Here is a 107,161-nt window from a genome sequence, read left to right on the forward strand (position 1 = left end):
GGATGCCGATCGTCGCCAGCGTCAGCGCCACCATCGCCAGCGTGGTGTCGCCATGCCATTGCACCGACAGTAGCAGCCCCAGCGCGCCGGCCAGCGCCGGCAGCGCGATATGCCAGCGGCGCTCGCCACTGCGGTCGGCGCTGTAGGCCACCAGCACCATGCCGACCACCGCGCAGCCATAGGGGATGGCGGTCAGCAGGCCGATATCGAGCGCGCCCTTGACGCCGGTCTGCTTGATGATGGTCGGCAGCCAGAAGCTGACGCCGTACAGGCCCATCACGAAGCAGAAGTAGATCGCGCTCATCAGCCATACGCGCGGGCTGGCAAACACGGTGCGGATCGGCGGGTCTTCCTTGTGCGCGTTCTCGCTGGCGATATTGCGCTCGAGCAGCGCCTTCTCTTCGGCCGACAGCCATCTGGCGTGGGCGATGCGGTCATCCAGGTAGGCCAGCACCCACAGCCCCACCAGGATCGACGGAATGCCTTCCAGCAGGAACATCCACTGCCAGCCGGCCCAGCCGTTGTGGCCATCGAAGGACTGCATGATCCAGCCTGACAGCGGCCCGCCGATCACGCCGGACAGAGCGATCGCGGTCATGAAGAAGGTGGTGGTGCGGCCGCGCCGGTTGGCCGGGTACCAGTAGGTCAGGTACAGGATGATGCCGGGGAAGAAACCGGCCTCGGCAATGCCGAGCAGGAAGCGCAGCACGTAGAACATGGTCGGCGTGGTGACGAACATCATCGCCGCCGAGATCGCGCCCCAGGTGATCATGATGCGCGCGATCCAGATGCGCGCGCCCACCTTGTGCAGGATCACGTTGCTCGGCACCTCGAACAGGAAGTAGCCGATGAAGAAGATGCCGGCGCCCAGGCCGTAGACGGTCTCGCTGAACTTCAGGTCGTTCAGCATCTGCAGCTTGGCGAAGCCCACGTTGACGCGGTCCAGGTAGGCCACCACGTAGCACAGCAGCAGGAAGGGCACCAGGCGCCAGCTGACCTTGCGGTAGGTGGCGTCTTCAAAGGCGGCGTCGCTGACGCCCGGGTTCACTGCGGTCGTTGTCATGCTGTCTCCTGAGGAAATGCGTTTCTGTATGACGCGTTCTTACAGCTACCGTACGACTGAGCAAGCAGAAAGAAGAAAGCGGCCCGGCTTCAGACGCAGCGGCCGCCGTCGACTTCGATGCAGGTGCCGGTGATGAAGGCGGCCTCGTCCGAGGCCAGGTACAGGCAGGCGTTGGCCACGTCCTGCGGCGTCGACATGCGCCCCATCGGGATGGTGGCGAGGAACCTGGCGCGGTTCTCGGGCGTGTCGGGCATGCCCATGAATTCCTCGAGCAGCGCAGTGGCGCCGATCACCGGGTTGACGCAGTTGACGCGGATATTGTCCGGGCCCAGCTCCGCGGCCATGGCCTTGCTGGCGGTGATCACCGCGCCCTTGCTGCCGTTGTACCAGACCAGCCCCGGACGCGGCCGGATGCCGGCGGTGGAGGCGATGTTGACGAACACGCCGCCGCCGCGCCGGCGGAAATGCGGGATAAAGGTGCGCGCCGACCAGTAGATGCTCTTGACGTTGACGGCATAGACGCGGTCGAACTCGTCTTCGGTGACTTCCAGGACGGGCTTGTTGCGATGGGTGGTGCCGGCGTTGTTGACCACGATATGCACGTCGCCGAAGGTGGCCAGCGCGGCCTCGCGCATGGCCTCGGTGTCGGCTTCGCGCGAGACATCGGCGCGCACTGCGCGGGCGCGCCCGCCGGCGTCGCGGATCGCCGCGGCGACACGCTCGGCCGCATCCTCGCGCAGGTCGGCCACCACCACGTTGGCACCCTCGCGCGCAAAGGTGTGGGCAATGCCTTCGCCGAAGCCGGAACCGCCGCCGGTGACGATCGCTACCTTGTTGGCCAGTCTCATGCTTGTCTCCTTGGGTAGTTTGTCTTGGTGATCGCTGAAAGAGTTTTGATGCTCGCTTGCTTGCTCCCCTCTCCCGCTTGCGGGAGAGGGGCCGGGGGTGAGGGCAGGCGCTGGCATACCGACGCGCTTTACTTCGTGGATGCTCCGGCCCTCACCCCCACCCCTCTCCCACGGCGCGGGAGAGGGGAGCGTCCACGACGGGTGGCAGATCTATTCAGGCCTCGTCAGCCAGCCTGCGCGGGAGGACTTCGTCAATGCGAAAACGGCCCGCGCCCCCTCAAGGCATTCGCCACCATCATCAGCGCGAGCAAAAACGGCAGCGCCACGTACAGGCACCAGTGCACGCGGTCGCCGACCACGTCGCCCCACTTGCGCTTGAACACCTGCAGCCGCGGCATGCCGGAAGGATTGGTGGCGCGCTTGTTGCGGACATGCCAGGCCATCCAGAAAAAGAAGATGGCGAAGGCGACGGACAGGAAATTGATGTTACCCATGTTGAATGGCGATGGTTTTCAGGGTGGTGAATCCGTACAGGGCCTCGAAGCCCTTTTCGCGGCCGTAGCCGGACTGGCCGCTGCCGCCGAAGGGCAGCTCCACGCCGCCCCCGGCGCCGTAGTTGTTGATAAAGACCTGGCCCGCGCGCAGCTTGTGCGCGAGCCGCAGCTGGCGCCCGCCGTCGCGCGTCCAGACCCCGGCGACCAGCCCGTAGGGCGTGCCGTTGGCGAGTGCGATGGCTTCGGCCTCGGTGTCGAACGGCATCGCGGCCAGCAGCGGGCCGAACACCTCTTCCTGTGCCAGCCGGTGCGCGGGCGGCACGTCGCGGAACAGCATCGGCACCTGGTAGTAGCCGGCCTCGGGCGCCTCGGCCACGATCTGGCCCTGCGCCATCACCGCCACGCCGGCGTGCTGCGCGTCCGAGACAAAGTCCCACACGCGCTGCTGCTGCTTGCGGCTGATCAGCGGGCCGCATTCCAGGTCCAGCTCGGACGGGCCCACGCGCAGCGATTCGAACACCGACGCCAGCCGGTCCAGCAGCAGGTCATAGACCGGGCGCTCCACCAGCAGGCGGCTGCCGGCCGAGCAGGTCTGGCCGGCGTTCTGCACGATGCCGTTGACCACCACCGGCACCAGCGCGTCGAGGTCGGCATCGGCAAACACGATCTGCGGCGACTTGCCGCCGAGCTCAAGCGTGACCGGCACGTGGTTCTCGGCGGCAAGCTGCGACACCAGCTTGCCGGTCTGCGGCGAGCCGGTGAACGAAATATGGTTGATGCCGGGATGGCGTGCCAGCGCGGCGCCGGCCTCGTGGCCGTAGCCGGTGATGAGATTGAGCGCGCCTTCGGGCAGGCCGGCCTCGGCGGCGATCTCGGCCACGCGCAGCAGCGACAGGCAGGCGTCCTCGGCCGGCTTGACCACGCAGGCGTTGCCGGCGGCCAGCGCCGCGCCCACGCTGCGCCCGAAGATCTGCAGCGGGTAGTTCCACGGAATGATGTGGCCGGTCACGCCGTGGGGCTCGCGCACCGTCAGCACGGTGTAGCCGGGGTTGTAGGGGATGGTCTGGCCGTGCAGCTTGTCGACCGCGCCGGCGTAGAACTCGAAATAGCGCGCCACCGCGCGGGCGTCGGCGCGCGCCTGGCGCAGCGGCTTGCCGGTGTCGCGGGCCTCGAGCGCGGCCAGTTCCTCTTCATGGGCGATCAGCGCCACGGCGACGCGGTTGAGCAGGCGCACCCGCTCGGCCGGCGCCATCTGGCCCCAGGCGCCGTCGGCGGCCTGGCGTGCCGCATGGACGGCGACGTTGATATCGGTGCCGTTGCCGCGTGCAATCTCGGCGAAGGGCTCGCCGTTGGAGGGATCGAAGACCTTGATGCGCAGGCCGTTGTCGGGCGCGATCAGGCGGTTGGCGACGAAGTGCTGGGCGTGCATGGGTGGCTCCGGGGCAGCATAAGGGCTGCGGCTATTCAGTGTCGGCTGAAGAATGCGCCATTATCGCCGACGCCGGCATCGCTGCAACGCGTTGCAGCGGGCCGGGCAAGTCGGACCGGGCGACCGCCTGTCAGCAACCGGTCAGGCGCGAGCCGCTATAATGCCCGCCATCCGACAACACAGCGCAGGCATCTGGAGAACCGCATGAGCTTCAACCTCGTATCCCCGGGCAAGGACATTCCCAACGATTTCAACGTCATCATCGAGATCTCGGCCCAGAGCGATCCGGTGAAGTACGAGGCCGACAAGGAAACCGGCCTGCTGTTCGTCGACCGCTTCATCGGCACCGGCATGCGCTATCCGGCCAACTACGGCTACATCCCGCAGACCCTGTCGGGCGACGGCGACCCGGTGGACGTGCTGGTGCTGTCGCCGTTCCCGATCCTGGCCGGCGCGGTGGTGCGCTGCCGCGCACTCGGCATGCTGAAGATGACCGACGAGTCCGGCGTCGACGCCAAGCTGGTAGCCGTGCCGGTCGACAAGCTGTCGCCTGCCACCGCCTACATGAAGGGCCTGTCCGACGTGCCGCAAAACCTGCTGGACCAGATCAAGCACTTCTTTGAGCACTACAAGGCACTGGAAGCCGGCAAGTGGGTCAAGGTCGAAGGCTGGGCCGGCATCGAGGAAGCCCACAAGGAAATCACCGACGGCGTTGCCAACTACAAGAAGTAAGCTGAACCGTCGCTGAACCAGCCCGCTGCAGCCCCGCTTAGGCGGGGTTTTTTATTGCCGCGCGCTTGATGCGCGTTAGCACCCGGCCAGGTGGCGTGCGCTACGCTGGGCGGGTACTGACCACAGGAGTCCCCATGCATCCCGTCACCGAAATCCGACCACTGCCGCAGACCCTGCCTTCGTCGCGCCGCTATGACCGGCTGGCCGTGTCCTTCCACTGGATCGTGTTCGTGCTGGTGGCGCTGACCTATGCCGCGATCGAGCTGAAGGGCAGCTTCGCCAGAGGCACGCCGCCGCGCGCGCTGGCCATGGCGGTGCACGAATGGGCCGGCGCGCTGGTGCTGGTGCTGGCCGTGCCGCGCCTGCTGTGGCGCCTGCTGCGCGGCGCCCCGGCGCCGGAGCCGGGCGCGCGCTGGATGCAGCTGGCCGGCGCGGCCATGCACTGGGTACTGTATCTGTTTATCCTGGCGCAGCCGCTGCTGGGCCTGCTGGCGATGAATGCCGGTGGCCATCTGCTGTCGCTGCCGGCACTGGGCATCGAAGTGCCGGCGCTGGTCGCGCCCGCCCCGGCGCTCAAGGACAGCGTCAAGGACATCCACGAGACCCTCGGCACCGCGTTCTACCTGGTCATCGGCCTGCACGCGATGGCCTCGCTGTTCCATCACTACATGCTGGGCGACGACACGCTGCGGCGCATGTGGCGCTGAGCGCCGCGCCGCGGCATCAGGCACGCGCGAACGGGTTGCGCTCGCCCAGCTCGTCCAGGTAGGCGTCGATGCCCTGGCGCTCGCGCGCCAGGAAGCGCTCGACGGCATCGGCAAAGGCCGGGTGCGCCAGCCAGTGGGCCGAGCGCGTGGCCACCGGCAGGAAGCCGCGCGCCATCTTGTGCTCGCCCTGCGCGCCGCCCTCGAAGGTGCCGATGCCGTGTTCGATGCAGAACTCGAGCGGCTGGTAGTAAGCGGTCTCGAAATGCAGGCAGGGGTGGTATTCCAGCGCGCCCCAGTAGCGCCCGTAGAGCGTGCTGACCGCAGGCGCCGCGTCATAGACCAGCAGCGAGCTGGCAATGGGCTGGCCGGCGCGCTCGGCGATCACCAGCAGCAGGTGCTGCGGCATGGCGGCACCGATGCGGCGGAAGAAGTCCAGGTTCAGGTAGGGCGTGGAATGGTGCTCGTGGTAGGTCTGGCGATAGCAGCGGTTGAAGAACTTCCAGGCCTCGTCGTCGATCTCCGCGCCGCGCAGGCGGCGGAAGGTGATGCCGGCCTCGGCCACGTGCCGGCGCTCGGCGCGGATGTTCTTGCGCTTCTTCTGCGACAGCGTGGCGAGAAAGTCGTCGAAGCTGCCGTAGCCGTCGTTGGTCCAGTGGAACTGCACGCCGTGCCGCATCAGCATGCCGGCCTGCGCCATCAGCGCGGCCTCGGCCTCGTCCGGAAACAGGATGTGCAGCGACGACATCTGGCTGTCGGCGGCCAGCGCCAGTGCCATCTGCAGCAGCAGCCGGCGCGCCTCGGCATCTTCGGCCAGCAGCCGCGCGCCGCGCACCGGCGTGAACGGGATCGCCGCCAGCCACTTGGGGTAGTACTCGAGGCCGTTGCGGGCATAGGCATCGGCCCAGGCCCAGTCGAAGACATACTCGCCATAGGAGTGCGCCTTGGCGTAGAGCGGCATGGCGGCGGCCAGCCGTTGCGGGCGGCCTGCCGCGGGCGGCGCCCACAAGGTCAGGTAGCGCGGATGCCATCCGGTCTCCGGGCAGGCGCTGCCGCTGGCGTGCAGCGCGTGCAGGAAGGCATGCTTGAGGAAGGGCGTGGCATCGGCGTGGCGGGCCACCAGCGCGTCCCAGGTGGCCGCGTCGACCTGGCCCAGGTCAGACACGATCTCGGTACGGTATTGCGCGGCGGCGGCGCCGGCCTGGTCGCGCGATGCTGGTGCCGGCTGGCCCTGGCCGGGCACGCATGGTTCAGACTGCATTGCACGGTTCCCTCTATGGACCGGTCGAGTCTACCGGAAACCCTGCGCCCCGGCTGAGCGTCGCGGCAGCGGCGGGGCCGGCATCGTAAAATGGAGCATCCTGTTCAATAGTGCTTTCCCAGGCATCCGCGGATGCTGCGGGCGACCCGCACGCTTGCGGCTGGTCCAACGGGCCGCCGCGCCACTCCCAACACCAGGGCCCGATATGAAAAACCTGTTTTTCAACCTGTATTCGCACGGCTTTGCGCGCGTCGCGGTGGGCGTGCCGGTCTGCCGGGTGGCCGACCCGGCCTTCAACGCCAACGAGACGATCGTGCTGGCGACGCAGGCGGCGCAGCGCGGCGCCGTGCTGGTCGCGTTCCCGGAACTGGGGCTGTCGGCTTACACCTGCGACGATCTGTTCCACCAGCGCGCGCTGCTGGATGCCTGCCAGGCGGCGCTGGCGACCATCGTCGAGGCCTCGCGCAAGCTGCCCGCGGCGTTGATCGTGGGCATGCCGCTGCGGGTCGAGCACCAGTTGTTCAACTGCGCCGTAGTGGTGGCGCGCGGGCGCATCCAGGGGGTCGTACCAAAGACCTACCTGCCCAACTACTGGGAGTTCTACGAGGCACGCCAGTTCAGCGCCGCCGACAACGCCGCGGTCGATTCGATCGAATTGCTGGGCCAGCAGGTGCCGTTCGGCGCCGGCCTGCTGTTCGAGCTCGAGGACATCCCCAATTTCCGCTTCCATGCCGAAATCTGCGAGGACGTGTGGGTGCCGATCCCACCGTCGTCGTTCGCGGCGCTGGCCGGGGCCACGGTGCTGGTCAACCTGTCGGCATCGAATATCGTGGTGGGCAAGTCGGGCTACCGGCACCAGCTGGTGTCGCAGCAATCGGCGCGCTGCCTGGCGGCCTACCTGTACACCTCGGCCGGCAAGGGCGAGTCTTCCACCGACCTGGCCTGGGACGGCCAGGCGCTGATCTGCGAGAACGGCGAACTGCTGGCGGAGTCCGAGCGCTTCGCCGACACCTCGCACCTGCTGTTTGCCGATATCGACGTCGAGCGGCTGTCGCGCGAGCGCATGCACCAGGTCACCTTCGGCCACTCGGTGCGGCGGCACAAGGACGAGGTCGACCGGTTCCGCGTGGTGCGCTTCCCGCTCGACCTGACGCTGGAGAAGTCGCTGCCGCTGGAGCGCAACGTGGCGCGTTTCCCCTACGTGCCGGCCGATCCGCGCCAGCGCGACGAACGCTGCATGGAGGTCTACAACATCCAGGTGCAGGCGCTGGTGCAGCGGCTGTCGGCGAGCAGGATCAGCAAGGTGGTGATCGGCGTCTCGGGCGGGCTCGATTCCACCCACGCGCTGCTGGTCTGCGCCAAGGCGATGGACCGTCTGGGCCTGCCGCGCGCCAATATCCTCGCGTACACCATGCCCGGCTTTGCTACCAGCGGGCGGACGCTGCAGCAGGCGCGCCAGCTGATGCAGGTAGTGGGCTGCACCGCGACCGAGATCGATATCCGGCCGTCGTGCCTGGCGATGCTGAAGGACCTCGGCCATCCCTATGCCGCCGGCGAGAAGGTCTACGACGTGACCTTCGAGAACGTGCAGGCGGGCGAGCGCACCAACCACCTGTTCCGCCTGGCCAACTTCCACCACGCCATCGTGATCGGCACCGGCGACCTGAGCGAACTGGCGCTGGGCTGGTGCACCTACGGCGTGGGCGACCACATGTCGCACTACAACGTCAACGCCAGCGTGCCCAAGACGCTGATCTCGCACCTGGTGCGCTGGGTCGCCGAGACCGGGCAGGTGGGCGAGGGCGGCTCTGACGTGCTGCTGGCGGTGCTCGATACCGACATCAGTCCCGAGCTGATCCCCGGCGACAGCAACCACGGCCCGGAACAGAAGACCGAAAGCACCATCGGCCCGTACGAGCTGCAGGACTTCAACCTCTACTACACGCTGCGCTTCGGTTTTGCTCCATCCAAGATCGCCTTCCTGGCGCAGCATGCCTGGTGCGACCGCGAGCGCGGCATCTGGCCCAACGGCCCGCACGTGGTGCGCAACCAGTACGGCCTGCCCGACATCAAGCGCAACCTGGCAATTTTCCTGGACCGCTTCTTCCGCACCAGCCAGTTCAAGCGCTCGTGCGTGCCGAATGCGCCCAAGGTGGGATCGGGCGGCTCGCTGTCGCCGCGCGGCGACTGGCGCGCGCCCAGCGACTCGGAGTCGGTGGTGTGGCTGGCGGATCTGGAGAAGGTGCCGGATTGAGCGCCGGGCCCGCTGGACGTGGCCCTGTAGTGGCGCTTTGTACACAGGTTTTCCAGGGACTGCCCACAGAGTTATCCACAGGCGCGGACGGCGCCGGATGCGCGTCAGCCCACGCAGTCGCCGCCCCGGCCTGGGCGCGGGCGGAAATGCAAGCGTCCAAGGGCTGTTAAAATGCCCTCCGGAGAGCGCCGCGTCCGCGGCGATGCGCCGCCGGGCGCGTGAACAAACGATAAACAGGGGCCAGTCATGAAGCAGATTACCGCCATCATCAAACCGTTCAAGCTCGACGAGGTGCGTGAAGCCCTGGCTGACGTCGGCGTGACCGGGCTGACGGTGACCGAAGTAAAGGGATTTGGCCGCCAGAAAGGGCATACCGAGCTGTACCGCGGTGCCGAGTACGTGGTCGACTTCCTGCCCAAGATCAAGATCGAGGTGGTGGTGGCCGAGAACCAGCTGGACACCGTGCTCGATGCCATCGTCAAGGCCGCCCATACCGGCAAGATCGGCGACGGCAAGATCTTCGTCACCGAGATCGAGCGCGTGATCCGCATCCGCACCGGCGAGCAGGACGAAGCCGCGGTCTGAGCCACCGGCCGGAGCGGCCAGTGCAGCAACACGCCGCCTTGCAGGGCGGCGTTTTCATTGGTGCGGCCGCTGCAGGCGCCGCTCAGCTGGGCAGCTTCCAGCCGTAGCGCACCGACGCCAGGCGCATGGCGATGATCGCCAGCGCGCCGGTCAGCAGCGCCGCCTCCTGCTGCACCTCGACCCAGGTCAGGCCGATATAGATCCAGCAGCCGACGAAGGAGCAGGTGGCATAAGGCGAGCGGTCGCGCAGGATCATCGGCACTTCATTGCACAGCACGTCGCGCACCACGCCGCCGAACACGGCCGAGATGATCCCCATCATCACCGCCACGGTCGGCGTCATCTGCGCCACCAGCGCCAGCGAGGCGCCGGTCACCGAGAACAGCCCCAGCCCGATCGCGTCGGCGACGATCATGGCCCGGTCCGATGCCACGCGGCTGACCACGCGCAGCACGAACGACGCGCCGAACGACATCACGAAGATCAGCAGCACATAGCCTTCGTGGTCGACCCAGTAAAACGGGCGCCGGTCCAGCAGCACGTCGCGCACGGTGCCGCCGCCGAAGGCGGTGGCAAAGGCCACCACGAAGGTGCCGACCACGTCCAGGCGCTGCTTGCGCGCATCGACCACCCCCGAGACCGCGAAGGCGAGCACGCCGATCACCTCCATGATGTGGAGGATCAGGGGCAGGCGCCCCATCAGCAACTCGAGCGGAACGTGCATCCGGGCGCGGCGTCAGGCGCGCGGCTGGCGCAGCAGCACCATCAGCGCGCCGGCGCCGCCTTCGGCCTCGCGCGCCTGCACGAAGGCCAGCACTTCCTCCTTCTGCACCAGCCAGCTGCGCACCTTGCCCTTGAGCACCGGCAGCTTGTCGGGCGAGCCCAGGCCCTTGCCGTGGATCACGCGCACGCAGCGCACGCCGTTGCGCACCGAGCGGCGCAGGAACTCGGCCAGCGCCTCGCGCGCCTCGTCGCTGCGCAGGCCGTGCAGGTCGACCTTGTCCTGCGGCACCCATTCCCCGCGGCGCAGCTTGCGCACCACGTCCATGCCGATGCCGGGCCGGCGGAATGACAGCGTCTCGTCGGTTTCGAGCAGGCTTTCGACATCGAACTCGTCGGACAGCGACGCCTGCAGCACCGCCTGGTCGTTGCGCTGCGACTGCACCGGCACAGGCGCGGGCTTGCTGGGAGGATGGTGGGCGCGGTTGCGGTCGCGCAGCTGGCTGACCTGGCCCACGCTGGCGCGGAACACATCCGCTTCGGCGCGGGCACGCTCGGCCGCCTGCTCGGCGGCGAGGCGCTCGGCTTCGCGACGCTCGGTATCGGCCTTGAGAGTGTCGCGCAGCCTGGCAAGGTCGTTCAGGCCGAGGCGTTGGGGCGGTCGGTCGGGTTTGCGGGCGCCGTGCGTCATTGAAAAAATCTCCGGAGGCTCGGCGCCGATTATATCGACTGGCGCGGCCGCGGGCGGGGCCCGCGCCCGTGCGCGCGCCGGCGGCGGTGATGGCTGCCGGCGCAGAGAGGTGCTTGCGAGGAGGGCTTACTTCAAGGCTTCGACGAAGCGTTGCGCGTCCAGCGCGGCCATGCAGCCGGTGCCGGCGCTGGTGATGGCCTGGCGGTAGACATGGTCCTGCACGTCGCCCGCGGCGAACACGCCGGGCACGCTGGTGGCGGTGGCATCGCCCTGCAGGCCCGACTTGGTCACCAGGTAGCCGTTCTCCATGGCCAGCTGGCCGGTGAACAGGTCGGTGTTGGGCTTGTGGCCGATGGCGATGAACACGCCGGCCAGCTTCAGGTCTTCGGTCTGGCCGGTCTTGGTGCCGCGCACGCGGATGCCGGTCACGCCGGAGTCGTCACCCAGCACTTCGTCCAGCACGCTGTCGTAGCGGATCACCACGCGGCCTTCCTTTTCACGTTGCAGCAGGCGGTCGACCAGGATCGGCTCGGCGCGGAAGCTGTCGCGGCGGTGGATCACGGTGACCTTGCTGGCGATATGCGACAGGTACAGCGCTTCTTCGACGGCGGTATTGCCGCCGCCGACCACGGCCACTTCCTGGTTCTTGTAGAAGAAGCCGTCGCAGGTGGCGCACGCCGACACGCCGCGGCCCATGAACGATTCTTCCGACGGCAGGCCCAGATACTGGGCCGAGGCGCCGGTGGCGATGATCAGCGCGTCACAGGTGTACTCGCCGGCGTCGCCGATCAGCGTGAACGGGCGGGCCGGCTGGCCGTGTTCGTCGACCAGCTTCGCGGTATGGATGTGATCGAAGATGATTTCGGTCTTGAATTCCTCGGCATGCGCCAGCAGGCGCTGCATCAGCTCGGGGCCCTGCACGCCCTTGGCATCGCCCGGCCAGTTCTCGACGTCGGTGGTGGTCATCAGCTGGCCGCCCTGGGCCAGGCCGGTGATCAGCACCGGTTCCAGGTTGGCGCGGGCCGCGTAGACCGCGGCGGTGTAGCCGGCGGGACCGGAACCGAGAATCAGCACTTTTGCGTGTTTTGCCATGATGCGTTCCTGTGGCCGGTGCGGCATCGTGCCCACCGGCATTGCTCGAAAGCGACATTATAAGAGGAGCCGCATTTGCTCACTGTTGCAAATTCCAATGGGTGCGATAGTCTCGGGCCACGTTAAAATGGCCGCCACGATGCCTGCCCGTCACCCGGCGAGCGCACGCCGGCCGCCGGCGGCATCGGTCCGAAACCGATCCGGAATCCCTAACACGCGAGTTTCAACCAGGCATGGCCCGAGCTACCACGACCACCCGCACCGATCCCTCAGCCTTGCCATCCCGCATCGGCAAACTGCTGGGCGAAGTCCGCTGGTTCCTGCTGCTTGCCGTCACGCTCGGTTTCCTGTGCGTGCTGGCCAGCTACAGCAAGACCGATCCCGGCTGGTCGCATGCCAACCAGGTGGCCGATATCCATAACCTGGGCGGCCGCGTCGGCGCCTGGGTAGCGGATGTGCTGTTCTTCATCTTCGGCTTTTCCGCCTACTGGCTGGCGGTGCTGCTGGTGCGCCGCTGCTGGCGCGGCTGGCGCACGCTGACCGCCGAACTGCCCGAACGTACCGACCACAGCCTGCACCGCCAGGGCGTCACCGTCAGCTGGATCGGCTTCGTGCTGACCCTGTTCTCCAGCATGGGGCTGGAGGCGATCCGCATGTATCCGCTGCGCGCCGCGCTGCCGCGCGCGCCGGGCGGGGTGCTGGGCGACCTGCTCGGCGGCTGGCTGCAGGTGGCGCTGGGCTTTACCGGTGCAACCCTGTTGCTGTTGCTGCTGCTCGCGATCGGGCTGTCGCTGTTCTTCCATTTCTCGTGGCTGAGCGTGGCCGAGCAGATCGGTGGCTTTGTCGAGACCCTGTTCCTGGGCTTCAAGGCCCGCCGCGAGAGCAAGCAGGACCGCATCATCGGCGAGGCCGCCAAGACCGAGCGCAAGGAAACCGTCGAGGTCCAGCGCGTGCGCATCGAAGAGGCGGCGCCGGTGCAGATCGTGCGCCCGCAGGCGGTGCCCAAGCACGAACGGGTCGAGCGCGAGAAGCAGCAGCCGCTGTTCGCCGATATCCAGGACTCGGACCTGCCGCCGCTGTCGCTGCTGGACCCGATCCCGCCGCACCAGGAAACCGTCAGTGCCGAGACCCTGGAATTCACCTCGCGCCTGATCGAGAAAAAGCTCAAGGACTTCGGCGTCGAGGTCAAGGTGGTGGCGGCCTACCCGGGCCCGGTCATTACCCGGTACGAGATCGAGCCCGCCACCGGGGTCAAGGGCAGCCAGGTGGTGAACCTGGCGCGCGACCTGGCGCGTTCGCTGTCGCTGGTGTCGATCCGCGTGGTCGAGACCATCCCGGGCAAGAACTACATGGGGCTGGAGCTGCCCAACCCGAAGCGCCAGACCGTGCGCCTGTCGGAAATCCTGGGGTCGCAGGTCTACAACGAGAGCGCGTCCAGCCTGACCATGGCGCTGGGCAAGGACATTGCCGGCAAGCCGATGGTGGCCGACCTGGCGCGCATGCCGCACTGCATGGTGGCCGGCACCACCGGCTCGGGCAAGTCGGTGGGCATCAACGCGATGATCCTGTCGCTGCTGTACAAGGCCAAGCCCGAAAGCGTGCGCCTGATCCTGATCGACCCGAAGATGCTGGAAATGAGCGTCTACGAGGGCATCCCGCACCTGCTGTGCCCGGTGGTGACCGACATGCGCCAGGCCGGCAACGCGCTGAACTGGGCGGTCGGCGAGATGGAGCGCCGCTACAAGCTGATGAGCAAGCTGGGCGTGCGCAACCTGGCCGGCTACAACAAGAAGATCGACGAGGCCGCGGCGAAGGAAGAGAAGATCCCGAACCCGTTCAGCCTGACCCCGGACGCGCCGGAGCCGCTGGACAAGCTGCCGACCATCGTCATCGTCATCGACGAGCTGGCCGACCTGATGATGGTGGTCGGCAAGAAGGTGGAAGAACTGATCGCGCGCATCGCGCAGAAGGCGCGCGCCGCCGGCCTGCACCTGGTGCTGGCCACGCAGCGCCCGTCGGTGGACGTGATCACCGGGCTGATCAAGGCCAACGTGCCGACCCGGATCGCGTTCCAGGTCAGCAGCAAGATCGATTCGCGCACCATCCTCGACCAGCAGGGCGCCGAAACGCTGCTGGGCATGGGCGACATGCTCTACCTGGCCCCCGGCACGGGGCTGCCGGTGCGCGTGCACGGCGCCTTTGTCTCGGACGACGAAGTCCACCGGGTAGTGGAAAAGCTCAAGGAATCGGGCGAGGCCAACTACATCGAGGGAATCCTCGAAGGCGGCCTGACCGATGACGGCGGCGGCGACGGTTTCGGCGGCGGCGCCGGCATCGGTGGTGGCGGCGGCGAAGCCGATCCGCTGTACGACCAGGCGGTCGAGGTGGTGCTGAAGAACCGGCGCGCGTCGATCTCGCTGGTGCAGCGCCACCTGCGCATCGGCTATAACCGTGCCGCGCGGCTGCTCGAGGACATGGAGAAGGCCGGGCTGGTCTCGGCCATGTCGGGCAATGGCAACCGCGACATCCTGGCGCAGGGTGGCGGCGCCGCGCGCGAAGATGACTGAGCGCCGCTCGCGCGGCCTTCGTAATCCCTCGTAATATCCAGTTACCCGCCGGCGCGCGGGGCGCGGAATCACCGCGCTGGCGGCGGCTCTAACAGGACAGGTCGCATGCGCCCGGCCCGTATGCGAGACGGCGGCGCAGCACCACCCCTTCAACTACCAGGACCCGAACCATGCCAAACCGCATCCTCGTGTCGGCTTGCGCCGCGCTGGCGATGTTTGCGCTGCAGGCGCCGGCCCACGCCGCCGCGACCGACCAGCTGCAGAGCTTTGTCACCGGCGTGAAGAGCGCGCGCGGCGAATTCACGCAGCGCCAGGTCAAGGGGCAGGGCGCCAACGTCAAGGTGACCGGCACCTCCAGCGGCACCTTCGTGTTCTCGCGCCCGGGCAAGTTCACCTGGCGCTATACCAGGCCCTACGAGCAGCTGCTGCAGGCCGACGGCCAGACCCTGTACATCTATGACAAGGACCTGAACCAGGTGACCGAGCGCAAGCTCGACGGCGCGCTGGGCTCGAGCCCGGCGGCGATCCTGTTCGGCAGCAACGACCTGGACCAGAACTTCGTGGTCAAGAACGGGCCGACGCGCGATGGCGTGGAATGGCTGGAGCTGACGCCCAAGGCCAAGGACACGCAGTTCGAGCGCATCGGCATCGGCTTCAAGGGCGGCAATCTCGAGGCGATGGAGCTGCGCGACGCGTTCGGCAACACCACGCTGCTGACCTTTACCGGCATGCAGAAGAACCCGCCGCTGGCGGCCGATGCGTTCCGGTTCACGGTGCCCAAGGGCGCCGACGTGATGAAGCAATGAGGACCGCCATGATGGATGCGCACGATGGATCGGCAGGATCGGGCGGAACCTTTTGCCGCCGTGTCGTGACGTTGCTGGCGGGCGCTGGCGTGCTCGCGCTGGCGGCGTGCGCCAGCAGCGGCGGCGGCGCCAGCAAGTTCGATGTCGATGCCTTCCTGCGCGCGCCGGACTCGGCGTTGCCCGAGGTGGTCGGCAATCCGGCCTTCCTCGCGGCTACCCGCGTGTCCGCCACCGACTGCGCGGTGATGCTGCAATCGGCCAGCACCGGCGTGCTGGAGGACCTGCCGCCGAGCAGCAACGCGCGCGGCCCGGCCTGGCTGCTGCACCCGAAGGACCAGCAGGGCCAGGTCTGGCTGGTGGTCAGCGAGGCCGGCGGCGAACGCACCTGCCACGGGCCGCTGCCGGCCGATGCGATGAAGACCCTGGCCACCCGCGCCAGGGGCTGAGTCGGTCGCGAGCCGGCGCGCGCCGCGGCTCAGTGCGGCTTGATGGCGATCTTCAGCACGCCGTCGCGCTGGCTGGCGAACAGGTCGTACGCCGCGACGATATCTTCGAGCGGATAGTGGTGGGTTACCAGCAGGCCCAGGTCGACGCGGCCCGACTCGATCACGTTGACCAGCCGGCGCATGCGTTCCTTGCCGCCGGGGCACAGCGCCGTGTTGATCTTGTGGTCGCCCAGCCCCGCGGCAAACGCCGCCAGCGGGATGGTCAGGTCGCTCGAATACACCCCCAGGCTGGACAGCGTGCCGCCGGGCTTGAGTACGCGCAAGGCCTGCTCGAAGGTGGCCTGGGTGCCGAGCGCCTCGATCGAGGCATCGACGCCGCGGCCGCCGGTCAGCTTCATGATTTCATCCACCACGTCGCAGTTGCGGAAATTCAGCGCGACGTCCGCGCCCATCTTGCGCGCGATCCCGAGCCGGTGGTCGTTGCCGTCGATGGCGATGATGGTGGTCGCGCCGCAGAGCCGCGCGCCGGCGGTCGCGCACAGGCCGATCGGGCCCTGGGCGAACACCGCGACGGTGTCGCCGATGCGGATGTTGGCATTCTCCGCGCCCTTGAAGCCGGTCGACATGATGTCGGGGCACATCAGCACCTGCTCGTCGGTGAGCCCGTCCGGGATCGGCGCGAGGTTCGCCTGCGCATCGGGCACCAGCACATATTCCGCCTGGGTGCCGTCGATCAGGTTGCCGAAGCGCCAGCCCGCGGTGGCCTTGTAGCCATGGCAGCCGCACAGCCCCTGCGGCACCAGGTAGCTGCCGTCCTGCGACGCCACGCCATCCTGCGCGGCATAGGAGTTGAAGTTCGGGCAGATTGCGCCGGCAATGACGCGCTGGCCTTCGCGGTAGCCGGCCACCGCGCTGCCCAGCTTCTCGATCACGCCGACGGGCTCGTGCCCCACCGTCAGGCCCGGGGCGACCGGGTATTCGCCCTTGAGGATATGCACGTCGGTGCCACAGATCGTGGTGGTGGTGATGCGGACCAGTGCATCGTTGGGACCGACATCGGGGATGGGCTTGTCGGCCAGTTCGATCCGGCCGGGCTCGACAAAGATGGCGGCTTTCATCATTGCGGTCATGCGTTGCTCCCAGTGGGTACGGGTGGGGCGAATGGGCCCGGCGGTCGCCGGGCCTGCCTGATCCTTGATAGCACGCATGGGTTATAGGCTGCTTTATCCAGGTCAAGCGCGGACCTGGTCAGCAAAAGCCCGCTGCCGCGCCGATTCAGCAAAAGTTTCAGATCTGGGTGAAAGGAAACGGAACCCCATGCGGCGCCATGTGTCCCAGAATCCTCTGACTCGCCAACCCTGACAGGAGCCTCCATGCTTGCCATGATGCGCAGCCGGACCCACCAACTGCTGTGGCTGGCCGCGGGCGGCGCGTTGCTGGCCGGCTGCGCGGCCACTCCGGCGGAGCCGGCGGCGCCGGGCCCGCAAGGTTCGCGCGGCACGGCGGCCGGCTGTGCGGCAGACAAGCTGGCCGATGACGCGCTGGTCGGCAAGCCCGAGGCCGAAGCCATCGGCCTGCTGCAGGGCTGTGCCTGGCGCCTGGGCGAGCGCGACGGCCAGCAGTTCCCCGGCACCATGGACTACAACCCGCAGCGGCGCACGCTCGGGATCCAGGCCGGCAAGGTGGTGTGGGTGCGGCGCGGCTGAGGCCGCGTCCATGCCGCTGTTGACGGGTCATCTTGACCCGGCGCAAGCGTCGCCCAACATGACAGAAATGTAATTTGACCACCTGAACAAGAATCAATATTGTTTTCCGCTGACCGGAGTCCAAACACCGGGCGGCGTCGGGGGTGTCCGGCGGCTGCCCGAACCATGCTGGGGAGCCAACCGCGTGAAAACCACCATCCGAACCTTGCTGCCGCGCGCCGCGGCACTGGCCCTGCTGACGCTGCCGCTTGCGGCGGCGGCCCAGGAAAAGGTGCTCAACCTCTACACCGCGCGGCACTACCAGACCGACGAGGCGCTGTACGCCAACTTCACCAAGCAGACCGGCATCAGGATCAACCGCATCGAAGGCCAGGAAGATCCGCTGCTGGAGCGCATCCGCAATGAAGGCGCCAACAGCCCGGCGGACGTGTTCATCACGGTGGATATCGGGCGCCTGTGGCGCGCCCAGCAGGCCGGCGTGTTTGCGCCAGTGAAGTCGAAGGTGCTGGAATCGCGCATCCCGGCCAACTATCGCGATCCCAATGGCGAGTGGTTCGGCTTCTCGGCACGCGGCCGCGTGATCGCCTACAACAAGGCCGCGGTCAAGGCGGGCGATATCGCCAGCTATGAAGACCTGGCGGATCCCAAGTGGAAGGGCAAGCTCTGCACGCGTTCCAGCGGCCATGTCTACAACCTGTCGCTGATTTCCAGCCTGATCGCCCACGACGGCGAAGCCCGCACCGAGCAATGGGCGCGCGGCGTCGCCGCCAACCTGGCACGCGTGCCCAAGGGCGGCGACACTGACCAGCTCAAGGCGGTCGCCGCCGGCGAGTGCGACGTGGCCATCGCCAATACCTACTACATCGCGCGGCTGCTGAAGTCGACCAAGCCCGAAGACAAGGCCGTGGCCGAGAAGCTGGGCGTGGTCTGGCCCAATCAGTCGAGCCAGGGCGTGCACATGAACGTCTCCGGCGGCGGCATGCTCAAGCACGCGCCCAACAAGGACGCGGCGGTCAAGTTCCTGGAGTACCTGGCCAGCGACGAGGCGCAGCGCTACTTTGCCGACGGCAACAACGAATGGCCGGTGGTGAAGGGCGTGAAAGTCAGCAACCCCGTGCTGGAAGCGCTGGGCGAGTTCAAGTCCGACACCATCAACGTGGCCGAGCTGGGCAAGTACCAGCCGCAGGCGCAGAAGCTGGTGGATCGGGCGGGGTTCAAGTAAGCAAACTGCGGGTGTTTTCTCCCCTGTCCCGCTTGCGGGAGAGGGGCAGGGGGTGAGGGCAGGCGCTGGCATACTGCAGGCTTTACTTCGTGGCCGCTCACGCCGTCACCTCAACCGTCTCCCGCACGCGGGACAGGCAGCAAAGCACCCAGAACGATGATGGAAAAGCTGGCCGCGGTGCACCAGCTCTCAGCTCTTCAGTTGTCTGTTACAGCAAGAACCGCTTGTTCCCCGTCACCTGCGCCGGCTCGACCTTGCGGAACGTCAGCTTGACGCTGCTGTTGAGCCGCCGCCCCGCCTGCCTGCGCACCAGCGCCCGGTGCAGCAGGCCCTTGTGACCGACCGTGCCTTCGGCATAGGGCTGGTCCGAGGTCGAGCCCAGCGCCATCGCCGCCAGCGCCTGGTTGCGCTCTGCGGCACTTTTTTCCAGCAGCTTGTCCAGCGCCATGCGCGCGCGCACCTGTGCGGCCAGCGCGGTATCGCCCGGGTTGGCGCGGGCGCGCTCGGCGTGCCACGGCAGCAGCACCTTGCCGGCCAGGCGACGCAGCGCGGCGCGCAGTTCCGCCCCGTCCATGCGGGTTTCCTGCACGATCCAGACGGCATCATGGCGCACCGCCGCCTCGGCATCGGCCATGCGGCGCACCAGCGCCGGCTGCAGCGCGGGCGCGGAGAATTGCCGCGCGCGGCGCACCGCGTTGAGGGCGATGCGGCGTACCTGCGGGTTGGCATGGTCGAACAGGTCATCGATCACGCGCGTGGCGGTGTCGGCCGAGCCGATCATCTCGGCCAGCTGTCCGGCCAGCGAGACTTCTTCCACGCCGCTCAGCCTGGTGCGGCTGAGCCGGTTCAACTTGAACAGCAGGATGTGATATCGCAGCATGGGCTCTTGCGCGGCGGGCATGCCGCGGGTCGCGCCCGGGCGGGTGCCGGGCCATAAGAGGCTATCGGCGCGAGGCGCGCGCGACTTTAGCGCGGCCGGCGCGCGCGGCTCAGCGCTGCGCCTGGCGGCGGATCGTGCGCGACAGCACGATCACCGGCAGCAGCCCGACTGCCACGATCACCAGCGAGGCGGTGGCGGCCTCGGTCAGGCGCTCGTCGGCGGCCAGGTTGTAGGCCTGCACCGCCAGCGTGTCGAAATTGAACGGCCGCATCACGAAAGTGGCCGGCAGTTCCTTCATCACGTCGACAAAGACGATCAGCGCGGCGGTCAGCAAGCTGCCGCGCAGCATCGGCAGATGCACGCGCCGCAGCGTGGCGCCGGGACCGTGGCCCAGGCTGCGCGCGGCGGCGTCCATGCTGGGCGTGATCTTGCCCAGCCCGGCGTTAACGGCCTGCAGCGCCACCCCCAGGAAGCGCACCAGCAGCGCATAGACCAGCGCGGCGATGCCGCCGGTCAGCAGCAGCCCCACCGAAACCCCGAACTGCTGCTGCAGCCAGGCCGACAGCGCATTGTCCAGCCGCGCCACCGGCACCAGCACGCCCACCGCGATAACCGAGCCCGGCAGCGCATAGCCCATGCCGCACACCCGGGTCAGGGCGCGCATCAGCCAGCCGCGCTTGCCGTTGACCGCGCGCGCGGCATAGCCCACCGCCAGCGCCACCGCCACCGCCGCCAGTGCGGTGGCGCTGGCCAGCAGGAAGCTGTTGCGCACCAGGCCGACAAAGCGCGGGCCGAACTGCGCGTCGCCATCGGTAAAGGCCATGCGGCACAGCATCAGCGCGGGCACCACGAAGCCCAGCAGCACCGGCACCAGGCATGCCGCCAGCGCCAGCCCGCCGCGCGCGCCGTCCAGGGTCCAGGTCGCGGCGCGGCGCTGGTTGCCGAACACCTGCGCGCGGCCGCGGCTGGCGCGCTCCATCAGCAGGATGGCGGCGACGAACAGCAGCATGCAGGCGGACAACTGCGCCGCGGCGTTCTTGTCGCCCAGCGAGAACCACGCGCGGTAGATGCCGGTGGAGAAGGTCGGGATGGCGAAATAGGCGACGGTGCCGAAGTCCGCCAGCGTTTCCATCATCGCCAGCGCGGTGCCGGCGACGATGCCCGGGCGTGCCAGCGGCAGCACCACGCGCCAGAGCCGGCTCCAGCCGCCGTGGCCGAGCAGGCGCGCGGCCTCGAGCGTGTTCTGGGTCTGCTGCAGGAACGCGGCGCGCTCGGTCAGGTAGACGTACGGGTACAGCACCAGCGAGAACAGCGCGATCGCGCCGCCGAGCGAGCGGATTTCCGGAAACCAGTACTCACGCGCGCGCCAGCCGGTCAGTTCGCGCAGCCAGCCCTGCACCGGGCCGGCGAACTGCAGCGCATCGGTGTAGGCGTAGGCGATCACATAGGCCGGCATCGCCATCGGCAACACCAGCGCCCATTCCATCACGGCGTGGCCGGGGAAGCGGTAGGTCGAGACCAGCCAGGCGGTGGTCACGCCCAGCAGCAGCACGCCCGCGCCGACGCCGCCCAGCAGCCAGACGGTGTTGAGCACGTACTCGGCCAGCACCGTGTCGATCAGGTGGCGCCAGGTGTCGCCGGCGGGCAGCAGCACGGCCGAGGCGATCACGAGCACGGGCACGGCGATCAGCAGCGCCATCGCCACGGTGGCCAGGGTCAGGGGATGGAAGCGGCGGCGGCTGGTCAGGAGCATGCGCGGGAACAGTGAGCAGAATGCGGCCCGCCGGACCTGTGCCTGGTGGCGCGGTATGCGGGCTGACGCATTCTAGCAATGCCGGCGCCGCCGGCCCGCCGGAACCGGACAAGCGCGGTCCCGGTTCCCTGACACGTCCCTATAATGCGCACATGCGAACCGATTCCTATTCACGACTGCCGGGCGCCCAGGCCCGCAGCCGTCCGGCCACCCGCGCCGATGCCCTGGGCGCCGCCGTGCCCGCCCCGGCCGTCATCGAGGTGGAGCGTATCCGTCATGCCTTCGGCCGCCATGCCGTGGTCAAGGGCCTGTCGTTCTCGGTGGCGCGCGGCCATATCGCCTGCCTGCTGGGCCCGAGCGGCTGCGGCAAGACCACGGTGCTGCGGGCGATTGCCGGCTTCGAGCCGCTGCAGGACGGGCGCATCGTGCTGGACGGACAGACGGTGTCCTCGTCGGGCACGCTGCTGGCGCCGGAGCAGCGCCGCATCGGCATGGTGTTCCAGGACTACGCGCTGTTTCCGCACCTGGACGTTGCCGCCAACGTCGGCTTCGGCCTGACCCGCGCCAGCCGGTCCGAGCGCGCGGCGCGGGTCGGCGAGGTGCTGCAGCTGGTGGGCCTGGATGGCGCCGGCCGCCAGTATCCGCACGAACTGTCCGGCGGCCAGCAGCAGCGCGTCGCGCTGGCGCGCGCACTGGCGCCGCGCCCGGAACTGCTGCTGCTCGACGAGCCGTTCTCCAACCTCGATGTGGACCTGCGCGAACGCCTGAGCCTGGAAGTCCGGTCGATCCTGAAGGCGCAGGGCACCACCGCCATCCTGGTCACGCACGACCAGCACGAAGCCTTCGCCATGGCCGACGAGATCGGCGTGATGCACGACGGCGTGATCGAGCAATGGGGCAGCGCGCACGACCTGTACCACCGCCCGGCGTCGCGCTTTGTCGCCGGCTTTATCGGACAGGGCGTGCTGATGGCGGGGCGGATGCGTGATGCCGCGCAGATCGAGCTGGAGCTGGGCCTGCTGCGCCCGGCCGTGCCGCTGGACCTGCCGGCCGGCGCGGCGGTCGACGTGCTGGTGCGTCCCGACGACATCATCCACGACGACGCCAGCCCGATGCGGGCCGAGGTGGTGCACAAGGCCTTCCGCGGCGCCGAGATCCTGTACACGCTGCGCCTGGCCAGCGGCGGGCGCGTGCTGGCGCTGGTGCCTTCGCACCACAACCACGCCGTGGGCGAGCGCATCGGCATCCGCGTCGAGATCGAGGACGTGGTGGCGTTTGCCGCCTGAGCGCGCGTGCAGGCGGCAGGCGCCGATGGTCTACACTGTGGCGTTCTGCATCTTGCGCACTGACAGGGCCTGACTACCGTGGCGGACACGCTGTTTTCCGAATCTCCCGACCGTTCCCGGCAACCGCTGGCGGAGCGCCTGCGCCCTCGCACCATCGACGAGGTGATCGGCCAGCAGCACCTGCTGGGCGCGGGCAAGCCGCTGCGCGTGGCGTTCGAGTCGGGCGAGCCGCATTCGATGATCCTGTGGGGGCCGCCCGGCGTGGGCAAGACCACGCTGGCGCGGCTGATGGCGGACGCGTTCGAAGCCGAATTCATCGCGCTGTCGGCGGTGCTGTCGGGGGTCAAGGACATCCGCGAGGCGGTCGAGCGGGCCGAGCAGTTCCGCGCCCATGGCCGGCGCACGCTGGTGTTCGTCGACGAGGTGCACCGCTTCAACAAGAGCCAGCAGGACGCGTTCCTGCCGCATGTGGAAAGCGGCCTGTTCACGTTTATCGGCGCCACCACCGAGAACCCGTCGTTCGAGGTCAACGGCGCCTTGCTGTCGCGCGCGGCGGTCTACGTGCTCAAGAGCCTGGACGATGCCGAGCTGACCCGGCTGGCGCTGCGCGCCTCCGCGGAGCTGGGCGGCATCGGCTGGCAGGATGAAGCGCTGCAACTGATCGTGGCGTCGGCCGATGGCGACGGGCGCAAGCTGCTGAACAACATCGAGATCGTCGCGCGCGCCGCGCGCAATGCCGGCGCCGCGCAGATCGATACCGCGCTGCTCGGCAGTGCGCTGTCGGAGAACCTGCGCCGCTTCGACAAGGGCGGCGATGCCTTCTACGACCAGATCAGCGCGCTGCACAAGTCGGTGCGCGGCTCCGACCCCGACGCCGCGCTGTACTGGTTCTGCCGCATGATCGATGGCGGTGCCGACCCGCGCTACCTGGCGCGCCGCATTGTGCGCATGGCGTGGGAAGACATCGGGCTGGCCGATCCGCGCGCCGCGCGCATCACGCTGGATGCGGCGGAAACCTACGAGCGGCTGGGTTCGCCCGAAGGGGAGCTGGCGCTGGGCCAGGCGCTGATCTACCTGGCGGTCGCGCCCAAGTCCAATGCCGGCTACAACGCGTACAACGCGGCGCGTGCCTTCGTCGCCAAGGACAAGTCGCGCGCGGTGCCGGTGCACCTGCGCAATGCGCCGACCCGGCTGATGAAGGAGCTTGGCTACGGCCACGCCTACCGCTACGCGCACGACGAGCCCGGGGCCTATGCCGCCGGCGAGCATTACTTCCCGGACGACCTCAAGGCGCAGGGCTGGTACCAGCCGGTGCCGCGCGGGCTGGAAGGCAAGATTGCCGAGAAGCTGCGTCACTTGCGCGAACTGGACGAGGCCTGGCACCGCGAGCAGCGCGCCGCGAAGCCGAAGGACGGCGGCAAGGGCGGCAAGACCAGCGAATAGGTTGCCTGTTCGCTAACGCGGGTGCAGTAAAATGGCGGGTCCGCCGGCATGTCGCTGGCCCTGCACTTCACCACAAGCAACATGCTCGACATCCAGCTGTTCCGCAAAGACATCGACGCCGTGGCGCAACGCCTTGCCACGCGCGGCTTCCAACTCGACGTGGCGGCGTTCCAGGCACTCGAGGCCGAACGCAAGCAACTGCAGACCCAGACCGAGGAACTGCAGGCGCGCCGCAACAGCCTGTCCAAGCAGATCGGCATGCTCAAGGGCAAGGGCGAGGACGCCTCGGCAGTGATGGCGGAAGTGGGTGGCATCGGCGACACGCTCAAGGCCTCGGCCGCGCGGCTTGACGAGATCCAGGCGCATCTGTCGGAGCTGATGCTGTCGATTCCCAACCTGCCGCACGAAAGCGTGCCGGTGGGCAACGACGAGACGCAGAACGTCGAGGTGCGCCGCGTGGGCGAGCCGCGCCAGTTCGACTTTGCCGTGCGCGACCACGTCGACGTGGGCGAGAAGCTGGGCCTGGACTTCGACACCGCGGTCAAGGTGACCGGCTCGCGATTCTCGATGCTGCGCGGCGGCGTGGCGCGCCTGCACCGCGCGCTGGTGCAGCTGATGCTCGACACCCATACGCAGGAACACGGCTACACCGAGATGTACGTGCCGTACATCGTCAACGCCGCGTCGATGCGCGGCACCGGCCAGCTGCCCAAGTTCGAGGAAGACCTGTTCAGGGTGCCGCGCAAGGTAGGTAGCGAGGAAGGCGAGCGCATCGAGAACTTCTACCTGATCCCGACCGCCGAGGTGCCGCTGACCAATATCGTGCGCGACGCCATCGTCGCCGGCGAGAAGCTGCCGCTGCGCTTCGTCGCCCATACGCCGTGCTTCCGTTCCGAAGCTGGCTCGTACGGCAAGGACACCCGCGGCATGATCCGCCAGCACCAGTTCGACAAGGTCGAGATGGTGCAGATCGTTCCAGCCGCGCAATCGTTCGACGCGCTGGAAGAGCTGACCGGCCACGCCGAGGCAATCCTGAAGAAGCTGGAGCTGGCGTTCCGCACCATCGTGCTGTGCACTGGCGACATGGGCTTCGGCAGCACCAAGACCTACGACCTGGAAGTGTGGATTCCCGCGCAGAACACCTACCGCGAGATCAGCTCGTGCTCCAACATGGGTGATTTCCAGGCGCGCCGGATGCAGGCGCGCATGCGCACCGGGCAGGGCAAGCCGGAGCTGGTGCACACGTTGAATGGCTCGGGCCTGGCCGTGGGCCGCACCCTGGTGGCGATCCTCGAGAACTACCAGAACGCCGACGGCTCGGTCACGGTGCCGGCCGCGCTGCAGCCGTACATGGGCGGCATCACCCGCCTGGAACCGGAGCTGTAAAAAAATCTGTTGTCGGCCTCTTGCACTGCCCGGCGCCGTGTGGCTATAATCTTGGTTTCGCCACACGGCAAAGCAGTTACCGGAGAGGTGGCAGAGTGGTCGAATGTACCTGACTCGAAATCAGGCGTACCGGCGACGGTACCGTGGGTTCGAATCCCACCCTCTCCGCCAGACAAGAAGCTGCCCGGTCTCGACCACCGGACAGGCAACAACAGTGTAGTAAAACTCAGGCCGACGCCCACGACAGTGCGCGTCGGTTTTGTTTTTTCGGCGGCCGGTCTTGTGCCGCGGCCACGGCACGCGCCGGCTGGTGCACTATCATGGCGATCCGCCACGCAGGATGCCGCACCATGACCCAGCCCCCCGACAATTTAGCCGCCGCACCGGCCTTCCACGGCGATCCGTCCGAACTGCCGGCCGATCCCGACCTTGTCTACGGCATGCCGTACCGGCACTACAAGGGCGGCGCCTACACGGCGGTAGGCATCGGGCGCTTCGAGGCCGACCTGGCGCCGGTGGTGGTCTACCGCGCCATGCGCGATCCGTCGCTGCTGTGGGTGCGCCGCGCCGATGTGTTCAGCGAACCGGTGGCCACGCCCCAGGGCGAGGTGCCGCGCTTCGCGCCCGACTGGCCCGCGGCGCTGGCCTGCCTGGATTTCCTGCCGCGCCAGGCCGTGCTCGACGTGCTGTCGCTGCACGACACGCCGTACCGCCGTTACCACGACCGCCGCCATATCCTCGAGATGTTCGAGGCCGCCCATGCGCGCGGCGTGGCGCTGGACCGTGCCCAGGCGCTGGCGGTGCTGTGCCACGACGCCGTCTATGTGGCCGGCTGCGAGCACAACGAAGCCGCCTCGGCCGCCCTGATCGAAACGGTCGCGCCGGGCGAGGCCCGTGCGGTGCTGGACCGTGCCGCGCAGATCGTGCTCGATACGCGCGGCCATCGACCCGGCTGCGCGGGCGCGGACACCGTGCTCGATCTCGACCTGCTCAGGCTGGCCGCGCCGCCGGACGTGTTCGATGCCCACAGCCAGGACGTATTCGCCGAGAACCGCGCCCTGCTGGCGGCGCGCACCGGCTTGCAGGGCGATGCGCTGTGGGCCGAGTTCATGCGCCGCCGCGCGGCATTCCTGGACCACCTGGCGCAGCGCCCGCGACTGTTCCTGACCGCGGCGTTTGCTGATTGCGAGGCCCCGGCCCGCGCCAATCTCGCCAGGATCGTCGGCGGCGCCGGCACGGCGGAGGACTCCGGTGACTGACGCGCCGGCGCGCGCGAGCGAGCTGGTCCAGGCCTGGCTTACGCCGGGCACGGCGCTGGGGCTGCTTGCGCTGTTCACGCTGGTGACGTTGCTGCTGCTGAGCCTGGTGCCGCTGCTGGTAGCGCTGTTGCGGCCCGTGGTGCACTGGCTGGACCGCTGGCGCGTGTGGGGTGCCGGCGCGCTGTCGTCACGCGTGGCGGAGCGGCCGCGGCGGCTGGACGCGCTTACGCTGCGCGTGCTCGAGCGCGACGTGGCCGAGCTGCTGCTGGTGCTGCTGGCCGGCGCCGTGCTTCTGGCCTGCGGCAGCGCGCTGTTCTGGCTGGCCGGCGAGGTCGCGCAGAACGCCGACGTGGTGCGCCTCGACCAGAAGGTGTACGCGGGCCTGCGCGCCTTGCGCAGCGACTGGCTCGACCTGGCGATGGTGGCCGTGACCGAGCTCGGCGGCGGTCGTATTTCCGTGGCGGTGGGCGTGGCGGTGTTCGCGTGGCTGTGCTGGCGCCGGGCCTGGATCGTGGCGCTGTACTGGGCTGCCGCGCTGCTCGGCGCGCGCGCCTGCGTGATGGCGCTCAAGCTGGGCATGGCGCGCGTGCGTCCGGCCAGCATCTACAGCGGCCTGGAATCGTATTCCTTCCCCAGTGGCCACGCCACCAGCAGCATGGTCGCGTACGGCTTCCTGGCCTTCCTGATGTGCCTGCGCCAGCCGTGGCGCGTGCGCATTCCGGTGCTGGCGCTGACGGTGGTGGCGGTGGCGGCGATCGGCGTGTCGCGGCTGTACCTGGGCATGCACTGGCTGTCCGACGTGGCCGCGGGCTATGCGCTCGGGCTGGCGTGGATCGCGCTGCTGGGCACGGCCTACCGCACGCTGCACGGGCCGGCGCCGCAGGGCTCGGTGGCGCCGTCGCGGCTCGGCGTGGTGGCGGCGGTTGCGGTGGTGGCGGCGTTCGCTTATGTGGCGTGGTTCCGGCTGCCGGATACGCTCGAGCGCTATCGCCAGGCCGGCGCCGCTACGCTGTCGTTGCCGCCGCCCCAGCCTCGGGTGCTGGCGGCAGGCGCGACACCAGCAGCTGGTCGATCTTGTGATGGTCGATGTCCAGCACTTCGAAGCGATGGCCCGCCACGGTGATCGACTCGGATTTCTTCGGGATGCGCTTGAGCGCATAGATCACCAGCCCGGCCGCGGTATCGACGTAATCCTCACCGGGCAGGGTGTCGAGCTCCAGCGCCTTCTTCAGGTCGACCAGCGGCGTCAGGCCATCGACCAGCCACGAGCTGTCGTCGCGGCGCACGATCTGCTCGTCTTCGCTGGAGTAGAGGATGTCGCCCATCAGCGCGCCGACGATGTCGTCCAGCGTAACGATGCCCACCACCAGCCCGTACTCGTTCATGACCACGGCAAAGCTCTGGTGCATCTCGCGGAAGCGCGTCAGCGCCTCGGACAGGGTCAGCGTGTCGGGGATCACCAGCACGTTCTTGTCGTGGTGGCGGCCGATATTGCCCATCACCGCGGCGCTTTCATCGGCCAGCAGCAGCTGCAGGATGTCCTTGGAATCGATATAGCCCTGCACGTCGTCGAGATCGTGCCCGCACACCGGGTATTGCGCGTGCGGCTGGTTGACCAGCTTGCGGCGCACGCTGTCGGCGGGCTCGTCCAGGCTCAGGTAGACCACTTCGTCGCGCGGCGTCATGATCGCGGTGATGCCCTTGAAGTCGAGCTCGAACACGTTCTCGATCAGGTGCAGCTCATGCTTGTGCAGCACGCCGGCCTCGGCGCCCGCGTCGACCATCGCGGCGATGTCCTCGGTGGTGATCTGGTCGACCGGCTTGGTCGGCAGCCGCAGCAGCCGCAGCATGGCATCGGCTGCGGCGTTGAAGATCCACACCAGCGGCCTGAGCACGCGCAGCAGCGTCAGCATCGGGTCGATCACCGCCAGCGCGCAGGCCTCGGGAAAGGTCATGGCGATGCGCTTGGGAATCAGGTCGGCAAACTGGATGAACAGCAGCGTCACGATCAGGAACGAGCCGATATTGGCGACGCGCTGCGCATGCACCACCTGCATGTAGGGCGACAGCGTTTCCAGCAGCAGGTCGGACACATGCTTCTCGCCCAGGATACCGGCCAGGATGGCGACGCTGTTGACGCCGATCTGCACGATGGTGAAGAAGTTGCCGGGCTCCTCCTTCAGCAGCAGCACGCGCGTGGCGCGGCCGTCGCCGCGTTCGGACAGCACTTGCAGCTTGGTGCGGCGGGCAGCGGTCAGCGCGATCTCGGAGATCGAGAAGAACGCGCTGACAAGGACGAGCAGGATCAGGGTCAGGACGAACATGGGAGGATTGCGCTGGCAGCTTGTGCCTGCAGGCGGCTTGATGATGGTGCACGGCGCGCGCGGCTGTCAATCTGTGCTCCGCCTCAGGCTTGGCGCCTGGCGGGGCCGGCGTCGAAGCTTGCCGTCGGCGCTTCCAGCCGTTGCGGCAGCGTTGCCGCGAGCGCGGCGGCGGCCTGCGCGAACTGCGCGCGCAGGTCGTCGGCCAGGCTCGAGCCGGCGCGGTGGCTGGCGCGCAGCATCTGGATCTCGAACGGCAGCACCGGCGCCACGTCATGCAGCGCGACGCGCTCCGGGCTGGCGCTGAGCGCGGTGTACTGGTCCAGCAGCGTCATGCCCAGGCCGGCGTCGACCAGCGCCAGCGCCAGCGAGTAGGTCTGCACCTCCAGCGTCGAGCGCGGCTCCAGCGCATGGCGCGCCAGGGTCTGGCGCACCAGCAGTCCGAGCGAGCTGTTGTCGTCATAGCCGATGAAGGCACGCTCCATCAGCCGCTGCATCGGCACCACGAGGCGGCGCCCGCCGGCGGGCAGGGGCTGCGCGCGCGGCACCGCCAGCAGCATGCGGCCGCTCGCCACCGGCTCGCTCGAGATGGCCTCGTGGCGTGGCGGGGCAAAGGCAAAGCCCAGGTCGATCTGATTGGCCAGCAGCGCGCCGACGATCTCGTCGGTATGGTGCGTCAGCACCTGCACCTGGGTGTCGGGGTGGCGCGCGCAAAAGCTGCGCACCGCCGGCACCAGCAGGGGGTTGGCGAGGCTCGGCGTGGCGGCCACGCGCAGCCGGCCGGCGCCCTTGTGGCGCAGGCTTTCCGAGACCCGGCGCACGCGTTCGATCTCGCCATATAGCCTTTCGACATCCCCATACAGCGCATTGGCCTCGGGCGTGGCCTGCAGCCGTCCGCGCACCCGCTCGAACAGCCGGAAGCCGAGCGAGGACTCGGCATGCTGCAGCACGCGCGTGACCACCGGCTGCGACACGTGCAGCAGGCGCGCGGCCTCGCTGACGGTGCCGGTCAGCATCACGGCGCGGAACACTTCGATCTGGCGCAGGCGCATGGCGGCTCGGTCGTTGGTGGAGAGGGGCGCAGGCTGGGGAAAACCAGCCATAGCCTGGAGACATATTCTGGCACGTATTCGCATTGGGCAGGCCGGCACGCTTGCACTACGCTCTGCCTGATGGACGCAAGCAAGGGAAACGCAATGCAGGTGGTGATCGTGGGCGCGGGCGTGGTGGGCATGACGACGGCATGGCGCCTGGCCGAGGATGGGCACCAGGTGACGGTGCTCGAGCGCCACGACGGCCCCGGCGAGGAAACCAGCTTTGCCAATGGCGGGCAACTCAGCTACAGCTACGTGGCGCCGCTGGCGGGGCCGGGCGTGATGGCCAAGGTGCCGGGCTGGCTGCTGCGGCGCGATTCGCCGATGCGCTTCCGGCCCGCGGCGGACCCGGCGCAGTGGCGCTGGCTGGCCGCCTTCATGTCCGCCTGCAACAGCGCCACCAGCGAGGCGACCACGCGCAAGCTGCTGCGGCTGGGCTTCTACTCCCGCGACCTGATGCAGGCCTTCGTGGCCCGGCACCAGCATGACGACGGCGGCGCCGGCTTCCATTTTGCGCGGCGCGGCAAGCTGGTGGTGCACCGCGACGCGGCGGCGTTCGCTTCGGCCTGCCGGCTGCTGGACTACCAGGCCAGCCTGGGCTGCGAGCAGCAGGCGCTGGACCGCGATGCCTGCGTGGCGCTGGAGCCCGCGCTGGCCGGCATCCGCGACCAGATCGCCGGCGCCATCCATACCCCGAGCGAGGAAGTGGGCGATTGCCATCGCTTCTGCCTGTCGCTGGCACGGTTGCTGCAAGACGGCGCGTACGCGGGTGTGTCGATGCGCTTTGGCACCGTCGTGCAGGGGCTGGTGCAGCAGGGCGGGCGCGTCACCGGGGTGCGCACGCCGGCCGGGGTGGTGCCCGCCGACGTGGTGATCATGTCGGGCGGCATCGGCAGCGTGCCGCTGCTGCGTCCGCTCGGGGTACGCCCGCTGCTGTGGCCGCTCAAGGGCTACAGCATCACGGTGCCGCTGGCCGGCGGCGCGCCCGCGCCGCATATCAGCGTGACGGATTTTGCCAACAAGATCGTTTATGCCCGGATCGGCAATACACTGCGGGTGGCGGGCATGGCCGACCTGGTGCGCGGCGGCACCCGCATCGACCCGGAACGGGTCGGCACGCTGGTGGCCCAGACCCGCGCGCTGTTTCCCGGCATCGTGCCGGACCAGCCGCTGGCGCAGTTGCAGCCGTGGGCCGGGCTGCGTCCGGCCACGCCGGACGGCCTGCCGCTGGTGGGGCCGTCGCGGGTGTCCGGGCTGTGGCTCAACCTCGGCCACGGCGCGCTGGGATTCACGCTGGCAATGGGCAGTGCCGGCCTGCTGGCCGACCGCCTGGCGGGACGCCGTCCCGCCATCGACGCAGAAGATTTCGACGCCGCGCGCGCCTAGCGCCGCGGCCGAGCATGGGTTGTTGCCGTACCGGCAATTCTGCAGTACCTGAAGCTGTCCATGAAGCATGCCTCAATGACCAAGCCCCACTACAAGGAGCGCCACATGCAAACGCTGCACCCCCATCGATCCGCCACCCGCCGCGCGCTTGCCGCTGCCACGCTGCTGCTGGCCGCCGGCGCCGCCCATGCCGCCGACGGCGACACGCTGAAGAAGATCAAGGACAGCGGCGTGATCTCGCTCGGCTACCGCGAATCGTCGATCCCGTTCTCGTACACCGACGGCAAAGAGGTCATGGGCTACTCGCACGAGATCCTGCTGCAGATCGTCGACAAGGTGAAAAGCGAGCTGAAGATGCCCAACCTGCAGGTGCGCCTGACGCCGATCACCTCGCAGAACCGCATCCCGCTGGTGCAGAACGGCACCATCGACATCGAATGCGGCAGCACCACCAACAACCTGGAGCGGCAGAAGCAGGTGGCCTTTTCCAACAGCCTGTTCGTCTACGGCATCAAGATGCTGACCAAGAAGGACTCGGGCGTGAAGGAGTTTGCCGACCTGAAGGACCGCAACGTGGTCACCACGGCAGGCACCACCGGCGAGCGCCTGCTGGTCAAGATGAACGGCGAGAAGGCCATGAACATGAACCTGATCAGCACCAAGGACCACGGCCAGTCCTTCCTGATCCTGGAAACCGGCCGTGCCGCGGCGTTCGTGATGGATGAGCCGCTGCTGTACGGCGAGCGCACCAAGGCCAAGAACGCGGCCGACTGGGTGGTGGTGGGCGCGCCGCTGCAGACCGAGAACTACGCCTGCATGTTCCGCAAGGACGACCCCTCGTTCAAGAAGCTGGCCGATGGCGTGATCGCCGACCTGCAGACCAGCGGCCGCGCCGAGAAGTTGTACAACAAGTGGTTCATGACGCCGATTCCGCCGCGCGGCATCAACATGAACTACCCGCTGTCGGCCGACATGAAGGCACTGTTCGCGGCGCCCAACGACAAGGCCTACCAGTAGGGCGGGCGGGCCGCGCGGGGCGGAACCGGGTTCCGCGGTTATTTAGCCATGATGAATCGATATTTAGCATTCGATAGTGTTTGCGGTAGTGTTGAGCCCGATATAGGCTCATAGCAGCACAACAGCCGGCGGCGCTCCACAAGAGGCCGGCCGGCGCTGCCTCACACTGCTTATCCGCATCGACTGGAGAACATATGCGATCGCTTCGTACTGGCTGGTTCAAATCCCTGCTGGCCGCTTCCCTGGTGGCCGGCGCCGGCCTGGCGGCCAGCGCGGCCCATGCCGCCGACCTGCTCGACACCGTCAAGCAGGCCGGCGTGCTGAAGATCGGGCTGGAGGGCACCTATCCCCCGTTCGGCTTCCGTGGCGCAAAGAACGAGCTGGAAGGCTTCGACGTCGACGTGGCACGGGCGGTGGCGGGCAAGCTCGGCGTCAAGCCGGAGTTCGTCACCACCGAATGGAGCGGCATCATCGCCGGCCTGCAGGCGGGCAAGTTCGACGTCATCGTCAACCAGGTCAATGTCACGCCGCAGCGCCAGCAGGTGCTGGATTTTTCCACGCCCTACGTCTACTCGGATGCGCAGCTGATCCAGCGCAAGGATGACAAGCGCCAGTTCAAGTCGCTGGAAGATTTGAAAGGCCACAAGCTGGGCGTCAGCCTGGGCAGCAACTACAACGACCTGGCCAAGTCCGTGGCCGGCATCGAGGTCAAGACCTATCCCGGCGCACCCGAGTACCTGCGCGACCTGGCAGCGCAGCGCGTCGATGCCGCGCTGAACGACCGGCTGATGGTGGCCTACCTGGTCAAGACCGCCAACCTGCCGCTGCGCCCCGGCGCGATCGTGGCGGGTGCCACCACGCAGGTGGCCATCCCGTTCCGCAAGAACAATCCCAAGTTCGCGCAGGCCATCAACCACGCGCTGGAAGACCTGGCCAAGGACGGCACGCTCGGCAAGCTGTCGGTGAAGTGGTTCGGCACCGATGTGACCAAGCCCGCCGGCAAGCCGATCAAGTAAGCCGGCCGGCAAGCACGGCGTTATCATGTCGCGGCGCGGCGGCCTGCATGGCTGCCGCGCCGCTTTGCTTTGTGCCTTTTATTGCTGATTCTTTTTTTCGCGCCGCCCATGTCCGCTCTCCAGCTCGTCATCGACTCCCTGCCCGTGCTGCTGCAGGGCACGCTGCTGACCATCAAGTTCGCGTTGTGGTCGATGGTGTTCGGGCTGATGCTGGGCACGGTGGTGGCGCTGATGGGCATCAGCCATAGCCGTGCGCTCAAGGCAGTGGCGCGGGGCTACGTCAGCATCATGCGCGGCACGCCGCTGCTGGTGCAGATCTTCGTGGTCTATTACGGGCTGCCCGGCATCGGCATCGCGCTGGAGCCGACACCCGCGGGCGTGCTGACGCTGAGCCTGAACGTCGGCGCGTATTTGTCGGAGAGCATGCGCGGCGCCATCCTGGGGGTGGCGCGCGGGCAGTGGCTGGCGGCCTACAGCCTGGGCCTGACGCCGGCGCAGGCGCTGCGCTACGTGGTAGGCCCGCAGGCGCTGCGGCTGGCGGTGCCGAGCCTGTCGAACAGCCTGATCAGCCTGATCAAGGATACGTCGCTGGTGTCGGTCATCACCGTCACCGAGCTGCTGCGCACGGCGCAGGAGGTGATCGCCGCCACCTACCAGCCGTTGCCGCTGTACCTGGCGGTGGCGGCGATCTACTGGGTGCTGAGCACGGGGTTGTCCGGGCTGCAGCACAGGCTGGAGCGCAGGTTGGCGCTGCCAGGGCGGCATTGAAAATTCGCCTGGTTACATGCTAAAAGGCCAGCTCTGAAGAACTGGCCTTTTAGTTGGAAGCTCGAATTGCGCGTGTTATCTCCCCTCTCCCTCTGGGAGAGGGGTTGGGGAGAGGGCGGGCGTGTCGACGAAGTGCGTCGGCATAACGACCTCCTGCCCTCTCCCCCAGGCCCTCTCCCGCAAGCGGGAGAGGGGAGCAAACCGCCGGCGCAATTGCGCACGTGGAGGCGGAGCCAATTCAGCCCTGGGCGATGCGCCCGGCGATATGCCCCAGCGCCTCTTCCACCTGGTCCACCAGGATCAGGCACAGGTCGCCAGCTTGCAGGTGCGACAGCGCGGTATCGATGGCCAGGAACTCGCCACGGATTTCCTCGACCTGGCTGGCGCGTTGCGCGCCCTGCAGGCCTTCGCGCAGCAGCGCCAGCACCTCGCCGTCGGCGCGGCCGCGCTGGCACTGGTCCTGGTACATCACGACCTCATCGAACGCGCCGCCCAGGATCTGGGTCTGGCGCCGGATGTCGTCGTCGCGGCGGTCGCCCGCGCCGCTGATCACCACCACCCGCCGCCTGGCGGGAATCGATTCGATCGCGTTGCACAGCGCCAGGATTGCATCCGGGTTGTGGCCGTAGTCGGCGATCAGCGTCGCGCCGCGGTAGTCGAACACATTGAAGCGCCCGGGCGCGGTCTGCGCATCGTTGACGAAGGTGGCCAGCCCGCGGCGGATCACCGGCCAGTCGATGCCCAGCGCCCATGCGGCGGCGATCGATGACATCGCATTCTCGACCTGGAAGCCGATGGTGCCGTTGCGCGTCAGCGGAATCTCCGCCAGCGCGATGCGCACCTCGGCATCGCCTTCCGCGGCGACGATGTCGGCGCCGTCGACGAACACCACGCGCTTGCCCTGCGCGCGGTGCGTGGCCATGGCCGGCTGGTCGGGATCGTGCGCGAAGAAGGTGACGCTGCCGGGGCAGGCATCGGCCATGCGCACCACCATCGGGTCGGCGGCGTTGAGCACGGCCATGCCGTGCGGCGCGACGTTCTGCACGATCACGCTCTTGAGCACCGCCAGGTCTTCCACCGAATTGATGTAGGAGAGGCCCAGGTGGTCGCCTTCGCCGACGTTGGTCACCACCGCCACATCGCAGCGGTCGAAGGCCAGGCCCTCGCGCAACAGGCCGCCGCGCGCGGTCTCGAACACGGCGGCGTCGACGTCGGGGTGCAGCAGCACGTTGCGCGCGCTGCGCGGGCCGCTGCAGTCGCCGGTATCGATGCGCTCGCCCTGGATATAGACGCCGTCGGTGCCGGTCATGCCCATGCGCAGGCCGCTGCCGGCCATGACGTGGGTAATCAGCCGCACCGTGGTGGTCTTGCCGTTGGTGCCCGACACCGCCACCACCGGGATGCGGCCGTCGTCGCCGTCGGCAAACATGGTGGAGACGATGGCTTCGCCGACCGCGCGGCCCTTGCCGTACGACGGCTGCAGGTGCATGCGCAGGCCCGGCGCGGCATTGACCTCGACAATGCCGCCGGCCTGCTCCTCGAACGGCTTGAGCATGGTTTCGCAGACCGCGTCGACGCCGGCGATGTCCAGGCCCACCATCTGCGCCGCCGCCACGGCGCGCGCGGCGATGTCCGGGTGGACGTCGTCGGTCACGTCGGTGGCGCTGCCGCCGGTGGACAGGTTGGCGTTGTTGCGCAGCACCACGCGGGTGCCGGCGGCCGGCACGGAATCCGCGGTCAGGTTCTGCTTGGCCAGCGTCGCCAGCGCGATATCGTCGAAGCGGATCTTGGTCAGCGAGGTGGCATGGCCTTCGCCGCGGCGCGGGTCGCGGTTCACTTCCTCGACCAGCTGGCGCACGGTATGCACGCCGTCGCCGATCACCTGCGGCGGATCGCGGCGCGCGGCCGCGACCAGCTGCTTGCCGACCACGAGCAAGCGGAAATCATGGCCAGGGATATAGCGCTCGACGATCACGTCGGAGCTGATGTCCGAGGCGACCTCATAGGCCGTCATCACTTCCTCGCGGGTGCGGATGCGCACCGCCACGCCCTTGCCCTGGTTGCCGTCGCGCGGCTTGACCACCACCGGGGCGTCGATTTCCTGCGCCGCCGCCCAGGCTTCGTCGGCGCTGCGCACCGAGCGGCCCAGCGGCACCGGCACGCCGGCGGCGTGCAGCAGGGTCTTGGTCAGGTCCTTGTCCTGCGCGATCGATTCGGCCACGGCGCTGGTGCGGTCGGTCTCGGCCGCCTGGATGCGGCGCTGCTTGCTGCCCCAGCCGAACTGCACCATCGAGCCCTGCGTCAGGCGCCGGTACGGGATGCCGCGCGCGACCGCGGCGTAGACGATCGAGCCGGTGCTCGGCCCGAGGCGCACGTCCTCGTCCAGCTCGCGCAGGCGGTGCAGCGCGTCGGCCAGGTCGAACGGGGTGTCGTGGCGCGCGGCATTGCACAGCGCTTCGGCAAGTTCAAACGCGAGCCGGCCGACTTCTTCCTCGCTGTATTGCACGATCACCTGGTAGATGCCGGGCTCGACCGTCTGCGCGGTGCGGCTGAACGTCACCGGGCAGCCGGCGGCGGCCTGCAGGCGCAGCGCGGTTACTTCCAGCACGTGGGCAAGCGACAGCTCGACCGACTCTTCGTCCGGGCGCAGCGGCCCGATCTCGGGGAAGCGGGCGCGCAGCCGGTCTTCGAAGCCGGGCAGGGCCGACAGCATGTTGGCGGTGTCCTGGCAGGCCACGATCGCTTCGATGGCGGTGTGGCGGCACCACAGGTTCGGGCCCCGCAGGGCCCGGATACGGGAGACTTCCATAGAACGGTTTCCGTGTCTTCTATGCGCGGTTGGGCTGGGGGCGTCAGGCGCGGCGGGCGGGCTGGCCCATCCAGTGGTGCACCAGGTCGACGGTGGCGCCGGTGGCGGCCTCGTCGCACTGCAAGACCAGCAGGTCGCCCGGCACCAGCTGTCCCAGGGCGTTTTCGATGGCGCTGGCGCGCGAGCCTTCGTCGATGATCTTGGTCACGCGCCGGCCTTCGTACAGGCCCTGCTTGAGCAGCGCGCGCGCCTCGGCGTCGGGCAGGGCGCGCTTGACGCTGCGGTCCTCGCACAGGAACACGCGGTCGAAATGCTGGCCCAGGACCTTGCCCTGGCGCACCAGGTCGTCGTCGCGGCGCTGCACGCCGGCGCCGTAGACCACCATGCGGCGCTCGGCCGGGAAGCGGTCCAGCGCGGTCGCCAGCGCTTCCAGCGCGGGGGCGTTGTGGGCGTCGTCGACCACCACCGTGGCGCCGTTGCGCTCGAACAGCGTGAAGCGGCCCGGCACGTCGACCTGGCCGACATCGAAGGTCACCACGCCGGCGCGGATCAGGTCATTGGAGATGCCCAGCGCCCAGCCGGCGGCGACCGCGGCGAGCACGTTCTCGACCTGGAACGCGACACGGCCGGCGTAGGTCAGCGGCACCGCGGCCACGTCGACCAGCGCGGTCTCGCTGTTGCCGGTGGCCAGCACGATCTTGCCTTCGCGCACGTACACCGCGCGCTTGCCGGCGGCGCGGTGCGACATGATCGCACTCAGCTCCGAGGTCAGGCCGAAGAAGATCACGTCGCCGTCGCACAGTTCGGCCATCTCGACCAGGCGTTCGTCGCGCGCGTTGAGCACCGCGGCGCCGTTCTGCAGCACCACGTCGACCTGCGTGCGCAGCACGTTGTACATGCGGTCTTCGTCTTCGACGTAATAGTCGCCGAGATGATCCGGCCGGTCGAAGTTGGTGACCACGCCGACCTGGCAGCGGTCATAGGCCAGGCCCTCGGACAGGATGCTGCCGCTGTCGTTCTCGAACACGGCGGCCTCGACCGCGCGGTTCATCAGGATGCGGTGGGCGGCTTCCCAGTTGGCGCGGTCGCCGCTTTCGACCTGGCGGCGATCCAGGAACAGGCCATCGCTGCAGGCCAGGCCGGTATGCTTGCCCGACAGTTGCAGCAGGCGCGCCACCAGGCGCGCCACCACGGTCTTGCCGTTGGTGCCGGTCACGCCCACCACCGGAATGCGGCCGTGGTCGTCTTCCGACTCAGGGAACAGGTGGTTGACGATGGCGCGGCCCACCGGGCGCGGCGTGCCTTCGGCCGGCTTGATATGCATCAGCAGGCCGGGGCCGGCGTTGACTTCGACGATGGCGCCGCGCTGTTCGTGCAGCGGGCGCGAGATGTCCTCGGCCACAAGGTCCACGCCGGCGATATCCAGCCCCACCACGCGCGCGGCCAGCGCGGCATGCGCGGCGACGCTGGGGTGCACGCGGTCGGTGACGTCGAAGGCGACGTTGCCGTTGCGCTGGATCAGCACCGGGCGGCCTTCCGGCGGCACCGAACTGCCGTCCATGCCCTGGCGCTTCAGTTCAAGCCGCGCGGCGGAGTCGAGCCGAACGCGGTTGAGCGGGTGGTCCTCGGTGCTGCCGCGGCGCGGATCGGAATTGATCTGCAGCTCGATCAGCTCGTCGATGGTGGACCTGCCGTCGCCGACCACGCTGGCGGTCTCGCCCATGGCGGCGGCGACCAGGCGGCCGCCCACCACCAGCAGGCGGTGCTCGTTGCCGGGGATGAAGCGCTCGACGATGACGCCGCTGCCTTCGTCGATGGCCACGCCATAGGCGGTCTCGACTTCCTCGCGGGTCATCAGGTTGGTAAACACGCCGCGGCCATGGTTGCCGTCATAGGGCTTGACCACCACCGGCACGCCGATGTCCTCGGCGGCGTCCCAGGCATCCTCGGGCGACTCGACCATGCGGCCTTCCGGCACCGGTACGCCGCACGATTCCAGCAGGCTCTTGGTCAGGTCCTTGTCGCGCGAGATGCTTTCGCCGATGGCGCTGGTGCGGTCGGTCTCGGCGGTCCAGATGCGGCGCTGGCGCGCGCCGTAGCCCAGTTGCACCAGGTTGCCATCCGACAGGCGCAGCGCCGGGATGTCGCGGTCGTCCGCGGCATCGACGATGCAGGCGGTGCTGGGGCCAAGGCAATGCTTGTCGACCAGGCGGCGCAGGTGGTCCACCGTGGCGGGGACATCGTAGGGGCGGTCCTCGATCGCGGCCATGACCAGGTCGCGCGCGGCGAACAGGGCGGCGCGGGTGACCTCCTCATGCCAGGCGCGCACGATCACCTTGTAGACGCCGCGCACCGGCGTTTCGCGCGCCTTGCCGAAGCCGCCCGGCATGCCCGCCAGGTTTTGCAGCTCGAGCGTCACGTGTTCCAGGATATGGCCCGGCCAGGTGCCTTCCTTCAGCCGCTGCAGGAAGCCGCCGCGCTCGCCGATGCTGCAGCGATGCTCGACCAGCGACGGCAGCCAGGCCGACAGGCGCTCGTAGAACCCCGGAATCGTGTTGGAGGGAAAGTCCTCCAGTTCCCCGATATCGACCCATGCCTCCAGAACGGGCCGATATGTCCACATATTCGGGCCGCGCAGCGACATGACATCGAAAATCTCAATGTCCTTCTTTTTCATTGAATTAGCTTGAGGCAGTGGGCGGAACGCCCGAGAAATGGAAGCCTAACCTTTCAGTAACGTTACAGCACGAAGCGGGTTGACTTTCTTGGTGTAAAAGTGATTGTGCAATGCATCAGGGCTACCCGCGCGTTCGTCGTTATGTATACTGCGGGCGAATTCGCGGGCCGCCAGCGCGTGCCCGGCCTAAATTGTTTCAAGTTATGTCCGCAACCCCTGGACGCACGCCGCGCCATCCATGACCCAGTCCACCCTGCCTGTCCCTACCGCCACTGCCGCCGATGAACCCTGGCGGGCTGAAGCCGGATCGTGGCTCCGACCCGGCGAGACCGTCCTGGCCGGACTGGCACTGGACCTCGACGCGAGGCTGCATTTTACCCAAGGGTGGCTGGTTGTGACCGACCAGCGCATCGTTGCCCGCGCCCCCGGCGAAAAAAATGTGCGGGAATGGAACATCGCCCCGGCACTGCGCCTGTCGCATACCGACCACGCGGGGGTGGGGACGCTGGAACTGAGCGGCCCGGCGGGCCGGCTCGCCACCTGGCGATATACGCTTGGTTACAATCCCGCGGCCCTGCGGCTGGCGGACCAGTTCGAGGCCCAGCGCGATGCGGCCACCTCGCGCCCGGCCACCGCGGCGGGCGAGGTGTTGTGCCCGACCTGCAAGGCGCCGCTGCCGCCGGACGAGGAACAGTGCCCGCAATGCAGCCGCGAGCTTGAGACGCCGCCGTCGACCTGGGCGCTGCTGCGGCTATGGCGCTTTGCCCACCCATACCGCTGGCAGCTGCTGGGCGGCTTCATGCTGACGCTGCTGTCGACCGCGGCCACGCTGGTGCCGCCTTACCTGACCATGCCGCTGATGGACCGGGTCCTGATCCCCTTCCAGAACGGCGTGCCGATCGACTATGGGCTGGTGCGCCTGTACCTGGCGGGGCTGCTCGGAGCGGCGCTGGTGGCGTGGTCACTGGGATGGGCGCGCACCTACCTGCTGGCCAGGGTGTCGGAGCGCATCGGCGCGGATCTGCGCACGACAACGTATGAACATTTGCTAAAGCTGTCGCTGGAGTATTTCGGCGGCAAGCGCACCGGCGACCTGATGGCGCGCATCGGCTCGGAAAGCGACCGCATCTGCGTGTTCCTGTCGCTGCACCTGCTGGACTTCGCCACCGACGTGCTGATGATCCTGATGACGGCGGTGATCCTGGTCTCGATCAACCCGTGGCTCGCGCTGGTCACGCTGGTGCCATTGCCGTTTATCGCCTGGATGATCCACCTGGTGCGCGACCGCCTGCGCCACGGCTTCGAGAAGATCGACCGGATCTGGTCGGAAATCACCAACGTGCTCGCCGATACCATCCCCGGCATCCGCGTGGTCAAGGCGTTTGCCCAGGAAAAGCGCGAAGTCACGCGCTTCCGCGAGGCCAACAAGCACAACCTCGCGATCAACGACCGCGTCAACGCGGTGTGGTCGCTGTTCACGCCGACGGTGACGCTGCTGACCGAGATCGGGCTGCTGATCGTGTGGGTGTTCGGCATCTGGCAGGTATCGCACAGTGCCATTACCGTGGGCGTGCTGGTGGCGTTCCTGACCTATATCAGCCGCTTCTATACGCGCCTGGATTCGATGAGCCGCATCGTCTCGGTGACGCAGAAAGCCGCCGCCGGGGCCAAGCGCATCTTCGACATCCTCGACCATGTGTCGAGCGTGCCCGAGCCGGCGCGGCCGGCCCGGCTGGAGCGGGTCGAGGGCGCCATCGACATGAGCGACCTTGGCTTCCGCTACGGCAACCGCGCGGTGATTCGCGGGCTGAACCTGTCGATCGCGCCGGGCGAAATGATCGGGCTGGTCGGCCACAGCGGCTCGGGCAAGAGTACGCTGGTCAACCTGATCTGCCGCTTCTACGATGTCTCGGAGGGCGCGATCCGAGTCGACGGGGTCGATATCCGCTCACTGCCGGTATCGGAGTACCGCCGCCATATCGGCCTGGTGCTGCAGGAGCCGTTCCTGTTCTTCGGCACGATTGCCGACAATATCGCCTACGGCAAGCCAGGCGCCACGCGCGATGAGATCATTGCCGCCGCGCGGGCCGCGCATGCGCACGAGTTCATCCTGCGGCTGCCGCACGGTTATGACTCGCTGGTCGGTGAGCGCGGCCAGGCGCTGTCGGGCGGCGAGCGCCAGCGCATCTCGATTGCGCGCGCGCTGCTGATCAACCCGCGCATCCTGATCATGGACGAGGCCACCTCGTCGGTCGACACCGCCACCGAAAAGGAAATCCAGAAGGCGCTCGACAACCTGGTGCAGGGCCGTACCACCATTGCCATCGCGCACCGCCTGTCGACGCTGCGCAAGGCGGACCGGCTGGTGGTGATGGACCGCGGCCAGATCGTCGAAGTGGGCAGCCACGACGAACTGCTGCCGCGTGAGGGCGCGTACTTCAAGCTTTACCAGGCGCAGGCGCGCAATGTCGATACCGAAGACGACGACACCGAAGAGGCCATCCAGATCCCGGAGACTGCCCATGCCCAATGACATCGCCGCCGCCGCGCCGACCCCCGTGTTCACGCTGGACCGCAATCCCTTCGGCCGCCTGGTGCTGATCGCCGCGGACGGCACCGTCCATGAAGGCGTGGTGCCGGTGCGCGCCTTCCCGATCTCGGCGCCGCAGGGGGGCATCGGCATGATGAGCGCAGACGGGCATGAGGTGGTATGGATTCCGCGGCTGGAAGACCTGCCGATCGCCGAGCGCGACATGATCGAGGCGGAGCTCGCTTCGCGGGAATTCATGCCGGAGATCGAGCGCATCGTCAGTGTCTCGACCTATGCCACGCCCAGCGTGTGGACGGTGAAGACCGACCGTGGCCAGACCGACCTGGTGCTGCGCGGCGAAGAAGCGATCCGGCGCCTGGCCGGCAGCACGCTGCTGATATCGGACACGCACGGCATCCACTACCTGATCCGCGACCTGATGGCGCTGGACAAGCACAGCCGCAAGATCCTGGACCGCTTCCTTTGAGGGGCAGGGGCGCGGAAGGCTTCCGCCGCGCCCGTCCGGCGCAGCCGGAAGCTCAGTGCAGCAGCTCGGACGAATCGTCCTCGTCGTCCCAGTCGTCGTGCATCACCGGCACGTCGGGCGCCATGTCGAACACCATCGAGTGATAGCGCACGCTGAACCACTCGCGAAACATCTTCAGCGACAGTTCCTCGGGCCATGCCGAGTCATCGAACCATTCGCCAAGCATGAATTCGAAGAAGTCCTGCCAGCGTTTCTCGACCCAGCGCACGGCGTTCTCGTGCGTGTCGGCGAGCTCCTCGGGCAGCAGGAACACGCTCTGGTCTTCGCGCACCTGCTCCAGCGTGAGGCCGGCCACGGGCTGGGGATCGACCGCCTGGATCCAGTCCAGGAACGGCTGTTCCGGAACCAGGGCGATCATGGAGCGGTTGATGGTGAAGCGGGGATGGTCGGACATCGCGAAAGCCTTGAAGGACTGCAGCGGGCTATTGTAGTCCTTCGATTCCCGGATGTAGCGATGAACCTTGCCGCCGCTACGTCACTGGCGCGATAACGGCTACTGGTAGTCCAGCGTAAACACCATCGAGCTGGTGACGTTCCCCGGCGAAGGGGTGCCGCCGAGGCTGGCATAGCGGGCGCCGAAGCGATAGGTGGCAGGTACGTTGGCCTGGATGCTTCCCATGGCATTGCGCACCTGCAGTGGCACCGGCGCGGTCCCGCTGGCGTTGACGATTTGCACGCCGGCGCCACGTGCTGCGCCGGGATCCCCGGAATTGCTGAGGCCAAGAATGCCGCTGGGGGCCGAGATCACCGGTGTGTCGCCGGCCCCGTCCAGGGTCATGCCGACAATGGCCGCGCTGTTGCAGCTCAGCTGGATGGCGAACGGCGTGTTGCCGCCGGAGCTTTGCGTCGCAAGCGCCCTGGCGCTGATGGCAGGCAGGCTCACGGCAGGGGGAGCGAGGACATTGCAGGCGATCTCCCGGGTCGCGATGGTGCCGGAAAAGCCGATGTAGTTGTCGCGGTTGCCCGTGCCGCCCAGCGCGCCTTCCACCGACCCGTTATAGACGCCGAAGCCGAAGCGGGTCTGCGCGGGGTCGAGGTTACCGGTCGAAATCGGCCCGGTCTTGACGAACTCGATCGTCACCGACACGGAATACGTCAGGTCGGCATTGAGGTGGCCGAGGTTGGCCGAGCGGGTGTCGCACCAGACGCCAGAAGCATTGGTCATCGGCTGGCCGGCGGCATTGCGCAGGCGGATGCCGACACCCGGGATGCCGGTGGAATAGACGCCTGGCTTCACTTCGGTACCGGAGCCGTAGTAGCACGAGACGATCGGCGCGCCTGGCACCACCCAGGGCAGCACGTTGGTGCAGCTGCCGCTGAACTGGTAGCTGCGCAACGTTCCGGGAATCGTGCCGCCCTCGGCAAGGTTGACCGCGATGGCCATGCTGTCGAGGGTCTGGTCATAGGGCAACGATGGCATGGCACTGCATTTCGCATGGGCAAGGTGCGGTGCCGCAAAGCACGCCATCACGAGCAGCCAGCGGCGCAGGAGACGGAAGAGTTCGATTCGGTTCATAGCGGGATCAGGGATGCGGCCTGCCTTGCCAAAATCCCGCGGTGCGCGGGAACCAGCCAATGACCACCAGCGGCATGCCAGTCAAAGTTCCTTGCTACGATAGGACCCGCACACTCGTGAAGCGATAAGGCTTGGCCTATTTTGCGGTCGGAAATTTTCCCGTCCGTGGCCGCCGCGCCAAAAGAAAAAGCCCTCGGCCGGGTGGACGAGGGCCCGAAGTGGCAGCGGGCGAGTCGCGGATCGCCCGCATCGAATCATGCGCCTGCATGGCGCGGCCCGGCATCCCCAAATCTGGGGATGTCGCTTTTCCCCGGCGCATGCCGGGGGGTGCCGCCGGGCAAAGAAAAAACCCGCGCAGCGTGAGCTGTCGCGGGTTTCTGGTCCTGCTGCTACTGCTACTGCATCGGACGGAATACTGGTGGAGCCGGCGGGAATCGAACCCGCCACGCCATTTTCAGTAAGTATCTGATCTGATTATGGTTTTACCATACACCCCGATTTCTTGGGCGAAACTTGGGCGACCATAGAAAAAGGGGCCGAAGCCCCTCGTGCTAACACCCCTCGGCCGTTAGCAGGCCGGTCAGTCCGGTTTCCGAAAGGGAATCGAACCGGCGTCCGGAGTCACTCCACCTCCGCACCGAACTTCGAATGCACGTACGCGCGCATTGCGGCCTCCAGGGCGGTCTTCCCCGCCCCCGTCGGATCCATCTCGCCGCTCGGCCAGGCGGCCCACCCGCCATTGCGTGGCATCACGCCGATCCGCTCGCGGTCGATGATTCGTCCACCCTCATGCCAGGTGATGGTGGGCGAGAACCGGTAGAAGTCGAAATCCGGGTGAAACCTCGTCTCGCAAATTCCATCCCGCATCCGGAACTCTCGATCGCCAAGCGCCTTGGCCACCCAATAGTCCAGGGCGGCGCCTTCCAGTTCACTTACCTTCATCAATCACCCTCCCAATCTCAGCGGCGGCGCGGACGATGGCGCGGCGGGTCGCGGCATTCTTGTCTGGATCAAACGACTCGGTGAAGGTGCCGCCAGCATAGCAATCCGTAGGGTCAGGCCAGATCGCCTGAACAGTTTGTTCGTCTTCCGCGCGGTTGAACTGGATGTCGATGTTAAGAATGCACGCCAACCGCAGTGCGTCGCCATCATCTTCCAGTGGATTCCAGAGCATTTCCACTCCTGCGCCGACATAGGTAATAAGCAAGCCGATTTTCGGCTCGGCCTCCTCATAGGCGACGTGGTCATCAACCCAATGGGCCGTCTGGTATGCGCCCGGGATTCCAGCCGCCTTCGCCGCCAGTTCCAATAAATCTCGATCTTCCATCACTCCTCCGAACCAGTTTCTGCGACCCGCCAAGCGCGGCGGGTCGTCTCGATGATATGTGCTGCTTGCTGCTGCATACAGGGTATAGCTTGTAAATCCGGATCACAGGCGGTGGCCTGTGGGGTTAGGCGGCTTGCATTTCCCGCTCGGCGAGTTCGCAGAAGATGCCGCACTGCACCTCTGGCTCCTTCTGGTAATCACCGGCGCTTGGATCCAGCTCATCCAGGAATACGCGCTCATCGCCATGCTTGACTAGCTTCACGCCCATGGCGCGGCTCAGCTTTGCCATGCGGTGGAAGGCCGGCGGGAAATCAACGCGGATCTTGTTCCAGTAGCCGGCGCCACCCTTCACGCAACCGATGCAGTTGTTGTGCTTATAGCCCAGGCCATACATGGCCGGCAGGGCAATGCCAGCGCGCTGGAGCAGCGCCAGGCAGTCCGAGAGCATGAGCCGGACCTGTCTTACTCGCCGTAGCGGGCGGGCTGTGGTTAGGCAGTGAATGGCCAAGCATTCGATCCGCGAGGTTTATCGGTATTCGCAGGCTTATCCGCGCAGGCGGGTGCATTGGCCAGCCCATAAAAAATCAGAGCGTGCTCGCTTACCTCGCCCTCAATCCCAGTCAGGTGAAAGCGATGAAAAGCCCAAACATTTCGGCGCGGTACGCCGGGCATTGCCGCCCCGATCTGGTTTCCAAAGTCGTCCATTACTTCAATCTCCTTGGATGCGGCGCCGCAAGAGAACCAGCAGACGATGCGCTTTGCGTTGGCGTCGATCATCACTCCCCCCTCCCGCGCTGGGGCGCGGCGTCGTTCTCGCCCTCCTGTGCGCGCAGGGCGGCGCGTTCCTCGACAATTGCTGAAATGAGATTGCCGGATGGAGTGTCAGCGAATGCGGTCCAGTAGTCACCGGTTGGCGGCAGCACCATCCATACTCCGCCGTTACGCGACACGAATTCATAACCCGGCAGGATTTCCCTCGCTTCCTCCACCCCCACCGCGTCAACCTTTAAGGGTTCCTTAATGGTTGGCGTGGCGAGCAGGGCCAATAACGCAGCCTCCCATCCAGCGTCGAAGCCGTTCTTGTTGTACTGGCGGAAATTCCCGCTCGCCTTCCATTTCAGATAGGCATCTTCTCGGTCCAGCTTCCGCACCATTTCGCGGGCATCCGCAATATGGTCGGCGGCGATAGGGTCGGCGTAGATATAGCCGGGCTTCGGCGTGCCAAACCAGATTGCAGGCACAGACGTTCTAGTCTCGACGCCAATGCCCATTTCTTCGGCGGACAGAATCTTGCCAATCGGCGCCCCCGCTTCCCCGCTGGATGGTGCGGCGCTGGCAAGGATTTCCGTGATGGCCGCATGGGCGCGCACTGCGTTCGCAGGGTCATCCGCAAAGTGTTTTGCGATGATGGCATTGGCGGCCACCATGCCCGCTGGTGCGGCGACAGGTGCCGCATTGGAGAGCGCGGCATCGAACTTGTCGGCCAGCTCGAACAGCAAATGATAGGAGCCCAGCAGAAACTTGCGCTCGTTGCTCTCAGGCTCCAGATGCAGCGCGCCCTGAATTTCGATGTTGTCGCTGATGTCCAGCATCACCCGCGCCACGTTGCGTATCTTGTCGGTGCATACCTTGATGTTTTCGCTCATTTCAATTCCCAGGTGTTGTGATGGGAGGGCGCGCGATACTTACGCCGTCTTTTAGAGGGCAGTCGGCCGGCCGGTGACCAGAGCCGCCGCACAGGCAACAGGTCTTCATCGCGTGCCCCCAAAGGGGATTCCAATGATGGCCAGCATGACGAGGCCGGCCCAGATCAGGATGAGGTCGTCCATCACAGCCCCAGCCTTTTGAGGATCCGGCGCAGGAGGGAGGGGCGCGCCGGCGTGTGCCAGGCGCCGTCCGTGCCGCAATCGGTGAACATCGAGCGCGCGAAGTAGGCGATGACAATGCGCTGCCCGTCGCGCTGCGGGGCTCCGCACATGGGATAGGACTCTGCCCTCAAGTGGGCGCAGGTTTCGCATCTTCTGGCCATGATTAGCTCCAGGCTCGGTAGATCTCGGCGGCCGCAACGCACACGCTGACGAACAGTGCGAAATCGCGGAGGCGTCGGCATGCGCGGGACTGTCGCAGGCGGAGGTACGTGGGGTCGTCGGGGTGGATCACGATTGCGGCTCCCTGGCGGCAAGCATGGCGTCTGCCCAAGCGGAGGGCCACTGGACGTAGCGCTGCTTCTCATGTTCTTTGTCCCACCGGGCACTCTCGGACCGGGCGCGCTCGTGTGCCAGCGCGTAGTCACGGACTCGAGGGCTCGTGATGTCAGTCGCGCTCACATATCCCTCGTCCCACGCGTACAGATCGGATTTCTCTTCCTCGGTGAGGTCATGAAGCGCAGGCGGCATCTTCATGCGCGCGGTCGGCATCACCGGCCGGAACCACGGCTGCGGCTCGTCCGGCGCGTGCGCGATGAAGTAGTCGCGCAGGGTCATGCCTTCAGTGCTTTCGGCCACCGCATACGCCGGCGTCCGGTTGCTGAGCGACTGCAGGCGCGGAAACGCCGGCCCACCGTCTTTGATCTGCTCGCTCATGCCTGCCTCCAATAGAACTCGCTGTAGTCCGGGTCTTGATGCCAGCTGTAGCGCTGCTGGCAGTGCCGCTCGTAGGTTTCCCGGGGGAAGTCGTTGTATTGACCGACCGGCATCAGCAGGTCGTGGCTGAAGCCGAAGTCGTCCGTCACCTTGGCGAAGGTCATTGCGGTTCCTTTGCGCGACCGAGGGCGGCGTCGGCCTGATCGAGAATCTGCCCAATCGTCTTGGCGCCGCTCCCATCCTTCATGCTGATGAGGTCCTTCTCATGCGCAGCGCTACCGCCATTCGTAGCGGCCTGCAAGGCAGATGCAGTCCACTGCAGCGCCTCTGTCAGCTCGTGTGTCAGGTTCTGCTGCGCCGCTTGTCTGGCCGCCGCCTGTTCGTTCGTCATCGCCGTCTCCCGCGCGTTCGTTATCAACATGCACACATGTTAGCACACGGGTTAGCAGGCGCAAGCGATTTCTCGCGCCAGCCGCTTACTTAGATGAGGCCGAAAACTCGTCCCAGGCGTTCTTCGGCGTGTAGCCTGCCTTGGCGTCGTGCTCCGGAATCCAGCGCCCGTAATGCTTGATGATCATTTCGGTATCGACGTGGCCCATCTGCTGCGCGACCCAGAGCGGGTTCTCTCCCCTCGACAGCAGGGTGGAGGCGTAGGTGTGGCGCGTCTGGTACGGGTTCCGATACCGGACTTCGGCCTTCTTCAGAATGTGCGTCCAGCAGTTGACCCTGATTTGCTTATCGCCGGTCCATGGCTTTCCGTTCCACGGGCACGTAAAGACCCTGCCATGCGGCATCAGGGCGGACCACTGCTTCTGGGCTTCCAGCGCGGCGCGCGCGCTCGGCAGCATCAGCACGTCCCGCGTGCCGGCGTCGGTCTTGGTGGTCTTCTCGGTCTTGACGACCACAGCCTGGCGCACATGTATTAGCCCGGCCTCGAAGTCGACGTCCTTCCAGCGCAGGCCGATCAGCTCGGACGTGCGCAGCCCAGCCCAGAAGGCGAACTGGAAGAGGTTGCGCGCCGGCCCGTCGCAGGCGGCGAGGATGGCTGTGATCTCGTCCAGACTGAACGGGTCGACCTCGTAGGTGGACTTCCTCTTGGTCTTCGTCAGGATCTTGTCCAGAGCGATCCTGTCGAGCGGGTTCTGTTCGATCAGGTCTTCATTGAGCGCGTCTTGAAAAATGCTGCGCAGGGGCGAGATGACGTTGCGCGCGGTCTTGGCGGTCACGTCCATGGAGGCGATCCACGAGCGCAGGGCGGAAGGCTGGGCCTCGGTAATGAGTGTCTTTCCCCATTTCGGCTTCAGCAGCCCGTCAACGATCTTGCGGTACCCGTTCAACGTGCTGGGCGACATGGCGCCGCGATGCACGGAGAGGGTGGCTTCCTTCATGAAGTCGTCCAGGCGCTCGCCGATGGTCGCCTTCTTGGCCGGAGCGCCCTCGAGCTTGGCGCGCTTGCTGTCCGGGAAGTAGTCGGCATAGCTGAAGGTGCCGCGGCCGATCGCATTCAGGATCTCGCCGCGCAGGCGCTCGGCATACCGCAGGTTCGCGGTCGTAGCCTCAAGCTTCAGGGTCTCGCGGCACTCGCGGCCCTGGAACTGGAAGCGGATGCGGATCGTCGTTCCACGCGCGCCGTCCCGGACTTCGATGCCTTCTCGCTTGGTGAGCTTGTCTGCACCCATTGATCTACTGCCTCAGTGTTGATCCAAATGCGGCCGTCTCCGGCCGTCTTCCATTCGCGCCCCTCGGCCCAGATGCCAGAGCGGCGTTTGTGCATGACTGTGTCGCGCGTCTCGCCGCTCATCTCCAGGTACTTCTCCAGCCGGACCCAGATCATGCGGCGGCCCTCCCGATCCAAGCCGCAGCCGGATCGCAATGCGGCACCCACGTTCTCAGCCATTCTTTGTGGGCCTTGTCGATGTCCTTCTTGGCCATGGCTTCAGCGTTCTCCAGCGCGTCGCTGTCCATCGTCCGCGTTTTCCGCTCAGGGCGGGGCGCGTCGGGCAGGTCGCCAAGCATGAGGACCGGAGAATATCTGCATGCCACCAGCCTCCATCTGGCGATGTACACGCGCTTGCAGTCCGGCTCCATGAGCATCTTGATCAGGCGATTTGCAGCCTTCTCCCCTAGGTCCAGCTTGCGGACCAGTTCCATCTGCGGCATGCCGGCTTCACCAGCAGCCCTAATCGCCCGGATGATGCACCGCTTGAGCCGGGCCGCCTCGGCCCCAACGGCACGCTTTCTGATCCCTTTATCCATGGTACCTCCCGCTTGTCTTCTCCTCGGGCGCATGGTCACCCCTCGGAATATTTCATTGCTTGCGCGACTGCGTCCTTGATCGCCAGCCGCACTGCTGTGCCACCCTGACGGGCGCCCATCTCGAAACACTTGTCCGTCGAATAGCCTTGGCACTCGTCTGGCGAGACCGCCACGTGCGCCGGAACCTCTAAGGCATCGAGAATCCGGCCCAGCTCGGCGTTGTGGGCCACGACAGTGGAATTGATCAGTTCCGCCAGCTGCCCGGTCATCTGCGAGAGGGTCGCCGCGACGTCGGCGCGTACGTAGGCAACGGCGCCTGGTGTCGGCGACAGGCTGACTCCATCACCGCCGACATAGATTCGCTCCGCAGCCGGGTTCTCGTCGGCTGGCGTCGCGTCGATCGCCACGTTCAGGCAATGCGCGATCCAGCGTGCCGCGGCGACCTTCCTCTCCAACGTGTCGAACTCCCCGTGCACCAGAAGCCTGACGTCGGGCAACAGGCGGGCGTGCACGACGTCGCCGTGCTCATCCGGTAGCCAGTGGCCGGTGGTCAGGCTTTCCATTGCTCAGTGGCCGCAGGGCGGCGCTTCGCCGGCCGTCGCAGGAGCGCCGCAGCCGAGGCAAGTCCTCTCGGGCTCGACGGCCGGCTCATCGGGCAGCGACAGGTCCGGGTTGGTCCAGCCGCTCAGGTCAGGTTTGTGATCCATGTTTCTCCGTGTGCGTATTGCACATGTGTTAGCCGATATGGCGAAAAATGAAGGCGAAAGTCAGCAGAGCCAGCACCAGGCCGTAGGCGCCGCCAGCGAGGAACGCTCTGGCGTCGTCGCTCACAGGTAGCCCCTCGACTCCATCCAGCGATCTTCACGTACCGCGTCCGCGTGTTCGCACTTGTAGTACTCCTCGCGGTCTCGCCAGGCACGCAAGGCGGCGTCAGCCAGCGCTTCCTCGTCCAGTTCATCGGCGGCAACCGGCTCGTCGGGATATGCCTGTTTGACGATCTCCACCTTGGTGACCGAAAACGATTCGGGCTCGGGCGGCGAGGCATTGCCGGAATAGCCGGCATAGTGGTAGCCAAGGACGTCGACCGTGTGGCCGTCGAAGTCGAAGGTCAGGTGGGTTAGGTTCATGATGGGTCCTTGGTTGCGAGCGCGGCATCGATGGCTTCGTCCAGGCGCTGGCCGCTTGGGCAATCGAAACCCAGCTTGACCGATTCTTTTGGGCGACAGACGACAGCCATATCGGCTGTGTTCCAGTGCTGTTCTCGCAGCCACCGATACCGAGACGCATCGGTCTCAATGGCGGTGATCTTCGGATGCTTTTCCAGCGAGTCGGCGGCCGGGTCCAGTAGTTCATTGCGCGGATCCAGCACGACGGCCATGCCGAAAATCACGCGGAAGATGCTGCCCTTGTCGGCTGCGTCGAGCAGCTTCCCGAGCACAGCCTTGCACTGCTCCGCGTCGTCGCGGTCGAACCAGGTCTCGCCCTCGTCTTCCTCATCGTCATCACTGGCGGGCATGTAGCCCTTCTCCAGATCGCCAAGGATGCGGGACACGTCCAGCGCGGCCTCCATGTCGGCTTCCGATGCTCGTGCCATCTTCATTTGGACACCCCCTTTTCGGCCCGCAGTCGTGGAACGTTCGGATATATACGCATGAGCTTCTCGACCTCGCAGCACAAGTTCTGCACCACAGCTATCGGGTCGAAATCCCCTTTCAGTGCGTAGATGTCGCCTTCGCAGATGCAGGCGCGCTCACCTTTGCTCGCCTCGTTCGACAGAGCATGGTTCGGCTGCAGCGGCTCGATCGTTCCGTCGCGATAGACGGAATGGCTTTGAACGAAAGCGCGCAAGAAGCAATCGCGCAGGTCGCGGAACGTGATGCCTCGAATCTCCGTTGAGCCTCGCTCGCCAGTGACCGTGTGCGGCTGGCCAGAGTAGGGGCGATTGCGGCTCATGCTGTGATCGTGAGTGCCGCATACCTCGTCGAGGATGCCGGCCAGTTGGTTTGCGAAATCAGCCATCTATCCTCTCCTCAAAACGGCAGCCGCGTCTGCCCGCGCTGCGCCATGGTTACCAGCGTGCGGAGCAGGGCAACGCCTTCCGCGATGAGTGCCGCCAGCGATTCGGGCTGCTCCGGCTCGGACGCCACCGGCGGCTGGGCCTCCTCGACAGCCGGCGCACGCTCATCCAGCCAGGCGCGCGGCACGTAGTACACCGGCTGCTCGGCCGGCTCGGCGATGTTCTCCAGCGGCACGCCGGCGGCCATGCACTGCTGCAGCTCGGCGGCCTTGTCGTGCGGAGAGGGCAGGCCAAGACGTTTCAGCGCTTCGCTCGGCGGCACGTGAGAATCGCCGCCCTTGCGCGCCACGACTCGCGGGCCGGTCGCCGGCCCCTTGCGCCAAACCATGACAGCCACGCGGCGCTGGCCGGCGGCTCCGTCGTAGGTCTTTTCGCCAGGGGCGTGGCAAATGCCGTTCCCTTCCAGGTGGCGCAAGGCGTTCGTGATCATGGCTGGCTTATGCTCCGGCATCCGGGTGGCAAGCATGCGCACGTTGAAGCTGTCGGGCATCGCTTCGAAGTGATCCCGCATCAGGGCGCGCGCGCATTCGATGTACTGCGGCTGTCTTCTTTCCATGGCTGAGGGCTCCGGGTTAGGCGGCTTGCTGGCGGAGGACATGCTCGTTCTCTTGCACGCGGGCGGCGAAAGCCATCAACTGCGGCTCCATCTTCTCGATGAAGGCGTCGTCTCGCATCACGCGGCGGTAGTAGAGTTCCTTGCCGACGTTCTTGAGCTGGGGCGCGTACATGATGAAGTCGCACCACTTCCTGCCCGTCAGCCACATGCCGCCCTGAATCTGGTGGATGTAGTCGGACAGATCGCCGGTGCGCCACATCTCCAGCACGCCGATCGCGCTCACCAGCGACTTGATTTCGATGAGGCCGTCGTCCTCGATGAGGCCGTCCGTCGAGTAGCCGAACAGGCGGTCATCGGTCAGCACGACACCAGACTCGCTAGCCAGGTTGCCGGTGCGGGCCTCGTACGCCATGCGCGCGGCGGGCTCCAGTTCTTGCCCACGCTTCATCTGCCACGAGTTGAAGCCTTCCTCGCACGGCTCCTCGCTGATCCTTTCAATTGCCACCTGGGCGGCGTAGAGCGTCGATTTCGCGGACGGCGCACCGCTCTTAAGGCAGTCCACCGCATCTCGGAACTTGCTGGCGGTGATCACGCCAGCCCTCGCGCTCAGCCATTCCGGCGAGCCCTGCACACAGTTGATCAGAATCATTGCTCGCTCCCTGCGGCATCCATTGCCGCGACAAATTCATTGTCAACCGGCGTCGGCTCGGCCTGCGTCTTCGTGGCCGGCTGCGCTTCCACTGTGCGCGCCTCTTCGGCGGCTGCGGCGGCGGCTCGCAGCGCGGTGCGGTGGTCTTGGACGACCTTCTTCAGACGCGCATGGTCCTGCGGCTGCTTGGAAAGGCGCCCGTTGTTTGCTTTCCAATAGGCGAGGGCATCGGCGTCCGTCTTGGTAGCAAGGGCTTCTGCAATCATTGGAGTGACGTCGTTCCAGTCCTCAGCCTTCACTGCCGGCGAGTTGTCAAAGGACAGTCCTTCGCCGCCATCGGTGTTCAAGTGGTGGATGGCCTGCTCCAGCCGGTCAGTTTTCGGCCAGAGCTTGTAGGCGCGCTTGATGACGGTCTTCTTCGTCATCTCGCCCGGATCGCTCTTCCACGGGCCTTTCTGGCCGCGCTTCCACGATTCGGAGCGATCACGGATAGCATTCACTTCGTCAATGCTCATGGTCGTGGTGAGGTAGTCGCCATCGGCCGTCTTGACGACGACATAGACGCCAACCACCGGGCCGCGGTCTTTCGCAAACGGGTTGCGGTTGTGCGTCGGCGGCTGATCAAAGCCATTCAGCGAGAAGGCGTCGGACTCATGCACGAGCTCAGCCTGCCCCCAGCGAAGCGAGCCCGACGAGATGGCCAAGTCCAACAGCCCCATATAGCTGATGTCCAGGCAGATCTTGCCGTCTCGCGGCACCAGGTATGCCTGCTTCTTGGCCGGATTAAGGCTGATGCCGATGGCGGCGATGTTCGTCACTGCGTTGATGACGGACTGCCGGTTACTCTGCGCGATGCCCATCGCATAGTCGTTCGCCGTCAGGATCTGGATGGCGAAGCCGGCCTCGCGCTCAAAGTTCAGTGAGCGGTCGGTGAGTGCTGCGGAGAAGCTCTCCCGCGCTTCCTGAATGGTTCCAGTGACAATCTGCAGTGCGTTCATGCTGCCACCTCGACGTCAGCCCAGACATGGCGGTTCATCCAGTTCAGGGCGGTTTCTTGATCGACCATGTAGTGCGCAGCGATGACGAACACGATCTCGCTGGCTTCCGGGCCGTTCAGTTCGAATTGCACGCGCTCGCGGCGGATGCGCTCGTCTTCAGCCGCATCCTTTTCCGCCTGGATGCGCTCGGCCTCGGCGCGCGCGGCGGCTTCATCGGCCTCACGCTTGGCGCGGGCTTCTGCCTCGGCGGCTTCGCGTGCTTCTCGCTCCTTGCGCTCCTGCTCGGCCCGAGCGGCGTTGATCTCGTCCTGCTGGCGCTGGAGTTCGGCGCGCTGCTCAGCAAGGCGGGCCTCTTCGGCCTCACGGGCTTCGCGGGCGATGCGATCGGCCTCGGCTTGCTTGGCGCGCTGCTCGGCGAGCTCGCGCTCCTGCTGTTCGCGCTCGGCCTTGAGGCGTGCGTCTTGGGCGGAGCGCTCGGCGGCGAGGCGCTCTTCCTCCTCGCGCTGGCGGCGATCCAGTTCCGCGCGCTCGGCAGCCAGGCGCTGCGCCTCTTCCGCAGCGGCGACGGCGGCGCGGTGCATGGCGCTCAGCTTCTCGACGACGCCGTCGCGGGCAAGTTCGGCCTCGCCCTTGAACTCGGCGAAGGCATCGTCAATGACAGCCGCCTCGACGGCGCGCAGCTTTGCCGCGATCTGTTCGACGTCCAGGCCGACGCAATCGACCGGAAGTTGCTGCAGCTTCGCGATGCGCGCGCGGATGCCGGCAACGCGCTCACGTTCGGCGGCTTCCTTGGCTGCCTTCTCGCTGGCCTTGCGCTGCTCCTCGCCTTTGATGGCGTCGTCGAAGCGCTTTTCATACGGCGCGACCTCGGCGTTGATCTCCTTGGCCTTGCTGTCGATCAGCCGGCCAATCTCCAGAATGGGCGCCTTGCGCTCGGTGCGCGCGGCCTCAATGGCAAGGCGGAACTCATCACGGAACACCGCGCGATGCTTCTTGGCGACTTCCATGCCGGCGGTCGTGGTGATGTCGAACTCGGCGCTGTCGGCGGCAGCCTTCGCTGCGCTCAGCTTGTCGTAGAACGGCTGGTACACCGCTGCGACGTATGTCGCCGGGTCGATGGTGATGATCTGGGTCGGGGCGGCTTGCGGCGCGGCGACGATTGCGGTATTGGTCATCTTCTCCTCACAGGGCACATGTCTAAGGGCTTGCTAAACCGTATGCACGAAGATTAGCACGCAGATAACACATGTGCAAGAACGTGAGTTTAGAAATTTCTGCCCGCTTCGTAGAATTCGCCAAAACAGGAGGGGAAGATGCGATCAATAACGGGTTGGGTCATTGCCGCGGCGTTCTTGCCGGCCGTGGCGTCAGCGCAGGTCATCCAGACCGGGCCGGGGCCGGGCGGCAACATTCGGATCACCACGCCGTGGGGCGACTATCTGGCGATCAAGCAGGCGGGAACGCTCTTCGTGGTGCCGGAGGAGCAGTACACGCGCGGACTTATCAAGGACTACGCCGCCAGCGCGGGCCATGAAGAGGTGGCGCTGGCCGGCATCGGGAAGACCTACATCAGCAAGAACGACGTGCAGGTCCAGGTGGGCGGCACGAAGCTGCGCCAGGTGTCGGCGTCAATCGTTGTCGGCGTGCCAGCGGATCGAAAGCTCGGCCGGCCGGCAAAGCCCAAGGATTCCGAGTACGTTCAGATCGTCTGGCTGCAGCAGGGCGCGGGGAAGATCTCGGCCAGCCTTTCGGTCGACGGCAAAGCCATCAAGCCGAACACCTGCGGCGCTGACATGGGCTTCTATCACTGCGAGTTCACGGTCTCGCATAGCCTGATACCGCGGCCGGCGGAGATCATTTTTGCCGAGCGCGGCAAGGCGCCGGGGCTGTGGCAGGTCGAATCGCTCAGTCGCGCGCACTATGTCGAACTGCAGCGGAAGTACGCGGAGAGCAAAATGCCGATCAGCCGGGACGATGCTGCGGATCTGGCTGCGGTGCGGCGGATTGATCCGGGGATTCCGCAGGGACTCGCTCAGTAGTTGGAGGAGACGCCCGAATCGGCGGCCCTTCCGTCTGCTACTCTGCGTCATTGCTTAGGAGATAACATGGAAGCCAACGAACCTTGCCATCTCTGCGCCGCTATCAAGGCGAATCCGGGCCGGGACTACGATCACAACTTCACAGGGCTAGTGGGGCGCAGGAATCCCATTGGGTCGTTGATGCAGCCGCTCTTTTGCGAGGAATGCGGCACAGAATGGCGGCGCATCGAGAACACGGGCACTGGATCGGTTCGCTGGGAGCCGCTGACCTAGCGTTGCATTACGCCGCCTCCCGCGCCAACTTCAGACGCCCAATCTGCGTCCCATTCCAAGCCCGCAGCGCCCGGCCTGGCGTGAGGAAGAACCGGCCGCCTGAGCAACAGGCCAGCCGAAACCACCGGCCATCCTTCGAGATCGAGCAGGGCGCCTCCTGCTTGATCTCTAGCCTTGGCTGGCTGCCGCATCTGGCGCAGGGGATTATTGCGCGGGTCATGGCGAGTTCATTTCCGTGCGACCGCCAAGGATAAGGCGTTCTTGGGTCATGCTAGGATTCTCCGAGTCAGAAAACTTGGAACGGACATGGATACGAACGAACAAATTGCACTGCTGGCACACACGGTCTCGCAGCAGGGTGGACAGCTTGATGCGATGTATGCCGCGCTGACAGGAATCCTCATGGCGGCGAAGGAGTATCCTGCGGTTGCCGAATTTGTCGGTAAGAGGCTCGAACAGCATTACTCCGGTCACTTGGCGAATTCACAAAACGAGAGCTTCATGCACGCCTTTGAGCTCTCGCGAGATTTGCTCACGACCGCCTCTAAGTAACCAGCGGCCCGTCTGTCACTACGCCGACTAGCGCGCTATCCAGCAGATAGCCATAGGTGCGCATCTGCTGGGCCAGCTCGCGGCGCTCCGCTGGCCCATGCGTTTTCCACATGCAGCAGTCGACGGCCTCTTCGTAGTCGTCGTTCGCATTGCCGCAGCGCGGGCAGCGCACCTCGCCGGTTTCTAGCAGCATGCCGCCGCAGCCGACTTCCTCGTCCTCTTCTGGACAGCACTCGGCCGCGTCGTCTTCATCGTCGTGCTCTTCGTAGCATTCCGTGCAGCGCCACCGGACGATCTCCTCGGGGCGCCGGCGCGTGCGCTTCTTTTCGGGCTCGGCGACCGGGGCAAGCACGGTTATTGGGGTCTCATCGACTGGGCGGGGTAGGCGGATGGTCAGCATGGCGACTCCTCACCGCCGCGATACGCCGCACGGAACGCGTCCTGATCGCACTGCGACACCCAGGCGCTGTCGCCTTCACCGAATTTGTACGTGGCGTGATGCTGGCCGCCGGGAAAGGTGAAGTAGGCCAGGTCGTGACCTTGCTTGGCGTCCAGGTGGTGGCCGTAGACGTTGACATGAGTCACCGTGCTGCCCGGGAACTTGGTTTCCACGAGCTCGATCAGCGCCGACTGGGCCACTTTGCGCGATCGCTTCTCGGCGAGCTCCATTGCCGCGCATGAGTGGCTGCAGTACACAATCTGGCCAACTGCCACGGCGCCAATTTCCGATGCGTCGAAGTGCGGATCCGGCTCGGCGTCATCCATGTCTTCGTCTACGCGGCAGCCGCAGTGCCCGCACTCGTACCACCAGCCTTGCTCGATGAGCGCAAGTGGCGGGACCGGGCCAGGCGCGTACTGATCCAACGCCGGCTTGCGACGGCAATGGTCGACGTCTTCCCATTCGCAGCCGATCTCGCCCGCACCCTCGCGGCGCGCTGTGGCCGAATTCGTGGCGAACACGATAGTCCAGTTGTCGCCGCCGTCATAGACCTCGTATGCCTTGATGGGTTTCATGCTGGGCTCCCAGTCGCTTCCGTCTCAAACATGTCGATGGTGTGGGTGTCGCGCACCGGCTCCGTTCCCGGCAGCAGATCCTTCAGGCGCGTCTCGCCGTCGCCGCCGTAGGGCAGGCACATCGGGTCCCAGCCTTCCGGCAGGCGGTCGAGCGCCTTGAGCTCGCCGTGCACATCGATGTCCGGGTCGGTGTCGCGCACGATGTCGCGCATCTCGCTGACGGCCACCGAATGGGCGTCCATCAGGCTCTCCGCCATCACCACAGCGATGACGCTCACTTCTACGGTGAAAAGTTTCATGCTGCGGCTCCGGGGAATCCGTCGTGCTGTACGCCGTCGAGCAGCCTGCCGGCGGCCTTCTTGCCGACATGGTCCATAGCTGCGATCGGGTAGGGCTGATCTTCGCTGTAGGGGACGAATGTGTAGCCCCGCTGCGAAGCCTCGACCTCGGCCATCGTGCGGTCGTTCGGCGCGTGCTCTCCCCATTGCTTGAAAAGGAACGGCACGCCGGCACCCTCGCACTGATCCCGCAGCCTAATCGCCCAGTCCGGATGCATAGGGCGAGCGGCCGGGCCGGATTCTCCCCCAACAATCACCCAGTCAATGGTCGCGGGAGCCTGGTGGAACCTGTCGTCGTCGTGCGATGAAAGGGCATTGAACTTGTACCCTTCGTAGTCCCACGGTCGGCGCAGTTGATCATGCTCCGCAGGCACGGCCACATTGCGCAGGTCCACCGGCCCGAGAAGCGGCTCCATAGACAGAAAGCGCACTGCGGCCGGGGTCGTCAGCAGCTTCGGAATGTCCCGGTCGGCCTCGGCTTGGTTGACGATCGTTGCGCCGATCCAGACGTTCGACAGGTAGTTGTCGCGCCAGCCTTCGCGGCCGACGGTGAGCGCGCGCATTGCCTGCTCGAGCATGGGCCCCGCATTTCCTATTCGCTTCGTCAGCAGCAGCCAGTCCAAGTTCGGCGTGGCCATGATGAGGCGCAGGAGGTCATAGCGCCATTGCACGCTGACCGCGTTGTCAAAGACATCCGCCAGCGAGGCGCAGAACACGCGCTGCCGGCGGCCATGCTCGGCGAAGAACTTCTCGTGCTGAGCGTTCCACGCCAGCGGCTTGCGCCAGTTGGCGGCCGACGTGCGGCGCCGCGGCGCCCCCGGCCCCCCCCAATTCACCGCCGTGCCGCCGGCGAAGCGGGCATTGCGCGTCTCGGCGTAGCAGTGGTCGCAGCCGGGCCCGACCTTCTGGCAGCCTTCCCACGGGTTGAAGGTGTGGTCAGTCCACTCGATCTTGCTGTTCTCGCTCATGCTGCCTCCTGCACTGGAAGCTTTGCAGCGTCGTACTGGCGGATCGCCCAGGCGATGGCGTACAGGTTCCAGACATAGTGGTGCTTGTACTTCTCGCAGTCCCACTCCCACCATTCGCTGAAAAGGTCGGGGTGGTCCTTTGCGAGGAACCAGCTTCCGAGCCGGCTGCTAGCGTCGGTGTCCCCATCGCACACTGAGTCCAGCACGTCGCACCTGAGCCAGTACCACATGTCCTTGCGGTCCGCATGCTCGAGCGAGCGGTCGCGGCAGTAGTCGCGGAACTCGCTCACAACATGGCGCTTGAAAGCGTCGGCGTCGAACGTCTTGGCGGACCCTTGGCCGTAGCCATTGGAGCTGACTGCCTGGAGCTTTTCGCACCAGTAGTCCTCGTTGATGTAGAGTTGGCCTTGACCCTCATCCCGTGCCGTCCGGAAGAACTCGAACATGTCAGGAGTGCGGGAGAAAACGTAAGTCCCCATGTCGCCCTTGATGCAGAGCGTGCCGGCCCACGTCACGATCTCAAACCAGTAGCTGCTGCAACCCGGCTCGCGGAACATGAGATGACGGTTCACGCCGTCGTCGCGGATCACCGTCATCTCGTGCTTGGCCACGTCGCGCTCGAATCTCTCCTGCGTGCAAGTCATGGGTTCTCTCCTCGGAATAAAAGAGCAGCGCCCCGCGGGGGTGTGAAGGCGCCGCGAAAACAGGTCAGTGGAGGCGGAAGGTGACGGCCGCCGGCAGTTCAGCGATCGCGCGCCGGGTGCGGGCTGCACGCTCGGATTCTTCTTCGCCGATCTGCCGCTCGGCACTCAGCACTAGGCCTTTGACGTCGCGCTCGTACTGCTGCAGCAGCTCGCGGCCCAGGCTGGCCATCATCCGGTCGGAGAGATCGCCCATCAGCACGATGCGAGCGACCGCCGCCATATACGTGCCGGCCTCGATGTCGTTGTCGTTGGCGACGTTCGTCGGGTCAGCCGACACGGCCTCGGCTACTTGCCTTTCGGCGGGGGTGAATGCGTTGGGCATGTCAGGCTCCAGTAACGAAGGCCTCGAACTGCTCGTCATCCATGTCCGTGCAGTCGATCCAGTCGGGGTGGTTCAGTGGCTGTTCCAGCGGATGGAGCCAGCGGTATTCGGAGCGATCGGGGCTGGCGTAGAAGCGGCAGCCGTTGGGGTTGGGGGTCACGGCCGGCTCTCCCACACGGCGAGGGCGAGTACTGCGACGCCACCAACCAGAACCGTCGCCGTCAGCATTGCAAGTCCGAATACAGTCATGGCTGACCCCGAATCAGGCGACGAAACGAACGACGTACCGCACAGCGCCATAGACGTTGTCGAGCCGGTTGGCTTTGTTGCGGGCCTGCTTGCGGTCCTTGTGGCTGCTGACGACTGCCTTTGTCTTGATGTCGATGACTTGGTACATGGCTCGCTCCGGTTTGCTAACGTATGTGCACACTATAGCAACGAGATAACATGTGTGCAAGGACGTTAGCAAAGAATTTTCAGCGGATCAGCCCAGAGCGTTTGAAGTAGGGGTCGAGGTGGTCAAAGAATCGGCCGGCAACGGCGCCCATGGCCTGATTGATCTTGGGCTCATAGCGCTGGATCGTCCTCTTGTGCACGCCGACCTTCTCGGCGATCCGCTCGCAGGACATGCAGCGCGCCTGCCCCAGTTCGATGTGGCGGCGCATCAGGAGGAAACGCATTTGCCCATTGACGACGCCGGTAGTGGTGGCAAGGTGCTCGCTCAGAACCTGATTGCCCGTCCGGCGCTCGCTGTCCTCCCACGAGTACGCCGCCCAACCGTAGGCGCTGAGCAGCTCGGGCAGGCTCTCGACGTGGCCGCGAATCATGGCCGCCTGGCCGTGCTGGTCCTGAATGCTCAGGTCGCCGTCGGCGCTTTTATTCGTGGCGCTGGCGCCGGCCATCGCGCGCTGGGCGTCGCTGACCTTGCAGATAGGCTGCTGGGCGATGGCATAGGCCCAGCGCAGGACTGCGTCGGTGTCGCGGAATACCTTCATTTGCTCTCCTGGTAGTTTTTGCACCTCTTGCCGTGCTTCTTGGGCGTGCCGTCGGCGTTCTTGAGGCCGCATGTCATCAGGACGGTGCCGAACAGCTCGTTGCGCACCTCAAGGACGCACCCACGACAGGTGAAGGATTCGGCTTTGAGCATCTGCTCCAGCGGGTCACGGTATTGATGCTGCGGAAACGCCATCAGCGACCGCCGTAGAGTTGCTGGATCGTCCATGCCAGACAATCCAGTTCGCTGACCTTCATGACCTCCCACATGCGCCGCTGGCCGTGGATCCCGTTGAAGCTGCCCTGATGACAGTCCTTGCAGAGCGGGATGACGCAGAAATTCGGGCTCTTGCGCCCCGGCGTCCGGCCTTCGAGGATGTGGTGCGCGTCGCTCGGGCCGGCGGCACCGCAGACAGCGCAGTCCATGTTCTTGACGCGCTCGATGTGGCGGGACTCGGCTTTGGTGGCGGTCTTGCTCATAGCTTGCTCGCCGCCCTCTGGATGGCATCGGTGCATTCCTGCTGCGTTTTGAACCACTCCCCGTCCAGCAGCTTCGCGGCTTGACGCATCCCCTCTTGCACTCCGATGGCGAATACCCAAACGCACATATCCTCAGTGGGCCGCGCCTTCTTCATTTCCTCGGCGTTGAAGATCCGCTCGTACAGTTCTCTGACATTCATTCGAAACTCACCCCCAGGTTATTGGCCGCGTATGCCTGAACGGCGGCGGTGTAGGCACTGAACTCGCCCACGGTCATCTGCGTGGTGCTCTTGCGCCGGCTGACGATCTCGCCGTCAGGCAGGGTCACGTCCTCGCAGACGCCGTACATGCGCGCGAAGTACTCGTGCCAGGTGTCCTTGTCGAACTGGCGCCCATTCACCCACGCCTGCTCGCTGATATCGCGTAGCGCGACCCCCCAATAGAAGCGGTTCTGCTCGTTGTTCCGCTTCCGCTCCTCGCTGGTGAGGATGATCCGCAGCGGCTCGCCCTTGTCCGCGAAGGTCTTGGCGTTGGCCTTGACCAGCGCCACGAAGCCGGCCCACACAGACGGGCCTCTCAGGACGAATTCCCGATACAGAGGGGTGGCGCTCATGATCTCGTCAGTGCATTGAAAGCCTTGGCATAGCCCTGCACCCAGTTGGCATGCAGAGTCGTGCCGCGGTCATGGGGGCAGAAGGCGAAGCCGTAGGGCCGGTAGACCTTCGCGCGACGGCCTAGACGGAAGGCCTTGAAGCCGTCGTCTTCGACCGTGGGAAAGGGGATGGCGGGGCGGATCATGCTGGCTCGGTGCAGGCCTTAGGCGCGAGGGGAAGCGGCATCCAGTGCGTGATGTGCGCCTCGTTGTCGGCCTCGTTATCCGACTCCGCCCAATCCCAGGCGTGATGCGCAAAGTGGTAGGCCAGCACGGTCTTTCCCGTGCTCAGCGCGGCAAGTACTTCGCTCCCATTCGCCGGCAGCCGATCCGACACTGGAATCCAAGTGGGCGCCGTCTGTGCGGTGACCTCGCGAAGCCACGGCATATCCTCGACTAGCACCACGCTGGGCTTGTACATCTCAAGCGCCTCGGTCCAGTCTGCGTGCGTTAGGTTCTTCTCCTGCTTGGCAGCCGCCTCATCGGCGTATCGGCAGGGAACGCCCAGCGCCTTCATGAGGATTTCGATTTCACCAAGCAGAGCAGACTTCCCGCAGCCGACGGGGCCGCTGACGATAATTTGCACTTCCTTGGTCATGCTGCCTCCACGCCCAGAGCCCGGACGACGACATGCACGCCTGGAGTTGTCGAATAAACCTTGCGCGCGCTGAGCGTCACGATCTGCGCGTCGTCCGCGTATGCGATGCCATTCATGCCGTCGCACAGCGCCTTGACGATGTTGTCGAGATCGGGCTTCTTGGTTGCGCCGATGTCGCCCATTTCCGCAGCCTGCTGGCGCTTCTTAGGCCATGACGCCGGGATCTGGACGTTCACCTGAAGATCGATCGCCAGAGGCTCGGTAAGTGGGCCATCTCCGGCCATGGCCTGACTGCATGCCAGCTTGACCAGCGATTCATAGTTCGCCGTCTTCTCCGGCGTGCGCAGCGTCGTGCGGCCATTGAAGCCACGGCCGGCGATAGGGCGGCCTTTGGCGACAGGTTGGCCGGGGACGAAGAATGTGATGGTCACGTTCAAATCCCCGGGATGTGCGGCAGCACGTGGCTGCGCATCGTCTGCTCGCGCCAGTAGCGGTTGTAATCGAACTCTGGCAGATGCCAGAGCATGAGATTCACGATCGGCGTCAGAATCTTCGTCGGGATGAAGAAGGGGAAGAGCGCGTTCATGCGGGCACCTCGTCGCGGTTGGTCTTGATGAGGACGCCGAGCAGCCACGTCGATGGGTCGCCGACCAAGCCAGCGCGCGAAGGGTGTGGGTCGAAGACAATCTCGCTGCCTCGACCAACTACGCAGTGAAGTGTTTCTGGGCCACGTGGCGACGTTCCGGTGATTGTGTGAAAGCAGTCCGATCCAGCTTGCTTCCAGTAATCCGGCCCGGTGAACGGAAATTCCAAGAACGCAAGGCCACGCTGGGCAAGCCACTCGTTTGCCCGCCGGCACCACTTGCCGTCGTCATCGTCGCCATTGCAAAACTGCGGCACTTCGCTGATTGGCAGCGAAAGAAGGGATGCTATGCAGGCCGTGAAGCAGTTCCCATAGACACCGTTTTCAGGGTCGTGCAGCTTCGTTTGATCGACCGGTTTCATCGCCGCTCCCACTGAACCGACTCAGCCAGGCGCCAGTGCGAATGCAGGTAGTCCTCGTAGCCGCGCATCGTTCCGGTGTATGCGGCGGTCAGGCGAGCGAGCTCTTGCTCTGCCACGGTCGGCGCCCAGTACACGACGTGGCCGGCGACGTTACGGCCCTTGCGGAGGAGGGCGCTATTGGCTGCCTTGTCGACGAGGTTGCCAAGCTTCTTGGCGGTCGAGCCGAAGCGATGGAGCAGGTCGTCGACGGTGAATTGCTCACCGGCGCGCGCCATGAGCGCGTCGACTACCTCAAGCATCTTCACCGGTCTCGCCTTATTGGCCGAGACGTCTTTCAGTACGGCAGCGGTCATGCAGCACTCCTCTCTTGTTGTTCGAGTTCGATCTTCAGTTGGGTGGTGGTGACAAGGCTCGACGCGTAGGCGAGCGTCATGGACATCGTTTCGCGGCGGAGGACGGCGAGGTCGCGCTTCACCGCGGCGCAGTCGTCCACGGTGAGCGGGCTGGAGTACTCGAGCTTGTTGGCGAGCCTACGGAGGCTGTCGAGTGGCATCGCGCGGCCGCAGCGGGTGGCGTGCGTGGCGTAAGCGTCGACGATTCCTTCGACGGCCGGAACGGTGGCGTACCAGTGGCCGTCGCCGGGGTCCTTGAAGATCGGCATGCCCTGCTTGTCCGTCGTGACGGTGCCGTCCTGCTCGATCTGGCGGAGAATCGCCTCCAACGGGCCGAACACCGCGGCGACGCGCCATGGCTGGGTGGACAGCTTCGCCGTGCCTTGCGGGCGCGGACGGTACGGTTTTTTCGCTCTTGCCATGTCGATCTCCTCAGCGTCGTCCGTCAGCCCACGCGCGGCGCGCTTGCTCGCGGTCAGCCGGCAGGCGCTCGAACTGCTTGCACTCAATCTCGCGGTCGAACGGCCGGAACCTGCCGGCCTGATCGTCCAGTTCGCACTTGCCATAGCCCAGGCGAGCCATCGCGGTATCGGCTTTCAGGTCGCAGTGCTGGCAGGTGAGGCAGATCGGCATGATTGAATGCGTGTGCATAACGCTAACATATGTGCATGATAGTCAAAATGACGGCGCTTGTGGGGCTTTTTCGCTGTCGCCCTTTGCTGCGTCGACTTTGGCTTGTGTCTCGCGCTTGGCGTCTTCGAGCTTTGCGCGCTCGGCGGCAGATGCGGCCTCGCGGGCTTCTCGGATCTTTTGGCTGGCCGGCTTCAGCTGGGAGATTGCTTCCCGCAGGCGTTGGAGGCCTTCGGGGTCAGTTTCGGCTTTCCTGGGCGCGGGCGGCGGCAGCAGGGCGGATGCCGTGGGGGCCGGTAGCAGGCCTGCATTGACGGCTTCGCTGACAGCGTATTCGCGCTTCTGCGGATCCCATCCGAGCGACGCTTGCCGGGCGACGGGCTTACCCGCAGAGCGAGCCTCGGCGACGATCCGGTTGTAGGAATCCTTGAACGCCATGCGGGCGCCTACCTCATCGCCACCCTCCAACACCGGGCGGGCAATGGCGAAGGCCTCCATGATCTCGGGCGTCGTCACGACCGTTTCGGATTCGTCCAGCCCGATCAGCGCTTTCGCCCAAGCTTCGTCAGCGCCAAGGCGGCCATCGGCGCCGGCAGGGCCCCGCAGGTTCTCGAGCAATTGCCCGATGGTCGGCGCATACCGCAGCTCTGTGGCGATGTGCTTCAGGCAGGCGCCACGTACAGCGGCGATGTCGAATCCGGCCAGCATCTCCCACCACAACCGGAGGGTGGCGTTCATCGGCTGCTCGCGGTGGTAGTTGTCGAATGTCGCGCGGATCACTTCCGCGAATTCCTTCTTGTCCTGCTCAAGCATGGCTCGCCTCCATGTCGATCGTCATTCCATCGTCTTCGCCAAACGTCGCCAGGAACCCCTCGACGCTCCGCTCGCCAACGGGCACCCCGGCTTTCAACTGCCCGACGTACTGAGCGAACTTTGTGGCATTGAAGAGGGTGTCAGGCCGCAGGTACTGGGCCATCTTCGGATCCCTGGCCCATTGCGCGACCTTCAGGTCGATCACTGCGCGCATCTCTGCAGGCGTGGCGCCCTCCTTGAGGCGAGCGCGGATGAGCTTCAGGTTCGACTGCACCGGTCTGTAGTCGCGGTTCGCTTTGGCGTTCAGGTGAGCGAGGATCTGCTCGGCGTCGTCGTCCGGCTTGCCGGACAAGGGTGTTCCTAGGGTATCCGGGATCAGAGAATCAGGATTCGGAGAATCAGGAATCAGACAATCAGGAATCAGACAATCAGGAGGATTTTCACCGTCCATGCTCTGTGAGTTCACCGTTACCTCACGGTGAATATCCATTTCCGTTTCAGAACAATCACTTACGCTCTCGCGCTCGTCGTAGCCCGGCAACTCAGACGCCCTCTCCGTATGGTGAGGAGACTGGTGGCGCTTGAAGTTGAGGATCTCGATGACGGCCACGCCGCGAGCACGGTAACGTCTCACGAAGCCACACCGTTCTAGTTTCGTGAGTTCACCGTTAGTGTCGCAGTCGTAATAGGGGAAGACCTCGGCCTTGATCAGCCGAGGCTTGTCCTCGAGTCGACCTTCCTTGTCCGCAAGGCACCACAGACCAGCAAAGAGAACCTGGCACATGGGGCCGAGGTCCGCCAGTTCGTAGTTCTTGAAGAACCCGGGCTTGATGTTTCTAGCTCTAGCCATGGCTTCAGTCCCAGCTCAGATCCGCGATTTCGTTCTTGAATTCCGTCCAGTTCCGGACTGAGCGGGCCAGATCCTTGATTGCCTCGACCTGCACGCCGCGCGCCACTGCGTCCTTCATGAGTTCAATGCAATGGCGCTCATCGCAATAGCTGATGCGATTACGGAGGATGCCGCGGGCATAGAACAGGTCGCGCATGTAGTCCGGCTGCTGGGACATCCGGAGGATCCCGGCCACCTTTTCCCACGCAAGGCCGGCTGATTCCCTCGTCACCTTGCCGTCGCTGTCGGTCTTGATGTATTGAGCGCCGGCCGTCCCGATGGCATCCAGAATCGCCGCGAGGCCGTATTTCTTCAGGTGAGTCCGGGCCTGGCGTAGCCCGCTGTCATTGAGGTGGAACCCGGGCACGGCTTCGCCCCAGGCATCCTGAATCGCGGCCAGGGATGTCTCGTCAATAGCCTTCAGGCCGTCGCGCCACTTGAGCATCATTTCCAACTGCTCGCGGCGCTCGTTGAGCTCAGCCAATTGCTGGCGCTGCTTGGCAACCACGGAGTCGTCAGAAAGGAGTCTGTCCGACTTGCCGGCGTTGCAGTCGACGCAGGAGGTTATGAGGTTCATCACATCGTTGTCGCCGCCATTGGCGACCGGGTCGATGTGGTCCACCTCGAGGATCACGTCGGGCGCGCACTTCCCGCAGTACTGGCACTTGAACGAGTCCCGCTTGAAAACCTCAAACCGCAGTTTCTTGCTGATCGGCTTACGCTTTGTTGCTGCCATATCATTGCTCCATGCCTCGGAAAAGGGGTCGGGCGGCGCGAGCCGGAGGCAAAGCCCGCGCGGCGGTGGCCACCGCCTGCCCGATTGATGCTAAAACAAGCGCACACATGTGTGCATGCAGTAGAAATTTTTTAGCCGGCGGGTTGCTTCTGAAGCTCCGGCATCTGGTCGATGACCTTCACTTCGGCGCTGGTGCCCTTGGTTGCCTTCTCCATGCGGGTGGTGAGCTTGATGCCTACAGTGCCCCGGCTGACCGCGTTGCGGATCGTGCTGATCGAGGTGCCAGCACGTTTCAAGACCGCCGCTCTTTCGCGGCGGCGCCGCTCTCTCTCGCCCGGGGTGATGCTGGGAGCGTTGATTCCGGTTGCATCCAACCATTGCGCCAGGTTCATAAGGGTTCCTTTCACGTGTGAACTAGCCGCTAACAGTTTAGCAGAGAACATGAGTTAGCTTGACGCGAACGTATTGACAGCCCTTAAGGACAGCCTAGAATAGCCGCCATGGACATCAAAACTATTCGCAAAATGAACGTGCGCATCCTGGAGCGCGAGATAGGGAGCCTATCAGGTCTGGCTCGGCTCGCAGGGACGTCGCAGTCCTATCTATCCCAATGCGTTGGTCCTAACGCATTCCGGAGCATCGGCGACGAAATGGCCCGCAGGCTTGAGCACGCCATGAAGAAGCCGCATGGCTGGATGGACGAAGGGCACATGGAGGAGGGGCAGGTCGCGTTGGCTCGTCAGATCTATGACCGGTTGCTTCAGACCCCCGCCCCCAAGCTACAAGCCATTGCTGAACTCCTCGACATGAAGCGAGGAGCAGTGGAAGGATTCGAGCAGTTGAACCAGGATGGAGCAACATCCCATGAAACCAAAGGTCGGGTAATCACCCTAGAGGACGATGGCAACAAAAAAACAACCAAGCGTGGTCAATCAACAAAACCGGGGCACGGCGGCTGATGCCGAAGTCGATAGATTCGTCGAGCGTCGACGAACAGGAAAGCTAAGAGGGGCCATCATCTCGTTCATCAACGAGGATGGCAGGCCGGAACACATGCTGCTGGACTCCTTCGCGGAGGACATCGGCGCCGCGATGGACCAGGTCAAACACCTGGACGTAACCCTGTCGCGGCGATTTTTTTCAGGTGGCTGATAACACGTGTGCAAATAGATTGACAGTGTGCGCCGTGTTTGCTAATATGCGCGTAGATTAGACAGAGGTCACCCATAAAACATGAGATTGCCTCACGAGAGCCCGCACAGTCGGGCTCTCGGCGTTTCTGGAGAGTCGCCATGCCGAAGAAATGGTAGCCCGCCGAAATGAAAAAAGCCCCGCAGTAGTTGCGAGGCTCTCTTCTCTGTTGTTTTGGGCAGGCGCGTCGCCGGTGTTCCCCCACCTTGGCCGTTAGATAGCGCGCAGCCCGTGCGCCATGACTTGGGGCCGCGCGCCATCTCTTCTTTTCTTGCCCTCGCGCGCCCGTGGTCTTCTGGCGCAGGTGGGCTGGTGAAGGTCGTCGTTCATAGGCCTGTATCTCCTTGCCGGATGATCCGGCGAAACTGGTTGCTAATGCATGTGCTGTTAGTTGTGAAGATAGCGCACGCGTTAGCAAAATGCAAATACTTTGTGCGTTGCGGAAATGAAACGCCGCACGAAGGCCTTCAGAGCTGGGGCTGTTGCTGGCGCCTCGCGGCGCCGGACCATCCCGGCGGCCTCAGCTCTGAGGGTGACAGCGCCAACCCACCATCGATGTCCGAAGGGTGCCTACCCGCAAGGGTTCAAAGGTAAGGGCATCGCCGCATGGGTGCGGCTCCAAGGATTGGCCCGCCACGCAGCCCGTCAGCCTTTGAGTGCAGGTGCTAGTGGATTCCCTCACCCGTATATGCTTGGCGATCGCAGCGCACTATCCGCGCAATGCCAGTACCCAAGCATCTAAGTCCGGCTCCGCGCGAGCGTGACCGGCTTACTCGGGTGGCTGACCAGCCCGTGACCGCGCAACGATAAAGCGCGGAGCAATGGTTGCTGAGCTTGAAGTGTGTCCCTCGTTGCGGTCGCAACCCTTCCAAGACGAACCCGTTATGACCCGGTATGGCTGCGACTGTCGCGGCCTGATCCGAGATAGGCGCCACCGGACGCGGATGGCCGTCAGCCTCACGAAACGAGGCGCCTCACGCATGGCGCTTATGAGAAGCCTGAAGCGGCTGGACCTGAAATCCAGTCTACGTAGGCGTCATGGCGTGAGGGATGGCGCAGAGATGCGCTGTGGCATGGCAACGCCTTGGAGGCCATGGAGCGCAGGAGCCGGCAGCGGACGCGCAAGCGATTGACCGCGGGTGACCTGAGCACGGGTCGGACGGAAGGCTCCCTCAAAACATTTGCGGCATAGCTCAGCGGTAGAGCGTGGGGCTCATAACCCCGAGGTCACCTGTTCGATTCGGGTTGCCGCAACCAGTGTCTCCTCCGCTCGCCCGAAAGGCGGGCCTTCCCCGCTTCGGCGGGGTCTCTTATTCCTGAGGTGCGTCCATGTGGGGTCCTGTATACGCCGGGTATTGCTTCGGCTTCTGGCTGCTCATGTGCGGCGTGCCCATGTGGCCGAACAACGACGGTTGAGGCATGAAGACCTTCCCGATTCTGGAATCCTGCGTGAGGCGCTGCCGCGAGCAGCATTTCTCGTCGCCTCTGGTCGTCTCGTTCGATCTGGTGAAGCGCCATGAGGCGCAGGCGCTAGCAAACCACGGGCAGTCGGTCGAGCGGTTGGCTCAGCGCGGCGGGCTTTCGTGGCTTGAGCTTTTGCTTGTCCTGACGGATAAGCCATTGTTCGGCGAACATGCGGATCGCTTCAAAGGGAAAACGGAAGCAGAGGTCTTCCGAGTGGTCGCCATCATGCTGATGCACGAATTCAGCGCAGCGTACAAGGCCGGCTGACATGACCCTGACCGAAGCACTCCGCATCGCCCAGGCCGCGCTGCTCGACACGCCAGGCATCGTGCTGAACCGGAAGACTGGCGAGGCGCATCCGCTGCCAGGCTCGTCGGACGAGTTGCACGAGAGGGCAGACGCCCACAATGCGCTGGGCCGGCATGCCAAGGCGCTTGATGGCTGCGGGAAGTAGCGATGCCGATAGGCCGCGTCTATCGCTGGACGTAAAAAGTCTCCCAAATCGCGGGCGAGTATCCGCCGAGCGGGCGCAGGCGATAACCAACGACTAAAAGGGTAAGCATGGCGCTGACAGACAAACAGCGCCGCTTCGTGGATGAGTACCTGATTGACCTGAACGCCACGCAAGCGGCGATTCGGGCGGGGTATAGCGAAAGGACGGCATCAGAGCAGTCATCGCGCCTGTTAGGAAATGTTAAGGTCGCCGCGGCGATTGAGCGGGCGCAGGCCAAGCGGTCTGAGCGCACCCAGATCACCGCTGACAAGGTGCTTCAGCGCTGGTGGGATCTCGCCAACGTCGACGTCAACGAGCTGGTCGAGTACCGCCGCCAGAACTGCCGGCATTGCTGGGGCATCGAGTTCGGATACCAGTGGACTCACGGCGAGTACGAGAAGGCGCAGCGCGAAGCTGAAGCCGAGGGGAAGGAATCGCCCAGATGCGACGGCGGCTTCGGCTTTGACCATCACCGCGAGCCCAACGCCGAGTGCCCGGAATGCGGCGGCGAGGGGCGCGGGAAAGTCCACGTCCACGATACGCGCCGCCTGAAGGGTGCCGCACGCGCTCTATACGCCGGCGTCCACCAGGGCAAAGACGGGCTCAAGGTCCTGCTCGAGGACCGTGGCAAGGCGCTTGAGAATGTCGCCCGTCACCTGGGCATGTTCAACGACAAGCGCGACGACGAAAGCAAGGCATTGAACGCCGAGCGCCTGAGGATGGAAAACGAGCAGCTGCGCAAGGAGATCGACGATCCGGACGACACGCCTCCCGAGTCGCGCAAGTTCGTGATCGAGGTGCGTGACGCAAGGAAGCGCGACGATGCCGAGCCTTAATGTTCCGCAGGCTCAGTTCCTGGCGATGGAGCACAAGTTCCGCGCCTATGTGGCTGGGTTCGGCTCTGGAAAGACTTGGGTCGGGTGTGGCGGCCTGATGCAGCACTTCTGGGAATATCCGCGCATCAATGCCGGCTACTTCGCGCCGTCGTATCCCCAGATTCGGGACATCTTCTACCCGACCGTCGACGAGGTTGCCTTCGATTGGGGGCTGACAACCAAGGTCAACGAGTCGAACAAGGAAGTTCACCTCTTTGAGGGGCGCAAGTCCCGCGGCACGGTCATCTGCCGTTCGATGGAGCGGCCTGACACGATCGTCGGCTTCAAGATCGGCAAGGCTCTGTGTGACGAGCTGGACGTCATGAAGGCCGACAAGGCGCAGCAGGCATGGCGGAAGATCATCGCCCGTATGCGCTACAAGGTGGACAACCTGAAGAACGGCGTCGACGTGACGACCACGCCGGAAGGTTTCCGCTTCGTGCACAGCCAGTTCGTCAAGCAGTTGAGCGAAAAGCCGACGCTTGGCGCGATGTACGGCCTGATCCAAGCGAGCACGTACGACAACGAAGCGAACCTGCCCGATGACTACATCGACTCGCTGTTCCAGACGTATCCGCCGCAACTGATCGACGCGTATCTGCGCGGCCAGTTCTGCAACCTGACGAGCGGCAGCGTCTATCCGAACTTCGATCGCAAGCTGAATCACAGCGACGCGGAGATCAAGCCTGGTGAGTCGCTCCACATCGGCATGGACTTCAACGTGCTCCGCATGGCTTCGGTTGTGTACGTCATTCGTGACGGCAACCCGATCGCTGTGGACGAGCTGGTCGACGTGCGCGACACGCCGGATATGGCGCGGATGATCGACGAACGCTGGAAGCAGCGCGGCCACGCGATCACGATCTATCCGGATGCGAGCGGGCAGAACACGAGCAGCAAGAAAGCATCCGAATCGGACATCTCGATCCTCAAGCAGGCGGGATTCACGATCAACGTCGGATCGACGAACCCGGCCGTGAAAGACCGCGTGCTGTCGACGAACGCCATGCTGCACAACGGTAGCGGCGAGCGGCGCATGAAGGTGAACACGCGGCGCTGCCCGAAGTTCACTGAAGGGCTTGAGCAGCAGGCATACGACGAGCACGGCGAGCCGGACAAGAAAAGCGGTGTTGACCACGTAAATGACGCCGGCACGTATCCGATCGTTCGCATGTATCCCATCGTGAAGCGTCAGACGCGCGTCGCACCACTCACCATGTAAGCCATGAATCAGCAGCCAAACGTCCGCACTCGCTCGAAGGCGGCCGAAAAGATGGCCGCGAACTGGGCCATCCTCACGGCTTTGCTGAGTGGCACTGCCGCTATGCGAGCCGCCGGCAAGACGTTCCTGCCCAAGTGGCCGAACGAGGTCGACGCCGCCTACACGAACCGGCTTGCGACCGCCACGCTGTTCCCGGCATTCGGTCGCACGGTCGAGGTGCTGGCCGGCAAGCCGTTCTCGAAGCCGATCACCATCGGCGACGACGTGCCGGCCAGGCTGAAGGCGTGGTGCGAGAACATCGACCTGCAAGGTCGGAACTTGCATGCCTTCGCCGCGGCGATCTTCACGGATGCCCTGTCGGACGGTGTCGTCGGCATCCTGGTCGATCACCCGCCCACGAAGGACAAGGACGGCAACGCGCTGTACCCGACCCAGGCATTGGAGCAGAAGGCGGGCGTGCGACCGTACTTCGTCCAGATCAAGTACGAGAACGTGCTCGGCTGGAAGTCGGAGCGCATTGAGGGCGTCGAGACGCTGACGCAGTTGCGTCTGCTGGAGTGCGCTGTAGAAGATGAGGGCGATTTTCACGAACGTGAAATTGAGCAGGTGCGGGTGCTGTACCCCGGGCGCTGGGAAACCTGGCGCGAGGTCGAGACCGGCGAGGGCCGCAAGGAGTGGCAGAAGCACGACGAAGGCGTCGTCAGCCTGCAGAAAATCCCGTTCGTGCCGACCTACGGCAAGCGCACGGGCTTCATGATTGGCACGCCTCCGCTGCTCGAGCTGGCGCACCTGAACGTCGAGCACTGGCAGTCAAAGAGCGACCAGCAGACCATTCTGCACGTCGCGCGGGTGCCGATCCTGTTCGCGAAGAACCTCGACACCGACGAGGCCGGCAACATGAAGTTGGTCGTCGGCGCATCGTCGGCGGTCACCAGCTCGAACGAGCATGGCGACCTGCGGTACGTCGAGCACACCGGCAAGGCCATCGAGGCCGGTCGGCTGTCTCTGCAAGACCTCGAGCACATGATGCGCCAGATCGGCGCCGAGTTGCTGGTCATCAAGCCTGGCAATACGACGGTCAAGCAGACCGAGGCCGACAACGAGCCCGGTATGTGTGTGCTCCAGCGCATCACTGAGGACGTAGAGGACGCGATCGACGCGGCTCTGCAGCTGATGGCTGAGTGGGTCGGCGAGAAAACCGGCGGCCACATCCAACTGTTCAAGGACTTCGGCGTCGCCTCCCTATCCGAGGCGTCGCTCGAGCTGCTGCTCGAAATGAACGTCGCCGGAACGCTCTCGGATGAGACGCTTTTCGATGAGACGCAGCGTCGCGGGGTGATCAGCCCTGAGCGCAAGTGGAAGGAGGAGAAGGAGCGGATCAAGAAGAACGCTCCGAAGAAGCCCCCGACCAAACCGAGCAACCCGGCCGCAGACTAACCCCTGCGGCCTCTTCTTTGCCCACGCAGCGGACGCTGCAGGGCGCAACGCGGCGGATGCCGTATAGCAATCAAGGGCGGATGCCCGAGGAAAGCCAACATGCCATTCAAGTACGACGCCGACGGTCATATCGTTCTGCAGGAAGTCAACGGCCAAAAGCTCCCCGTATTCGTCAACGCCGAGGGCAAGGAAGCGCCTTTCGACGGTGACAGCACGGTGGCGACAATCTCCCGCCTCAATGGCGAGGCGAAGGGTCATCGCGAGCGCGCGGAGAAGGCCGAGGGCACCCTGAAGACCTTCGAGGGCATCACGGATCCGGCAGCGGCCATCAAGGCGCTGAATACGGTGAAGAACCTGGACGACAAGAAGCTGGTGGACGCCGGCGAAGTCGAGCGGGTGAAGTCCGAGGCGATCAAGTCGGTGGAGGAAAAGTACGCCCCTGTCGTGAAGAAGGCCGGCGATCTCGAGGCGCAACTGAACGGTCACCTCATCGGTGGCGCGTTCTCGCGCTCCAAGTTCATTGCCGAGAAGTTTGCCGCGGAAGGCCCGGCCGGCGTGGAGATCGCGCAAGCGCTCTTCCAGAGCCGGTTCAAGGTCGAAGACGGCAAGGTCGTGGCCTACGACGCCCAGGGCGGCAAGATCTTCTCGCGCACCCGGCACGGCGAACTAGCCGACGCAGAGGAAGCGATCGAGATCATGGTCGATGCGTACCCCCACAAGGCGCACATCCTGAAGGGGACGGGCGCCAACGGTGGCGGGGCGCAAGGCGGCGGCAATGGTGGCAATGGCAAGCGCACGCTCACGCGTGAGCAGTTCTCCGCGCTGGACCCTGTTGACCAGGCGAAGGCTGCGCGAGATCCCAACGTCTCGATCACGGACTGAAACGTCCGCCCAAGCAATCCCAAGGCCGCCTAGAGCGGCCGTTTTCTTTTGAGGGTCTACCAAAATGAAGAGCACATTCTCGAAGCTGCGCGTGATGGCGCTGGCAACGGTGGCGTTCGTCGTCGCCATGTACCCGGTGGCGACGGTGGCCAAGGTCGCCGGCCGCATGTACGAACTGATGCAGGACGCGGTCACGCGCCCCGCGCAGTACGGCGTTGCCGCGGCCAACACGCTGACCGGCCTGATTCCGACCATCTACAACGCGCTGGACGTCGTCTCGCGCGAGTTGGTCGGCCTGATCCCGGCAGTGTCGTCGGACTTCGGCTATACCCGAGCGGCTGTAGGACAGACCGTGACATCGCCCGTTGCGCCCGCCGCGACTGCCTCGGATATCACGCCGGCCGTGACCCCCCCGAACGACGGTGATCAGACCATCGGTACCATCTCGATGACGATCACCAAGGCCCGCCGCGTGCCGATCCGCTGGAACGGCGAGGAAAAGAAGGGCCTCGACAACAACGGCGCCAGCTTCAACGTCATCCTGCGCGACCAGTTCGCCCAAGGCATGCGTACCCTGGTGAACGAAGTCGAATCGGACCTGGCCGCGCTGCACGTCAACGCGTCGCGCGCCTACGGCACCGCCGGCACCACGCCGTTCGCGTCGGACCTGTCCGATACGGCGCAGATGCGCAAGATTCTCGCCGACAACGGCGCGCCGATGAGCGACCTGCAAATGGTGTTTGACACCTCGGCCGGCGCCAAGATGCGCACGCTGACCCAGCTGACCAAGGCAAACGAAGCGGACGACAACAGTCTGCTGCGTCGCGGTGTCCTGCTGGACGTGCACGGCTTTGCCATGCGCGAGTCGGCGCAGATCAAGACCTCGGTTGCTGGCACCGGCGCCTCGGCGACCACCAACAACGCCGGCTATGCGGTCGGCGCGACGGTCATCACCCTGGCTGCTGCCGGCACCGGCACGATCGTCGCGGGCGACGTGGTCACCTTTGCCGGTGACACGAACAAGTACGTCGTCGCCTCGGGCGATACCGACGTGTCGAACGGCGGCACGATCACCCTCGCAGCGCCTGGTCTGCGCAAGGCCATCGCCGCATCGGCGACCGCCGTCACCGTCGTGGCCGCAGCGGCCCGCAACATGGCGTTCACCCGCTCGGCCATCGTGCTCGCCACGCGCGCGCCGGCCCTGCCGCCGCAAGGCGACAGCGCGATCGACCGCCAGATCGTCATCGATCCGGTGAGCGGCCTGGCCTTCGAGGTGTCGATGTACGCCCAGTACCGCCAGATGCAGTACGAAATCGCCCTGGCGTGGGGCCAAGCAGTCACGAAGCGCGAGCATCTGGCGCTGCTGCTGGGCTGATAGCCCGTCTGTCCCGGGGCTCCGGCCCCGGGGCTGTCCCGACACCGGAGGAACGCATGAAGACCATCCAAGTGAAGCCGTGGGGCAAGGATCAGGGCGATTTCGTCCTGATCAACGAAGAAGATTTCGACGAATCGGTGCATGAACGCATCGACGAAGGCGCCAAGAAGGGCGGCAAGAAGCCCGCAGCACCGGCACAAGACCCGGTCAGCAAGGAGTAATCCATGCTGACGGACGCGCAGAAGGTGGACGTCCGCCGCTACGCCGGGTATTCGCTCGTCGGTGACACGGTTGTCGACGATTACCGCGATCTGGCCTGGGGTTGGGTAGCGCCGGCACTGTGGCAGACCCTGAATCATCGGTTGGAGCACCTGAGCGCGGCCGAAGAGGCGGTCATCGTCACGTACCTGACCACCCTGAACCAGCTTGAGGCAGCGATTCCGGCCTCTGGCGACAATCTGGACACCGCTCAGGCGGCTGTCTGGACGCACAACCCGAAGGAAGTGCGCGACCGGTCGGCGCTTTTCGACCAGTGGCGCCGTCGGCTGTGCGGATTCCTCGGCATTGAGCCTGGTCCGGCGCTAGGGCAGGGCGGGTTGAGCATCGGAAGGGGTTGATATGCAGCGAATTCAGCATCCATCGAACAACGACGTGCTTGGCGCGCCGGCGGGATGGGATCAGAAGGAACTGCTGGTCTCGGCGCTTCCGATCACGCGCACTGAGGTCAACGGCATCCCGGCTGTCACGTCGTTCTGGAAGCCCTCGCCCGAAGAACTGGCCCGCCTGAACGCTGGCGGCTCGGTATCGCTCTGGGTGATCGGCGGAACGATGCCGCCGGTGGCGTTGGAGGTCGAACCGTGAGCGACAACTCGTTCATTCATCGCGACGCATTCAACCTGCTGTGCGGCGATCGCATTGGCTACGGCATGAGCCGGTCGGTGTTCTCCAGCCGCCTGCTTCCAGATTGCGTGGTGAAGGTCGAGGAAGACGCTGGCCGCTTCCAGAACATCGTCGAGTGGGAGACCTGGCAGCGCGTACAGGGAACCGACGTCGAAAAGTGGTTCGCGCCGTGTCGCTGGATCAGCCCGAACGGCAGCGTCCTCGTGATGGCGCGGACCACGCCGGCAATCGCATACCCGGAGAAAATGCCGGTCTTCCTGTGCGACTTCAAACGCACGAACTACGGGCTCTACGACGGCCGCCTGGTCTGCCATGACTACGGCACCAGCCTGATCTTCGAGCACGGCATGACCAAGCGGATGCGAAAGGCCGACTGGTGGGACGCATGAGGTTCTGATGGACGCAGCCAAGCTTCAAGACAAGATCTACGCCGGCTATGCCAAGGCTGCGAAGCGGATCGGCTACGTCTATGACGTGTACCGGCCGGCGGCCGCGGCGAACCCGCTGACGGCGGTCGTAGCGAGCTTGAACGCTTCGTTTTCGGCGCAGGAGTGGTCGTACACCCGTCCTGGCCTGCCCGAAAAGCCGTACTGGTACTGCCTGATCGATGGTCGGCAGACCCAGTTGGGCGACTACCTGGTGCGCGGCGAGCAGATCTACTTCATCGGCGGCATGCAAGACAACCTGCCGATCGTCGCGGTGGAGTGCAATCGCCGGATCTGGGTGACGCGGCCGCCGGCGAACGACGGCGTCGGCAACGTCGGCTATTCCGGCCTCTGTGCTGGCGATGACGAGTTCGTGCTCGGCTCGCCTGGCGGCGCGGGCGGCTGGCCCTGCGCTGAACTGTTCGGCGGCAAGACGCGGACGCATGCCGAGCTCGCCGCATCGGGCGATGAGCATGGATTCCGTATCTGGCTGCCAGTCAGCGTGCCGATCGTGCTCGCCTCCGGCGACATCGTTATCGACGACCTCGGCCGGCGGCTCAGCATCGGCGGCGCGGAGCGGTCGGAGCAGATGTGGCGGCTGGATTTGACTGAGGTTCACACGTAATGGCCGGCCTCGCAGACGTATCGAACGCCCTGGTGGCGCTGATCGCGCAGATCGCCTACCCGAACGGGACGAGCCAGCCGTCGATCACCGGGCAGGGGGTCAAGGTCTATGCGGGGTGGCCAGTTCCGGCTGTCCTGACGGCGGACCTGAAGGCCGGAAAGGCGCATGTCAGCGTCTTCCCGCGCGCGGTGAAGTACCTCCAGAGCGCCAAGTCGAAGTGGGCGGCGCTCACCGCGGCTGAGCACACCGTGACGCTGACCGTCGCCGGCCAGGCCGTGACCGTCGGCGGCACGATCTCGACGCCGCAGAACGTGTCGCTGTGGATCGATGGGCACGCATACCCGTATGCCGTCCAAACGGGCGACACGCTGACGACGATCGCAACCGCGCTAGCTGCGCTGATCAGCGTAGACCAACCGGCGACGTCAGCCGGGGCTGTGGTGACCATCCCTGGCGCCAAAGACATCTCGCCGCGTGTCGGCGGCATGGCAACGCGCATCCGAGACGTCCGCCGGCAGGATCAGGAGTTCCTGATCACCGTCTGGGCAAACTGCCACGAGACGCGCGAGCCCTTGGGTGATGCACTAGACGTGGCGCTGGCCAGTCGACAGCGGCTGACCCTGCCTGATGGCTCGTTTGCCAACCTGCGATCGCGTCCGCTCTCGAATCCGTGGGACGACAGTGGCCAGAAGGAAGGCATCTACCGCCGCGACCTGTGCTGCTGGGTCGAATACGCGACCACCGAAGTGCAGGAGCAGTACGAAGTGACGCAGGGCGAGGTGATCGTTTCCGATGACCTCGGCACCGTGCTGAGAACCAAAATTCTGTGAGCCAACCATGATCCTCCGCGTTATCACCCCATTCAACGGCTACCAGGTCGGTGACGAGATCACCGACGAGAAGGCCGTCGCCGACATCCTGGCGTCCGAGCAGGCCGCCAACGTCGTCAAGGTCGCTGCGCCGGCCGCGAAGTCGAAGTAACCCCACATCGCATACTGCGAGCCACCTTTGGGTGGCTCTTTTCGTTTCTGGAGCCATCCAAATGACCGTAGTCCAAGCAGGGCAGGTGAACCTGACCGCGCAACAGGTGCCCGGCATCATCGTTGCCATTCAACCGCCGGGCCCGGCCCCCATCAACGGCGTGCCGAGCAATATCGGCGGCATCGTCGGCACCGCGACCTGGGGTCCTGTGGGCGTTCCCGTCATGGTGTCGGACTATGCCGGCGGCGCGGCCGTCTTTGGCCAGATGCAGGCCCGCAAGTACGACATGATGACCCTCCTGCGTTGGGCGGCCATGCAGGGTAATGTCGGCGCCTTTTCGCTGGTGCGCGTGACCGACGGCACTGACGTCGCCGCGTCGGCGATCTTCGCCACCAACTTCGTCACGCTGACCTCGAAGTACACCGGCACGCTGGGCAACAGCATCAGCGCCATTCTGGCGGCTGGTACCGCGGCGAACACCGTCAAGCTGACCATCACCCTGGCCGGCTTCCAGCCCGAGGTCTTCGACAACATCCCGGGCTCTGGCGCGACGCAGCGCGACAACATCGTCAAGGCGGTGAATCTCGGCAACAGCCAGTTCCGCGGCCCCTCGACGATCTGCGTGGCCACGGCCGGCGCCGGCTCGACCGGCCCGACCCTCCCGGCGACGATCAACCTGACCGGCGGCACTGACGGCGCAACGACCATCACCGGCTCGGTCCTGCTGGGTACCGACACCGCGCCGCGCAAGGGGCTGTATGCCCTGCGCAAGTCTGGCGCAAGCGTGATCGCGCTGGCCGACTGTGACGACACGACGACCTGGTCCTCGCAGATCGCCTACGGCTTGGGCGAGGGTGCCTACATGCAGCTGGTCGGCCCGGCCGGCGATGCCATCAGCACCGCCTTGACCGCAAAGGCCTCGGCTGGCATCGACAGCTATGCCGGCAAGGTGATCTTCGGTGACTGGGTGTACGTCAACGACACGGTGAACAACCAAGTCCGCCTCATCTCGCCGCAAGCCTTCGCGCTGGGCCTGATGGTCAACCAGTCGCCCGAGAAGAGCACGCTGAACAAGCAACTGCAGGGCATCGTCGCCACGCAGCGCACCTACAGCAACCAGCCGTATTCGCAGGCCGAACTGCTGCAACTGGTGCAGGCCGGCATCGACGTGCTGACCAACCCGTCGCCGGGTGGCAAGTACTTCAGCTTCGTGCTGGGCGTGAACACCAGCAGCGACCAAGGCCAGCGCGAGGATAGCTACACCCGCCTGACCAACTACATCGCCTACAGCATCGATGCCTGGGGCGGCAAGTTCGTCGGTGAGCTGCAGGGCTTCGACGACGAGGACGAAACCCGCGCGAACGCCTTCGCCGGCCTCGACCAGTTCCTCGCGAACATGAAGGGCGTCCGGCCCAGGATGATCGACAACTACAAGGTCGTGCTCGACAAGACGAACAACCCGGACGCGCGGATCCGCTCTGGCTGGATGCAGGGCGACGTCCAGGTGCGCTACCTGGCCGTGGTCCGCAACTTCCTCGTGAACTTGCAAGGCGGTCAAACGACCGTGATCGTGCGGTAAGCACCCGATGAATCCGCCCGGTACGCCGGGCGCCTCTCTCACTGGAGAAACACATGCCGCAACAAGGGCTTTCCGTCGGGCGCGATACCACGCTGGTCATCCAGACCCCCACCGGGTCGCTTCCGATCCCCAAGCTGACTGCCTTCCGCAAGAAGCAGGACACCTCGCAGGAGCGCGTGAAGCTGATCAACGGCGTCTCGCAGCACCTGCGATTCTTCGACGGCTGGTCGGGCTCGTTCAGCATCAACCGCGCCGGCCCGGAGATCGAGGGCTACTTCGATCAACTGGAAACCGACTACTACTCGGGCATCAACGAGCAGCCGTGCCAGATCTACGAGACGGTTTCCGAGCCGAGCGGCGCCATCTCGAAGTGGCGCTATGACGGCGTCGTGCTGTCACTCGACGACGGCGGCGAGGCGGCCGGCGACGCGTCCGTCAAGCTCTCGCTCACCTTCATGGCCTCGCGCCGCATCCGGATCCTGTAACCCATGGCAAAAGTCACCCTCCGCCCGTCCGAAGAGGTTGTCGCGCGCGCCGCGGCCGAGCATACCGTCACGGACACGAACGGGCGCCAGATCACGCTGAAGAAGCCGGGCATCCTGGCGCAATTCCGCTTGGTCGAGGCCATGGGCCCCGATGCGGCTGAGAACGCCGTCTACCGCACGATGTGCATGCCGGTGATCTACGTGGCGGCCATCGATGGCGAGCCGATCATCCCGCCGACCAGCAAGCTGGAACTGGAGGCGCTGATCAGTCAGCTTGACGAGGCCGGATTGATGGCCGTCCAACTCGGCATGGCCAAGGTCGAGGGCGGAGACGGCGGAGGCGCGGACACCGCAAAAAACTAGCCCGGGCCCCGGCGTTTCGGCAGGCGCTGTGGCTCATCAAGAACGGCGTGCCCTATGACGTCGCGTTCTCCTACACCGATGCCGAGCGGTTCGCCGCCTGCGTGGTATTCCGCGAGCTTGAGGGCGCCACCTTCGACTGGGAAGCGATGTCCTACAAGGATCGACCGTGAAGAACTTTCGCAGCCTCGCCGACTTCGCAAACCATTTGACCGTGATGGCCGCCGAATCCAAGGTGGTCACCGGCTACATGGTCGAGAAGGGCGCCGAGTCGATCCAGAAGATCGCCAAGTCGGAGATTGCCCACTACCAGCCAGCCGTGGGCCCGTTTGCAAAGTGGGAAGAACTGACCGCTGAAACGGAGTTCGAGAAGATCCGCCTGGGTTACCCGGTGGATGCGCCCCTTCTGCGCACCGGGGAGATGCGCGACAGCATCAGTTACGTCGTCAGTCTCGAGCGGAATGCGGCTGTCATCGGCTCTGATGACCAAAAGATGGTCTGGCATGAGCAAGGCACGCCGAAAATGCCGCCGCGCGCGGTGTTAGGCCCGGCTGCCATCCGAGCCAACGAGGACTTGAAGCCGCGATTTAGCCGCACCATCGCCGCTTGGCTGGCTGGCCGGAGTTGGCGCTTGCCGCGACTCAAATAGCCCGGCTATCGCCCCTCCAAGGAAGGGAAAGCCGAACACGACGACGGCAATCGCGCCGGTGATGCGCCGCGCGCGCCGGTCCAGGCGCTGCCATTCGGTCAGTTCTGGCTTGGGCCGCGGAGGCTTGGGCTTCGGGTATTGCACCCATGAAATGTGGTCAGCCAACCACTCATGAGCGCGGATCGTCAGGGATCGCATAGGCCGATTTCGGGTTCAGGAACGATAAGTATAGGTCACCATGATCGACGCATATAAGATCGGCGCCACGCTGGTCCTGAACGACCTGATCGCGCCTCAACTGCTGAAGCTGGCGGCCGAGTTCAAGAAGGTCGACGCGCTGGCCCTGCAGGTCAACAAGCGCCTGAAGGCGATGGGGGCAGAGGCGGCCGGCGTGCGCAACCTCGTCACGGCGACTAAGCAGCTGGAAGGCGGATTGCGGGGCGTCGGCGGCAATGCGCTGCTGGTTGAGCGGAATCTCCGGCGCATTCGTCGCGCCGTCCCGGCTAGTCTCGGGATCGAGGCCGAGATGGTCCGCGCCAACGCCGAGTCCGCGCAGCTTGCCCGGAACATCCACGCCATCCACATGGCGGGCGTCGCCGCTTCGCGGTCATCGTTCATGGGGCATCTTGGCGGCGGCGCTGGTGGCGGCGGTGGTCGTCCGGCTCTGCCTGGCCCTGGCGGCTACATCTCCGGCTTGCCCCGTCGCCGCGGCGGTGCGGCGGCCGGTGGTGGCGGCATGGGCGGCGGTCACGGCGGCAATATCCACGTCGGCCCCGGCGGATTCGGTGTCGGCGCGATCGGCATGGGCATTCCCGGCGGCGCTCTGGCGCCTGTGGCGGCTGGGATGGCTGGCCTCTACATGACCAAGGCCATGTACGACGCCGGCAAGGAGTATCAGGTCGCCTACACCCGGTTCAAGACCTTGAATCTGGGCGAAGAGGTCAACAAGCAAGCCGACCAGTTTGCGCGCGGCACGCGGGTATTCGGCACGTCGAGCGCCCAGCTGATGGAGACGCTGCGCGAGTCGGTCGGCATGTTCGGCGGCCTGGATCTCGCCAAAGAGGTCGCGCCGACGCTGGCCGCCCTGAATGCGGCAAATTCCGGCCTGTTCAGCGGCAAGGTTGGCGCGCTCGACGAAGGCGCCGTTCGCGCTGTCATGCGCTTCAATGACATGCGCGGCAAGACCAACTCGAAAGAGGACTTCCTCAGCAGCCTGGATCTAGCCCAGCGCATGGTCACCGGCTCGGGCGGTGCACTGAAGTTCGCCGATCTCGAGCAATTCGCCAAGACCGGCGGCGCCGCGTTCAAGGGACTGAGCGATCAGGGCATCATGAACATGGCCACCCTGATGCAGGAACAGGGCGGCGCTCGAACCGGTACCGCGCTAATGTCGCTGTACCAGAACCTGGTAGCCGGCCGGACGCCGAAGAAGACGATGGCCGCGCTGGCAGACGCCGGCTTGGCCGAGTTGACAGAGGTCACGAGCGGCAGCGTGGGCGGCAAGCAGATCAAGTCCACTGCGCTTAAGAACATCGTCGACGAGAAGCTGCTCCGGGAAGATCCGGCGGCGTGGATCATGAAGTACGTCGACGCGGCAGCCATCAAGGCCGGCGCCAAGACTGACTCCGAGAAGATCGCCTTCACCAACCAGCTTCTGTCCAATCGGCAGGCGTCCAACATGGGCGCCAACTTCACCACGCAGCAGGAACAGGCGCTGCGTGACGCCAAGCTGGTCAAGAACGCCAAGGGCACCCAAGGCACGATCGAAGAGTTCAAGAAGACCGCGCCGGGCGCCGAGGCGGATTTCATCGCGGCATGGGAATCCATGAAGGCTGAGATGGGCCGCGGTGTGCTGCCGACGGTCACGAAGATCCTGAACGCAGGTACGGAGTTCTTCCGGTCGGTCAACGACTGGGGGCAAAAGAACGCCGACATGAATGCGCGTCTGCAATCTGCCGGCTCGCCGTTTTCTCTGGATCCTCGCGACATCGGCTCTGGCGGCGTGCTGGGTTGGGCCTGGCGTGCTGGCAAGGCGATGTTTGGTGGCGACCCAACCAAGGGCACCGACAAGAACGACCGGCTTGCCAATGCCAACCCTGTCGGCCAGAGCAATACGTCAATGGTCCAAGTCAGCAGCCAGATCAAGCTGGATAGCCGCGTGGTGGCCGAGGCTCTGACCTGGCATCAGTCGCGGGAGCTGCAGCGTCCGCAAACCGGGCCAAGCGGATTTGACCCGTCCATGTCGCTACCGCCGCCGTCTATGAGGTGAATGAATGGCTGATCTAGCGCTTTACCTGGGGGAAATGCAGTTCGATGGAACTGAGATCCCCCAGCAGATCGCCATTGGCGGCGAGCAGCGGCTCGTGACGCATGACTTGGTCGGCGGGCTGCGCGTGGTGGATGCCATGGGAGGCTTCTGCCTGCCGATCGAGTGGTCGGGCTGGCTGCGCGGGCAGGATGCGATGCAGCGCGCGCGCTACCTCGACACCATGCGGGCGCAGGGCAAGCCGCTGGCCCTGACGTGGTCCGAGTTCATCTATGCCGTTGTGATCCGGACCTTCCGGGCTGACTTCCAGCGGTTCTACCAGATGCCATACAGCATCGTGCTGGAGGTAGTCGAGGATCTTGGCCAGCCGGTCAGGTCTCTGTCAGAGGCCAGCATCGACAGCCTGATTGGCGGCGACATGCTGACGGCCGGCGGCATCGTGGATGCCCTGGGTATGCCCAGTATCACCAGCCTGTTCGGCGCGGTACAGACCGCGGTGGACGGCGTTTCCTCGTTCGCCAATGCCGCGCAGTCGACGCTCAATGGTGTCCTGCAGCCGATCGCGGCGCTGCGCAATGAAGCGCAGACGATCGTCGCGCAGGTGAATAACGTGCTGGTGAACGTGGTCACGGTGGGAGGCATCCTGCCGAACACGCCGATCGCGCAGCAGGTACAGAAGATCTCCAGCCAGATCCTGGCCGCGCAGCAGCTCCCGGCGCTGGTGAACCTCGATCGCGTCATGGGGCGCGTACAGGGCAACGTCGGCAGCGTCTACAACAGCGCGCGCCGCGAGACTGTCGCCGGCGGCAACCTGATGGACATGGCCGCGCAGATCTACGGCGACGCGATGGCATGGACTGGCCTCGCCAAGGCCAACGGCATGACCGATCCGGCCGTGACCGGCATTCAGGAACTGACTATCCCAGCCACCGCAGATACGAACGGCGGCATTCTGATCTCGTAGAGGTGCTATGCAGAACACGCTACCCGTCGTCCCGGCCGTCCGGGCGCCGCGCGGGATCGTGCAGATCTCTGGCGAGCAGGTGCAGGGCTGGGAAAGCTGGACCGTCTCGGTCAATACCTACTACCAGGCTGACACCTTTCGGGTGAAGTTCGCGGAATCGCTGCTCTCACCGCAGCGCGACGCGGCGTGGTTCTCGGCGCTGACGGAAGGTTTCGTCGAGGTCTTCGGCGGCTTCCCGCTGGACCCGGAGAACTACACCGAGACCGACCTCGACAGCCTGATCTACGGCCGGATCGATGACATCGAGTACGACCCGGCGCGACGCACGATTGAGCTCATCGGGCGCGACCTGACGGCGGTCTTCATCGACGCCAAGACCTCGCTCCAGTTCCAGAACCTGACCTCGTCGCAGATCGCGACGAAGCTGGCTGAATCGCATGGCCTGACTGCGGACGTTACGCCGACGAAGGAACTGGTCGGCACCTACTACGCGCGCGATCATGCCCGCATTGTGGAAGAGCGCAGCGAATGGGATCTGCTGACCTACCTTGCGGTGAACGAGGGCTATCTCTGCTACGTCAAGGGCAAGACGCTGTACTTCCACCCGCGGCCGACCGATCAGGGCGACCCCTACGTGATCCGCTGGGAGCCGCCAACCGATGAGCGCGCGGCTCGGCAGGCCAACGTGCAGGAAATGGAGTTCTCGCGCAGCCTGACCGTCGCCAAGGGCGTGTCTGTCGTCGTGCGGTCGTGGAACGCCAAGCAGAAGCAGGGATTCACCGCCTACTACCCGAGCAAGGGCAAGTCGATTCAGGCGGGCAAGGCCGTGCCGTTCGGTGGTGTGCAGGTCTACAGCTTCGTCTTCCCGGGCCTCACGCAAGACCAGGCGACGCAGAAGGCGATCGAGCTGCACCGCGAGATCACCTCGCACGAAATGAAGTTCTGGGCGCGGATGCCGGCCGACAACATCCTCAATCCGACGATGATGGTCCAGGTCGAGGGCACCGGGACGAAATTTGACCAAGCCTACTACCCGGTCTCGGTGACGCGCCAGATGAGCCTGATTGCTGGCTACTCGATGCGCGTCGAGGCCAAGAATTCCAACCCTGAGACGGTGCCCTCGCCATGATGCAGGCCATTCGAAACCAGATGGCGATGGCCGCGCAGCTTGCCCGGGGTGATGTGGCCGAGTCGCGCGCGGGCATCGTGCGCAGCTACGACCCGGACCGGGCCGCGGCGCGCGTGGAGTTCGTCGACCGCTCCAATACGAGCGACGACGAAGCGCTGTTCATCTCCGGATGGCTTCCGGTGACATCGCCGTGGGTGGGCAACGGCTGGGGCATGGATGCGCCGCCGAGCCCCGGCGATCAGGTCGAAGTGAAGTTCTTCGGCGGCAGCGTCGAGAACGGCTATGTCTGCGGGCGCTTGTACAGCGACGCCGACCGGCCGCCTGGCGCGCCTTCCGGTGAGTTCTGGGTGGTCCACAAGTCCGGCTCTTCGCTGAAGTTCAAGAACGACGGCACGGTCGAGGTGGTCGCGCACACGACGGCCAAGTACACGGCGCAGTTGCATCACTTCATCGGGCCGGTGCAGATGGATGACACGCTACTGGTCGAGGACACGATCACAGGTCAGGGTGGCATGGCCGTGACCGGCGACAACGGGACAGGAAAGTCCATGAGCATCAGCGGCGATACGCAATTCGCCGGCCAGGTATCGGCCAACGGTAAGCGCATCGACGACACGCACGGTCACTCTGGCGTACAGAGCGGCGGCAGCAATACGGGACCGGTGGTATGACGCAGCAACTCCTGAACGACATCGACCACTGGGCCGGCGTGGACATCGGCGTGTCCGCGACCGGCGATCTTGGCCGGTCCAGCGGCGAGACGCGGACCCAGCAGCGGATCGTGCGGCGCTTGGTGACGAACCCGGGCGACTACATGTTCCACCCTAAGTACGGCGCAGGCCTGCCAGCCAAGATCGGCGAGAACGCCGACCTACCGGCGCTGCGCGCGCTGATCCGCACGCAGGTGCTGATGGAAGCGGCCGTGGCGCGGCTGCCCGAACCTGAGGTCGATCTAGTGCAGATCAACTCCGGCTTCTCGATCACCATCCGCTACACCAGCGCCGACACGCGCAAGCCCATCACCCTCAGTTTCGACGTGAACCGCTGACATGGCACTAAGCACCCTCGATTTTGTCACCCTCGTCCGAAACCAGGTCACGGCCATCCAGGGCTATGCCAAGGTTCTAGTCGACCTCACCGTCGGATCGATCCTGCGCGCGATCGTCGAGGCGAACGCCGCGGTAACGATCTGGCTGCAGAGCCTGATCCTTCAGGTGCTGGCGATCACTCGCGCGGCGACGTCGAGCGGCGCCGACCTCGATTCATGGGTCGCTGACTTCGGGGTCTCTCGTCTGCCGGCCACCTTCGCAACCGGTCAGGTCACGTTCTCACGCTTCACGGCGACGCTGCAGGCTGTCGTGCCGGTCGGCTCCGTCGTCCAGACCGGCGATGGCACCCAGCAGTACACCGTGACGGCCGACACGACCAACCCCGCGTACAACGGCACGCTCGGCGGCTATGTCATGGCGCCGGGTGTGTCGAGCGTCAGCGCGCCCGTGGTCGCCGTGACGGCGGGCTCGGCCGGCAATGCCATTGCCGGCGCAGTCTCGACCATCGCTGGTGCGATCTCTGGCGTGGACACTGTCACCAACGCCGTCAGCTTCACGAACGGCTCCGACGCCGAAAGCGACCCCGCGCTGCGCACGCGCTTCATCGCCTACGTGGCGAGCCTGTCGAAAGCCACGAAGGCCGCCGTCGGCTACGCGATCACCTCGCTGCAGCAGGGCGTGACGTACTCGCTGGTCGAGAACGAGACCTACGGCGGCACTGCCCAGATGGGCTACTTCTACGCGGTGGTCGATGACGGCACCGGCGCCCCGGGCAGTACGTTTCTGTCGACGGTAGCCAACGCGATCGACGCCGTCCGTCCGCTGTGCAGCAGCTTCGGTGTCTTCGCGCCGGTGGTTGTGAATGCCTCCGTCGCCATGACGGTGGCCATCGCCGCCGGCTATGACGCCGCGGCGACGAAGACGCTGGTCTCGGACGCGCTCAAGAGCTACATCAATTCGCTGTCGCTCGGCCAGGCGCTGCGCTACTCGCGCTTGGCGCAGGTTGCCTACGATGCATCGCCCGGCGTGACGAACGTCACCGGCGTGACGTTGAACGGCGGCACGGCCGACCTGACGGCGACGGCAAAAGAAGTTGTCAAGTGGTCCTCCGTGACGGTGGCATAAATGGCAATCGGCGATCAAGACGATGTGTACCGCCGGCTACGCGGCTACCTGCCGCCGTGGTTCGGCGATGAGGCCGACACGCCGATCATAAATGGGCTGCTGAATGGCCTTGCCTATGCCGGCGCGTATGTCTACGGCCTACTGAGCTACGCAAGGCTGCAGACCCGTATCAAGACCGCGACCGACGGCTGGCTCGACATGATCGCGGCCGATTTCTTCGGCGACACGCTGCTGCGGGCTGCGAACCAGTCGGACGATTCCTTCCGCGCGCGGATCATCCTTAATCTGTTTCGTGAGAGGGCAACGCGGCTGGGGCTCATCCGGGTTCTGGAAGACCTGACTGGCCGGACGCCGATCGTGATCGAGCCGACGCGGCCGGCTGACACTGGTGCGTATGGTGTGCCGACCAGCGGCTACGGCTATGCGGGCGCCTATGGTTCGCTGTCGATGCCGTTCCAGGCGTTCGTGATCGCCTTCCGTCCCGCCGGGACAGGCATCCCGAACGTCGCGGGCTATGGCATCTCGACCGGTGCCTACAACACCGCCTCGCAGGCCGAATACGCCTCGCTGTCGATGATCCAAGGCGGCGTGACGGACGCCGACATCTACGCGGCAATCGACAGCGTCAAGCCGGTGGCAACCATCGTCTGGACATCGATCGTTCAATCGCTGCCGTCGCCTCCTGCGGTGATTCCGGGCATCGACGGCCCCTCGCTCGTGCTGGACTTCGCTGGCGCCTCGGATGACCCATCCGGCGTGAACTTGGTGATGGAATTCACCGGACAAACCTATCAGTCGATCGGCCAGTTCTACGGCGTCGTCGGCTAACAGGAAAAAAGATGCTTGTCTCTCGCAATTTCGTCGACCTCATCACCTTCTCGCGGTCTTCGCCGGCGTGGCGGTTTAATTCGTCCGGCATCTTGGTGCAAGAGACTGACGGTGTGCCGCGATTCGACTATGACCCTGTCACGCTGCAGCCGCGCGGGATGCTGATCGAGGAGGCGAGGACGAACTTGGTCCTCCGATCGTCTGAGTTCGATAACGCTTCATGGTCGAAATCAAACATGTCCGTGACGGCAAACGCTGCCACTGGGCCAGACGGCGCGATGTCGGCAGAGAAGATCATCCCGACGACCACCAGTGGCACGCATGGCGTGAACAACTCCAGTTCAACGGTGTCCGGCAGCACTATGTACTACTGGTCCGTGTTCGCAAAAGCAGGGGAGTACAAAAACGTCCGCCTCCGCGCCGCGGATTCTGTAGGTTTCCTGGGCGACATGATCGTTGATCTTACGACGGGGATCATTTCCAACCCGTCGCCAACGGCGATTGCGCAGCCATTGGGGGGTGGGTGGTATCGCCTGACAATCGGATTCACTACCAATGCGTCACCGACAAGCATCACGCACGGCGTTTGGGTGTATGACAACACCGGGGGGGCGACTTTCTCCGGTGATGGTACCAGTGGGCTCTATGTGTTTGGGGCCCAGCTCGAACAGGGAGCATTCCCAACGAGCTACATCACTACGGTAGGCGCAACTGCAACACGGGCCGCAGACGTCGCCAGCATCACTGATCTTGGGAAAATCGGATTCAATCCGGCTCAAGGGACGCTATATGCGGAAACTAGGGTCGGCGCGCTTGGCAATAGCGCCTCAGCCAATACTTTCCCTCACATGGCTTGCTTCGCAAAAGGGGCAAACATTGGGGTGGGCGACTATATCGGGCTGCGGATTTCTCAGCCAGACGCAGTCCACGTCAACGTAGGAAACGCTGGAGTATTCAACAGCGTGGTGCCGCCCGGCAGCGCAACCACCGTTGGCGCGACCGAGAAAGTGGCAGCGGCAGGTCAAGGTGCAAGCATCGTGGCGGCCCGGAATGGTTCTGTGAGTGCTGCTATCACCTCAAGGACATGGCCGGTTGATGTTGATACCCTCTGGATCGGCTCGCAAGTCGGCAACACGCGCTTCTGGAATGGCTGGATTCGAGCGCTGCGCTACTACCCACGCCGCCTCTCGGACGCCGAACTCCAGGCGCTGACCGCCTAATCACCCGCAACGCATTACAAGGCCGCCGACTCCGGTGGCCTTTTTCATTTCCGGAGCCGCAATGGATCGTCAGATCATTTACCCGGGCCAGATCCCCCTTGAGACGGATCTGCTGAACACGAACAAGAACACCATGATCGCGGTGGCGAAGCTGGCCGCTGCGCTGCTCGGCACTGCGACGGTGGTGAATGGCCTCGCGACCGTGCCGACCAGCCCGGCGTCGCTGCAGGTGAACGTGAACCCGGGCGAGATGTACAGCCTGGCCAACGTCGATGCGACGGCCTATTCGTCGGTGCCTGCGGACACCGCCCACAGCATCCTGAAGCAGGGCATCTCGCTCGACGCGGTCACGCTGAGCTGCCCGGCGCCTGTGACCGCCGGCCAGAGCGTCAACTATCTGATCCAGGCATCCTACTCGGACTCGGATCAGGGCCTCGTGACGCTGCCCTACTACAACGCCAGCAACCCGTCGCAGGCGTGGTCCGGGCCGGGTAACTCGGGCGCCCAGCAGGCAACCGTGCGCAAGGGCATCGTCAACATCTCGGCAAAGGCTGGCGTTGCGGCCACGACCGGCAGCCAGACGACCCCGGCGCCGGATGCTGGCTACACCGGCCTCTACGTTGTGACGGTGGCCAACGGCCAGTCGACAATCACCGCGGCGAACATCACGCAGGCGGCAAACGCGCCGATCCTGCCGACCGACCTGCTGCACGCCATTCAGGCCAACTCGCTGGTCACCGCGGTCGACACCGGCTCGGCGAACACCTACGTCGTCAGTTTCTCGCCTGCGGTCACCGCGCTGACCGACGGCATGGTGCTGTGGTTCAAGGCCAAGACCGCGAATACCGGCGCCTCGACGCTGAACGTCAATGGACTGGGCGCCTCGCCCATGGTCGGGGGTGCTCACTCGGCGCTGCAAGGCGGCGAGATCGTTGCCAACGGGAAAGCCTGCGCAGTCTGGCGGGCTGACATCAGCTCGTGGGTGCTTCTGAAGTGCACGGGTGGGGCTGTTCAGGTCGGAGCTGGGTCGGCAAGCAACCATGCTCCAAACATGAGCCAGGTTTCGGGCATCGCTGGCGCCGCTCGAAACCTCGCAATGAGCGTGCCCTCGGCATCCGCCACGGCAACCTTGACGGCTGACGAAATCGTCGTCGAGACGGCCTTGGGAGGGGTGCGGTACTGTCTGGCAAATTTCAGCCAAGCCATCAACCTGGGAACCACGGGCGCGGGTGGCATGGACACGGGTTCTGCGCCGGCGAACGGCTACGTCGCGCTATACGCGGCGTATAACCCCACGACCAACGCCCGAACGATATTCGCCCAAAACGCCACGGCTGGCGCAGTCGGCAACGTGTATGGGGGTGTCAATGCGCCGGCGGGGTACACGGCAACGGCGCTTGTCAGCGTGTGGCGCACCAACGGTAGCGGCCAACTCGTCGCCGGCTTTCAGGTCGGGCGCGTCATCGGCATTGCTGCTACGCAAGCATTTACCACCAACGGCACCGTAGGCTCTCCGACGCCCGTATCGGTTTCTGGCATCATCCCCGCCAACGCGAAAGCTGTGACAAGCGGCTCAATGCAAGCGGGTTCGACCGCTACGTCAACCGTTGCGTTGACTATTTCTGGGCACAGCAGTCATGCCGGCGGAGTTTCGGCATCGTTCGCAACGAACAGCGCCCAAGCGTACACGGTGCCGATGCCGGAGATTCAGATTCTCACTCCGCAAACGATCTATTACACATCGACAAACACTGCCGGTACGCCGACCTTCATTGCCAACATTTCTGGGTACAGGATTTAAACATGACTATCCATGTTCAGTTCTCCGATGAGCAACAGGCAGTGATCGTCAGTTGCTTCAATACGTCGCAAGACCCGGAATACTGGCCCAACCAAGGGGTCGTGACCAGCGATGATCCGCGCTGGCACGCATACTATGAGAGCCTGCCGGAGACCTTCCGGCAATACCTCCCTGCGCCGACTGCTGAGTGACCAAAATGAGAAGGGCGGCATAAAGCCGCCCTATCTTCACTTCTCGTAGGCCAGTTGCATGAATGGCGTTGGCTGCAGGAATTTCATGCCAAGCCATTTACGGTTGATGAACTCATAGACGTACACCGGCGTAGTCGATTTGACGAACAGGCGGATCGCCCATGACTCGCCGTTTTTGATGTGTACATTGGAAAGCTCGAACCGCACCGGCTCATCCAACTTCAGTAACTTCAGGTCGAGAACGCGGTGGTCTTTGATTTCGTTGTCCGGAGTAATGATCTCTACCCCGATTTGCCCGCGCTGCACGGCATCTACGGAGAGCGCAAAGAGGACTGCCTCGAGCTTTCCGGCAGGGGGGGTGATTACGTATTCGCGGTAGGTCGTCTCGTGGAGAGAATCGCTGAGTTCCAACGATGAGCCTGCCCGGCGCCATCCGTTCTTCTCGCTCGATTTTTTCAGCAAGTAGAAGTTCGGAGAGACCGCTTCCCACAAATCGGTGCTCTTCCGCAATATCCGGTGGCGCCACGAATAGCGCATCATCCGGCGATACTCGGATAGCTGGGCCGCCTGGTTGTCGATGGGTGCTGCGCTCTCCTCGATAGATGGCAGTCCGGTGGTTTGCCTGAACCACGCGGCCAGTCCATGCAAGCGCCGGGCCTGTTCGGCCCAGCTGGTTTCGCCGCCATGCCGGCTCATCATGTTCCGAATCGAGATGACGTTATCCGAGCCGGAGAAGCTGTCGGCACAAAACTTCTTGTTTCGGTCTTTGATCTCAGTGAGATTGAACTTGCCACCGAGCAACGCGTTGAAGGTTCGATACCAGGAAATCGGTTTTAGTGCATCCGTGACAACGACGGCGTTGCCGAATTCTGTGATCTGATCATATGGTTGCCCGTCAGGTACAACCGCCACAGTATCAAGAAGACGCGCTGCTACCATCGGGTGCAGAGTCTTGTATGCGTTGTTCTTCGTATCGCTTGGCGCATGCACCATGAAGTCCGGCTGAAAGCGCGCAAACCTCCGCATCGCAAAGAGATATCCGGTCTCGAATGGGAGGGAAGTGATCCGCAAATTGTCAGGGAGCGTCTTCGTCGCATCTTCGTAATGAAGCGCGTCTGATTCTGGCGCGACCAAATGGATCATTGCGCCTTCTTCGGCGAGCCGCTTCAAAGCCGGTACAACGATCTCCCATAGTCCTCGCGCGCGGTGCGACCCGCCTGCAAAGACAATGGTTACCTCGCCCTTTATTTTCGGCTCAACGTGGTCGACGCTGACTGGATTTTGGGCGGCGAACGAAACGGGGAAGTAGAAGGGGTTCTTGTGGAGCAGATTTTCTTCGAAGTAAGAGACAAGCGCCCTGCTCGTCAGTAACACCCCATCAAAGAGCCTTACGTCCTCACGGAACTTGACCAGTCGATAGTCTTCGTATGGAACAGTCATTTCACCCTGCTCGACTAGCAGGGGGAGATTGTCGTCCATGTACAGGTACATCGGAACGCCAAGAGCTTTCCCGGCGTCGACCCACGACCTGAAGGCATTGATGTGCCTAACGAATATCACGCATGTTGCCCGCGCCATCTCTTCGACGCCGAACCAGCTGTTGTACGTGATCACCCGTATGCGTCGCGCCACCTCATGAGGCAGCATGTCGAAGCAAAGATAGGTGGAGGCGTCGTAGTGGAGCGTTACGACGAGAATGCAACCTTCCTCATTGGCGTTGCCATAGCGCACAGGCAATGGCCACCCGCGCGGAGTCGCGTGTTTTTTCGCGGTTGACTCAATGACCGCCTGAGTATTTAAGCTGAACGACGGGTCACCAGCCAGTACTTCGTATTCGCCGAGATTGTCCGGCTTCAGTTGCTCGTTTCGCGGGCTGCGCATCCATTCAGAGACGGCCCAGCTATCCAGCGCGTAGGTGTTACCCAGGCTGTCGTTGGTCAATGGGCCATCTTCACGGCCCACGGCGACGTCGACAAAACGAATTTCGTAGCGCTCAGCCACGCGGCACCACAGATCCCAGTCGCAGACGCGGGCGATGATGGCATGTGGATCATAGAAGCCTACATCCTCGATGATCTTTCGGGGTAGCAGCACACCGTTGTTAGGTATTGCGTTCCCCGTGCGTAGCAGTCCCTGGGACCTATTTGAACCGAGGCGCATGGTGACGATCTCACCCGTCTTCGGCTCCTTATATGACCACTCAATGTGGCCGTAGATCATCGCGTGGGGAGTCTTTTCTGATTCCTCTACGAGCTTTTCGAGCGCGTCCTTATTGAAGGACGTGTCGTCGAAGGCAAAGGCAAACCTGTCGGCGCGAGCCCGTAAGAAACCTTCGTATTCGGAGATTGCCGGAAGACCGATATTCTTTGTATGACGCAAGCAGCTGACCCGACCATCCCGTTCTTGGAACTCGGCGATTTGGTCGGCTGTTCCATCGGTGCTCGCGTCATCGATGATGATCAGCTCAAGATCTTCGAGCGTTTGCGAAAGCAACGATTCTACGCAGCGCCTGAACAAGCCGCTCTTGCCGCGGCGAAACGTCGGCAGCAGCACAGAGACCCGAGGTTTTATGCTCGCGTCGTAGGTTGCGCCTGGTAGCCATACTGTCTCCCGAACCAAGTCCTTTACGCGCATTCAGGTGCCTTCTTCATAGAATTTTTGATGGTCGCGGCCGAGTATAGCAAAACACTATGCTCGGCTTTGATTGGCGGTTGGGGCTAATTCGCTGCCTCAATCACCCTGCAACGGCGCCGAGCGTCAACTGCATTGCCCGCCAAAGAGCGGGCTTTTTCACATCTGGGGTCTTACATGTCCGAACCAATCAGCGGCAGCGCCGCGGCCGGCGCGGCGGGCGCTGCTGCATTCAAAGCCTTTGGTGGGCCGGCGGCGGTAGCCGCTGGTGCATCAGGCCTTGCCGCACTCGTTGTGATGATGATGATGACACCACGAAGCCCACGAGAATGGGCGGTAGGGATGATCTCTACCGTCGTATCGAGCGTCGCCGGCGGCGCGTTTGTTGTGCAGAAGTTCGAGTTGCAGGCCTGGACGCATGACTACATCGGACTGGTTGCCCTGTTCGGCGTTGTCTTCGCCTGCGGGCTGCCGGGCTGGGCGATCGTCCGGTGGCTGTTCAACTTCATCGAGAAGCGGAAGGCAATGGATCTGTCCGAGGTGATCGAGGAAGTCCGCAAGGGGCTGGGCAAATGATCACCTCGAAGATCTTGAGCGCGATCATGCCCGGCGCGGGCCGTCGAGCCGATACGTTCCTCGTGCCGCTGACCGACGCCATGACCCGTTTTGACATCGACACGCCGGCTCGCGCGGCTGCTTTCCTTGCGCAAGTCGCCCACGAGTCCGGCCAACTGGTCTACGTGAAGGAGATCTGGGGGCCGACCGGCTCCCAGCGCCGGTACGAGGGCAGGGCGGATCTCGGAAACACGCAGGCCGGTGACGGCAAGCGGTTCATGGGCCGGGGTCTGATCCAGATCACCGGGCGCCGGAACTACCTGCTTTGCGGCCGCGGCCTCGGCCTTGACCTGGTGACGATGCCGGAACTGCTCGAACAGCCGATGGCTGCGGCGGCGTCCGCCGGCTGGTACTGGCAGTCGAACAACCTGAACCGGTTCGCCGACTCCGGCGACTTCAAGGCGCTGAGCATCGCGATCAACGGGCGGAACAAAGCAACGGGCCTGCCGAACGGCTGGGATGACCGACTGAAGTACTGGGCGCGCGCGAAGGTCGCGCTGGGGGTTGCAGCATGAGCAAAGCAAAGATCGTCCGCGACAGCGACGGGCTGTTCTACGGCATCAAGTTTCTGTGCCCTGGCTGCACTTGGGATGACGGCACCCCAATGACGCGCATCCTGCCGGTAACGTGGCGTCCCGAAGGTGAAACACAAGAATCGCCTCACTCAGCCAGCAAGCCCCACTGGTCGTTCAATGGTGACTTCGATAAGCCGGTCTTCGGGCCGTCCGTTCTGAGCACTTATCCGCGGCCTGAAGGCCAGTACACGTGTCATTCGTTCGTCGGATGCAATGGCGCTGCACCTGGCCAGATCACGTTCTTGGGCGACAGCACGCACGCGCTGGCCGGCCAGACGGTCGAACTTCCAGAGATCGCCGAGTCATGATCCCGATCCCCGCAAACATCCCATGGCGCGCGATCGGCGCCGGCGCGCTGGCCGCGGCCCTGTTCTCAGGCGGCTGGGTCGTCAATGGCTGGCGCGTGGGCGCTCAGCTCGAGCAAATGAGGGGCGACCGAGAGAGGGCCGCCAAGTCAGCTGCCTTCGACCAGGTCAAAGCCGTCGACCGGGCCCGCGCCGAAGAACAACGCCGCACTGCGGCTCAGACGGAGATTGCCAATGTCGCCATCAAGGACGCCGAGCGCGCGCGGGATGATGCTCGCACTGCTGCCGCTACTTCTGACCGCCTGCGCCAGCGAATCGCTGATCTCATCGCCAGCGCCGGCCATCCCGCCGCTGCAACCGGCAGCCCGCCAGCCGGCGATCCCATCGGAATGCTTGCCAACGTGCTCGAGCGCGCTGACCGCCGCGCGGGAATCCTGGCTGAATACGCTGACGCCGCTCGAATCGCCGGCCTTGCCTGCGAGCGTAGCTACGACGCGCTGACGCCGGCGCAGTAGCCTACCGCCTGAACCGCTTCGCCGGGACAGCGCCCGGCCTCTTCACCTTAATCCAGTCGATAGACCGCTCTCCAGCCCGGTACACCGACCCGGTGCGCTTTCCAACCATCCCCTCCAAGTGCAGCCCCAGTACTGCCTCGTATAGCCAGACGCCGTTCTCGACGTCTTGTACGTACAGCAGACTGGGCCGCTCGCCTGCTAGCAGTTTGCGCAGCGCCGCCTTGCGTTTCTCAACGGGCAGGCCGCGTAGATCCTTTCCCCCGCCCACCAATAGGTCGAAGACGCAATAGACGACCGGATTTGCGCCCGCATGCCAGCCGCGGCGAAGCGCCCGCGCGTGCAACAGGTTGAAGTCCGAGCGGCCCAGATCATCTAGGACGCAGACCTCGCCGTCGATGATGTTGCCTTCCGGCAGGGCCGAGAGCGTGTCGATCAGTTCCGGAAACCATCGCGTCGCGTCCGCGCCGCCTTTGGTCTTCAGTTGCACCTGTCCCGTGCTGGCCAGCGCCCTGTAGCCGTCGTACTTGATCTCCCACAGCCATTGGCCGGTGGCCGGCAGCGTCTTCCGCTCCGTCAGCAGCATAGGCTGCAGTTCGGCCAGCGTCGGCGCGACCATGGTCTGCCTCCTGCGTAGTGAATCTGTGAACCGCCGACCGCCGCAGTAGAAGGAATTGGAGTGGCGGTAGAGGTTCTGGTATGCGCCTAGTGTCAGCCCGCGCCTCCGGCCGGCGGTATCAGGCGCTGTCCGACATGCCGGGCCGGACCGGTATGACGCGCCGAGCCTTCTCGACCACGCGTTCGTGCTTCTCCTGCGCCTCCTCCCAAGTCAGCGATTCGAACGTCTGATTGATCCCGCCTGCCCGAAGGCAGGTCCAGAACATCGGTGGCTTCTCATCGTGCATGCTGCCCCAGCCCGAAAAGTAGGTCCAGACAGTGGCGTTCCGCTCGGGGAGTTCATCCCGTATCTGATAGCCCTTTCCCTCCCAACTCGTCCATCGCGCGTAGGCGCCGAAGTCATAGACGCGCACCGGCGTACCAGTTGCGTCCAGGATGTACTTGCGATCCCAGTTCAGGTCGATTGGGCATGGCTCGTAGCCATCAGCGGGCTCGTGCGGCCGAGGCATGGGCGAGAGACGGGGCATTGTGGACCCTCCTTGTCAGGTACTGGCAACAGCACAGTGCCATGGCTATACTGTACAAATATACAGTACCGACGGCACCAAGGCGAGGCGCCGCCGGGTTGGCCACGTTGGTAAGAATCATGCGCAGAGGGGCAAAAAAATGACGACTGAAGATTTGAGAGAAGGCGGTGGACTGGAGGAAGCCAAGAGGATCGCGGAGGGGGTCGCCGGGATCTTCAGTGCGATGCAGGCGCTCTGCGTGTCCGACCCGGAGGTGGAATCGCTCTGCCAGGTTGGCGTGGCCTTGTCCCAGAACCTCAACAACGAATTAGAGGTAGCGGCGGCCGAAGGGAAAATCGTTCGGCGAATCCCAGTGATTGGAACGGCGACGCTGACTGAGGGGTGATACTGATAAAGCGTATGCGAGGACGTGTGCTAATCGCACACGCCCTCGCACATACATCATCTGGGAAGTTATCGCCCAAGTTTGCCGATTTGGGCGAATGTGGAAACGCATGCACACATACGAGCACACATGTTAGCTTGTGCAACCCCTTGAAAAGTAAGGCAAGTGCTTGTTTTTCAAGGGGGAAAGATGGTGGAGCCGGCGGGAATCGAACCCGCGTCCGCAAGCCCTCCACAGAGAGTTCTACATACTTAGTTCTGTCATTTGATTTAACCGGCGCATCGCGGACGAACACGCTCTACGACGGCGAGTCACTAGGTTTTCGTCCCCGGCTTCGTGACCCTTCCGGAGCTTATCTGACGTAAATGACCTCGCGTGGTCTTGCGACCCTAGCCCGTCAGCGAGCCAGTGCGAGGACGGCGGCCCTTAGGCTGCCAGTGCGTAACGTTCGTCGTTAGCAGTTATTGCATTCCCATTGATTAACGAGGTGACGGGTCCTCGGTATGCCCTCCACTGCTTTGTAACCCACGTCGAAACCAGGTCGGCCCCAGTGAGGAAGCTGGATTGTACCCGGTTGGACGCAAGCTGTCTTGGGGAGTTCCAGGCCGGGTCCGCGGATACTGCCAGCGCACTTTCAGGCGATCGCGGCGGGCACCAGCAGCGGGATCAGCTCCGCCGGGTGGCGGACCAGGTGGTCCGCGCCCCAGGCCTCGGGCGGGTCGCCGTCGCCGCAGTAGCCATAGGCGGCGGTCACGGTGATCATGCCGGCAGCCTTGCCGGCCTGGATATCGCGCAGGTCGTCGCCCACATAGACGCAGCGGCTCGGGTCGACGCCGGCACTCGCGGCGGCGTGCAGCAGCGGGGCGGGGTGGGGCTTTGCGTGCGGCGTGGTGTCGCCGCTGACCACGGCGCTGGCGCGGGGCGCCAGGCCGATCGCGGCGACCAGCGGCACCGTGAAGCGCGCGATCTTGTTGGTCACGATCCCCCACGGGATGCCCGCCGCCTCCAGCGCGGCCAGCACCTGCGGCATGCCGTCGAACAGGCGCGTGTGCACCGCGATTTCGGCTTCGTAGTAATCCAGGAAGGTATCGCGCAGGGCGGGAAATTCCGCGTCTTCCGGACGCAGGCCGAAAGCGGCGCCCAGCAGTCCGCGCGCGCCATGCGAGGCCACGGGGCGCAGCTTGTCATAGGCCACGGGCGCGCGGCCGTGCTCGACCACCAGCCGGTTTGCCGCCGCAGCGAGGTCCGGCGCGGTGTCGGCGAGGGTGCCGTCGAGGTCGAAGAAGACGCCTGCGATTGCCGCGCTCATGCAGCCACCCGGCGGAACGCCATCAGGTAGTTCACGTCCGTGTCGCGGCCCAGCGTATAGACCTGCGACAGCGGGTTGTAGGTCATGCCCCGCATCTCGACCAGGTCCAGGCCGGCGTGGCGCGCGAAGCGGGCCAGTTCGGAGGGCGTGATGAACTTTTCGTAGTCGTGGGTGCCGCGCGGCAGCATGTTGAGCACGTATTCGGCGCCGACGATGGCCAGCAGGTACGCCTTCAGGTTGCGGTTGATGGTCGAGAAGAACACATGGCCGCCCGGCCGCACCAGCATCGCGCACGCCTGCACGATGGAGGCCGGGTCCGGCACGTGTTCCAGCATTTCCATGCAAGTGACCACATCCACGCCGGCTGGCTCGCGCGCGGCCAGCGCTTCGGCAGCGATCTCTTCGTAGGTCACGGCGACGCCGGACTCCAGGCTGTGCAGGTCGGCCACCTTCAGCGCCTTGCTGGAGAGATCGATGCCGCGCACGGTGGCGCCGAGGCGGGCCATGCTCTCGGACAGGATGCCGCCGCCGCAGCCCACGTCGACCACCCGCTTGCCCGCCAGTCCGGCGATGCCATCGATCCAGCCCAGGCGCAGCGGGTTCAGCTCGTGCAGCGGCTTGAACTCGCTCTGCGGATCCCACCAGCGGTGGGCCAGTTCGCTGAACTTGTCGATTTCCTTGGGGTCGGCATTCCGGCGCGGCGGGTGCTGGCTGGCGGCGTCGGCTGCGGGGAGGGTTTGCGATTGCAACGTCATCGTATGCGAGTCCGGCGGCGCTGGCCGGGCGGGTGAAGGAAAGGACAGTCGGGGCAACTGTACCAAAAAAAAAGCCCAGCTTGCGCTGGGCTTCTTGGATCGGAAGGGTTCCGATTAACGTGCGCTGCGGGTGCCGACCACTTCGACTTCCACGCGGCGGTTCGGCTGCTGGCAGGCGATCTGCGACTTGCGGTTGCCCTTGCACGACTTCGGATCAACCTTCAGCTGGCGCTTGCCCTTGCCTTCGGTGTAGACGCGGTTGGCTTCGACGCCCTTGCTCACCAGGTAAGCCTTGACCGATTCAGCGCGGCGGATCGACAGGCGATCGTTGTACTTGTCCGAGCCGAACGAGTCGGTGTGGCCAACGGCGATGATGACTTCCAGGGTGATGCCTTGCAGCTTCGAGACCAGGTCGTCCAGCTTGGCCTTGCCTTCGGGCTTCAGCACAGCCTTGTCGAAGTCGAACAGGGTGTCAGCAGCGAAAGTGACCTTCTCGCTCGAGACGACCGGCGGGGCCACCGGAGCCGGGGCCGGTGCCGCTACGGCCGGGGCCAGGGCGCCATCGCACAGCGCGTTGGCCGTGGCCGGGGTCCAGGAGCTGTCGCGCCAGCAGAGCTCGTTCGTGCCATTCTTCCACACGTACTCGCTCGTACCGTTGCCCCAGTTGTCGTTCACTGCCTTCTTTTCATAAGGGACGGACTGAGCTTGAGCGGATGCAGCCATTACTGCGGTAGCTGCAACGAGCGCGAGCTTGGCAAATTTTTTCATATTTCTCCTCTCAGGATGAGATCACCGCAGGGTTACTGCGAGCAAATGGACGAAAACAAGTCATACATTCTTCGGAGTATAACATTCTCGATGTGGCGGATGCTCCACTTCGAACAATGTCTGGCTCTTCGCTGGGGAATTGTGCCACAAGGGTCGTTTCCTAAGAAGTAAATATATTCGATTCGCCGCATGGGTTTTGGGCCTGTGGTGTTTGTGCAACATGGGTCTTGTGTCACCCGCAAAGCCTTGTGGCATCAGGGATTCCGGGTTTCGGCGGCGGCCTCCGCGGGGCGCTGCGGGCCCTGTCCGGAGAGCGCCGGGCAGGGGGTGCCGGCATGTTAGAATGGCACGTTGCCCAGCCGTCGGGCGCCCATCGGCGCCACGTGCCAACGGCCTGTCATTTGCTTAAACCTGCCGCATAAACCACGCCGCAATGGATCCATTCGCAAAAGAAACCCTTCCGGTCTCCCTAGAAGAGGAAATGCGCCGCTCCTACCTGGATTACGCCATGAGCGTGATCGTCGGGCGCGCGCTTCCCGATGTCCGGGATGGCCTGAAACCGGTGCACCGGCGCGTGCTGTTTGCGATGCACGAGCTCAACAACGACTGGAACCGCGCCTACAAGAAGTCGGCCCGTATCGTCGGGGATGTGATCGGTAAGTACCACCCGCACGGCGATACCGCAGTCTACGACACCATCGTGCGCATGGCGCAGGACTTCTCGCTGCGCTACATGCTGGTCGACGGCCAGGGGAATTTCGGTTCGGTGGACGGTGATAACGCCGCGGCCATGCGTTATACCGAAATCCGCCTGTCGAAAATCGCCCACGAGATGCTGCATGACATCGACAAGGAAACCGTCGATTTCGACAGCAACTACGACGGCTCCGAAAAAGAGCCTTCGATTCTCCCCGCGCGTATTCCCAATCTGCTAATCAATGGTTCGTCGGGTATTGCGGTGGGCATGGCCACCAATATCCCGCCGCATAACCTGAATGAAATCGTCGACGGTTGCCTGCACCTGTTGCGCAACCCGCAGGCGACCGTGGACGAGCTGATTGAATTGATTCCGGCTCCGGATTTTCCGACCGCCGGCATTATCTATGGCATTCAGGGCGTCCGCGAAGGCTACCGCACGGGCCGCGGCCGCGTGGTGATGCGGGCCAAGACGCACTTCGAGGATATCGATCGCGGCCAGCGCCAGGCCATCATCGTCGACGAGCTGCCGTACCAGGTCAACAAGCGCACCCTGCTGGAGCGCATCGCCGAGCTGGTCACCGAGAAGAAGATCGAAGGCATCTCGGATATCCGCGACGAGTCGGACAAGTCCGGCATGCGGGTGGTGATCGAGCTCAAGCGCAACGAGGTGCCCGAGGTCGTTCTCAACAACCTGTATAAGAACACCCAGCTGCAGGATACCTTCGGCATGAACATGGTGGCGCTGGTTGACCGCCAGCCTCGCCTGCTGAACCTGCGCCAGATGCTGGAGTACTTCCTGGCGCACCGCCGCGAGGTCGTTACCCGCCGCACGGTGTTCGAGCTGCGCAAGGCACGCGAGCGCGGCCATGTGCTGGAAGGCCTGGCGGTGGCGCTGGCCAACATCGATGAATTCATCGCCATCATCAAGGCCGCCCCGACGCCGCCGATCGCCAAGCAGGAACTGATGAGCAAGGCGTGGGACTCCGCGCTGGTCCGCGAGATGCTGGCCCGGGCCGAGGGCGAAACCCCGGGTGGGCGCTCGTCGTACCGGCCGGACGGGCTGCCGGCGGTGTTCGGCATGCAGGCCGACGGCCTGTACAGGCTGTCCGACGGCCAGGCGCAGGAAATCCTGCAAATGCGCCTGCAACGCCTCACTGGCCTTGAACAAGACAAGATCGTCCAGGAATATCGCGACATCATGGCGGAAATCGCCGACCTGCTCGATATCCTGGCACGTCCGGAGCGCATTACCACCATCATCATCGACGAACTCACGGCGATCCGCGCCGAATTCGGCGATGAGCGGCGCTCGCAGATCGAGCTGAACGCTACCGAGCTGGACACCGAGGACCTGATCACTCCACAAGACATGGTGGTCACGCTGTCGCACAGCGGCTATATGAAGAGCCAGCCGATCTCCGAATACCGTGCGCAGAAGCGCGGCGGCCGGGGCAAGCAGGCGACGGCGACCAAGGAAGACGACTGGATCGACACGCTGTTCGTGGCCAATACCCATGACTACATCCTGTGCTTCTCCAACCGCGGCCGGCTGTACTGGCTGAAGGTCTATGAGGTGCCGCAGGGCTCGCGCAACTCGCGCGGCCGGCCGATCGTCAACATGTTCCCGTTGTCGGAAGGCGAGAAGATCAATGTCATCCTGCCGGTGCGGCAGTTCGACGCCGAGCACTTCATCTTCATGGCGACCGCGCGCGGCACGGTCAAGAAGACCGCGCTGACGGAATTCTCCAACCCGCGCAAGGCCGGCATCATCGCGGTCGACCTCGACGAAGGCGACTACTTGATTGGTGCGGCGGTGACCGACGGCCAGCACGACGTGATGCTGTTCTCGGATGCCGGCAAGGCGGTGCGTTTCGACGAGAACGATGTGCGTCCGATGGGCCGCCAGGCGCGCGGCGTGCGCGGCATGAACCTGGAAGACGGCCAGGCCGTGATCGCGATGCTGGTGGCGCCGGCCGAGACCGCTGAAGAGTCAGCCGACGCGGGCGTGCGCGGCAGCGTGCTGACCGCGACCGAGAACGGCTACGGCAAGCGTACCCCCATCGCCGAGTACACTCGACATGGCCGTGGCACCAAGGGCATGATTGCGATCCAGACGAGTGAGCGCAACGGCCGTGTGGTGGCCGCTGCACTGGTTTCGCCCGAGGACGAAATCATGCTGATCACTACCGGCGGCGTACTGATCCGTACCCGCGTGGCGGAAATCCGCGAGATGGGCCGCGCCACCCAGGGTGTCACGCTGATCAACGTCGACGAGGGCACCAAGCTGTCCGGACTGCAGCGCATCGTCGAAAGCGATGCCGACAACGGCGGCAACGGCGAGGAGCCGGACGAGGCCGAGGGTGCGGAACGCGCCGAGGGCGCTGAAGGTGCCGCAGGTGCGGATGCCGACGCGAAGCCTTAAGACCAAACGTAAATTGTTGCAACAAAAGGACGCCAGCCGGAACTCGCCTCGCGGCTGTCCGGACTAAAACGGACGTATTTACCAGGGAGTCACAATGCTCAAAACCTATCGACGTATCGCTGTTCTGGCTGCTTTCGTTCCGACCTTCATGATGGCGCAGCATGCCCACGCACAGGACGCGGAAAAGACGGCAGCCATCAAGGAACTGCTTTCCGTCATGCAGGCAGACCAGGCTGTGAAGGGCCAGGCAGAGAACTGGCAACAGGGCGCCAAGCAGGAAGCGCCGCTGGTCCTCGAGCAGGTGCTGGTCGAAAACAAGACCCTGAGCGACAAGCAGAAGCAGGCCGCGGTTGAAAAGCTGAAGAAGAACGGCGCGGTCCAGCGCGTCGTGGACGGCGCCGGCACGGCGTTCACCACCGATGGTTTCCGCAAGGATGCCATCCAGGCGCACTATGATGCCTTCGGCAAGTACTACACGACGCAGGAACTGAAGGACCTGACCACCTTCCTGAAGTCGCCGACCGGCCAGAAGTTCATGGCCAACCAGGGCAAGGCAACGCAGGAAATCTGGGGCTCGATGATGCAGAAGTACGGCCCGCAGGTCGGCAAGTCGATGCGCGACGCCGCCGAGAAGGAAATCACCGCCGCTTCGAAGTGATGCCGGCGTGATCCGCAACGGATCCGCCCGCCACCCGCCCGATCGCATCCGGCCGGGTGCGGCAACCCGGGCTGAACCCCGGGTGCCCAACGGGGCGCGGGTTTGAGGGATAATGGCTGCTTGGGTAACACCGGCAGCCATTTTTCCATCCCCCCGTCTCATGAACGATCCCCAGAATCCCGCTCTTGCCGGCATGATGCAGCGTGCATTGGCCGAACGCGTCCACAACTTCTCGCCCGGCCCGGCAGCGCTGCCTGCCGAAGTGCTGCAGCAGGCCGCCGAGGAGATGCTGTCCTGGCGCGGGACCGGGGTCTCGGTGATGGAGATGAGCCACCGCAGCCGCGAATTCGAGGGTATCCACAACCAGGCCATCGCCGACCTGCGCGAACTGCTCCATATTCCCGCCAACTACCGCGTGCTGTTCCTGCAGGGCGGCGCCATCGGCGAAAACGGCATCGTGCCGCTGAATCTGATGCGCCTGCGCCATGCCGACGCGCCCAAGGCCGACTTCGTCGTCACCGGCACCTGGTCGGTCAAGACCGAGCAGGAAGCCCGCCGCTACGGCGCGGTCAATATCGCCGCCAGCAGCGAGGCGCAGAAATACCACCGCATTCCGGACGTGGCCGACTGGAAGCTGTCGGACGACGCGGGTTACGTGCACCTTTGCACCAACGAGACCATCGTCGGCGTTGAATTCCAGGACATCCCCGATATC

130 protein-coding genes, 2 tRNA genes and 1 other RNA gene (2 of these 133 running past the window's edge) are annotated in these 107,161 nt (G+C 65.0%); 64 read left to right on the plus strand and 69 right to left on the minus strand.

All coding sequences use genetic code 11. From position 1 onward, the window contains the following. From CBM2586_RS03410 to CBM2586_RS03425, 4 genes are all read right to left on the minus strand, one after another. Positions 1-1,063, minus strand: the 5' portion of a protein-coding gene (locus CBM2586_RS03410) for an MFS transporter (protein WP_115662822.1). Its footprint begins 245 nt before the window's first position; 1,063 of the gene's 1,308 nt are visible here — the first part of the coding sequence; the start codon lies at positions 1,061-1,063; its stop codon lies beyond the left edge, outside the window. Between the two features lie 89 nt (positions 1,064-1,152). Continuing rightward, the gene (locus tag CBM2586_RS03415; protein WP_115662821.1) at positions 1,153-1,911 is read right to left on the minus strand and encodes an SDR family oxidoreductase; all 759 of its coding nucleotides are present in this window, start codon (positions 1,909-1,911) and stop codon (positions 1,153-1,155) included. A gap of 251 nt (positions 1,912-2,162) precedes the next feature. Continuing rightward, the gene (locus CBM2586_RS03420) at positions 2,163-2,405 is read right to left on the minus strand and encodes a hypothetical protein (protein ID WP_010813008.1); all 243 of its coding nucleotides are present in this window, start codon (positions 2,403-2,405) and stop codon (positions 2,163-2,165) included. Next, positions 2,398-3,834: an aldehyde dehydrogenase family protein gene (locus tag CBM2586_RS03425; protein ID WP_115686809.1), complete on the minus strand. Its 1,437-nt coding sequence runs from the start codon at positions 3,832-3,834 to the stop codon at positions 2,398-2,400. Before CBM2586_RS03425 ends, CBM2586_RS03420 begins: the two co-directional genes overlap by 8 nt. Before the next feature lie 204 nt (positions 3,835-4,038). Between CBM2586_RS03425 and ppa the strand changes: the two genes are divergently transcribed. Further along, positions 4,039-4,566, plus strand: a complete 528-nt coding sequence (gene ppa / locus CBM2586_RS03430; protein ID WP_012352043.1) for an inorganic diphosphatase — start codon at positions 4,039-4,041, stop codon at positions 4,564-4,566. 134 nt (positions 4,567-4,700) lie between these two features. Further along, on the plus strand, positions 4,701-5,273 hold the full coding sequence (locus CBM2586_RS03435; protein WP_115686810.1) for a cytochrome b: 573 nt from the start codon (positions 4,701-4,703) through the stop codon (positions 5,271-5,273). A gap of 16 nt (positions 5,274-5,289) precedes the next feature. On the opposite strand, the gene CBM2586_RS03440 is transcribed toward CBM2586_RS03435, so the two are convergent. Further along, positions 5,290-6,531 carry a GNAT family N-acetyltransferase gene (locus CBM2586_RS03440; RefSeq protein ID WP_115686811.1) on the minus strand — a complete coding sequence of 414 codons (1,242 nt, stop codon included), beginning with the start codon at positions 6,529-6,531 and terminating at the stop codon, positions 5,290-5,292. A 205-nt stretch (positions 6,532-6,736) separates the two neighbouring features. Here CBM2586_RS03440 and CBM2586_RS03445 point away from each other — a divergent pair, with 205 nt between their 5' ends. After that, a complete protein-coding gene (locus tag CBM2586_RS03445) occupies positions 6,737-8,785 on the plus strand; it encodes an NAD(+) synthase (RefSeq protein ID WP_115662817.1) in 2,049 nt (682 codons plus the stop codon). Between the two features lie 246 nt (positions 8,786-9,031). Further along, the gene (gene glnK, locus CBM2586_RS03450) at positions 9,032-9,370 is read left to right on the plus strand and encodes a P-II family nitrogen regulator (RefSeq protein WP_006162803.1); all 339 of its coding nucleotides are present in this window, start codon (positions 9,032-9,034) and stop codon (positions 9,368-9,370) included. An 82-nt stretch (positions 9,371-9,452) separates the two neighbouring features. On the opposite strand, the gene CBM2586_RS03455 is transcribed toward glnK, so the two are convergent. The 3 genes from CBM2586_RS03455 to trxB all read right to left on the minus strand — a co-directional run bounded on the left by CBM2586_RS03455 (position 9,453) and on the right by trxB (position 11,873). Beyond that, positions 9,453-10,094, minus strand: coding sequence for a trimeric intracellular cation channel family protein (locus tag CBM2586_RS03455; protein ID WP_115662816.1), 642 nt, complete (start codon positions 10,092-10,094; stop codon positions 9,453-9,455). Positions 10,095-10,106: 12 nt separating this feature from the next. Then, on the minus strand, positions 10,107-10,781 hold the full coding sequence (locus CBM2586_RS03460; protein ID WP_115662815.1) for a Smr/MutS family protein: 675 nt from the start codon (positions 10,779-10,781) through the stop codon (positions 10,107-10,109). A 126-nt stretch (positions 10,782-10,907) separates the two neighbouring features. After that, the gene (gene trxB, locus CBM2586_RS03465) at positions 10,908-11,873 is read right to left on the minus strand and encodes a thioredoxin-disulfide reductase (protein WP_115663816.1); all 966 of its coding nucleotides are present in this window, start codon (positions 11,871-11,873) and stop codon (positions 10,908-10,910) included. Positions 11,874-12,106: 233 nt separating this feature from the next. Here trxB and CBM2586_RS03470 point away from each other — a divergent pair, with 233 nt between their 5' ends. The 3 genes from CBM2586_RS03470 (at position 12,107) to CBM2586_RS03480 (ending at position 15,692) form a co-directional block, all read left to right on the plus strand. Further along, positions 12,107-14,440, plus strand: coding sequence for a DNA translocase FtsK (locus tag CBM2586_RS03470; RefSeq protein WP_115662814.1), 2,334 nt, complete (start codon positions 12,107-12,109; stop codon positions 14,438-14,440). A gap of 170 nt (positions 14,441-14,610) precedes the next feature. After that, positions 14,611-15,246 (plus strand): outer membrane lipoprotein chaperone LolA, encoded by a 636-nt coding sequence (lolA, locus tag CBM2586_RS03475; protein ID WP_115662813.1) that lies wholly within the window; start codon positions 14,611-14,613, stop codon positions 15,244-15,246. An 8-nt stretch (positions 15,247-15,254) separates the two neighbouring features. Beyond that, a complete protein-coding gene (locus CBM2586_RS03480; protein WP_115686812.1) occupies positions 15,255-15,692 on the plus strand; it encodes a hypothetical protein in 438 nt (145 codons plus the stop codon). A 29-nt stretch (positions 15,693-15,721) separates the two neighbouring features. Here CBM2586_RS03480 and CBM2586_RS03485 read toward each other — a convergent pair whose 3' ends face one another. Continuing rightward, the gene (locus tag CBM2586_RS03485) at positions 15,722-16,822 is read right to left on the minus strand and encodes an NAD(P)-dependent alcohol dehydrogenase (protein WP_115662811.1); all 1,101 of its coding nucleotides are present in this window, start codon (positions 16,820-16,822) and stop codon (positions 15,722-15,724) included. Positions 16,823-17,065: 243 nt separating this feature from the next. On the opposite strand from CBM2586_RS03485, the gene CBM2586_RS03490 reads away from it, so the two are divergent. Together CBM2586_RS03490 and CBM2586_RS03495 are read left to right on the plus strand one after the other, a co-directional pair. Beyond that, entirely contained in the window at positions 17,066-17,398 is a 333-nt protein-coding gene (locus tag CBM2586_RS03490; RefSeq protein WP_115686813.1) for a hypothetical protein, read from the plus strand. Positions 17,399-17,582: 184 nt separating this feature from the next. After that, entirely contained in the window at positions 17,583-18,620 is a 1,038-nt protein-coding gene (locus CBM2586_RS03495) for a Fe(3+) ABC transporter substrate-binding protein (protein ID WP_115686814.1), read from the plus strand. Between the two features lie 208 nt (positions 18,621-18,828). Here the strand turns inward: CBM2586_RS03495 and CBM2586_RS03500 are convergent, their stop codons facing one another. Both CBM2586_RS03500 and CBM2586_RS03505 read right to left on the minus strand, forming a co-directional pair. Then, positions 18,829-19,500: a hypothetical protein gene (locus CBM2586_RS03500; protein WP_115688615.1), complete on the minus strand. Its 672-nt coding sequence runs from the start codon at positions 19,498-19,500 to the stop codon at positions 18,829-18,831. 109 nt (positions 19,501-19,609) lie between these two features. Then, entirely contained in the window at positions 19,610-21,253 is a 1,644-nt protein-coding gene (locus CBM2586_RS03505; protein WP_115686815.1) for an ABC transporter permease, read from the minus strand. 152 nt (positions 21,254-21,405) lie between these two features. Between CBM2586_RS03505 and CBM2586_RS03510 the strand changes: the two genes are divergently transcribed. From CBM2586_RS03510 to CBM2586_RS03535, 6 genes are all read left to right on the plus strand, one after another. Beyond that, positions 21,406-22,539, plus strand: coding sequence for an ABC transporter ATP-binding protein (locus tag CBM2586_RS03510; RefSeq protein ID WP_115662807.1), 1,134 nt, complete (start codon positions 21,406-21,408; stop codon positions 22,537-22,539). 78 nt (positions 22,540-22,617) lie between these two features. Beyond that, complete coding sequence (locus CBM2586_RS03515) at positions 22,618-23,982, plus strand: replication-associated recombination protein A (protein ID WP_115662806.1); 1,365 nt, start codon at positions 22,618-22,620, stop codon at positions 23,980-23,982. A gap of 81 nt (positions 23,983-24,063) precedes the next feature. Next, positions 24,064-25,368 carry a serine--tRNA ligase gene (serS, locus tag CBM2586_RS03520; RefSeq protein ID WP_115688617.1) on the plus strand — a complete coding sequence of 435 codons (1,305 nt, stop codon included), beginning with the start codon at positions 24,064-24,066 and terminating at the stop codon, positions 25,366-25,368. A gap of 81 nt (positions 25,369-25,449) precedes the next feature. Further along, positions 25,450-25,539: transfer RNA gene (locus CBM2586_RS03525), tRNA-Ser, on the plus strand. A 149-nt stretch (positions 25,540-25,688) separates the two neighbouring features. After that, entirely contained in the window at positions 25,689-26,627 is a 939-nt protein-coding gene (locus CBM2586_RS03530) for a DUF1653 domain-containing protein (protein ID WP_115686816.1), read from the plus strand. After that, complete coding sequence (locus tag CBM2586_RS03535; RefSeq protein ID WP_115686817.1) at positions 26,620-27,750, plus strand: phosphatase PAP2 family protein; 1,131 nt, start codon at positions 26,620-26,622, stop codon at positions 27,748-27,750. Before CBM2586_RS03530 ends, CBM2586_RS03535 begins: the two co-directional genes overlap by 8 nt. Here the strand turns inward: CBM2586_RS03535 and CBM2586_RS03540 are convergent. Both CBM2586_RS03540 and CBM2586_RS03545 read right to left on the minus strand, forming a co-directional pair. Continuing rightward, positions 27,632-28,951, minus strand: a complete 1,320-nt coding sequence (locus tag CBM2586_RS03540; protein WP_115686818.1) for a hemolysin family protein — start codon at positions 28,949-28,951, stop codon at positions 27,632-27,634. The two genes, CBM2586_RS03535 and CBM2586_RS03540, sit on opposite strands and share 119 nt — an antisense overlap. An 83-nt stretch (positions 28,952-29,034) precedes the next feature. Continuing rightward, positions 29,035-30,000: a LysR substrate-binding domain-containing protein gene (locus CBM2586_RS03545; RefSeq protein WP_115662794.1), complete on the minus strand. Its 966-nt coding sequence runs from the start codon at positions 29,998-30,000 to the stop codon at positions 29,035-29,037. Positions 30,001-30,144: 144 nt separating this feature from the next. Here CBM2586_RS03545 and CBM2586_RS03550 point away from each other — a divergent pair, with 144 nt between their 5' ends. From CBM2586_RS03550 to CBM2586_RS03565, 4 genes are all read left to right on the plus strand, one after another. Continuing rightward, positions 30,145-31,428 carry a D-amino acid dehydrogenase gene (locus tag CBM2586_RS03550; protein ID WP_115686819.1) on the plus strand — a complete coding sequence of 428 codons (1,284 nt, stop codon included), beginning with the start codon at positions 30,145-30,147 and terminating at the stop codon, positions 31,426-31,428. Between the two features lie 105 nt (positions 31,429-31,533). Next, on the plus strand, positions 31,534-32,445 hold the full coding sequence (locus CBM2586_RS03555) for a glutamate/aspartate ABC transporter substrate-binding protein (RefSeq protein ID WP_115688619.1): 912 nt from the start codon (positions 31,534-31,536) through the stop codon (positions 32,443-32,445). 194 nt (positions 32,446-32,639) lie between these two features. Beyond that, positions 32,640-33,461 (plus strand): transporter substrate-binding domain-containing protein, encoded by an 822-nt coding sequence (locus CBM2586_RS03560; protein ID WP_115662792.1) that lies wholly within the window; start codon positions 32,640-32,642, stop codon positions 33,459-33,461. A gap of 108 nt (positions 33,462-33,569) precedes the next feature. Beyond that, on the plus strand, positions 33,570-34,229 hold the full coding sequence (locus CBM2586_RS03565; RefSeq protein ID WP_115663811.1) for an amino acid ABC transporter permease: 660 nt from the start codon (positions 33,570-33,572) through the stop codon (positions 34,227-34,229). Positions 34,230-34,467: 238 nt separating this feature from the next. Here CBM2586_RS03565 and cphA (CBM2586_RS03570) read toward each other — a convergent pair whose 3' ends face one another. Next, on the minus strand, positions 34,468-37,038 hold the full coding sequence (cphA, locus tag CBM2586_RS03570) for a cyanophycin synthetase (RefSeq protein ID WP_115662791.1): 2,571 nt from the start codon (positions 37,036-37,038) through the stop codon (positions 34,468-34,470). Positions 37,039-37,081: 43 nt separating this feature from the next. Continuing rightward, positions 37,082-39,715, minus strand: coding sequence for a cyanophycin synthetase (cphA, locus tag CBM2586_RS03575; protein ID WP_115662790.1), 2,634 nt, complete (start codon positions 39,713-39,715; stop codon positions 37,082-37,084). Between the two features lie 238 nt (positions 39,716-39,953). Here cphA (CBM2586_RS03575) and CBM2586_RS03580 point away from each other — a divergent pair, with 238 nt between their 5' ends. Both CBM2586_RS03580 and CBM2586_RS03585 read left to right on the plus strand, forming a co-directional pair. Further along, positions 39,954-42,248 (plus strand): ABC transporter ATP-binding protein, encoded by a 2,295-nt coding sequence (locus tag CBM2586_RS03580; protein WP_115662789.1) that lies wholly within the window; start codon positions 39,954-39,956, stop codon positions 42,246-42,248. Further along, entirely contained in the window at positions 42,238-42,732 is a 495-nt protein-coding gene (locus CBM2586_RS03585) for a DUF1854 domain-containing protein (protein WP_115662788.1), read from the plus strand. The genes CBM2586_RS03580 and CBM2586_RS03585 overlap by 11 nt, the downstream gene beginning before the upstream one ends. A 52-nt stretch (positions 42,733-42,784) precedes the next feature. Here CBM2586_RS03585 and CBM2586_RS03590 read toward each other — a convergent pair whose 3' ends face one another. From CBM2586_RS03590 to CBM2586_RS03695, 22 genes are all read right to left on the minus strand, one after another. Beyond that, on the minus strand, positions 42,785-43,186 hold the full coding sequence (locus CBM2586_RS03590) for a hypothetical protein (protein ID WP_026164322.1): 402 nt from the start codon (positions 43,184-43,186) through the stop codon (positions 42,785-42,787). Between the two features lie 99 nt (positions 43,187-43,285). After that, positions 43,286-44,212, minus strand: a complete 927-nt coding sequence (locus CBM2586_RS03595; RefSeq protein WP_240987886.1) for a fimbrial protein — start codon at positions 44,210-44,212, stop codon at positions 43,286-43,288. Between the two features lie 717 nt (positions 44,213-44,929). After that, on the minus strand, positions 44,930-45,250 hold the full coding sequence (locus tag CBM2586_RS03600; RefSeq protein ID WP_115686820.1) for a phage protein NinX family protein: 321 nt from the start codon (positions 45,248-45,250) through the stop codon (positions 44,930-44,932). After that, positions 45,237-45,635 (minus strand): hypothetical protein, encoded by a 399-nt coding sequence (locus CBM2586_RS03605; protein ID WP_115686821.1) that lies wholly within the window; start codon positions 45,633-45,635, stop codon positions 45,237-45,239. The genes CBM2586_RS03600 and CBM2586_RS03605 overlap by 14 nt, the downstream gene beginning before the upstream one ends. Positions 45,636-45,759: 124 nt before the next feature. Beyond that, positions 45,760-46,083 carry a hypothetical protein gene (locus tag CBM2586_RS03610; RefSeq protein ID WP_115686822.1) on the minus strand — a complete coding sequence of 108 codons (324 nt, stop codon included), beginning with the start codon at positions 46,081-46,083 and terminating at the stop codon, positions 45,760-45,762. Positions 46,084-46,124: 41 nt separating this feature from the next. Then, complete coding sequence (locus CBM2586_RS03615; RefSeq protein ID WP_145987380.1) at positions 46,125-46,412, minus strand: hypothetical protein; 288 nt, start codon at positions 46,410-46,412, stop codon at positions 46,125-46,127. Next, the gene (locus CBM2586_RS03620) at positions 46,412-47,281 is read right to left on the minus strand and encodes a hypothetical protein (RefSeq protein ID WP_115686823.1); all 870 of its coding nucleotides are present in this window, start codon (positions 47,279-47,281) and stop codon (positions 46,412-46,414) included. Before CBM2586_RS03620 ends, CBM2586_RS03615 begins: the two co-directional genes overlap by 1 nt. Positions 47,282-47,463: 182 nt before the next feature. Next, the gene (locus tag CBM2586_RS03625) at positions 47,464-47,664 is read right to left on the minus strand and encodes a hypothetical protein (RefSeq protein WP_115686824.1); all 201 of its coding nucleotides are present in this window, start codon (positions 47,662-47,664) and stop codon (positions 47,464-47,466) included. A gap of 127 nt (positions 47,665-47,791) precedes the next feature. Continuing rightward, a complete protein-coding gene (locus tag CBM2586_RS03630; RefSeq protein WP_115686825.1) occupies positions 47,792-48,217 on the minus strand; it encodes a hypothetical protein in 426 nt (141 codons plus the stop codon). Next, entirely contained in the window at positions 48,214-48,381 is a 168-nt protein-coding gene (locus CBM2586_RS03635) for a hypothetical protein (protein ID WP_172587052.1), read from the minus strand. Before CBM2586_RS03635 ends, CBM2586_RS03630 begins: the two co-directional genes overlap by 4 nt. Continuing rightward, on the minus strand, positions 48,378-48,608 hold the full coding sequence (locus tag CBM2586_RS03640) for a hypothetical protein (RefSeq protein ID WP_145987381.1): 231 nt from the start codon (positions 48,606-48,608) through the stop codon (positions 48,378-48,380). Before CBM2586_RS03640 ends, CBM2586_RS03635 begins: the two co-directional genes overlap by 4 nt. An 85-nt stretch (positions 48,609-48,693) precedes the next feature. Beyond that, a complete protein-coding gene (locus CBM2586_RS03645) occupies positions 48,694-49,896 on the minus strand; it encodes a site-specific integrase (RefSeq protein WP_115686827.1) in 1,203 nt (400 codons plus the stop codon). 151 nt (positions 49,897-50,047) lie between these two features. Beyond that, on the minus strand, positions 50,048-50,473 hold the full coding sequence (locus tag CBM2586_RS03650; RefSeq protein ID WP_115686828.1) for a hypothetical protein: 426 nt from the start codon (positions 50,471-50,473) through the stop codon (positions 50,048-50,050). A 35-nt stretch (positions 50,474-50,508) separates the two neighbouring features. Continuing rightward, the gene (locus CBM2586_RS03655) at positions 50,509-51,036 is read right to left on the minus strand and encodes a hypothetical protein (RefSeq protein WP_115686829.1); all 528 of its coding nucleotides are present in this window, start codon (positions 51,034-51,036) and stop codon (positions 50,509-50,511) included. Between the two features lie 3 nt (positions 51,037-51,039). Then, entirely contained in the window at positions 51,040-51,180 is a 141-nt protein-coding gene (locus CBM2586_RS03660; RefSeq protein ID WP_172587053.1) for a hypothetical protein, read from the minus strand. 120 nt (positions 51,181-51,300) lie between these two features. Beyond that, a complete protein-coding gene (locus tag CBM2586_RS03665) occupies positions 51,301-51,600 on the minus strand; it encodes a hypothetical protein (protein WP_115686830.1) in 300 nt (99 codons plus the stop codon). Continuing rightward, entirely contained in the window at positions 51,597-52,073 is a 477-nt protein-coding gene (locus CBM2586_RS03670) for a hypothetical protein (RefSeq protein ID WP_145987382.1), read from the minus strand. Before CBM2586_RS03670 ends, CBM2586_RS03665 begins: the two co-directional genes overlap by 4 nt. Beyond that, positions 52,070-52,492, minus strand: coding sequence for a hypothetical protein (locus tag CBM2586_RS03675; RefSeq protein ID WP_115686832.1), 423 nt, complete (start codon positions 52,490-52,492; stop codon positions 52,070-52,072). Before CBM2586_RS03675 ends, CBM2586_RS03670 begins: the two co-directional genes overlap by 4 nt. 11 nt (positions 52,493-52,503) lie before the next feature. Then, entirely contained in the window at positions 52,504-53,148 is a 645-nt protein-coding gene (locus CBM2586_RS03680; protein WP_145987383.1) for a hypothetical protein, read from the minus strand. Then, the gene (locus CBM2586_RS03685; RefSeq protein WP_115686834.1) at positions 53,123-53,755 is read right to left on the minus strand and encodes a lambda exonuclease family protein; all 633 of its coding nucleotides are present in this window, start codon (positions 53,753-53,755) and stop codon (positions 53,123-53,125) included. The genes CBM2586_RS03680 and CBM2586_RS03685 overlap by 26 nt, the downstream gene beginning before the upstream one ends. Next, the gene (locus CBM2586_RS03690; protein ID WP_115686835.1) at positions 53,752-54,753 is read right to left on the minus strand and encodes a recombinase RecT; all 1,002 of its coding nucleotides are present in this window, start codon (positions 54,751-54,753) and stop codon (positions 53,752-53,754) included. Before CBM2586_RS03690 ends, CBM2586_RS03685 begins: the two co-directional genes overlap by 4 nt. Next, on the minus strand, positions 54,750-55,928 hold the full coding sequence (locus CBM2586_RS03695; RefSeq protein ID WP_115686836.1) for a hypothetical protein: 1,179 nt from the start codon (positions 55,926-55,928) through the stop codon (positions 54,750-54,752). The genes CBM2586_RS03690 and CBM2586_RS03695 overlap by 4 nt, the downstream gene beginning before the upstream one ends. A gap of 138 nt (positions 55,929-56,066) precedes the next feature. Between CBM2586_RS03695 and CBM2586_RS03700 the strand changes: the two genes are divergently transcribed. The 3 genes from CBM2586_RS03700 to CBM2586_RS03710 all read left to right on the plus strand — a co-directional run bounded on the left by CBM2586_RS03700 (position 56,067) and on the right by CBM2586_RS03710 (position 57,617). After that, positions 56,067-56,792, plus strand: coding sequence for a hypothetical protein (locus tag CBM2586_RS03700; RefSeq protein WP_115686837.1), 726 nt, complete (start codon positions 56,067-56,069; stop codon positions 56,790-56,792). A 66-nt stretch (positions 56,793-56,858) separates the two neighbouring features. Further along, on the plus strand, positions 56,859-57,065 hold the full coding sequence (locus CBM2586_RS03705; RefSeq protein ID WP_145987384.1) for a hypothetical protein: 207 nt from the start codon (positions 56,859-56,861) through the stop codon (positions 57,063-57,065). 306 nt (positions 57,066-57,371) lie between these two features. Further along, positions 57,372-57,617 (plus strand): hypothetical protein, encoded by a 246-nt coding sequence (locus tag CBM2586_RS03710; RefSeq protein WP_115686839.1) that lies wholly within the window; start codon positions 57,372-57,374, stop codon positions 57,615-57,617. On the opposite strand, the gene CBM2586_RS03715 is transcribed toward CBM2586_RS03710, so the two are convergent. The 25 genes from CBM2586_RS03715 to CBM2586_RS03830 form a co-directional block, all read right to left on the minus strand. Continuing rightward, entirely contained in the window at positions 57,610-58,017 is a 408-nt protein-coding gene (locus CBM2586_RS03715) for a hypothetical protein (RefSeq protein ID WP_145987385.1), read from the minus strand. The genes CBM2586_RS03710 and CBM2586_RS03715 overlap by 8 nt on opposite strands. Next, positions 58,011-58,631, minus strand: a complete 621-nt coding sequence (locus tag CBM2586_RS03720; RefSeq protein WP_115686841.1) for a hypothetical protein — start codon at positions 58,629-58,631, stop codon at positions 58,011-58,013. Before CBM2586_RS03720 ends, CBM2586_RS03715 begins: the two co-directional genes overlap by 7 nt. Next, positions 58,628-58,930, minus strand: a complete 303-nt coding sequence (locus CBM2586_RS03725) for a hypothetical protein (protein ID WP_115686842.1) — start codon at positions 58,928-58,930, stop codon at positions 58,628-58,630. Before CBM2586_RS03725 ends, CBM2586_RS03720 begins: the two co-directional genes overlap by 4 nt. Then, positions 58,927-59,937, minus strand: a complete 1,011-nt coding sequence (locus tag CBM2586_RS03730; protein ID WP_115686843.1) for a phage Gp37/Gp68 family protein — start codon at positions 59,935-59,937, stop codon at positions 58,927-58,929. The genes CBM2586_RS03725 and CBM2586_RS03730 overlap by 4 nt, the downstream gene beginning before the upstream one ends. Next, positions 59,934-60,581, minus strand: coding sequence for a hypothetical protein (locus CBM2586_RS03735; protein WP_115686844.1), 648 nt, complete (start codon positions 60,579-60,581; stop codon positions 59,934-59,936). Before CBM2586_RS03735 ends, CBM2586_RS03730 begins: the two co-directional genes overlap by 4 nt. A 64-nt stretch (positions 60,582-60,645) precedes the next feature. Next, positions 60,646-60,963: a hypothetical protein gene (locus tag CBM2586_RS03740; RefSeq protein WP_115686845.1), complete on the minus strand. Its 318-nt coding sequence runs from the start codon at positions 60,961-60,963 to the stop codon at positions 60,646-60,648. Position 60,964: 1 nt separating this feature from the next. Continuing rightward, complete coding sequence (locus tag CBM2586_RS03745) at positions 60,965-61,123, minus strand: hypothetical protein (protein ID WP_172587054.1); 159 nt, start codon at positions 61,121-61,123, stop codon at positions 60,965-60,967. Positions 61,124-61,225: 102 nt separating this feature from the next. Next, complete coding sequence (locus CBM2586_RS32400; protein WP_258874935.1) at positions 61,226-61,360, minus strand: hypothetical protein; 135 nt, start codon at positions 61,358-61,360, stop codon at positions 61,226-61,228. A gap of 79 nt (positions 61,361-61,439) precedes the next feature. After that, positions 61,440-61,958 carry a hypothetical protein gene (locus tag CBM2586_RS03750; protein WP_115686846.1) on the minus strand — a complete coding sequence of 173 codons (519 nt, stop codon included), beginning with the start codon at positions 61,956-61,958 and terminating at the stop codon, positions 61,440-61,442. Beyond that, positions 61,955-62,185, minus strand: coding sequence for a hypothetical protein (locus CBM2586_RS03755; RefSeq protein WP_145987386.1), 231 nt, complete (start codon positions 62,183-62,185; stop codon positions 61,955-61,957). The genes CBM2586_RS03750 and CBM2586_RS03755 overlap by 4 nt, the downstream gene beginning before the upstream one ends. After that, positions 62,152-62,436 (minus strand): hypothetical protein, encoded by a 285-nt coding sequence (locus tag CBM2586_RS03760; protein WP_115686848.1) that lies wholly within the window; start codon positions 62,434-62,436, stop codon positions 62,152-62,154. The genes CBM2586_RS03755 and CBM2586_RS03760 overlap by 34 nt, the downstream gene beginning before the upstream one ends. Continuing rightward, positions 62,433-62,636: a hypothetical protein gene (locus CBM2586_RS03765; protein WP_115686849.1), complete on the minus strand. Its 204-nt coding sequence runs from the start codon at positions 62,634-62,636 to the stop codon at positions 62,433-62,435. The genes CBM2586_RS03760 and CBM2586_RS03765 overlap by 4 nt, the downstream gene beginning before the upstream one ends. Continuing rightward, positions 62,633-63,049 (minus strand): recombination protein NinB, encoded by a 417-nt coding sequence (locus tag CBM2586_RS03770; RefSeq protein ID WP_115686850.1) that lies wholly within the window; start codon positions 63,047-63,049, stop codon positions 62,633-62,635. Before CBM2586_RS03770 ends, CBM2586_RS03765 begins: the two co-directional genes overlap by 4 nt. Further along, a complete protein-coding gene (locus CBM2586_RS03775; protein WP_115686851.1) occupies positions 63,046-63,234 on the minus strand; it encodes a hypothetical protein in 189 nt (62 codons plus the stop codon). The genes CBM2586_RS03770 and CBM2586_RS03775 overlap by 4 nt, the downstream gene beginning before the upstream one ends. Then, on the minus strand, positions 63,231-63,686 hold the full coding sequence (locus CBM2586_RS03780) for a DUF551 domain-containing protein (protein WP_115686852.1): 456 nt from the start codon (positions 63,684-63,686) through the stop codon (positions 63,231-63,233). Before CBM2586_RS03780 ends, CBM2586_RS03775 begins: the two co-directional genes overlap by 4 nt. Then, positions 63,683-64,117, minus strand: a complete 435-nt coding sequence (locus CBM2586_RS03785) for a RusA family crossover junction endodeoxyribonuclease (protein WP_240988071.1) — start codon at positions 64,115-64,117, stop codon at positions 63,683-63,685. Before CBM2586_RS03785 ends, CBM2586_RS03780 begins: the two co-directional genes overlap by 4 nt. Before the next feature lie 2 nt (positions 64,118-64,119). Beyond that, positions 64,120-64,272 carry a hypothetical protein gene (locus CBM2586_RS03790; RefSeq protein WP_172587055.1) on the minus strand — a complete coding sequence of 51 codons (153 nt, stop codon included), beginning with the start codon at positions 64,270-64,272 and terminating at the stop codon, positions 64,120-64,122. Continuing rightward, a complete protein-coding gene (locus CBM2586_RS03795) occupies positions 64,269-64,691 on the minus strand; it encodes a hypothetical protein (RefSeq protein WP_145987387.1) in 423 nt (140 codons plus the stop codon). Before CBM2586_RS03795 ends, CBM2586_RS03790 begins: the two co-directional genes overlap by 4 nt. After that, entirely contained in the window at positions 64,688-65,044 is a 357-nt protein-coding gene (locus CBM2586_RS03800; protein WP_115686854.1) for a hypothetical protein, read from the minus strand. Before CBM2586_RS03800 ends, CBM2586_RS03795 begins: the two co-directional genes overlap by 4 nt. After that, on the minus strand, positions 65,041-65,505 hold the full coding sequence (locus tag CBM2586_RS03805) for a hypothetical protein (protein WP_115686855.1): 465 nt from the start codon (positions 65,503-65,505) through the stop codon (positions 65,041-65,043). Before CBM2586_RS03805 ends, CBM2586_RS03800 begins: the two co-directional genes overlap by 4 nt. A 10-nt stretch (positions 65,506-65,515) precedes the next feature. Next, positions 65,516-65,716: a hypothetical protein gene (locus CBM2586_RS03810; RefSeq protein ID WP_145987388.1), complete on the minus strand. Its 201-nt coding sequence runs from the start codon at positions 65,714-65,716 to the stop codon at positions 65,516-65,518. A 42-nt stretch (positions 65,717-65,758) separates the two neighbouring features. Then, the gene (locus tag CBM2586_RS03815) at positions 65,759-66,526 is read right to left on the minus strand and encodes a replicative helicase loader/inhibitor (RefSeq protein ID WP_115686857.1); all 768 of its coding nucleotides are present in this window, start codon (positions 66,524-66,526) and stop codon (positions 65,759-65,761) included. Further along, positions 66,519-67,376, minus strand: a complete 858-nt coding sequence (locus CBM2586_RS03820; protein WP_115686858.1) for a conserved phage C-terminal domain-containing protein — start codon at positions 67,374-67,376, stop codon at positions 66,519-66,521. The genes CBM2586_RS03815 and CBM2586_RS03820 overlap by 8 nt, the downstream gene beginning before the upstream one ends. 4 nt (positions 67,377-67,380) lie before the next feature. Further along, on the minus strand, positions 67,381-68,151 hold the full coding sequence (locus CBM2586_RS03825) for an HNH endonuclease (protein WP_115686859.1): 771 nt from the start codon (positions 68,149-68,151) through the stop codon (positions 67,381-67,383). Between the two features lie 131 nt (positions 68,152-68,282). Further along, positions 68,283-68,543 carry a hypothetical protein gene (locus tag CBM2586_RS03830; RefSeq protein WP_115686860.1) on the minus strand — a complete coding sequence of 87 codons (261 nt, stop codon included), beginning with the start codon at positions 68,541-68,543 and terminating at the stop codon, positions 68,283-68,285. Positions 68,544-68,651: 108 nt separating this feature from the next. On the opposite strand from CBM2586_RS03830, the gene CBM2586_RS03835 reads away from it, so the two are divergent. From CBM2586_RS03835 to CBM2586_RS03985, 32 genes are all read left to right on the plus strand, one after another. Then, positions 68,652-69,110 (plus strand): hypothetical protein, encoded by a 459-nt coding sequence (locus CBM2586_RS03835; protein ID WP_115686861.1) that lies wholly within the window; start codon positions 68,652-68,654, stop codon positions 69,108-69,110. Beyond that, complete coding sequence (locus tag CBM2586_RS03840; protein WP_145987389.1) at positions 69,076-69,303, plus strand: hypothetical protein; 228 nt, start codon at positions 69,076-69,078, stop codon at positions 69,301-69,303. The genes CBM2586_RS03835 and CBM2586_RS03840 overlap by 35 nt, the downstream gene beginning before the upstream one ends. 1,221 nt (positions 69,304-70,524) lie before the next feature. Next, positions 70,525-70,599 (plus strand) — tRNA-Met (locus CBM2586_RS03845). A 162-nt stretch (positions 70,600-70,761) separates the two neighbouring features. Next, entirely contained in the window at positions 70,762-71,073 is a 312-nt protein-coding gene (locus CBM2586_RS03850) for a hypothetical protein (protein ID WP_115686862.1), read from the plus strand. A 1-nt stretch (position 71,074) separates the two neighbouring features. Then, the gene (locus tag CBM2586_RS03855; RefSeq protein ID WP_115686863.1) at positions 71,075-71,260 is read left to right on the plus strand and encodes a hypothetical protein; all 186 of its coding nucleotides are present in this window, start codon (positions 71,075-71,077) and stop codon (positions 71,258-71,260) included. 107 nt (positions 71,261-71,367) lie between these two features. Continuing rightward, a complete protein-coding gene (locus CBM2586_RS03860; RefSeq protein WP_115686864.1) occupies positions 71,368-72,135 on the plus strand; it encodes a terminase small subunit in 768 nt (255 codons plus the stop codon). After that, on the plus strand, positions 72,122-73,396 hold the full coding sequence (locus tag CBM2586_RS03865) for a terminase large subunit domain-containing protein (protein ID WP_115686865.1): 1,275 nt from the start codon (positions 72,122-72,124) through the stop codon (positions 73,394-73,396). Before CBM2586_RS03860 ends, CBM2586_RS03865 begins: the two co-directional genes overlap by 14 nt. 3 nt (positions 73,397-73,399) lie before the next feature. Then, positions 73,400-74,833, plus strand: a complete 1,434-nt coding sequence (locus tag CBM2586_RS03870; protein WP_240988072.1) for a DUF4055 domain-containing protein — start codon at positions 73,400-73,402, stop codon at positions 74,831-74,833. A gap of 99 nt (positions 74,834-74,932) precedes the next feature. Next, positions 74,933-75,715, plus strand: coding sequence for a DUF6651 domain-containing protein (locus CBM2586_RS03875; protein WP_115686867.1), 783 nt, complete (start codon positions 74,933-74,935; stop codon positions 75,713-75,715). A gap of 94 nt (positions 75,716-75,809) precedes the next feature. Further along, positions 75,810-77,090: a P22 phage major capsid protein family protein gene (locus CBM2586_RS03880; protein WP_240988073.1), complete on the plus strand. Its 1,281-nt coding sequence runs from the start codon at positions 75,810-75,812 to the stop codon at positions 77,088-77,090. 56 nt (positions 77,091-77,146) lie between these two features. Next, the gene (locus CBM2586_RS03885) at positions 77,147-77,311 is read left to right on the plus strand and encodes a hypothetical protein (RefSeq protein ID WP_172587056.1); all 165 of its coding nucleotides are present in this window, start codon (positions 77,147-77,149) and stop codon (positions 77,309-77,311) included. Between the two features lie 3 nt (positions 77,312-77,314). After that, positions 77,315-77,707, plus strand: coding sequence for a hypothetical protein (locus CBM2586_RS03890; RefSeq protein WP_115686869.1), 393 nt, complete (start codon positions 77,315-77,317; stop codon positions 77,705-77,707). A gap of 1 nt (position 77,708) precedes the next feature. Next, positions 77,709-77,951, plus strand: a complete 243-nt coding sequence (locus CBM2586_RS03895; RefSeq protein WP_115686870.1) for a hypothetical protein — start codon at positions 77,709-77,711, stop codon at positions 77,949-77,951. Then, on the plus strand, positions 77,948-78,379 hold the full coding sequence (locus CBM2586_RS03900; RefSeq protein WP_115686871.1) for a hypothetical protein: 432 nt from the start codon (positions 77,948-77,950) through the stop codon (positions 78,377-78,379). The genes CBM2586_RS03895 and CBM2586_RS03900 overlap by 4 nt, the downstream gene beginning before the upstream one ends. Positions 78,380-78,386: 7 nt before the next feature. After that, a complete protein-coding gene (locus CBM2586_RS03905; RefSeq protein ID WP_115686872.1) occupies positions 78,387-79,040 on the plus strand; it encodes a hypothetical protein in 654 nt (217 codons plus the stop codon). Beyond that, on the plus strand, positions 79,040-79,870 hold the full coding sequence (locus CBM2586_RS03910) for a hypothetical protein (protein WP_115686873.1): 831 nt from the start codon (positions 79,040-79,042) through the stop codon (positions 79,868-79,870). The genes CBM2586_RS03905 and CBM2586_RS03910 overlap by 1 nt, the downstream gene beginning before the upstream one ends. Positions 79,871-79,877: 7 nt before the next feature. Further along, on the plus strand, positions 79,878-80,021 hold the full coding sequence (locus CBM2586_RS03915) for a hypothetical protein (RefSeq protein WP_172587057.1): 144 nt from the start codon (positions 79,878-79,880) through the stop codon (positions 80,019-80,021). Positions 80,022-80,082: 61 nt separating this feature from the next. Further along, positions 80,083-81,600 (plus strand): phage tail protein, encoded by a 1,518-nt coding sequence (locus tag CBM2586_RS03920; protein WP_115686874.1) that lies wholly within the window; start codon positions 80,083-80,085, stop codon positions 81,598-81,600. A 53-nt stretch (positions 81,601-81,653) separates the two neighbouring features. Then, positions 81,654-82,085 (plus strand): hypothetical protein, encoded by a 432-nt coding sequence (locus CBM2586_RS03925; protein ID WP_115686875.1) that lies wholly within the window; start codon positions 81,654-81,656, stop codon positions 82,083-82,085. Between the two features lie 3 nt (positions 82,086-82,088). Continuing rightward, on the plus strand, positions 82,089-82,448 hold the full coding sequence (locus tag CBM2586_RS03930) for a hypothetical protein (protein ID WP_115686876.1): 360 nt from the start codon (positions 82,089-82,091) through the stop codon (positions 82,446-82,448). A gap of 47 nt (positions 82,449-82,495) precedes the next feature. Continuing rightward, entirely contained in the window at positions 82,496-82,618 is a 123-nt protein-coding gene (locus CBM2586_RS32405) for a hypothetical protein (protein WP_258874936.1), read from the plus strand. Then, positions 82,615-83,094, plus strand: a complete 480-nt coding sequence (locus CBM2586_RS03935) for a hypothetical protein (protein ID WP_115686877.1) — start codon at positions 82,615-82,617, stop codon at positions 83,092-83,094. Before CBM2586_RS32405 ends, CBM2586_RS03935 begins: the two co-directional genes overlap by 4 nt. Before the next feature lie 238 nt (positions 83,095-83,332). Beyond that, a complete protein-coding gene (locus tag CBM2586_RS03940) occupies positions 83,333-85,363 on the plus strand; it encodes a hypothetical protein (protein ID WP_115686878.1) in 2,031 nt (676 codons plus the stop codon). Positions 85,364-85,367: 4 nt separating this feature from the next. Continuing rightward, positions 85,368-86,324: a hypothetical protein gene (locus CBM2586_RS03945; RefSeq protein WP_115686879.1), complete on the plus strand. Its 957-nt coding sequence runs from the start codon at positions 85,368-85,370 to the stop codon at positions 86,322-86,324. Between the two features lie 7 nt (positions 86,325-86,331). Further along, positions 86,332-87,453 (plus strand): hypothetical protein, encoded by a 1,122-nt coding sequence (locus CBM2586_RS03950; RefSeq protein ID WP_115686880.1) that lies wholly within the window; start codon positions 86,332-86,334, stop codon positions 87,451-87,453. Continuing rightward, entirely contained in the window at positions 87,450-88,124 is a 675-nt protein-coding gene (locus CBM2586_RS03955; protein WP_240988075.1) for a phage baseplate assembly protein V, read from the plus strand. The genes CBM2586_RS03950 and CBM2586_RS03955 overlap by 4 nt, the downstream gene beginning before the upstream one ends. Then, the gene (locus CBM2586_RS03960; RefSeq protein ID WP_115686881.1) at positions 88,121-88,501 is read left to right on the plus strand and encodes a phage tail protein; all 381 of its coding nucleotides are present in this window, start codon (positions 88,121-88,123) and stop codon (positions 88,499-88,501) included. Before CBM2586_RS03955 ends, CBM2586_RS03960 begins: the two co-directional genes overlap by 4 nt. 1 nt (position 88,502) lies before the next feature. Next, on the plus strand, positions 88,503-89,627 hold the full coding sequence (locus CBM2586_RS03965) for a baseplate J/gp47 family protein (protein ID WP_115686882.1): 1,125 nt from the start codon (positions 88,503-88,505) through the stop codon (positions 89,625-89,627). After that, complete coding sequence (locus CBM2586_RS03970; protein WP_240988076.1) at positions 89,628-90,455, plus strand: hypothetical protein; 828 nt, start codon at positions 89,628-89,630, stop codon at positions 90,453-90,455. Between the two features lie 11 nt (positions 90,456-90,466). After that, on the plus strand, positions 90,467-91,675 hold the full coding sequence (locus tag CBM2586_RS03975) for a phage head spike fiber domain-containing protein (RefSeq protein WP_115686883.1): 1,209 nt from the start codon (positions 90,467-90,469) through the stop codon (positions 91,673-91,675). Between the two features lie 61 nt (positions 91,676-91,736). Then, positions 91,737-93,476 (plus strand): hypothetical protein, encoded by a 1,740-nt coding sequence (locus CBM2586_RS31950; protein WP_240988077.1) that lies wholly within the window; start codon positions 91,737-91,739, stop codon positions 93,474-93,476. A 2-nt stretch (positions 93,477-93,478) separates the two neighbouring features. Next, the gene (locus tag CBM2586_RS03985) at positions 93,479-93,667 is read left to right on the plus strand and encodes a hypothetical protein (protein ID WP_115686884.1); all 189 of its coding nucleotides are present in this window, start codon (positions 93,479-93,481) and stop codon (positions 93,665-93,667) included. Between the two features lie 36 nt (positions 93,668-93,703). Here CBM2586_RS03985 and CBM2586_RS03990 read toward each other — a convergent pair whose 3' ends face one another. Next, complete coding sequence (locus CBM2586_RS03990; protein ID WP_115686885.1) at positions 93,704-96,301, minus strand: glycosyltransferase; 2,598 nt, start codon at positions 96,299-96,301, stop codon at positions 93,704-93,706. Between the two features lie 174 nt (positions 96,302-96,475). Between CBM2586_RS03990 and CBM2586_RS03995 the strand changes: the two genes are divergently transcribed. The 4 genes from CBM2586_RS03995 to CBM2586_RS04010 are packed head-to-tail and all read left to right on the plus strand — an operon-like array spanning position 96,476 to position 98,308. Continuing rightward, on the plus strand, positions 96,476-96,874 hold the full coding sequence (locus CBM2586_RS03995) for a hypothetical protein (RefSeq protein ID WP_197723037.1): 399 nt from the start codon (positions 96,476-96,478) through the stop codon (positions 96,872-96,874). Beyond that, on the plus strand, positions 96,871-97,428 hold the full coding sequence (locus tag CBM2586_RS04000; protein ID WP_115686886.1) for a glycoside hydrolase family 19 protein: 558 nt from the start codon (positions 96,871-96,873) through the stop codon (positions 97,426-97,428). The genes CBM2586_RS03995 and CBM2586_RS04000 overlap by 4 nt, the downstream gene beginning before the upstream one ends. Continuing rightward, a complete protein-coding gene (locus CBM2586_RS04005; RefSeq protein ID WP_115686887.1) occupies positions 97,425-97,796 on the plus strand; it encodes a hypothetical protein in 372 nt (123 codons plus the stop codon). The genes CBM2586_RS04000 and CBM2586_RS04005 overlap by 4 nt, the downstream gene beginning before the upstream one ends. Beyond that, positions 97,793-98,308: a DUF2514 family protein gene (locus CBM2586_RS04010; protein WP_115686888.1), complete on the plus strand. Its 516-nt coding sequence runs from the start codon at positions 97,793-97,795 to the stop codon at positions 98,306-98,308. Before CBM2586_RS04005 ends, CBM2586_RS04010 begins: the two co-directional genes overlap by 4 nt. 1 nt (position 98,309) lies before the next feature. Here the strand turns inward: CBM2586_RS04010 and CBM2586_RS04015 are convergent, their stop codons facing one another. Both CBM2586_RS04015 and CBM2586_RS04020 read right to left on the minus strand, forming a co-directional pair. Further along, positions 98,310-98,924, minus strand: a complete 615-nt coding sequence (locus CBM2586_RS04015; protein WP_115686889.1) for a hypothetical protein — start codon at positions 98,922-98,924, stop codon at positions 98,310-98,312. A gap of 118 nt (positions 98,925-99,042) precedes the next feature. Further along, complete coding sequence (locus tag CBM2586_RS04020) at positions 99,043-99,450, minus strand: hypothetical protein (protein WP_115686890.1); 408 nt, start codon at positions 99,448-99,450, stop codon at positions 99,043-99,045. Between the two features lie 139 nt (positions 99,451-99,589). Here CBM2586_RS04020 and CBM2586_RS04025 point away from each other — a divergent pair, with 139 nt between their 5' ends. Then, the gene (locus tag CBM2586_RS04025) at positions 99,590-99,835 is read left to right on the plus strand and encodes a hypothetical protein (RefSeq protein ID WP_115686891.1); all 246 of its coding nucleotides are present in this window, start codon (positions 99,590-99,592) and stop codon (positions 99,833-99,835) included. A gap of 190 nt (positions 99,836-100,025) precedes the next feature. On the opposite strand, the gene ssrA is transcribed toward CBM2586_RS04025, so the two are convergent. The 4 genes from ssrA to ompA all read right to left on the minus strand — a co-directional run bounded on the left by ssrA (position 100,026) and on the right by ompA (position 102,667). Then, positions 100,026-100,384: a transfer-messenger RNA gene (gene ssrA, locus CBM2586_RS04030) on the minus strand. Positions 100,385-100,469: 85 nt separating this feature from the next. Then, positions 100,470-101,144, minus strand: coding sequence for a phosphoglycolate phosphatase (gene gph / locus CBM2586_RS04035; protein ID WP_115686892.1), 675 nt, complete (start codon positions 101,142-101,144; stop codon positions 100,470-100,472). Continuing rightward, positions 101,141-101,899, minus strand: a complete 759-nt coding sequence (gene ubiG, locus CBM2586_RS04040) for a bifunctional 2-polyprenyl-6-hydroxyphenol methylase/3-demethylubiquinol 3-O-methyltransferase UbiG (protein ID WP_115686893.1) — start codon at positions 101,897-101,899, stop codon at positions 101,141-101,143. Before ubiG ends, gph begins: the two co-directional genes overlap by 4 nt. 114 nt (positions 101,900-102,013) lie before the next feature. Beyond that, a complete protein-coding gene (gene ompA / locus CBM2586_RS04045; RefSeq protein WP_012352078.1) occupies positions 102,014-102,667 on the minus strand; it encodes an outer membrane protein OmpA in 654 nt (217 codons plus the stop codon). Positions 102,668-103,100: 433 nt separating this feature from the next. Between ompA and gyrA the strand changes: the two genes are divergently transcribed. The 3 genes from gyrA to serC all read left to right on the plus strand — a co-directional run. Next, a complete protein-coding gene (gene gyrA, locus CBM2586_RS04050) occupies positions 103,101-105,788 on the plus strand; it encodes a DNA gyrase subunit A (protein ID WP_115662785.1) in 2,688 nt (895 codons plus the stop codon). Between the two features lie 94 nt (positions 105,789-105,882). Beyond that, on the plus strand, positions 105,883-106,446 hold the full coding sequence (locus CBM2586_RS04055; protein WP_092308167.1) for a DUF2059 domain-containing protein: 564 nt from the start codon (positions 105,883-105,885) through the stop codon (positions 106,444-106,446). 160 nt (positions 106,447-106,606) lie between these two features. After that, positions 106,607-107,161 carry the beginning of a 3-phosphoserine/phosphohydroxythreonine transaminase gene (gene serC, locus CBM2586_RS04060; protein ID WP_115662784.1) on the plus strand. It continues 603 nt past the right edge of the window, so 555 of the gene's 1,158 nt are visible here — the first part of the coding sequence; it begins with the start codon at positions 106,607-106,609; its stop codon lies off the right edge, out of view.

Source organism: Cupriavidus taiwanensis (assembly GCF_900250115.1).
Lineage (GTDB): Bacteria > Pseudomonadota > Gammaproteobacteria > Burkholderiales > Burkholderiaceae > Cupriavidus > Cupriavidus taiwanensis_B.

Bases quoted from the DNA above. Each gene is read 5' to 3' on its own strand.
- CBM2586_RS03560 (WP_115662792.1), top strand. From the start codon at position 32,640: ATGCGATCGCTTCGTACTGGCTGGTTCAAATCCCTGCTGGCCGCTTCC.
- CBM2586_RS03720 (WP_115686841.1), bottom strand. From the start codon at position 58,631: ATGAAACCCATCAAGGCATACGAGGTCTATGACGGCGGCGACAACTGG.
- ubiG (WP_115686893.1), bottom strand. From the start codon at position 101,899: ATGACGTTGCAATCGCAAACCCTCCCCGCAGCCGACGCCGCCAGCCAG.
- CBM2586_RS03415 (WP_115662821.1), bottom strand. From the start codon at position 1,911: ATGAGACTGGCCAACAAGGTAGCGATCGTCACCGGCGGCGGTTCCGGC.
- ompA (WP_012352078.1), bottom strand. From the start codon at position 102,667: ATGAAAAAATTTGCCAAGCTCGCGCTCGTTGCAGCTACCGCAGTAATG.
- CBM2586_RS03500 (WP_115688615.1), bottom strand. From the start codon at position 19,500: ATGCTGCGATATCACATCCTGCTGTTCAAGTTGAACCGGCTCAGCCGC.
- CBM2586_RS03820 (WP_115686858.1), bottom strand. From the start codon at position 67,376: ATGGCTAGAGCTAGAAACATCAAGCCCGGGTTCTTCAAGAACTACGAA.
- CBM2586_RS03685 (WP_115686834.1), bottom strand. From the start codon at position 53,755: ATGATTCTGATCAACTGTGTGCAGGGCTCGCCGGAATGGCTGAGCGCG.
- trxB (WP_115663816.1), bottom strand. From the start codon at position 11,873: ATGGCAAAACACGCAAAAGTGCTGATTCTCGGTTCCGGTCCCGCCGGC.
- CBM2586_RS03995 (WP_197723037.1), top strand. From the start codon at position 96,476: ATGTCCGAACCAATCAGCGGCAGCGCCGCGGCCGGCGCGGCGGGCGCT.
- CBM2586_RS03955 (WP_240988075.1), top strand. From the start codon at position 87,450: ATGATGCAGGCCATTCGAAACCAGATGGCGATGGCCGCGCAGCTTGCC.
- CBM2586_RS03985 (WP_115686884.1), top strand. From the start codon at position 93,479: ATGACTATCCATGTTCAGTTCTCCGATGAGCAACAGGCAGTGATCGTC.
- CBM2586_RS03705 (WP_145987384.1), top strand. From the start codon at position 56,859: ATGGAAGCCAACGAACCTTGCCATCTCTGCGCCGCTATCAAGGCGAAT.
- CBM2586_RS03485 (WP_115662811.1), bottom strand. From the start codon at position 16,822: ATGACCGCAATGATGAAAGCCGCCATCTTTGTCGAGCCCGGCCGGATC.
- CBM2586_RS03645 (WP_115686827.1), bottom strand. From the start codon at position 49,896: ATGGGTGCAGACAAGCTCACCAAGCGAGAAGGCATCGAAGTCCGGGAC.
- CBM2586_RS03890 (WP_115686869.1), top strand. From the start codon at position 77,315: ATGCTGACGGACGCGCAGAAGGTGGACGTCCGCCGCTACGCCGGGTAT.
- CBM2586_RS03855 (WP_115686863.1), top strand. From the start codon at position 71,075: ATGACCCTGACCGAAGCACTCCGCATCGCCCAGGCCGCGCTGCTCGAC.
- cphA (WP_115662791.1), bottom strand. From the start codon at position 37,038: ATGGAAGTCTCCCGTATCCGGGCCCTGCGGGGCCCGAACCTGTGGTGC.
- CBM2586_RS03480 (WP_115686812.1), top strand. From the start codon at position 15,255: ATGATGGATGCGCACGATGGATCGGCAGGATCGGGCGGAACCTTTTGC.
- CBM2586_RS04020 (WP_115686890.1), bottom strand. From the start codon at position 99,450: ATGCCCCGTCTCTCGCCCATGCCTCGGCCGCACGAGCCCGCTGATGGC.
- CBM2586_RS03860 (WP_115686864.1), top strand. From the start codon at position 71,368: ATGGCGCTGACAGACAAACAGCGCCGCTTCGTGGATGAGTACCTGATT.
- CBM2586_RS04000 (WP_115686886.1), top strand. From the start codon at position 96,871: ATGATCACCTCGAAGATCTTGAGCGCGATCATGCCCGGCGCGGGCCGT.
- CBM2586_RS03730 (WP_115686843.1), bottom strand. From the start codon at position 59,937: ATGAGCGAGAACAGCAAGATCGAGTGGACTGACCACACCTTCAACCCG.
- CBM2586_RS03990 (WP_115686885.1), bottom strand. From the start codon at position 96,301: ATGCGCGTAAAGGACTTGGTTCGGGAGACAGTATGGCTACCAGGCGCA.
- CBM2586_RS03470 (WP_115662814.1), top strand. From the start codon at position 12,107: ATGGCCCGAGCTACCACGACCACCCGCACCGATCCCTCAGCCTTGCCA.
- CBM2586_RS03440 (WP_115686811.1), bottom strand. From the start codon at position 6,531: ATGCAGTCTGAACCATGCGTGCCCGGCCAGGGCCAGCCGGCACCAGCA.
- CBM2586_RS03505 (WP_115686815.1), bottom strand. From the start codon at position 21,253: ATGCTCCTGACCAGCCGCCGCCGCTTCCATCCCCTGACCCTGGCCACC.
- CBM2586_RS03540 (WP_115686818.1), bottom strand. From the start codon at position 28,951: ATGTTCGTCCTGACCCTGATCCTGCTCGTCCTTGTCAGCGCGTTCTTC.
- CBM2586_RS03810 (WP_145987388.1), bottom strand. From the start codon at position 65,716: ATGCCGATCTGCCTCACCTGCCAGCACTGCGACCTGAAAGCCGATACC.
- CBM2586_RS04005 (WP_115686887.1), top strand. From the start codon at position 97,425: ATGAGCAAAGCAAAGATCGTCCGCGACAGCGACGGGCTGTTCTACGGC.
- CBM2586_RS04025 (WP_115686891.1), top strand. From the start codon at position 99,590: ATGACGACTGAAGATTTGAGAGAAGGCGGTGGACTGGAGGAAGCCAAG.
- CBM2586_RS03630 (WP_115686825.1), bottom strand. From the start codon at position 48,217: ATGAGCGAGCAGATCAAAGACGGTGGGCCGGCGTTTCCGCGCCTGCAG.
- ppa (WP_012352043.1), top strand. From the start codon at position 4,039: ATGAGCTTCAACCTCGTATCCCCGGGCAAGGACATTCCCAACGATTTC.
- CBM2586_RS03660 (WP_172587053.1), bottom strand. From the start codon at position 51,180: ATGGATCACAAACCTGACCTGAGCGGCTGGACCAACCCGGACCTGTCG.
- CBM2586_RS03975 (WP_115686883.1), top strand. From the start codon at position 90,467: ATGCTTGTCTCTCGCAATTTCGTCGACCTCATCACCTTCTCGCGGTCT.
- CBM2586_RS03930 (WP_115686876.1), top strand. From the start codon at position 82,089: ATGGCAAAAGTCACCCTCCGCCCGTCCGAAGAGGTTGTCGCGCGCGCC.
- CBM2586_RS32400 (WP_258874935.1), bottom strand. From the start codon at position 61,360: ATGTACCAAGTCATCGACATCAAGACAAAGGCAGTCGTCAGCAGCCAC.
- CBM2586_RS03905 (WP_115686872.1), top strand. From the start codon at position 78,387: ATGGACGCAGCCAAGCTTCAAGACAAGATCTACGCCGGCTATGCCAAG.
- CBM2586_RS03635 (WP_172587052.1), bottom strand. From the start codon at position 48,381: ATGACCTTCGCCAAGGTGACGGACGACTTCGGCTTCAGCCACGACCTG.
- lolA (WP_115662813.1), top strand. From the start codon at position 14,611: ATGCCAAACCGCATCCTCGTGTCGGCTTGCGCCGCGCTGGCGATGTTT.
- CBM2586_RS31950 (WP_240988077.1), top strand. From the start codon at position 91,737: ATGGATCGTCAGATCATTTACCCGGGCCAGATCCCCCTTGAGACGGAT.
- CBM2586_RS03655 (WP_115686829.1), bottom strand. From the start codon at position 51,036: ATGGAAAGCCTGACCACCGGCCACTGGCTACCGGATGAGCACGGCGAC.
- CBM2586_RS03455 (WP_115662816.1), bottom strand. From the start codon at position 10,094: ATGCACGTTCCGCTCGAGTTGCTGATGGGGCGCCTGCCCCTGATCCTC.
- CBM2586_RS03460 (WP_115662815.1), bottom strand. From the start codon at position 10,781: ATGACGCACGGCGCCCGCAAACCCGACCGACCGCCCCAACGCCTCGGC.
- CBM2586_RS03970 (WP_240988076.1), top strand. From the start codon at position 89,628: ATGGCAATCGGCGATCAAGACGATGTGTACCGCCGGCTACGCGGCTAC.
- CBM2586_RS03565 (WP_115663811.1), top strand. From the start codon at position 33,570: ATGTCCGCTCTCCAGCTCGTCATCGACTCCCTGCCCGTGCTGCTGCAG.
- cphA (WP_115662790.1), bottom strand. From the start codon at position 39,715: ATGAAAAAGAAGGACATTGAGATTTTCGATGTCATGTCGCTGCGCGGC.
- CBM2586_RS03780 (WP_115686852.1), bottom strand. From the start codon at position 63,686: ATGACCAAGGAAGTGCAAATTATCGTCAGCGGCCCCGTCGGCTGCGGG.
- CBM2586_RS03895 (WP_115686870.1), top strand. From the start codon at position 77,709: ATGCAGCGAATTCAGCATCCATCGAACAACGACGTGCTTGGCGCGCCG.
- CBM2586_RS03760 (WP_115686848.1), bottom strand. From the start codon at position 62,436: ATGAGCAAGACCGCCACCAAAGCCGAGTCCCGCCACATCGAGCGCGTC.
- CBM2586_RS03880 (WP_240988073.1), top strand. From the start codon at position 75,810: ATGGCGCTGGCAACGGTGGCGTTCGTCGTCGCCATGTACCCGGTGGCG.
- CBM2586_RS03510 (WP_115662807.1), top strand. From the start codon at position 21,406: ATGCGAACCGATTCCTATTCACGACTGCCGGGCGCCCAGGCCCGCAGC.
- CBM2586_RS03960 (WP_115686881.1), top strand. From the start codon at position 88,121: ATGACGCAGCAACTCCTGAACGACATCGACCACTGGGCCGGCGTGGAC.
- CBM2586_RS03925 (WP_115686875.1), top strand. From the start codon at position 81,654: ATGCCGCAACAAGGGCTTTCCGTCGGGCGCGATACCACGCTGGTCATC.
- CBM2586_RS03740 (WP_115686845.1), bottom strand. From the start codon at position 60,963: ATGCCCAACGCATTCACCCCCGCCGAAAGGCAAGTAGCCGAGGCCGTG.
- CBM2586_RS03695 (WP_115686836.1), bottom strand. From the start codon at position 55,928: ATGACCAATACCGCAATCGTCGCCGCGCCGCAAGCCGCCCCGACCCAG.
- CBM2586_RS03435 (WP_115686810.1), top strand. From the start codon at position 4,701: ATGCATCCCGTCACCGAAATCCGACCACTGCCGCAGACCCTGCCTTCG.
- CBM2586_RS03910 (WP_115686873.1), top strand. From the start codon at position 79,040: ATGGCCGGCCTCGCAGACGTATCGAACGCCCTGGTGGCGCTGATCGCG.
- CBM2586_RS03555 (WP_115688619.1), top strand. From the start codon at position 31,534: ATGCAAACGCTGCACCCCCATCGATCCGCCACCCGCCGCGCGCTTGCC.
- CBM2586_RS03700 (WP_115686837.1), top strand. From the start codon at position 56,067: ATGCGATCAATAACGGGTTGGGTCATTGCCGCGGCGTTCTTGCCGGCC.
- CBM2586_RS03885 (WP_172587056.1), top strand. From the start codon at position 77,147: ATGAAGACCATCCAAGTGAAGCCGTGGGGCAAGGATCAGGGCGATTTC.
- CBM2586_RS03580 (WP_115662789.1), top strand. From the start codon at position 39,954: ATGACCCAGTCCACCCTGCCTGTCCCTACCGCCACTGCCGCCGATGAA.
- CBM2586_RS03665 (WP_115686830.1), bottom strand. From the start codon at position 51,600: ATGAACCTAACCCACCTGACCTTCGACTTCGACGGCCACACGGTCGAC.
- gph (WP_115686892.1), bottom strand. From the start codon at position 101,144: ATGAGCGCGGCAATCGCAGGCGTCTTCTTCGACCTCGACGGCACCCTC.
- CBM2586_RS03690 (WP_115686835.1), bottom strand. From the start codon at position 54,753: ATGAACGCACTGCAGATTGTCACTGGAACCATTCAGGAAGCGCGGGAG.
- CBM2586_RS03625 (WP_115686824.1), bottom strand. From the start codon at position 47,664: ATGGCCAGAAGATGCGAAACCTGCGCCCACTTGAGGGCAGAGTCCTAT.
- CBM2586_RS03600 (WP_115686820.1), bottom strand. From the start codon at position 45,250: ATGAAGGTAAGTGAACTGGAAGGCGCCGCCCTGGACTATTGGGTGGCC.
- CBM2586_RS03420 (WP_010813008.1), bottom strand. From the start codon at position 2,405: ATGGGTAACATCAATTTCCTGTCCGTCGCCTTCGCCATCTTCTTTTTC.
- CBM2586_RS03710 (WP_115686839.1), top strand. From the start codon at position 57,372: ATGGATACGAACGAACAAATTGCACTGCTGGCACACACGGTCTCGCAG.
- CBM2586_RS03445 (WP_115662817.1), top strand. From the start codon at position 6,737: ATGAAAAACCTGTTTTTCAACCTGTATTCGCACGGCTTTGCGCGCGTC.
- gyrA (WP_115662785.1), top strand. From the start codon at position 103,101: ATGGATCCATTCGCAAAAGAAACCCTTCCGGTCTCCCTAGAAGAGGAA.
- CBM2586_RS03615 (WP_145987380.1), bottom strand. From the start codon at position 46,412: ATGATCGACGCCAACGCAAAGCGCATCGTCTGCTGGTTCTCTTGCGGC.
- CBM2586_RS03530 (WP_115686816.1), top strand. From the start codon at position 25,689: ATGGCGATCCGCCACGCAGGATGCCGCACCATGACCCAGCCCCCCGAC.
- CBM2586_RS03490 (WP_115686813.1), top strand. From the start codon at position 17,066: ATGCTTGCCATGATGCGCAGCCGGACCCACCAACTGCTGTGGCTGGCC.
- CBM2586_RS03835 (WP_115686861.1), top strand. From the start codon at position 68,652: ATGGACATCAAAACTATTCGCAAAATGAACGTGCGCATCCTGGAGCGC.
- CBM2586_RS03790 (WP_172587055.1), bottom strand. From the start codon at position 64,272: ATGAACGCGCTCTTCCCCTTCTTCATCCCGACGAAGATTCTGACGCCG.
- CBM2586_RS03770 (WP_115686850.1), bottom strand. From the start codon at position 63,049: ATGAGCGCCACCCCTCTGTATCGGGAATTCGTCCTGAGAGGCCCGTCT.
- CBM2586_RS03650 (WP_115686828.1), bottom strand. From the start codon at position 50,473: ATGGATAAAGGGATCAGAAAGCGTGCCGTTGGGGCCGAGGCGGCCCGG.
- CBM2586_RS03920 (WP_115686874.1), top strand. From the start codon at position 80,083: ATGACCGTAGTCCAAGCAGGGCAGGTGAACCTGACCGCGCAACAGGTG.
- CBM2586_RS03795 (WP_145987387.1), bottom strand. From the start codon at position 64,691: ATGAAACCGGTCGATCAAACGAAGCTGCACGACCCTGAAAACGGTGTC.
- CBM2586_RS03765 (WP_115686849.1), bottom strand. From the start codon at position 62,636: ATGAATGTCAGAGAACTGTACGAGCGGATCTTCAACGCCGAGGAAATG.
- CBM2586_RS03425 (WP_115686809.1), bottom strand. From the start codon at position 3,834: ATGCACGCCCAGCACTTCGTCGCCAACCGCCTGATCGCGCCCGACAAC.
- CBM2586_RS03800 (WP_115686854.1), bottom strand. From the start codon at position 65,044: ATGACCGCTGCCGTACTGAAAGACGTCTCGGCCAATAAGGCGAGACCG.
- CBM2586_RS03965 (WP_115686882.1), top strand. From the start codon at position 88,503: ATGGCACTAAGCACCCTCGATTTTGTCACCCTCGTCCGAAACCAGGTC.
- CBM2586_RS03830 (WP_115686860.1), bottom strand. From the start codon at position 68,543: ATGAACCTGGCGCAATGGTTGGATGCAACCGGAATCAACGCTCCCAGC.
- CBM2586_RS03595 (WP_240987886.1), bottom strand. From the start codon at position 44,212: ATGCCATCGTTGCCCTATGACCAGACCCTCGACAGCATGGCCATCGCG.
- CBM2586_RS03815 (WP_115686857.1), bottom strand. From the start codon at position 66,526: ATGCTTGAGCAGGACAAGAAGGAATTCGCGGAAGTGATCCGCGCGACA.
- CBM2586_RS03875 (WP_115686867.1), top strand. From the start codon at position 74,933: ATGCCATTCAAGTACGACGCCGACGGTCATATCGTTCTGCAGGAAGTC.
- CBM2586_RS03825 (WP_115686859.1), bottom strand. From the start codon at position 68,151: ATGGCAGCAACAAAGCGTAAGCCGATCAGCAAGAAACTGCGGTTTGAG.
- CBM2586_RS03545 (WP_115662794.1), bottom strand. From the start codon at position 30,000: ATGCGCCTGCGCCAGATCGAAGTGTTCCGCGCCGTGATGCTGACCGGC.
- CBM2586_RS03865 (WP_115686865.1), top strand. From the start codon at position 72,122: ATGCCGAGCCTTAATGTTCCGCAGGCTCAGTTCCTGGCGATGGAGCAC.
- CBM2586_RS04010 (WP_115686888.1), top strand. From the start codon at position 97,793: ATGATCCCGATCCCCGCAAACATCCCATGGCGCGCGATCGGCGCCGGC.
- CBM2586_RS03550 (WP_115686819.1), top strand. From the start codon at position 30,145: ATGCAGGTGGTGATCGTGGGCGCGGGCGTGGTGGGCATGACGACGGCA.
- serS (WP_115688617.1), top strand. From the start codon at position 24,064: ATGCTCGACATCCAGCTGTTCCGCAAAGACATCGACGCCGTGGCGCAA.
- CBM2586_RS03725 (WP_115686842.1), bottom strand. From the start codon at position 58,930: ATGAAACTTTTCACCGTAGAAGTGAGCGTCATCGCTGTGGTGATGGCG.
- CBM2586_RS04015 (WP_115686889.1), bottom strand. From the start codon at position 98,924: ATGGTCGCGCCGACGCTGGCCGAACTGCAGCCTATGCTGCTGACGGAG.
- CBM2586_RS03605 (WP_115686821.1), bottom strand. From the start codon at position 45,635: ATGGAAGATCGAGATTTATTGGAACTGGCGGCGAAGGCGGCTGGAATC.
- CBM2586_RS03915 (WP_172587057.1), top strand. From the start codon at position 79,878: ATGATCCTCCGCGTTATCACCCCATTCAACGGCTACCAGGTCGGTGAC.
- CBM2586_RS03775 (WP_115686851.1), bottom strand. From the start codon at position 63,234: ATGATCCGCCCCGCCATCCCCTTTCCCACGGTCGAAGACGACGGCTTC.
- CBM2586_RS03850 (WP_115686862.1), top strand. From the start codon at position 70,762: ATGAAGACCTTCCCGATTCTGGAATCCTGCGTGAGGCGCTGCCGCGAG.
- CBM2586_RS03610 (WP_115686822.1), bottom strand. From the start codon at position 46,083: ATGCTCTCGGACTGCCTGGCGCTGCTCCAGCGCGCTGGCATTGCCCTG.
- CBM2586_RS03620 (WP_115686823.1), bottom strand. From the start codon at position 47,281: ATGAGCGAAAACATCAAGGTATGCACCGACAAGATACGCAACGTGGCG.
- CBM2586_RS03670 (WP_145987382.1), bottom strand. From the start codon at position 52,073: ATGAAGATGGCACGAGCATCGGAAGCCGACATGGAGGCCGCGCTGGAC.
- CBM2586_RS03590 (WP_026164322.1), bottom strand. From the start codon at position 43,186: ATGTCCGACCATCCCCGCTTCACCATCAACCGCTCCATGATCGCCCTG.
- CBM2586_RS03755 (WP_145987386.1), bottom strand. From the start codon at position 62,185: ATGGACGATCCAGCAACTCTACGGCGGTCGCTGATGGCGTTTCCGCAG.
- CBM2586_RS03750 (WP_115686846.1), bottom strand. From the start codon at position 61,958: ATGAAGGTATTCCGCGACACCGACGCAGTCCTGCGCTGGGCCTATGCC.
- glnK (WP_006162803.1), top strand. From the start codon at position 9,032: ATGAAGCAGATTACCGCCATCATCAAACCGTTCAAGCTCGACGAGGTG.
- CBM2586_RS03940 (WP_115686878.1), top strand. From the start codon at position 83,333: ATGATCGACGCATATAAGATCGGCGCCACGCTGGTCCTGAACGACCTG.
- CBM2586_RS04055 (WP_092308167.1), top strand. From the start codon at position 105,883: ATGCTCAAAACCTATCGACGTATCGCTGTTCTGGCTGCTTTCGTTCCG.
- CBM2586_RS03945 (WP_115686879.1), top strand. From the start codon at position 85,368: ATGGCTGATCTAGCGCTTTACCTGGGGGAAATGCAGTTCGATGGAACT.
- CBM2586_RS03715 (WP_145987385.1), bottom strand. From the start codon at position 58,017: ATGCTGACCATCCGCCTACCCCGCCCAGTCGATGAGACCCCAATAACC.
- CBM2586_RS03735 (WP_115686844.1), bottom strand. From the start codon at position 60,581: ATGACTTGCACGCAGGAGAGATTCGAGCGCGACGTGGCCAAGCACGAG.
- CBM2586_RS03680 (WP_145987383.1), bottom strand. From the start codon at position 53,148: ATGTCCTCCGCCAGCAAGCCGCCTAACCCGGAGCCCTCAGCCATGGAA.
- CBM2586_RS03585 (WP_115662788.1), top strand. From the start codon at position 42,238: ATGCCCAATGACATCGCCGCCGCCGCGCCGACCCCCGTGTTCACGCTG.
- CBM2586_RS03805 (WP_115686855.1), bottom strand. From the start codon at position 65,505: ATGGCAAGAGCGAAAAAACCGTACCGTCCGCGCCCGCAAGGCACGGCG.
- CBM2586_RS03950 (WP_115686880.1), top strand. From the start codon at position 86,332: ATGCAGAACACGCTACCCGTCGTCCCGGCCGTCCGGGCGCCGCGCGGG.
- CBM2586_RS03640 (WP_145987381.1), bottom strand. From the start codon at position 48,608: ATGACGAACGAACAGGCGGCGGCCAGACAAGCGGCGCAGCAGAACCTG.
- CBM2586_RS03870 (WP_240988072.1), top strand. From the start codon at position 73,400: ATGAATCAGCAGCCAAACGTCCGCACTCGCTCGAAGGCGGCCGAAAAG.
- CBM2586_RS03675 (WP_115686832.1), bottom strand. From the start codon at position 52,492: ATGGCTGATTTCGCAAACCAACTGGCCGGCATCCTCGACGAGGTATGC.